The 111,566-nt window shown below is 63.6% G+C and carries 122 protein-coding genes, 1 tRNA gene and 2 pseudogenes (1 of these 125 running past the window's edge); 60 read left to right on the forward strand and 65 right to left on the reverse strand.

What is annotated here, in order from left to right; all coding sequences use genetic code 11:
- Positions 1-120: 120 nt before the first annotated feature.
- Entirely contained in the window at positions 121-369 is a 249-nt protein-coding gene (locus X742_RS164065) for a DUF680 domain-containing protein (RefSeq protein WP_023770552.1), read from the forward strand.
- 50 nt (positions 370-419) lie between these two features.
- Here the strand turns inward: X742_RS164065 and X742_RS164060 are convergent, their stop codons facing one another.
- The 8 genes from X742_RS164060 to X742_RS164025 all read right to left on the reverse strand — a co-directional run bounded on the left by X742_RS164060 (position 420) and on the right by X742_RS164025 (position 8,164).
- Positions 420-1,469: a Gfo/Idh/MocA family oxidoreductase gene (locus X742_RS164060; RefSeq protein ID WP_023770553.1), complete on the reverse strand. Its 1,050-nt coding sequence runs from the start codon at positions 1,467-1,469 to the stop codon at positions 420-422.
- Complete coding sequence (locus X742_RS164055) at positions 1,469-2,254, reverse strand: ThuA domain-containing protein (RefSeq protein WP_023770554.1); 786 nt, start codon at positions 2,252-2,254, stop codon at positions 1,469-1,471. Before X742_RS164055 ends, X742_RS164060 begins: the two co-directional genes overlap by 1 nt.
- Positions 2,255-2,330: 76 nt before the next feature.
- Entirely contained in the window at positions 2,331-2,555 is a 225-nt protein-coding gene (locus tag X742_RS164050; RefSeq protein ID WP_023770555.1) for a hypothetical protein, read from the reverse strand.
- A 58-nt stretch (positions 2,556-2,613) separates the two neighbouring features.
- Positions 2,614-3,195, reverse strand: coding sequence for a sarcosine oxidase subunit gamma (locus X742_RS164045; RefSeq protein ID WP_023770556.1), 582 nt, complete (start codon positions 3,193-3,195; stop codon positions 2,614-2,616).
- Entirely contained in the window at positions 3,188-6,181 is a 2,994-nt protein-coding gene (locus X742_RS164040; RefSeq protein WP_023770557.1) for a sarcosine oxidase subunit alpha, read from the reverse strand. Before X742_RS164040 ends, X742_RS164045 begins: the two co-directional genes overlap by 8 nt.
- On the reverse strand, positions 6,178-6,474 hold the full coding sequence (locus X742_RS164035; RefSeq protein WP_023770558.1) for a sarcosine oxidase subunit delta: 297 nt from the start codon (positions 6,472-6,474) through the stop codon (positions 6,178-6,180). The genes X742_RS164040 and X742_RS164035 overlap by 4 nt, the downstream gene beginning before the upstream one ends.
- An 11-nt stretch (positions 6,475-6,485) precedes the next feature.
- The gene (locus tag X742_RS164030) at positions 6,486-6,908 is read right to left on the reverse strand and encodes a hypothetical protein (protein WP_023770559.1); all 423 of its coding nucleotides are present in this window, start codon (positions 6,906-6,908) and stop codon (positions 6,486-6,488) included.
- 2 nt (positions 6,909-6,910) lie between these two features.
- Positions 6,911-8,164 (reverse strand): sarcosine oxidase subunit beta, encoded by a 1,254-nt coding sequence (locus X742_RS164025; protein ID WP_023770560.1) that lies wholly within the window; start codon positions 8,162-8,164, stop codon positions 6,911-6,913.
- Positions 8,165-8,471: 307 nt separating this feature from the next.
- Between X742_RS164025 and X742_RS01000000169670 the strand changes: the two genes are divergently transcribed.
- The 8 genes from X742_RS01000000169670 (at position 8,472) to X742_RS163990 (ending at position 14,334) form a co-directional block, all read left to right on the forward strand.
- Complete coding sequence (locus X742_RS01000000169670) at positions 8,472-8,735, forward strand: DUF2568 domain-containing protein (protein WP_280800178.1); 264 nt, start codon at positions 8,472-8,474, stop codon at positions 8,733-8,735.
- A gap of 102 nt (positions 8,736-8,837) precedes the next feature.
- Positions 8,838-9,596: an SDR family oxidoreductase gene (locus tag X742_RS164020; RefSeq protein WP_023770561.1), complete on the forward strand. Its 759-nt coding sequence runs from the start codon at positions 8,838-8,840 to the stop codon at positions 9,594-9,596.
- A 127-nt stretch (positions 9,597-9,723) separates the two neighbouring features.
- Entirely contained in the window at positions 9,724-10,110 is a 387-nt protein-coding gene (locus X742_RS164015) for an SET domain-containing protein-lysine N-methyltransferase (RefSeq protein WP_023770562.1), read from the forward strand.
- Positions 10,111-10,285: 175 nt separating this feature from the next.
- On the forward strand, positions 10,286-10,552 hold the full coding sequence (gene rpsU / locus X742_RS164010; RefSeq protein WP_010911429.1) for a 30S ribosomal protein S21: 267 nt from the start codon (positions 10,286-10,288) through the stop codon (positions 10,550-10,552).
- 141 nt (positions 10,553-10,693) lie between these two features.
- On the forward strand, positions 10,694-11,536 hold the full coding sequence (locus X742_RS164005; RefSeq protein ID WP_023770563.1) for a tetratricopeptide repeat protein: 843 nt from the start codon (positions 10,694-10,696) through the stop codon (positions 11,534-11,536).
- A gap of 205 nt (positions 11,537-11,741) precedes the next feature.
- Positions 11,742-12,218: a DUF992 domain-containing protein gene (locus X742_RS164000; protein ID WP_023770564.1), complete on the forward strand. Its 477-nt coding sequence runs from the start codon at positions 11,742-11,744 to the stop codon at positions 12,216-12,218.
- A 90-nt stretch (positions 12,219-12,308) separates the two neighbouring features.
- Positions 12,309-12,791: a DUF992 domain-containing protein gene (locus X742_RS163995; protein ID WP_023770565.1), complete on the forward strand. Its 483-nt coding sequence runs from the start codon at positions 12,309-12,311 to the stop codon at positions 12,789-12,791.
- 145 nt (positions 12,792-12,936) lie between these two features.
- Positions 12,937-14,334, forward strand: a complete 1,398-nt coding sequence (locus X742_RS163990; protein ID WP_023770566.1) for an MFS transporter — start codon at positions 12,937-12,939, stop codon at positions 14,332-14,334.
- A 23-nt stretch (positions 14,335-14,357) separates the two neighbouring features.
- Here the strand turns inward: X742_RS163990 and X742_RS163985 are convergent, their stop codons facing one another.
- The 8 genes from X742_RS163985 to X742_RS163955 all read right to left on the reverse strand — a co-directional run bounded on the left by X742_RS163985 (position 14,358) and on the right by X742_RS163955 (position 23,626).
- A complete protein-coding gene (locus tag X742_RS163985; protein ID WP_023770567.1) occupies positions 14,358-15,047 on the reverse strand; it encodes a response regulator transcription factor in 690 nt (229 codons plus the stop codon).
- Positions 15,047-17,779 (reverse strand): sensor histidine kinase KdpD, encoded by a 2,733-nt coding sequence (locus X742_RS163980; RefSeq protein WP_023770568.1) that lies wholly within the window; start codon positions 17,777-17,779, stop codon positions 15,047-15,049. Before X742_RS163980 ends, X742_RS163985 begins: the two co-directional genes overlap by 1 nt.
- A 57-nt stretch (positions 17,780-17,836) precedes the next feature.
- Positions 17,837-18,400 (reverse strand): potassium-transporting ATPase subunit KdpC, encoded by a 564-nt coding sequence (gene kdpC, locus X742_RS163975; protein WP_023770569.1) that lies wholly within the window; start codon positions 18,398-18,400, stop codon positions 17,837-17,839.
- A gap of 11 nt (positions 18,401-18,411) precedes the next feature.
- Positions 18,412-20,505, reverse strand: a complete 2,094-nt coding sequence (kdpB, locus tag X742_RS163970; RefSeq protein ID WP_023770570.1) for a potassium-transporting ATPase subunit KdpB — start codon at positions 20,503-20,505, stop codon at positions 18,412-18,414.
- Complete coding sequence (locus X742_RS163965; protein WP_245273799.1) at positions 20,502-20,741, reverse strand: hypothetical protein; 240 nt, start codon at positions 20,739-20,741, stop codon at positions 20,502-20,504. The genes kdpB and X742_RS163965 overlap by 4 nt, the downstream gene beginning before the upstream one ends.
- Positions 20,725-22,428, reverse strand: a complete 1,704-nt coding sequence (gene kdpA / locus X742_RS163960; RefSeq protein ID WP_023770572.1) for a potassium-transporting ATPase subunit KdpA — start codon at positions 22,426-22,428, stop codon at positions 20,725-20,727. The genes X742_RS163965 and kdpA overlap by 17 nt, the downstream gene beginning before the upstream one ends.
- A gap of 20 nt (positions 22,429-22,448) precedes the next feature.
- Positions 22,449-22,538, reverse strand: coding sequence for a K(+)-transporting ATPase subunit F (gene kdpF / locus X742_RS24175; protein WP_015315765.1), 90 nt, complete (start codon positions 22,536-22,538; stop codon positions 22,449-22,451).
- A gap of 368 nt (positions 22,539-22,906) precedes the next feature.
- Positions 22,907-23,626, reverse strand: a complete 720-nt coding sequence (locus X742_RS163955; protein WP_023770574.1) for a Crp/Fnr family transcriptional regulator — start codon at positions 23,624-23,626, stop codon at positions 22,907-22,909.
- A 218-nt stretch (positions 23,627-23,844) separates the two neighbouring features.
- Between X742_RS163955 and X742_RS163950 the strand changes: the two genes are divergently transcribed.
- The gene (locus X742_RS163950) at positions 23,845-24,081 is read left to right on the forward strand and encodes a hypothetical protein (protein WP_023770575.1); all 237 of its coding nucleotides are present in this window, start codon (positions 23,845-23,847) and stop codon (positions 24,079-24,081) included.
- 117 nt (positions 24,082-24,198) lie between these two features.
- On the opposite strand, the gene X742_RS163945 is transcribed toward X742_RS163950, so the two are convergent.
- Entirely contained in the window at positions 24,199-24,501 is a 303-nt protein-coding gene (locus tag X742_RS163945; protein WP_023770576.1) for a DUF982 domain-containing protein, read from the reverse strand.
- Between the two features lie 231 nt (positions 24,502-24,732).
- Positions 24,733-24,822, reverse strand: a tRNA-Ser gene (locus tag X742_RS163940).
- 369 nt (positions 24,823-25,191) lie between these two features.
- Here X742_RS163940 and X742_RS0136015 point away from each other — a divergent pair.
- The 5 genes from X742_RS0136015 (at position 25,192) to X742_RS0136025 (ending at position 28,431) form a co-directional block, all read left to right on the forward strand.
- Positions 25,192-25,926 carry a DUF2569 domain-containing protein gene (locus X742_RS0136015; RefSeq protein WP_245275487.1) on the forward strand — a complete coding sequence of 245 codons (735 nt, stop codon included), beginning with the start codon at positions 25,192-25,194 and terminating at the stop codon, positions 25,924-25,926.
- Positions 25,927-26,058: 132 nt separating this feature from the next.
- A complete protein-coding gene (locus tag X742_RS163935; RefSeq protein WP_023770578.1) occupies positions 26,059-26,382 on the forward strand; it encodes a hypothetical protein in 324 nt (107 codons plus the stop codon).
- A 245-nt stretch (positions 26,383-26,627) separates the two neighbouring features.
- Positions 26,628-27,617: a BMP family ABC transporter substrate-binding protein gene (locus X742_RS163930; RefSeq protein ID WP_023770579.1), complete on the forward strand. Its 990-nt coding sequence runs from the start codon at positions 26,628-26,630 to the stop codon at positions 27,615-27,617.
- Between the two features lie 101 nt (positions 27,618-27,718).
- The gene (locus X742_RS1000000171450; RefSeq protein ID WP_245275488.1) at positions 27,719-28,084 is read left to right on the forward strand and encodes a GNAT family N-acetyltransferase; all 366 of its coding nucleotides are present in this window, start codon (positions 27,719-27,721) and stop codon (positions 28,082-28,084) included.
- Positions 28,081-28,431, forward strand: coding sequence for a GNAT family N-acetyltransferase (locus tag X742_RS0136025; RefSeq protein ID WP_280800181.1), 351 nt, complete (start codon positions 28,081-28,083; stop codon positions 28,429-28,431). Before X742_RS1000000171450 ends, X742_RS0136025 begins: the two co-directional genes overlap by 4 nt.
- On the opposite strand, the gene X742_RS163925 is transcribed toward X742_RS0136025, so the two are convergent.
- Both X742_RS163925 and X742_RS163920 read right to left on the reverse strand, forming a co-directional pair.
- A complete protein-coding gene (locus X742_RS163925; protein WP_023770580.1) occupies positions 28,410-28,808 on the reverse strand; it encodes a hypothetical protein in 399 nt (132 codons plus the stop codon). The two genes, X742_RS0136025 and X742_RS163925, sit on opposite strands and share 22 nt — an antisense overlap.
- 22 nt (positions 28,809-28,830) lie before the next feature.
- Positions 28,831-29,037 carry a SlyX family protein gene (locus X742_RS163920; protein WP_193364566.1) on the reverse strand — a complete coding sequence of 69 codons (207 nt, stop codon included), beginning with the start codon at positions 29,035-29,037 and terminating at the stop codon, positions 28,831-28,833.
- A gap of 215 nt (positions 29,038-29,252) precedes the next feature.
- Here X742_RS163920 and X742_RS163915 point away from each other — a divergent pair, with 215 nt between their 5' ends.
- The 6 genes and pseudogenes from X742_RS163915 to deoA all read left to right on the forward strand — a co-directional run bounded on the left by X742_RS163915 (position 29,253) and on the right by deoA (position 35,642).
- Positions 29,253-30,785, forward strand: a complete 1,533-nt coding sequence (locus X742_RS163915) for an ABC transporter ATP-binding protein (protein WP_023770581.1) — start codon at positions 29,253-29,255, stop codon at positions 30,783-30,785.
- Positions 30,782-31,997, forward strand: a pseudogene (locus X742_RS01000000169680) (ABC transporter permease). The gene X742_RS163915 and the pseudogene X742_RS01000000169680 overlap by 4 nt, the downstream one beginning before the upstream one ends.
- Before the next feature lies 1 nt (position 31,998).
- Positions 31,999-32,970: an ABC transporter permease gene (locus X742_RS163910; RefSeq protein ID WP_023770582.1), complete on the forward strand. Its 972-nt coding sequence runs from the start codon at positions 31,999-32,001 to the stop codon at positions 32,968-32,970.
- Positions 32,971-33,035: 65 nt separating this feature from the next.
- Complete coding sequence (gene cdd, locus X742_RS163905; RefSeq protein WP_023770583.1) at positions 33,036-33,428, forward strand: cytidine deaminase; 393 nt, start codon at positions 33,036-33,038, stop codon at positions 33,426-33,428.
- A gap of 13 nt (positions 33,429-33,441) precedes the next feature.
- On the forward strand, positions 33,442-34,323 hold the full coding sequence (locus X742_RS163900; RefSeq protein ID WP_023770584.1) for a purine-nucleoside phosphorylase: 882 nt from the start codon (positions 33,442-33,444) through the stop codon (positions 34,321-34,323).
- Positions 34,323-35,642 carry a thymidine phosphorylase gene (gene deoA / locus X742_RS163895; RefSeq protein ID WP_023770585.1) on the forward strand — a complete coding sequence of 440 codons (1,320 nt, stop codon included), beginning with the start codon at positions 34,323-34,325 and terminating at the stop codon, positions 35,640-35,642. The genes X742_RS163900 and deoA overlap by 1 nt, the downstream gene beginning before the upstream one ends.
- Before the next feature lie 6 nt (positions 35,643-35,648).
- Here the strand turns inward: deoA and X742_RS163890 are convergent, their stop codons facing one another.
- The 3 genes and pseudogenes from X742_RS163890 to add all read right to left on the reverse strand — a co-directional run bounded on the left by X742_RS163890 (position 35,649) and on the right by add (position 38,180).
- Positions 35,649-36,212 (reverse strand): TIGR02281 family clan AA aspartic protease, encoded by a 564-nt coding sequence (locus X742_RS163890; RefSeq protein WP_023770586.1) that lies wholly within the window; start codon positions 36,210-36,212, stop codon positions 35,649-35,651.
- 120 nt (positions 36,213-36,332) lie between these two features.
- Positions 36,333-36,962 (reverse strand): uracil phosphoribosyltransferase, encoded by a 630-nt coding sequence (upp, locus tag X742_RS163885; protein WP_015315749.1) that lies wholly within the window; start codon positions 36,960-36,962, stop codon positions 36,333-36,335.
- Between the two features lie 148 nt (positions 36,963-37,110).
- Positions 37,111-38,180 (reverse strand): annotated as a pseudogene (gene add, locus X742_RS01000000169685) (adenosine deaminase).
- A 133-nt stretch (positions 38,181-38,313) separates the two neighbouring features.
- On the opposite strand from add, the gene ubiE reads away from it, so the two are divergent.
- The 3 genes from ubiE to coaBC all read left to right on the forward strand — a co-directional run bounded on the left by ubiE (position 38,314) and on the right by coaBC (position 42,296).
- The gene (ubiE, locus tag X742_RS163880) at positions 38,314-39,090 is read left to right on the forward strand and encodes a bifunctional demethylmenaquinone methyltransferase/2-methoxy-6-polyprenyl-1,4-benzoquinol methylase UbiE (protein WP_023770587.1); all 777 of its coding nucleotides are present in this window, start codon (positions 38,314-38,316) and stop codon (positions 39,088-39,090) included.
- Between the two features lie 70 nt (positions 39,091-39,160).
- Positions 39,161-40,735: a 2-polyprenylphenol 6-hydroxylase gene (gene ubiB, locus X742_RS163875; RefSeq protein WP_023770588.1), complete on the forward strand. Its 1,575-nt coding sequence runs from the start codon at positions 39,161-39,163 to the stop codon at positions 40,733-40,735.
- Between the two features lie 88 nt (positions 40,736-40,823).
- A complete protein-coding gene (gene coaBC / locus X742_RS163870) occupies positions 40,824-42,296 on the forward strand; it encodes a bifunctional phosphopantothenoylcysteine decarboxylase/phosphopantothenate--cysteine ligase CoaBC (protein WP_023770589.1) in 1,473 nt (490 codons plus the stop codon).
- 59 nt (positions 42,297-42,355) lie between these two features.
- Here the strand turns inward: coaBC and X742_RS01000000169690 are convergent, their stop codons facing one another.
- Positions 42,356-42,787 carry an invasion associated locus B family protein gene (locus tag X742_RS01000000169690; RefSeq protein WP_245275490.1) on the reverse strand — a complete coding sequence of 144 codons (432 nt, stop codon included), beginning with the start codon at positions 42,785-42,787 and terminating at the stop codon, positions 42,356-42,358.
- A 525-nt stretch (positions 42,788-43,312) separates the two neighbouring features.
- Between X742_RS01000000169690 and X742_RS163865 the strand changes: the two genes are divergently transcribed.
- Both X742_RS163865 and X742_RS163860 read left to right on the forward strand, forming a co-directional pair.
- A complete protein-coding gene (locus tag X742_RS163865) occupies positions 43,313-43,621 on the forward strand; it encodes a hypothetical protein (RefSeq protein WP_023770591.1) in 309 nt (102 codons plus the stop codon).
- A gap of 127 nt (positions 43,622-43,748) precedes the next feature.
- Positions 43,749-44,225, forward strand: a complete 477-nt coding sequence (locus tag X742_RS163860; protein ID WP_023770592.1) for an NUDIX hydrolase — start codon at positions 43,749-43,751, stop codon at positions 44,223-44,225.
- A 3-nt stretch (positions 44,226-44,228) separates the two neighbouring features.
- On the opposite strand, the gene X742_RS163855 is transcribed toward X742_RS163860, so the two are convergent.
- The 5 genes from X742_RS163855 to X742_RS163835 all read right to left on the reverse strand — a co-directional run bounded on the left by X742_RS163855 (position 44,229) and on the right by X742_RS163835 (position 49,449).
- Positions 44,229-45,080, reverse strand: coding sequence for a citryl-CoA lyase (locus X742_RS163855; RefSeq protein ID WP_023770593.1), 852 nt, complete (start codon positions 45,078-45,080; stop codon positions 44,229-44,231).
- Positions 45,077-46,261 (reverse strand): CoA transferase, encoded by a 1,185-nt coding sequence (locus X742_RS163850; RefSeq protein ID WP_023770594.1) that lies wholly within the window; start codon positions 46,259-46,261, stop codon positions 45,077-45,079. The genes X742_RS163855 and X742_RS163850 overlap by 4 nt, the downstream gene beginning before the upstream one ends.
- A gap of 15 nt (positions 46,262-46,276) precedes the next feature.
- The gene (locus X742_RS163845; RefSeq protein WP_023770595.1) at positions 46,277-47,800 is read right to left on the reverse strand and encodes a tripartite tricarboxylate transporter permease; all 1,524 of its coding nucleotides are present in this window, start codon (positions 47,798-47,800) and stop codon (positions 46,277-46,279) included.
- Between the two features lie 4 nt (positions 47,801-47,804).
- A complete protein-coding gene (locus X742_RS163840; RefSeq protein WP_023770596.1) occupies positions 47,805-48,341 on the reverse strand; it encodes a tripartite tricarboxylate transporter TctB family protein in 537 nt (178 codons plus the stop codon).
- Positions 48,342-48,471: 130 nt separating this feature from the next.
- Positions 48,472-49,449 (reverse strand): tripartite tricarboxylate transporter substrate-binding protein, encoded by a 978-nt coding sequence (locus tag X742_RS163835; protein WP_023770597.1) that lies wholly within the window; start codon positions 49,447-49,449, stop codon positions 48,472-48,474.
- Between the two features lie 184 nt (positions 49,450-49,633).
- Here X742_RS163835 and X742_RS163830 point away from each other — a divergent pair, with 184 nt between their 5' ends.
- Positions 49,634-50,404 carry an IclR family transcriptional regulator gene (locus X742_RS163830; protein WP_023770598.1) on the forward strand — a complete coding sequence of 257 codons (771 nt, stop codon included), beginning with the start codon at positions 49,634-49,636 and terminating at the stop codon, positions 50,402-50,404.
- 175 nt (positions 50,405-50,579) lie between these two features.
- Here the strand turns inward: X742_RS163830 and X742_RS163825 are convergent, their stop codons facing one another.
- Both X742_RS163825 and X742_RS163820 read right to left on the reverse strand, forming a co-directional pair.
- Positions 50,580-51,113: a GNAT family N-acetyltransferase gene (locus tag X742_RS163825; RefSeq protein WP_023770599.1), complete on the reverse strand. Its 534-nt coding sequence runs from the start codon at positions 51,111-51,113 to the stop codon at positions 50,580-50,582.
- 108 nt (positions 51,114-51,221) lie between these two features.
- Positions 51,222-51,422 (reverse strand): YdeI/OmpD-associated family protein, encoded by a 201-nt coding sequence (locus X742_RS163820; protein ID WP_023770600.1) that lies wholly within the window; start codon positions 51,420-51,422, stop codon positions 51,222-51,224.
- Between the two features lie 201 nt (positions 51,423-51,623).
- Here X742_RS163820 and X742_RS163815 point away from each other — a divergent pair, with 201 nt between their 5' ends.
- Positions 51,624-52,079, forward strand: a complete 456-nt coding sequence (locus X742_RS163815; RefSeq protein WP_023770601.1) for a DUF2214 family protein — start codon at positions 51,624-51,626, stop codon at positions 52,077-52,079.
- Here X742_RS163815 and nth read toward each other — a convergent pair.
- On the reverse strand, positions 52,067-52,879 hold the full coding sequence (nth, locus tag X742_RS163810) for an endonuclease III (protein ID WP_023770602.1): 813 nt from the start codon (positions 52,877-52,879) through the stop codon (positions 52,067-52,069). The two genes, X742_RS163815 and nth, sit on opposite strands and share 13 nt — an antisense overlap.
- A 22-nt stretch (positions 52,880-52,901) precedes the next feature.
- Here nth and X742_RS163805 point away from each other — a divergent pair, with 22 nt between their 5' ends.
- Positions 52,902-53,396 carry a DUF2244 domain-containing protein gene (locus tag X742_RS163805; protein ID WP_023770603.1) on the forward strand — a complete coding sequence of 165 codons (495 nt, stop codon included), beginning with the start codon at positions 52,902-52,904 and terminating at the stop codon, positions 53,394-53,396.
- 76 nt (positions 53,397-53,472) lie between these two features.
- Here X742_RS163805 and X742_RS01000000169695 read toward each other — a convergent pair whose 3' ends face one another.
- Complete coding sequence (locus X742_RS01000000169695; RefSeq protein ID WP_023770604.1) at positions 53,473-53,658, reverse strand: hypothetical protein; 186 nt, start codon at positions 53,656-53,658, stop codon at positions 53,473-53,475.
- Positions 53,659-53,985: 327 nt separating this feature from the next.
- On the opposite strand from X742_RS01000000169695, the gene X742_RS163800 reads away from it, so the two are divergent.
- From X742_RS163800 to X742_RS1000000173815, 9 genes are all read left to right on the forward strand, one after another.
- Positions 53,986-54,777 (forward strand): bifunctional helix-turn-helix domain-containing protein/methylated-DNA--[protein]-cysteine S-methyltransferase, encoded by a 792-nt coding sequence (locus tag X742_RS163800; protein WP_023770605.1) that lies wholly within the window; start codon positions 53,986-53,988, stop codon positions 54,775-54,777.
- A gap of 220 nt (positions 54,778-54,997) precedes the next feature.
- Positions 54,998-55,468, forward strand: a complete 471-nt coding sequence (locus X742_RS163795; RefSeq protein ID WP_023770606.1) for a hypothetical protein — start codon at positions 54,998-55,000, stop codon at positions 55,466-55,468.
- A gap of 21 nt (positions 55,469-55,489) precedes the next feature.
- Positions 55,490-55,882 carry a hypothetical protein gene (locus tag X742_RS163790; protein ID WP_023770607.1) on the forward strand — a complete coding sequence of 131 codons (393 nt, stop codon included), beginning with the start codon at positions 55,490-55,492 and terminating at the stop codon, positions 55,880-55,882.
- Positions 55,849-56,367: a hypothetical protein gene (locus tag X742_RS163785; RefSeq protein WP_023770608.1), complete on the forward strand. Its 519-nt coding sequence runs from the start codon at positions 55,849-55,851 to the stop codon at positions 56,365-56,367. Before X742_RS163790 ends, X742_RS163785 begins: the two co-directional genes overlap by 34 nt.
- Entirely contained in the window at positions 56,342-56,824 is a 483-nt protein-coding gene (locus tag X742_RS163780; RefSeq protein WP_023770609.1) for a hypothetical protein, read from the forward strand. The genes X742_RS163785 and X742_RS163780 overlap by 26 nt, the downstream gene beginning before the upstream one ends.
- 86 nt (positions 56,825-56,910) lie before the next feature.
- Entirely contained in the window at positions 56,911-57,816 is a 906-nt protein-coding gene (locus X742_RS163775) for a ribokinase (protein ID WP_023770610.1), read from the forward strand.
- Position 57,817: 1 nt separating this feature from the next.
- On the forward strand, positions 57,818-59,263 hold the full coding sequence (locus X742_RS163770; protein WP_023770611.1) for an amidase: 1,446 nt from the start codon (positions 57,818-57,820) through the stop codon (positions 59,261-59,263).
- 94 nt (positions 59,264-59,357) lie between these two features.
- A complete protein-coding gene (locus X742_RS163765; protein ID WP_023770612.1) occupies positions 59,358-59,972 on the forward strand; it encodes a LysE family translocator in 615 nt (204 codons plus the stop codon).
- Entirely contained in the window at positions 59,945-60,172 is a 228-nt protein-coding gene (locus X742_RS1000000173815) for a hypothetical protein (protein ID WP_156939345.1), read from the forward strand. Before X742_RS163765 ends, X742_RS1000000173815 begins: the two co-directional genes overlap by 28 nt.
- A 45-nt stretch (positions 60,173-60,217) precedes the next feature.
- On the opposite strand, the gene X742_RS163760 is transcribed toward X742_RS1000000173815, so the two are convergent.
- Positions 60,218-61,162, reverse strand: coding sequence for a nucleoside hydrolase (locus X742_RS163760; RefSeq protein ID WP_023770614.1), 945 nt, complete (start codon positions 61,160-61,162; stop codon positions 60,218-60,220).
- 335 nt (positions 61,163-61,497) lie between these two features.
- Between X742_RS163760 and X742_RS163755 the strand changes: the two genes are divergently transcribed.
- Together X742_RS163755 and X742_RS163750 are read left to right on the forward strand one after the other, a co-directional pair.
- On the forward strand, positions 61,498-61,923 hold the full coding sequence (locus tag X742_RS163755; RefSeq protein WP_023770615.1) for an Hsp20 family protein: 426 nt from the start codon (positions 61,498-61,500) through the stop codon (positions 61,921-61,923).
- 64 nt (positions 61,924-61,987) lie between these two features.
- On the forward strand, positions 61,988-62,245 hold the full coding sequence (locus tag X742_RS163750) for a DUF1150 family protein (RefSeq protein WP_023770616.1): 258 nt from the start codon (positions 61,988-61,990) through the stop codon (positions 62,243-62,245).
- A 70-nt stretch (positions 62,246-62,315) separates the two neighbouring features.
- Here the strand turns inward: X742_RS163750 and ptsN are convergent, their stop codons facing one another.
- From ptsN to lptC, 6 genes are all read right to left on the reverse strand, one after another.
- Positions 62,316-62,780 (reverse strand): PTS IIA-like nitrogen regulatory protein PtsN, encoded by a 465-nt coding sequence (gene ptsN, locus X742_RS163745; protein ID WP_023770617.1) that lies wholly within the window; start codon positions 62,778-62,780, stop codon positions 62,316-62,318.
- A 57-nt stretch (positions 62,781-62,837) separates the two neighbouring features.
- Entirely contained in the window at positions 62,838-63,422 is a 585-nt protein-coding gene (gene raiA, locus X742_RS163740; protein WP_015315719.1) for a ribosome-associated translation inhibitor RaiA, read from the reverse strand.
- Positions 63,423-63,686: 264 nt separating this feature from the next.
- On the reverse strand, positions 63,687-65,210 hold the full coding sequence (rpoN, locus tag X742_RS163735) for an RNA polymerase factor sigma-54 (RefSeq protein WP_023770618.1): 1,524 nt from the start codon (positions 65,208-65,210) through the stop codon (positions 63,687-63,689).
- 199 nt (positions 65,211-65,409) lie between these two features.
- Entirely contained in the window at positions 65,410-66,228 is an 819-nt protein-coding gene (lptB, locus tag X742_RS163730; protein ID WP_023770619.1) for an LPS export ABC transporter ATP-binding protein, read from the reverse strand.
- Positions 66,228-66,836: an LptA/OstA family protein gene (locus X742_RS163725; RefSeq protein WP_023770620.1), complete on the reverse strand. Its 609-nt coding sequence runs from the start codon at positions 66,834-66,836 to the stop codon at positions 66,228-66,230. The genes lptB and X742_RS163725 overlap by 1 nt, the downstream gene beginning before the upstream one ends.
- The gene (lptC, locus tag X742_RS163720) at positions 66,823-67,536 is read right to left on the reverse strand and encodes an LPS export ABC transporter periplasmic protein LptC (protein WP_023770621.1); all 714 of its coding nucleotides are present in this window, start codon (positions 67,534-67,536) and stop codon (positions 66,823-66,825) included. The genes X742_RS163725 and lptC overlap by 14 nt, the downstream gene beginning before the upstream one ends.
- Before the next feature lie 355 nt (positions 67,537-67,891).
- Here lptC and sppA point away from each other — a divergent pair, with 355 nt between their 5' ends.
- From sppA to X742_RS163700, 4 genes are all read left to right on the forward strand, one after another.
- Positions 67,892-68,848 (forward strand): signal peptide peptidase SppA, encoded by a 957-nt coding sequence (gene sppA / locus X742_RS163715; RefSeq protein WP_023770622.1) that lies wholly within the window; start codon positions 67,892-67,894, stop codon positions 68,846-68,848.
- Positions 68,849-68,927: 79 nt separating this feature from the next.
- Positions 68,928-69,212, forward strand: a complete 285-nt coding sequence (locus X742_RS163710) for an integration host factor subunit beta (protein WP_006200394.1) — start codon at positions 68,928-68,930, stop codon at positions 69,210-69,212.
- A 50-nt stretch (positions 69,213-69,262) separates the two neighbouring features.
- On the forward strand, positions 69,263-69,667 hold the full coding sequence (locus tag X742_RS163705; RefSeq protein ID WP_023770623.1) for a hypothetical protein: 405 nt from the start codon (positions 69,263-69,265) through the stop codon (positions 69,665-69,667).
- A gap of 36 nt (positions 69,668-69,703) precedes the next feature.
- Positions 69,704-70,669, forward strand: coding sequence for an ornithine cyclodeaminase family protein (locus X742_RS163700; RefSeq protein WP_023770624.1), 966 nt, complete (start codon positions 69,704-69,706; stop codon positions 70,667-70,669).
- Here the strand turns inward: X742_RS163700 and X742_RS163695 are convergent.
- Positions 70,659-71,096: an EVE domain-containing protein gene (locus X742_RS163695; RefSeq protein WP_023770625.1), complete on the reverse strand. Its 438-nt coding sequence runs from the start codon at positions 71,094-71,096 to the stop codon at positions 70,659-70,661. The two genes, X742_RS163700 and X742_RS163695, sit on opposite strands and share 11 nt — an antisense overlap.
- 188 nt (positions 71,097-71,284) lie before the next feature.
- Here X742_RS163695 and X742_RS163690 point away from each other — a divergent pair, with 188 nt between their 5' ends.
- From X742_RS163690 to X742_RS163660, 7 genes are all read left to right on the forward strand, one after another.
- On the forward strand, positions 71,285-71,773 hold the full coding sequence (locus X742_RS163690) for a hypothetical protein (RefSeq protein ID WP_023770626.1): 489 nt from the start codon (positions 71,285-71,287) through the stop codon (positions 71,771-71,773).
- A 110-nt stretch (positions 71,774-71,883) separates the two neighbouring features.
- Positions 71,884-72,966, forward strand: a complete 1,083-nt coding sequence (locus X742_RS163685) for a class I SAM-dependent rRNA methyltransferase (RefSeq protein ID WP_023770627.1) — start codon at positions 71,884-71,886, stop codon at positions 72,964-72,966.
- 1 nt (position 72,967) lies between these two features.
- Positions 72,968-73,825, forward strand: coding sequence for an RNA methyltransferase (locus X742_RS163680; protein WP_015315708.1), 858 nt, complete (start codon positions 72,968-72,970; stop codon positions 73,823-73,825).
- Positions 73,826-73,838: 13 nt separating this feature from the next.
- Entirely contained in the window at positions 73,839-74,336 is a 498-nt protein-coding gene (lspA, locus tag X742_RS163675) for a signal peptidase II (protein ID WP_023770628.1), read from the forward strand.
- Between the two features lie 54 nt (positions 74,337-74,390).
- The gene (locus tag X742_RS163670; RefSeq protein ID WP_023770629.1) at positions 74,391-75,380 is read left to right on the forward strand and encodes an MDR family oxidoreductase; all 990 of its coding nucleotides are present in this window, start codon (positions 74,391-74,393) and stop codon (positions 75,378-75,380) included.
- Positions 75,381-75,524: 144 nt separating this feature from the next.
- Complete coding sequence (locus X742_RS163665; protein WP_023770630.1) at positions 75,525-77,819, forward strand: PAS domain-containing hybrid sensor histidine kinase/response regulator; 2,295 nt, start codon at positions 75,525-75,527, stop codon at positions 77,817-77,819.
- Between the two features lie 241 nt (positions 77,820-78,060).
- Positions 78,061-78,936 (forward strand): GNAT family N-acetyltransferase, encoded by an 876-nt coding sequence (locus X742_RS163660; protein ID WP_023770631.1) that lies wholly within the window; start codon positions 78,061-78,063, stop codon positions 78,934-78,936.
- Between the two features lie 16 nt (positions 78,937-78,952).
- On the opposite strand, the gene X742_RS163655 is transcribed toward X742_RS163660, so the two are convergent.
- The gene (locus tag X742_RS163655) at positions 78,953-79,561 is read right to left on the reverse strand and encodes a trimeric intracellular cation channel family protein (RefSeq protein ID WP_023770632.1); all 609 of its coding nucleotides are present in this window, start codon (positions 79,559-79,561) and stop codon (positions 78,953-78,955) included.
- A 68-nt stretch (positions 79,562-79,629) separates the two neighbouring features.
- Entirely contained in the window at positions 79,630-80,262 is a 633-nt protein-coding gene (gene grpE, locus X742_RS163650; RefSeq protein ID WP_023770633.1) for a nucleotide exchange factor GrpE, read from the reverse strand.
- Positions 80,263-80,499: 237 nt separating this feature from the next.
- Between grpE and X742_RS163645 the strand changes: the two genes are divergently transcribed.
- Positions 80,500-80,700 carry a hypothetical protein gene (locus X742_RS163645; protein ID WP_023770634.1) on the forward strand — a complete coding sequence of 67 codons (201 nt, stop codon included), beginning with the start codon at positions 80,500-80,502 and terminating at the stop codon, positions 80,698-80,700.
- Between the two features lie 88 nt (positions 80,701-80,788).
- Positions 80,789-81,811 (forward strand): fatty acid desaturase, encoded by a 1,023-nt coding sequence (locus X742_RS163640; RefSeq protein ID WP_023770635.1) that lies wholly within the window; start codon positions 80,789-80,791, stop codon positions 81,809-81,811.
- A gap of 46 nt (positions 81,812-81,857) precedes the next feature.
- Here the strand turns inward: X742_RS163640 and X742_RS163635 are convergent, their stop codons facing one another.
- The 6 genes from X742_RS163635 to cysG all read right to left on the reverse strand — a co-directional run bounded on the left by X742_RS163635 (position 81,858) and on the right by cysG (position 87,524).
- A complete protein-coding gene (locus X742_RS163635) occupies positions 81,858-82,478 on the reverse strand; it encodes a DJ-1/PfpI family protein (protein ID WP_023770636.1) in 621 nt (206 codons plus the stop codon).
- A gap of 149 nt (positions 82,479-82,627) precedes the next feature.
- Entirely contained in the window at positions 82,628-83,161 is a 534-nt protein-coding gene (locus X742_RS163630) for a DUF934 domain-containing protein (RefSeq protein ID WP_023770637.1), read from the reverse strand.
- Positions 83,162-83,330: 169 nt separating this feature from the next.
- Complete coding sequence (locus tag X742_RS163625; protein WP_023770638.1) at positions 83,331-84,095, reverse strand: phosphoadenylyl-sulfate reductase; 765 nt, start codon at positions 84,093-84,095, stop codon at positions 83,331-83,333.
- A complete protein-coding gene (locus tag X742_RS163620; protein ID WP_023770639.1) occupies positions 84,070-85,740 on the reverse strand; it encodes a nitrite/sulfite reductase in 1,671 nt (556 codons plus the stop codon). The genes X742_RS163625 and X742_RS163620 overlap by 26 nt, the downstream gene beginning before the upstream one ends.
- 45 nt (positions 85,741-85,785) lie before the next feature.
- Positions 85,786-86,079 (reverse strand): DUF2849 domain-containing protein, encoded by a 294-nt coding sequence (locus X742_RS163615; RefSeq protein WP_015315695.1) that lies wholly within the window; start codon positions 86,077-86,079, stop codon positions 85,786-85,788.
- A complete protein-coding gene (gene cysG, locus X742_RS163610; RefSeq protein WP_023770640.1) occupies positions 86,076-87,524 on the reverse strand; it encodes a siroheme synthase CysG in 1,449 nt (482 codons plus the stop codon). The genes X742_RS163615 and cysG overlap by 4 nt, the downstream gene beginning before the upstream one ends.
- 380 nt (positions 87,525-87,904) lie before the next feature.
- Here cysG and X742_RS163605 point away from each other — a divergent pair, with 380 nt between their 5' ends.
- Positions 87,905-88,354, forward strand: coding sequence for a host attachment protein (locus X742_RS163605; protein WP_015315693.1), 450 nt, complete (start codon positions 87,905-87,907; stop codon positions 88,352-88,354).
- Between the two features lie 224 nt (positions 88,355-88,578).
- A complete protein-coding gene (locus X742_RS163600) occupies positions 88,579-90,357 on the forward strand; it encodes a cation:proton antiporter (RefSeq protein ID WP_023770641.1) in 1,779 nt (592 codons plus the stop codon).
- 96 nt (positions 90,358-90,453) lie between these two features.
- Here the strand turns inward: X742_RS163600 and X742_RS163595 are convergent, their stop codons facing one another.
- Positions 90,454-91,206, reverse strand: coding sequence for an SDR family oxidoreductase (locus X742_RS163595; protein WP_023770642.1), 753 nt, complete (start codon positions 91,204-91,206; stop codon positions 90,454-90,456).
- Positions 91,207-91,362: 156 nt separating this feature from the next.
- Between X742_RS163595 and X742_RS163590 the strand changes: the two genes are divergently transcribed.
- Positions 91,363-91,728: a nuclear transport factor 2 family protein gene (locus X742_RS163590; protein ID WP_023770643.1), complete on the forward strand. Its 366-nt coding sequence runs from the start codon at positions 91,363-91,365 to the stop codon at positions 91,726-91,728.
- A 9-nt stretch (positions 91,729-91,737) separates the two neighbouring features.
- Here the strand turns inward: X742_RS163590 and X742_RS163585 are convergent, their stop codons facing one another.
- The 7 genes from X742_RS163585 to X742_RS163555 all read right to left on the reverse strand — a co-directional run bounded on the left by X742_RS163585 (position 91,738) and on the right by X742_RS163555 (position 98,366).
- On the reverse strand, positions 91,738-94,011 hold the full coding sequence (locus tag X742_RS163585) for a transglycosylase domain-containing protein (protein WP_023770644.1): 2,274 nt from the start codon (positions 94,009-94,011) through the stop codon (positions 91,738-91,740).
- A gap of 569 nt (positions 94,012-94,580) precedes the next feature.
- The gene (locus X742_RS163580) at positions 94,581-95,495 is read right to left on the reverse strand and encodes a hypothetical protein (protein ID WP_023770645.1); all 915 of its coding nucleotides are present in this window, start codon (positions 95,493-95,495) and stop codon (positions 94,581-94,583) included.
- A 28-nt stretch (positions 95,496-95,523) separates the two neighbouring features.
- Positions 95,524-95,670: a hypothetical protein gene (locus X742_RS1000000172105; RefSeq protein WP_023770646.1), complete on the reverse strand. Its 147-nt coding sequence runs from the start codon at positions 95,668-95,670 to the stop codon at positions 95,524-95,526.
- A 25-nt stretch (positions 95,671-95,695) separates the two neighbouring features.
- Positions 95,696-95,950, reverse strand: coding sequence for a GlsB/YeaQ/YmgE family stress response membrane protein (locus X742_RS163570; protein WP_023770647.1), 255 nt, complete (start codon positions 95,948-95,950; stop codon positions 95,696-95,698).
- 108 nt (positions 95,951-96,058) lie between these two features.
- Entirely contained in the window at positions 96,059-96,262 is a 204-nt protein-coding gene (locus tag X742_RS163565; protein WP_023770648.1) for a hypothetical protein, read from the reverse strand.
- Between the two features lie 13 nt (positions 96,263-96,275).
- The gene (locus X742_RS163560) at positions 96,276-96,896 is read right to left on the reverse strand and encodes a ribonuclease D (RefSeq protein WP_031247688.1); all 621 of its coding nucleotides are present in this window, start codon (positions 96,894-96,896) and stop codon (positions 96,276-96,278) included.
- 78 nt (positions 96,897-96,974) lie between these two features.
- The gene (locus X742_RS163555) at positions 96,975-98,366 is read right to left on the reverse strand and encodes a M20/M25/M40 family metallo-hydrolase (RefSeq protein WP_031247689.1); all 1,392 of its coding nucleotides are present in this window, start codon (positions 98,364-98,366) and stop codon (positions 96,975-96,977) included.
- 420 nt (positions 98,367-98,786) lie between these two features.
- Here X742_RS163555 and polA point away from each other — a divergent pair, with 420 nt between their 5' ends.
- Positions 98,787-101,717: a DNA polymerase I gene (polA, locus tag X742_RS163550; RefSeq protein ID WP_023770651.1), complete on the forward strand. Its 2,931-nt coding sequence runs from the start codon at positions 98,787-98,789 to the stop codon at positions 101,715-101,717.
- A gap of 16 nt (positions 101,718-101,733) precedes the next feature.
- On the opposite strand, the gene X742_RS163545 is transcribed toward polA, so the two are convergent.
- Entirely contained in the window at positions 101,734-102,138 is a 405-nt protein-coding gene (locus tag X742_RS163545) for a Fur family transcriptional regulator (RefSeq protein WP_015315682.1), read from the reverse strand.
- 362 nt (positions 102,139-102,500) lie between these two features.
- On the opposite strand from X742_RS163545, the gene X742_RS01000000169700 reads away from it, so the two are divergent.
- Genes X742_RS01000000169700 through X742_RS1000000175475 form a run of 3 tightly spaced genes read left to right on the forward strand, consistent with a single transcriptional unit; the run spans position 102,501 to position 104,634 of the window.
- Positions 102,501-104,165, forward strand: coding sequence for a caspase family protein (locus X742_RS01000000169700; protein WP_245275491.1), 1,665 nt, complete (start codon positions 102,501-102,503; stop codon positions 104,163-104,165).
- Positions 104,165-104,338, forward strand: coding sequence for a hypothetical protein (locus X742_RS1000000175470; RefSeq protein WP_023770652.1), 174 nt, complete (start codon positions 104,165-104,167; stop codon positions 104,336-104,338). Before X742_RS01000000169700 ends, X742_RS1000000175470 begins: the two co-directional genes overlap by 1 nt.
- Positions 104,335-104,634 (forward strand): trypsin-like serine protease, encoded by a 300-nt coding sequence (locus X742_RS1000000175475; RefSeq protein ID WP_023770653.1) that lies wholly within the window; start codon positions 104,335-104,337, stop codon positions 104,632-104,634. The genes X742_RS1000000175470 and X742_RS1000000175475 overlap by 4 nt, the downstream gene beginning before the upstream one ends.
- Before the next feature lie 72 nt (positions 104,635-104,706).
- On the opposite strand, the gene mgrA is transcribed toward X742_RS1000000175475, so the two are convergent.
- The 7 genes from mgrA to X742_RS163510 form a co-directional block, all read right to left on the reverse strand.
- The gene (mgrA, locus tag X742_RS163540; protein ID WP_023770654.1) at positions 104,707-105,753 is read right to left on the reverse strand and encodes an L-glyceraldehyde 3-phosphate reductase; all 1,047 of its coding nucleotides are present in this window, start codon (positions 105,751-105,753) and stop codon (positions 104,707-104,709) included.
- A 131-nt stretch (positions 105,754-105,884) separates the two neighbouring features.
- A complete protein-coding gene (locus X742_RS163535) occupies positions 105,885-107,042 on the reverse strand; it encodes a Gfo/Idh/MocA family oxidoreductase (RefSeq protein WP_023770655.1) in 1,158 nt (385 codons plus the stop codon).
- A gap of 11 nt (positions 107,043-107,053) precedes the next feature.
- On the reverse strand, positions 107,054-107,800 hold the full coding sequence (locus X742_RS163530; RefSeq protein ID WP_023770656.1) for a sugar phosphate isomerase/epimerase: 747 nt from the start codon (positions 107,798-107,800) through the stop codon (positions 107,054-107,056).
- 55 nt (positions 107,801-107,855) lie between these two features.
- Positions 107,856-108,953 carry an ABC transporter ATP-binding protein gene (locus tag X742_RS163525; protein WP_084569490.1) on the reverse strand — a complete coding sequence of 366 codons (1,098 nt, stop codon included), beginning with the start codon at positions 108,951-108,953 and terminating at the stop codon, positions 107,856-107,858.
- A 5-nt stretch (positions 108,954-108,958) separates the two neighbouring features.
- Positions 108,959-109,894, reverse strand: coding sequence for a carbohydrate ABC transporter permease (locus X742_RS163520; RefSeq protein ID WP_023770658.1), 936 nt, complete (start codon positions 109,892-109,894; stop codon positions 108,959-108,961).
- On the reverse strand, positions 109,887-110,780 hold the full coding sequence (locus X742_RS163515) for a sugar ABC transporter permease (protein ID WP_023770659.1): 894 nt from the start codon (positions 110,778-110,780) through the stop codon (positions 109,887-109,889). Before X742_RS163515 ends, X742_RS163520 begins: the two co-directional genes overlap by 8 nt.
- A 97-nt stretch (positions 110,781-110,877) precedes the next feature.
- On the reverse strand, positions 110,878-111,566 hold the 3' portion of the coding sequence (locus X742_RS163510; protein ID WP_023770660.1) for an ABC transporter substrate-binding protein. It continues 550 nt past the right edge of the window; only the last 689 of its 1,239 coding nucleotides appear in the window; the start codon falls outside the window, past its right edge; its stop codon occupies positions 110,878-110,880.

Genomic DNA, 111,566 nt, shown 5'->3' on the forward strand with positions numbered 1-111,566 from the left:
GTTAGCAAAAAGTTATCGTACGCGTACGATTGCGACTTGAACTTCGCGATCGGCGGTCGTATTTGTACGGCATATCGTACACGTACGACAGAATTCAGCCGTCGAAACGGAGACCTGACAGTGAAAAAGACCCTCCTCACCCTCGCCGCCGTTCTGGCCTTTTCGGGCTCGGCCGTTGCCGCCAGCACCACCCACCCTGTCAAGCATGTGCCCGCCGCGACTTGCGTCGACACCAAGACCAATGTGAAGCTCGATTGCGCCTCGACCGGCTCGGTCGAGAAAAAGGGCGCCACCGAAAACACCGCTGAAGGCAAGGGCCCGCGGCTTGGCATCAGCATCAATCCGTGGATCGTGCCGAGCACGTTCTGATTTTCTTCGGCAAGTCGGTTCTGGCCGGCTGAGCCGGCCGGATGGTGATTTCAGCCGATCGGGACCGGCAGCTTGGTCGCTGAACTTTCGAACGCCGCGTCGATCAGCTTTTGCATGTCGGCGGCCCGCCGGAACGACGGATCGCCGTTCTGTCCCGTGTCCAGCGCATCGACAAAGCGCCGGGCGTTGTGCTTGACGGCAGGGGGCGTCAGCGTCCGCCAACGGTGCTGATCGACGTCGTCACCCAGGCAAGCGGACAGTTTCGACACCTTGCCGTCGGTCTCGACCTTGATCGCGCCCTTGGTACCGTGCAGGGCCAGCGACAAATCATTGCCGTGGCCTGTCGTGTAGCGGCTGGCCATGATCGTGGCCAGCGCGCCTGACCTGAGCCGCGCCGTTATCGCCAAGCTGTCATTAACGTCGAGCACATAGTCGCCGATGCGGTCGCCCTCCGCCTTCGGAAACGTCACCAGATCGGCACGCAGGCTGACGATATCCTCGGCCGCCCCATAGGTCGCGAAGTCGAGGATATGGATGCCGACATCGCCCAAAACACCTGTCGAACCGTGCCGGCCCGACAGACGCCACAGCCATTTGTCGTCGACCCGCCAATCGCCCCAAAACTTGCTGACCAGCCAGCTTTGCCGGTAGCTCGCCTCTACATGGCGCAACTCGCCGATCTCGCCGGCCTCCACCATGCGCCGCGCCTCCTGGATCACCGGAGTGTTGCGATAGGTCAGGTTCACCATGTTGACGAGCCCAGCCGCCTCGGCGGCATCGCTCATCGCAAGCGCATCGGCGTGGTTCGGCGCCAGCGGCTTTTCGCAGAACACATGTTTCCCGGCGGCCAGCAGGGCCAGCGTCGTCGCCTTGTGAACCTGGTCAGGCGTGGCGTTGATGGCGGCATCGAACTCGCCCCAAGCGATCGCCGCATCGAGGCTTTGAAAGAAAGTGCCTATTTTGTTGGCGGCTGCGAACGCCGCCGCGCGGCCCGGCAGGTGGTCGACGCAAGCGACGATGGCGCAGCCCGGGACCTGACCGAACTCCTCGATATGATGCGCCGCGATCCAACCGGTGCCGAGCAAAAGCAGGCGGTGCATCAGCTCAGCCCCTTATCACCGTCCGCATGCAGACGCAGGCCTTTCTGCACGATCTTCTCGTTGGCCTTGTCCGTCGGCACGTTTGGCGCATTGGTGATGCCGGACCAGGCCGGGGCCGGGTTCTGCGCCCAATGCACAGCGTTGCGCAGCACCTGCTGAACGCCTTTATTGTGATAGATCGGATAGGTCTCATGGCCCGGCGAGAAGTAGAAGATTTTTCCCGCCCCGCGCTGATAGGTCAGCCCCGATCGGAACACCTCGCCCCCTTCGTACCAGGAGATAAATACCGTCTCCAGCGGCTCCGGCACGGCGAACGGCTCACCATACATTTCCGTCTCGCCGATCTCCAGGCATTCGCCGATGCCTTGCGCGATCGGGTGGCCGCGGTTAATCGCCCAGACACGCTCGCGCTCGCCCGCCTCGCGCCATTTCAGCGAACAGGGCGTGCCCATCAGCCGCTTGAAGATCTTCGAGTAGTGGCCTGAATGGAGCACGATCAACCCCATCCCTTCCCAGACCCGCTTCTGCACGCGCTCGACGATCTCGTCCTTGACCTCGCCATGGGCGGCATGGCCCCACCATAAAAGCACGTCGGTGGCGGCCAGGCGCGTCTCGCTCAGGCCATGCTCGGGTTCCTGCAAGGTGGCGGTGGTCGCTTTGACACCCTTGTCCTGATTGAGTGCGGCGGCAATGGTGCCATGCATACCCAGCGGATAGAGGTCGCGTACGGCGGCATTGGTCTGTTCATGGACGTTTTCACCCCAGACAACGGCTCTAACAGGCATTGTTCCTCTCCAAAGCGCTTTGAATATCGCGTCCACGGACGTCTTGGGAAGAGGCCTTCAACCAAAAATTCTGAAATCAGGGCTTGCGGGCCTTGCGGCCGGGGACGATCTTGGCCTTGCCGGGTTTCGCCGGTGCACCCGGAATGGCGGAACTGGTAATCGATACAGGATCGCTGGCCGGGAACGTGTCCTCGAGGCCTTCCTCAAGTTCCTCCTCGGCGTCGGTCTCGTGATGCCGCTCGTGTTCGAGCGAACGGACCGCCGCGGTTTTCGGCGATTTCGGCGCGGACTTCGACGGCATCGGCATCTCTCCCTCGACTGTCGCCGCTCAACGGACGCGGGCGGCAAACGTTCCTGGGTCAGCCGGCGGCGTCGCGGGCTCCCTCGGACAGGAAAGTAAAGACATAATCGGAGAAGGAACGCCAGCACTCGACCCGGAAGGCCTCGTCGGCCGTGCGCAGCAGCACGATCTCGGCCTTGCCGAGAATGGTGCGCGAAGCGGCGCCCACCGGGAAGGCGTCGAGCGACAGGTCCTGCGGGCAGCCCGAATTGATCGCGGCTTCCGCCGCCGGACCGGAGACTGAAATCGCGATGTTGCGATGCGAGATACCGACCGACGAATGCAAGGCGGAAACTCCTGCGCAATCGGCGAGCGGATCCTTGCCGGCTTCGTCGATGACCAGCCATTCATCCGGGCCAAGCCACAGCGCCGTACGCCCCGCTTTGGACGCCGAGGTTTTCGGCTTCTTCGGCAAGGTCACACCGAGCGCCTTCGACAGAGCACCGACTGAAGCCTCCGGCGCGCGCAGCGAGATACGCTCGGCCGGCGGCAGCACCTCGACCTTGACACCCGTTGCGGAGACTGTGCGCCCGGCCAATGCCGGACGCCGCTCTGCCGAGGGTGAAGCCGTCGTGGCCGTCTTTGGGGCAGCCTTAGCCATTGAGGCGACCTCCCGTCTCGTCGAAGAACACCATGCCGGTAACCTCCACTTCGATGATCCCGTCCGGCATCGGCACATAGAGCGTGTCGCCCATCCGGTCACGCCCGCCGGCGACAAGCCCCAGCGCGATGGAACGGCCGCAATTTTGCGACCAATAGCTCGAGGTGACATGGCCGATCATCTTCATCGGGACCGCCTGCTTGGGATCCTCGACGATCTGCGCGCCCTCTTCCAGCACCACCTTTGGGTCCTTGGTCTTCAGGCCGACCAGTTGTTTGCGGCCCTTGGCGACGAGATCAGGCCGCGTCAGGCCGCGAATGCCGACGAAATCGGCCTTCTTCTTGCCAACCGCCCAGTCGAGACCGGCGTCGTTTGGCGTCACCGTACCGTCGGTATCCTGGCCTACGATGATGTAGCCCTTCTCGGCGCGAAGCACGTGCATCGCCTCGGTGCCGTAGGCCGTAGCGCCATGCTTCTGGCCCTCGGCCCACAACGCTTCCCAGACCGCCTGGCCATGGTCGGCCGGCACATTGACTTCGAAACCGCGCTCGCCGGTGAACGACATGCGGAACAGCCTCGTCGGCACGCCGCGGATCTTGCCCTCGCGCACCGACATGTGCGGCAGCGCCTCGTCGGACATATCGATGCCTTCGACCAGCGGCGCGATGATGTCGCGCGACTTCGGCCCCTGAACGGCAATGACCGCCCACTGCTCGGTGATCGAGGTCAGCCAGACATTAAGGTGCGGGAACTCGGTCTGGAGATAATCTTCCATGTGGTTCATGACGCGCGGCGCGCCGCCTGTCGTCGTCGTCACATGGAAGCGGTCCGGCGCCAGCCTGCCGACGACGCCGTCGTCATAGATGAAGCCGTCCTCGCGCAGCATGATGCCATAGCGGCAGCGACCGGGCTCCAGCTTCTCCCACGGATTGGTGTAGAGCAGTTCCATGAACTTCGCCGCGTCGGGGCCGACCACTTCGATCTTGCCCAGCGTCGAGGCATCGAACAGGCCGGCCTGGTTGCGGACGGCGACGCATTCGCGGTCGACCGCCGCATGCATGTCCTCGCCTGCCTTGGGGAAGTACCAGGCGCGCTTCCACTGGCCGACGTCCTCGAACACCGCGCCTTGCGCCTCGGCCCAGGGATGGATCGCGGTTCTGCGTGTCGGGTCGAACAGCGGTCCACGCGCGTGGCTGACGATCGCGCCGAAGGTGACAGGCGTGTAGGGCGCGCGGAACGTGGTCAGGCCGACTTCCGGGATCGGCTTGCCCAGCGTTTCGGCGGCAATCGCCAGTCCGTGCATGTTAGAGGTCTTGCCCTGGTCGGTCGCCATGCCGTTGGTGGTGAAGCGCTTGACATGCTCGATCGAGCGCATGCCTTCATGCACCGCCTGGCGGATGTCCTTGGCGGTCACGTCGTTCTGGAAATCGACGAAGGCTTTCACCGTCGTGTCCGGCCCGGCGCCAGGGCCAGCACCCAGCATGCCGCGCGACCAGCTTTCCGAGGCTTCGACCTTCGGCTTGGTGCCCTTGGACACCTTGCCGCCTGTTTCTTTCGCCGCCTTGGCGCCCGCCGCATAGGCCTCGTCCACGGTCGCCGTCAGGCCGTCGCTGCCGTTGCAGGCGCCGACCGACACGCAGTCCTGCGCGTAGGTGCCGGGCACGAAGCGCTTGGTCTCGTCGTTGAAGGCGACCTTGCCGCGCGATTGCGAGAACAGATGCACCGACGGCGTCCAGCCGGCGGACATCAGGATCGCATCGACGGGAATAGTGCGTTCGCCGCCGCCATTCTTCGGCTGCACCGTCATCGACGACACGCGTAGCTTGCCGCCGGCGCGGATCACGGCACGGCCGAAATTGATCTCGATGCCGAGGGCCCTGGCCTCATCGATCACCGTGCCGGTCGGGTTGTCACGCAAATCGACGATCGCCGCCACGTTGATGCCGGCCTTCTTCAGGTCGATCGCGGCGCCGTAAGCCGAATCATTGGCGGTGTAGACGCCGACATTCCGGCCGACCGCGACACCATAGTGGTTGAGGAAGGTGCGTGCCGCGCCCGCCAGCATGATGCCGGGCCGGTCATTGTTGGCAAACACCATGTGGCGTTCGATGGCGCCGGAGGCCAGCACCACGCGCTTGGCGCGGACCTGCCAGAGCCGTTCGCGCGGCAGATCATGGCCGGGGGCCTTCAGGTGATCGCTGACGCGCTCGACCAGACCGACGAAATTCTGCGCGTAATAGCCGAACGCCGTGGTGCGCGGCAGCACCCGGACATTGTCCATCGCGCTCAGTCTGGCGATCGCCGCTTGTGCCCAGGCAAAGCCGTCCTGGCCGTCGATCTTCGCACCAGATTCGAAGCGCAGGCTGCCGCCGAACTCGGCCTGCTCGTCGGCCAGGATGACGCGCACGCCGGTCTCCGCCGCGGCAAGTGCCGCCGCGATGCCGGCCGCGCCGCCGCCCAGCACCAGCACGTCGCAATGCGCGTAACGCGAGGAATAATGGTCGGGATCCGGTCGGTCCGGCGAAACGCCGAGGCCGGCGGCTTCGCGGATCTTAGGCTCGTAAAGGCTCTTCCAAGCCGCCTTCGGCCACATGAAGGTCTTATAATAGAAGCCGGCCGAAAATAGCGGCGACGCCAGGTCGTTGACGGCGCTGACATCGAAGGACAGCGACGGCCAGCGGTTCTGCGAATTGGCGGCGAGCCCGTCATAGAGTTCCTGCACGGTGGCGCGCACGTTCGGCGTCTTGCGCGCGTCATCGCGCACGATCTGCACCAGCGCGTTGGGCTCTTCCGCGCCGGCCGACAGGATGCCGCGCGGGCGGTGGTACTTGAACGAGCGACCGACCAGATGCACGCCATTGGCGAGCAGCGCCGAGGCCAGCGTGTCGCCCTCTATACCGGCATAGGACCGTCCGTCGAAGCTGAACCGCGCGGTGTTGGCCTGGCTGAGGCGTCCGGCGCCGGGAATGCGCAACGCGCCGCTCATTTCGCTACTCCGGGCAGCTTGGAGGGTTTCGGTTCGCCGGCCTTGTAGGTCATGACGAACTTGTCGGTGACGGTGTCGCGCACCGCGTTGAAGAAGCGCGCGCAGCCATGCATGTGGCGCCAGCGCTCATAGATGATGCCCTTGGGGTTCGAGCGGATGAAGAAGAACTTCTCGAAGTCGTCGTCGCTCTCGCCCGCCATATTGGCCGAGCGGGCGATGTGCGCCTCGCCGGCGTTGCGGAATTCGAGTTCCGGGCGCTCTTCCTCGCAATAGGGGCAGCGGATGAGAAGCATCGTGTTTGTTCCTACAATTCGCCGTGGCCGACGCGCGCGCCGGCCGGTTGATCGCAAAGCTTCTGGCCCATGGTCATGAAGGGAGCGACGAGCCGCAGCCGCTCCTCGACGCTCGTCGCCGCGCTGAAGAGATCGCGGTTGGCAATGTTGCCGAGCGTCAGTTGCATCGGATCTGTCGTAACGATGACGCCACGCGGCTGGAAATCCTCGTCTTCATCCAGCCCATGCGGCCTGCCTTCGAAGAACATCACCACTTTCTGGCCGACACTCCAGACGCAGGCGAGCATTCCCTCGTCGACCGAAAACGGCCAGCCGGTCTCGTTTCCCGCACGGCTGATCGGCTGCAGCCGCACTTCCTGCGCCGTCGGAACATGGAACATGCCCTGTTCCCCCGCCAGTATCAGCGGCACCGCGACTGCCACCTCGGCCATCATCATCAGTGCGCCACCGCCGCCGCCGCCGCCTCGTCGATGAGGCGGCCGGTGCGGAAGCGCTCGATGGTGAAGGGCGCGTTGATCGGGTGCGGATCGTCCTTGGCAATGGTGTGGGCAAAGACATGCCCGGACCCCGGCGTCGCCTTGAAGCCGCCCGTGCCCCAGCCGCAATTGACGTAGAGGCCGGGCACCGGCGTCTTGGCCAGGATCGGCGAGCGGTCGGGCGTGACGTCGACGATGCCGCCCCACGAGCGCAGCATCTTCATGCGCGTGAAGATCGGGAACATTTCGCAGATGGCGTCGAGTGTATGCTGAAGAATGTGCAGCCCACCGGTCTGCGAATAGGAGACATACTGGTCGGTGCCGGCGCCGATCACCAGTTCGCCCTTGTCGGACTGCGAGATGTAGGCGTGCACCGTGTTCGACATCACAACGCAGGGCACGACCGGCTTGATCGGCTCCGACACCAGCGCCTGGAGCGGATAGCTTTCCAGCGGCATGCGCACGCCGGCCATATTCATGATGACGGAGGAGTGGCCGGCGGCGACGACGCCAACCTTCTTGGCGCCGATGAAGCCACGCGTCGTGTCGACGCCCGTCACCGTGCCATTGGCAGCCCGCTTGACGCCCGTCACCTCGCAATTCTGGATGATGTGCACGCCGCGCGCCGAGGCGCCGCGCGCATAGCCCCAGGCGACCGCGTCATGGCGCGCCGTGCCGCCGCGACGCTGCAAGGCAGCCCCGACGACCGGATAGCGTGCGTCCTTGGAGGTGTTGAGCGGCGGGCAGAATTCTTTCGCCTGCTCGGGTGTCAGCCATTCATTGTCGATGCCGTTGAGCCGGTTGGCATGCACGTGGCGCTTCAGCACCTGGATGTCGTGCACATTGTGGGCCAGCATCATGACGCCGCGCGCCGAATACATGACGTTGTAATTGAGCTCCTGAGAGAGCCCGTCCCACAGCTTCAGCGCATGGTCGTAAATCCCGGCGCTCTCGTCATAGAGATAGTTGGAACGGATGATGGTGGTGTTGCGGCCAGTGTTGCCGCCGCCCAGCCAGCCCTTTTCCAGCACCGCGACATTGGTGATGCCGTGCACGGTCGCGAGATAGTAGGCGGTGGCCAGCCCATGGCCGCCGGCGCCGACGATGATGACGTCGTATTCTTTCTTCGGCTCCGGCGAGGACCATTGTTCCTCCCAGCCCTTGTGGCCGCGCATGGCCTCGCGGGCGATGGCGAATACCGAATATTTCTTCACGTTCCAGCCTCGCAAATGGCAGCCGGGCGTTCATCATCAAGCCCCGGCGCGCGAGGTGTATCACTAGCGAAACAGCGCTGCCACCCTTGCGCTGTTTGCGACGGCGCTTGCCGTTTTGCGCCGCGCTGAAAAAGAGCTATCCGGCCTGGCCCCCATGATTGCCTTCAGTCACACTTCTCGGCGCTGGGATTCGGAGGATGATGATGGGCAACGCCTGGTGGAACCTCACATTGCGCTTCCTGCTGGAGCTTGCCGCCTTGCTTGGCCTTGCCATGGCAGGCTGGAGTCTTTCGGACGGAGCGTGGCGTTGGGTCCTCGCCGTTGCCTTGCCGCTCGCCGCAGCCGGGCATGGGGTACCTTCGCGGTCCTCAACGATCCAAGCCGGTCTGGCCGGGCACCGGTGCCTGTGCCGGGCGCTGTCAGGCTGGCGCTGGAATTCGTCGTCCTGTCCGGCGGCGCGGCGGGTTTCCATCTGGCAGGCCATACCATTCCGGCCATCATCATGGCCCTGCTGATCGTCATCAGCTACGCGTTCTCGCTGGATCGTCTGGCATGGCTGCTGCGGCAGTAGTGGCGCGAATCTCTGCGGCTTTCGGGTGGCTGCTGTCCTGCCGATTTGCGACCAAGCATCCGATCGCCGGCGAAGCTGGCGCGAAGGACAAGGATGCCAAACATGCTCGCACTCGCCAACAAGATCGCCATCGTTACCGGCGCCAGTTCCGGCATCGGCCGCGCCGCCGCCAAACTGTTCGCCGAGGAAGGCGCCAGGCTCGTCATTTCCGCTCGCCGCCAAACGGAGCTTGATGCACTGGCAGTCGAAATCGAGGACGCCGGCGGCACGGCCGTCGCTCTCGCGGGAGATGTCACGGACGAGACCTATGCGAAAGCCCTCGTCGAGTTGGCGGTGGGCAGCTTCGGTGGTCTCGACATCGCGTTGAACAATGCCGGCTCCGTCGGACTGATGGGGCCAGTCCCCGACATGCCGGCACAGACATGGCACGGGACGATGGACACCAACCTGACCAGTGCCTTTCTCGGCGCGAAGTATCAGATACCGGCCATGCTGGAGCGCGGCGGCGGCTCGCTGATCTTCACATCGAGCTTTGTCGGTTACACCGCAGGCATGCCGGGCATGGCCGCCTACGCCGCCGCCAAGGCAGGCCTGATCGGTTTGACGCAGGTGTTGGCCACCGAATACGGACCGAAGGGACTGCGCGTCAACGCGCTGCTGCCGGGTGGCACCGACACACCCGGCGCGACGACGACAACACCCGAGGCCCGCGCCTTCGTCGAGAGCCTCCATGCCCTGAAACGCATGGCGCAGCCGCAAGAGATCGCCCGCTCGGCGCTTTACCTTGCCTCTGACGCCTCGAGCTTCACCACGGGTACCGCGCTGTTTGCCGATGGCGGCGTGTCGATCAACCGGACGTGAGGGATTTTTGCGGTGAACGGGCCTGTTCGTCGTTGTGACGCAGGCGGCCGCTCTTGCTTTTTCGGCCCGATTTGGCGATTCCGTTTGCTGTCGAACGGGTCTTCTTGCCAAGACGGGTTGTGAAACCATGATGCTGGTCCGAACCTATGTTGCCCAGAGCGCGATCGAAGGCGTGGGCATGTTCGCCGCCGAACCGATCCGGAAAGGCGCCTCGATCTGGCGCCTGGATCCGGATTTCGACCGGCTGATCCCGGTGGACACGTACGAGACGGCACCCCAGCCCCTGAAGGAATTACTCGACCGCTACGCCTATCCGAGCCCGGATAAGCCCGGTTTCATGGTCTACGAGGTCGACAATGGCCGTTTCATGAACCATTCGGCGACCCCGAACACCGACTTTTCGCAATATGGAGGGGCGACCGCGACCCGCGATATCGCCGTCGGCGAGGAGATCACCTGCGACTACGGTGAGTTCTTCGAGGATTTCGAGCGGCTGCACCTGGCGACGGCGTAACGGGCACACTATCTCCAGCCGACGTGGCAATTTGGCCGTCGTCTCTCATTTCAACTGTGGACAGCGAGGCTTGATTCTGCTATCAGCCGCCACAATTCGTGGTGTCGAGCGCCGCGGAGGCTTGCGGCTATGGCTGCTTGCCTGTTGATATCAAACCCGAAAGACAGGATTGCCCGTGCAGGTACTCGTCCGCGACAATAACGTTGATCAGGCGCTTCGCGCGCTCAAGAAGAAGATGCAGCGCGAAGGCATTTTCCGCGAAATGAAGATGCGCGGCCACTACGAGAAGCCTTCCGAGAAGCGCGCCCGTGAAAAGGCCGAAGCCGTTCGCCGCGCCCGCAAGCTGGCCCGCAAGCGCGCACAGCGCGAAGGCCTGCTGCCGATGACCCCGCGTCCGGTTGCTGCTGGCGGTGCCGCCGGTGCAGCGCGTCCGCCGCGCTGATTATCGCCAATATTTCGTCCTTTTCGAAGGATACCTGGGTGGCGCGATGCGGAATCGCCGCCACCCTTTTATTTTGAATGTGACCCGGCCCGGAGGGGGGAACCGGACCTGAACGACGGCGCAAGTGAGGACAGGGCAGACATGAACGCAACGAGCGTGGAGCGCGGGACCGCATTGCGTGGTTTCGCCCTGACAGCGGCCCTGCTTTCCGGACTGGTGCTTGCCGGCTGCCAGACATCGGGCCCGGCCGGTGAATTCAACAACATCGACAAGGCGCAAGGGTCGACCGAGAACATCTCCTCGCTGTCGGCGGTCATCCAGCGCAATCCCCAGGATCCGGAAGGCTATAATGTCCGCGGCTCGGCCTATGGCCGCGGCGGCCAGTACCAGGCGGCGCTCAAGGATTTCAACCAGGCCATCCAGCTCAATCCGAATTTCTACCAGGCCTATTCGAACCGGGCCCTTATCCAGCGCTTCCTCGGCAACCAGGAAGCCGCCCTTGCCGACTACAATCGCTCGATCCAGATTAACGGCAATTATGATGCCGCCTATATCGGCCGCGGCAATCTCTATCGCAAGGCGGGCCGCACCCAGGATGCCTTCACCGACTTCCAGAAGGCGATCCAACTCGATACGACGGATGCCCGCGCATACCACAATCGCGGCCTGATCTATCAGAGCCAGGGCCAGCACAAATTCGCCATCGAGGATTTCTCGACCGCCATCTCGCTGGCTCCCGACGCAGCCGAACCCTACAACGGCCGTGGCCTCTCGTATCTGGCGACCGGTGACGAGGACAACGCCTTCTCCGATTTCAACATGGCCATCAAGCTCGACGGCCAGAACGCCGAGGCCTGGGCCAACCAGGCGCTGATCTATGAACGGCGCGGTGACAAGGCGAAGGCGGCGAAGGCCTATCATGAGGCCGTGCGCCTCAACCCCAGCTACCAGCCTGCCAAGGACGGCCTCGCTCGCGTCAGCTGACGTCGGCTTCATCAGGCCCGCGCCAGGCGCCACTGCATCCCGCGTGTCCGAAAGGGCACGCGGCGTTGAAGATCGCCGCAATCCGGCAACCCTGTGTTAACCCCCGCGACAAGCCGTTAACCCTCGCCTTGTTCGCGCCAAGTTTTCGGCGGAACGGTCGCGGCGCTCGAGACGTTACTGAAGACTGATTGCGAAAGGACCCCCCATGATCAAGAAACTCGTCTGCGCCGCCGCCCTTGCAACGACCATGTTCGCTGCCGCTCCGGCCAGCGCCGGCAGGTTGCAACTCGGCACGCTCGACTGCACCATCGATGGCGGCACCGGCTATCTCGTGACGTCCAACAAGGGCGTGTCCTGTGTGTTCCGGCCCTATCATCACGGGCCGTCTGAAATTTACACCGGCGTCATCTCGAAGCTCGGCGTCGATCTCGGCAAGACGCACCAGGGCCAGTTGGTCTGGGCGGTGTTTGCCGCGACCCGCGACCGTGACGCGGGCGACCTTGCCGGCAGCTACTACGGCGTCAACGCCGAGGCGAGCGTCGTCACCGGTGGCGGCGCCAACCTGCTGGTCGGCGGCTTCGACAGCGCCTTCATGCTGGAGCCGCTCAGCGTCCAGGCCCAGACCGGCGTCAACCTGGCGGTCGCCGTCACCTCGCTGGAGCTGATCCACTCGCTCAAGTGATTGCACGGAGCCACGCGCTCGACGCCCCTCACCCTACGGCGCGGAACCAGATAGTATGGTTCCGCGCCGTTTGATTTCGAGGGGACCCTCATGCTCAGGACAGCCATCGCCGCTGCCGCGACCATGATCGTGCTTGCGGGAGCCGCACGAGCGCAGGACCAGGGCATCGAACTCGGCGCCCTTGAATGCGCTATATCGGGCGGCACCGGCTTCATCTTCGGCTCGAGCAAGGATTTGAGCTGCACCTTCACCCCGGCCGACAGGACCTTCGCGCCGGAAGCCTATTTCGGCGCCGTCAACAAGTACGGTCTCGACATCGGCACGACCAAGCAGACGGTGATGCGCTGGCTGGTGCTGACGCCGCTGAAGAACATCTATGCGCCGGGTGCATTGGCGGGTGACTATATCGGCGCCAGCGCCGAAGTTACCGCCGCCGTTGGCGCCGGCGCCAATCTCCTGGTCGGCGGCTCCTCGCGGGCCTTCGCCCTGCAGCCGCTCAGCCTGCAGACGCAGACCGGCATCAATCTCGCCATCGGCGTCAGCCAATTCCAGTTGCGCAGCACCGAGAATTGATCGCAAGCGGTCCGGCCAGGACGACGCTGGCCCAAACATATTTCGAGAAAATCGCTTGAGCTCAACCGGGGTTGAGGTTCTACAAACCCGCCCCGAGCAAGGCCGCGTCTCGAGGCAGCGGGCATGGTCCTGCCGNTGGCGCGCATTGTGGGCAAGCGGCGACCTCGCCCGCTTCTGCTTCATCAGCCTCGGCATCCTGCTGCACGCCACCAATGAGACGATGGTGGCGACGGTCATGCCGGCCATGGTCGGCGAACTGGCCGGCGTACAGCTCGTCGGCTGGTCCCTGGCGATCTACGAACTCGGCGCCATCGTCGCCGGGGCCGCAGCCGGACGCCTGGTGAGTTATATCCCGCTGCGCACCAACATGGTGGTCGCGGCCTTGCTTTATGCCGCCGGGGCGCTGATCTGCGCCACCTCGCCCTCGATGCAATTGTTCCTTGCCGGCCGCTTGATCGAGGGCCTCGGCGGCGGCGCGCTGGTGTCGCTGGCCTTCGTCTCGGTCGAGCGGCTGTTTTCGCGTGCCATCTGGCCACAGCTTTTCGGTATCATGTCGGCTATCTGGGGCGTCGCTGCCTTCAGTGGCCCTTTGCTCGGCGCTGTTATGACCGAACTGCTGTCTTGGCGCTGGGCCTTCGGCGTCTTCACACTCGGCGGCGCCGCCATGGCGCTGGCAAGCTTCCTCGTACTCAACACCCCGGAGGCGAAGAGACCCAGCATGAGTGCCGGCAAGGCGCCGCCCTTCCCTTACATGGCGCTTGGCTGTCTTGCCGTCGCCGTGGTGCTGATCGCCTCCGCCGGCGTCGACATCGCCCTGTTGCGGTCCTCGCTGCTGATCGTGCTGGGCCTGACAAGCCTCGCGCTGTTTTTCTACGTCGACGGGCTGAAGCCGCGCTCCAGGCTGTTCCCGGCGCGGCTGTTCTCCTGGCGCACGCCGGTCGGCGCCGGCATGACCATGGTCGCTGCCTTTTCCATCGCGACCTGCTCCTTCGGCGTCTACGGGCCGCTGCTGCTGACCAGCCTGCACGACATTCCGCTGCTGACCACCGGCTACATCATCGCCGCCGAATCGATCGCCTGGTCGATCCTGTCGATCCTCGTCGCCAACGCTCCGCCGCGGCGCGAACGGCTGATCATCGTCTGCGGCGCACTGATGATCGCGGCGGGCATCGCCGGCTTCGCCTACACCATACCGCTGGGCTCGATCCCGCTGATCCTGGTCTGCGCCCTGCTGCAGGGCGGCGGCTTCGGTATTGCCTGGCCATTCCTGACCCGCGTCATCGTCGCCTCCGCACCCGACGAGGAGCAGACCATCGCCTCGGCGGCGGTGCCGACCATGCAGCGCATCGGCTATGCCGTGGGCGCCGCCCTTGCCGGCATCGTCGCCAATGCCAGCGGCTTTTCGCAAGGCCTGAATCATGACGCGGCGGCCAATGTCGCGAGCTGGCTGTTCCTAGCCTTCGTGCCGCTCGGCATTCTGGGTTGTCTCGCCGCCTTGCGGACATCGGCGGCGGCAGATCGGCCTCTGCAGGCCATCGGCTGACGCAGGTTATCGGAAGGGCTAATTCACTCGACACGCAGGCGGTAGCCGACACCGGTCTCGGTGGTGATGTAGCGCGGCTGGTCGGGAATTTTTTCGATCTTCTGCCTGAGCTGGCGGACATAGACCCTGAGGTACTGCACGTCGGTCGAATCGTCCCAGATCTGCTTCAGGATGAAGTGGTGGGTCAGCACCTTGCCGGCATGCTGCACCAGGATGCGCAATATGTCGTACTCTTTCGGCGAGAGCTTCACCTCCCTGTCCTCGACCTTGACGACGCGCTTGACCAGATCGACGCTGAGGTCACCGCTCTGGAATACCGGCTTCTCACCCTGTTGCTGGAACTTGTGGCGCAGCGCCACCCGGATGCGCGCCACCAGTTCGTTCATGCCGAACGGCTTGGTGACATAGTCGTCGGCGCCGAGTTCGAGCGCGCTGACGATGCCGGCCTCGTCGGTACGGCTGGAGAGGATGACGACGGGAACGTCGACGCCCTCCTCACGCCATTTGCGCAGGAGTTCATGGCCCCCCATGCCGGGCAGGCCGAGATCGAGCAGCACCAGGTCCGGCTTCTCCTGTTCCATCAGCTCGATCGCCACCTTGGCGTTCGGCGCCTCGCTGACCGCGTAACCCTGGCTGGCGAGGCCGACCCGCAGCAGCTTGCGGATCGGCGGCTCGTCGTCGACGACCAGTATCCTGACATTCGAATTGGTCATCAAGGCTGATCCGTGCTGGGCTCGTGGCCACGGTTGCCGATATCGCGCGCTTGCGCCGGCACCGGCATCCTGATGGTGAAGGCGCCACCGGGGCGGTCGGTCCGGTTGGTGGCCGCGATCGTGCCGCCCATCGCCTCGACGAAGCCACGGCAGATCGACAGGCCAAGTCCGGTGCCGGCGCGCACCTGATCGCCCTTGCGCACCCGGTAGAAGGTGTCAAAGACGCGTTCCAGGTCCTGCGCCGGAATGCCCGGTCCTTCGTCCATGATCCGCACGATGACGGAGCCATTGTCCGCCCAGGCCTGGACGCGGATCGTCGAACCGGGCGGCGAATATTTCGAGCCATTGTCGAGAAGGTTGAACAGGACCTGTTCGAACAGCACGGGATCGAGCCGCAGCATCGGCAGGTCGGGCGGAATATCGACCTCGATCTTGTGCGCGCTGGTGATCTTGCGGGCACGATCGAGCGCCGTGCCGACGATATCGCCGACATAGTGGAGGGCGTAGTTCGGCTCTATTGCCCCGGATTCGATCTTGGTCATGTCGAGCAGGTTGGCAATGAAGCGGTTCAGCCGCTCCGATTCGTCGATCACGGTCGACAGGAGCTCCGCCCTGTCCTGCTCGGGAAGGTTGGGCGCGAATTCCTTGAGCGTGCCGGCCGCGCCCATGATGGCCGCGAGCGGCGTTTTCAGGTCATGCGAAATCGAGGTCAGCAGCGCCGAGCGCAGCCGGTCGGCTTCGGCCGCGAGCTTGGCGCGGTCGACATCGGCGACGAGCTGGATGCGTTCGATCGCCACCGCCGCCTGATCGGCCAGCGCATCGAGCAGCCGCTGCTGCTCGGGCGTCAAAAGCGGGCCCTGCTTGTCATTGTCGAGGCCGACGACGCCGATCGCGGTGCGTCCCGTGCGCAAGGGAAGATATAGGCGCTTGGCGCCAGGAAGCGTGTCGGCGCCGCGTCCGGCGGCACGGTTGTGCTCCCAGGCCCAGCGTGCGGCGGCGATGTCGGCCTCGGCCAGCGTGTCGTCGGGCGGATAGCCTGCCTTGACGGTGATCGTGCCGTCTTCCGGCAGCAGCAGCACCACGCGCAGCTTCAGCATCGAGGCGATCTGGAAGGCGGTGGCCCAGAGCACGTCGTCGAGTGTGCCGGCGCCTGCGAGCTTCTTGGAAAACAGATAGATGTCCTCGGTTGCCCGCGCCCGCGAGCGGGCGGCGGCGGCCTGACGCTGCACGCGCGCCGTCAGGTTGCTGGCGATGACGGCAACGGCGACAAAGACGGCAATCGCGACGATGCTCTCGGGATCGCGGATGGTCAGCGTGTAGCGTGGCTCGAGGAAAAAATAGTTGAAGGCAAGGACACTGAGGAAACAGGCGTAAAGCGCCGGCCAGAGACCACCGGCCACCGCCGATGTCAGCACCGAGAGCAGGAAGACGATCGCCAGATTGCGAACGTCGAGGAACTGATCGAGAGCAGTGCTGACGGCCAATGATCCGGCAACGTAAGCCGTGGCGAGCAAATACGGCTTGGCCTGAAAATGCCTATCCTCGGCTGCCGCGTTCACTCTCCTGGAAGACGTTTCGGTGTCCCGCTCCGTTCCGGAGATGACATGGACACTGATGTCTCCGGCATTGCGGATCAGATCGTAGGTGAGCGACCCCTCGATCAGTTCGCGCCAGCGCGACCGGGTCGGCCTGCCGACCACGATGTGGGTGAAATTGTTGGCCGTGGCATGGCGAACGATGTCCTGGGCGACGCTCTGGCCAGGGATGGTCGTCACCTCGGCACCGAGCTGCTCGGCGAGGCGCAGCAGTGTGGCGAGCCTGTCCTTGTCGTCCTCGGACATGCCGGCGGAGCGAGGCGTGTCGACATGAAGCGCCGTCCATGGCGCACGAAGCCTGTCGGCCAGCCTGCGTGCGTAGCGAATGCGGGCTGCCCCGCCCGGACGGGCATCGACGCAGACAAGCACCCTTTCGCCTGCCGCCCACGGACCCTGGATAGCATGGGATTGCATGTGGTTGAGCAACTGCTCGTCGACGCGCTGGGCGGTACGGCGCAGCGCCAGTTCCCGCAACGCCGTCAGATTGCCGGGCGAAAAATAGTTCTCGACGGCGCGCTGCGCGGTGTTGGGGAAATAGACCTTGCCCTCCTCCAGCCGCTTGATCAGGTCGTCGGGCGTCAGATCGACGATCTCGACATCATCCGCCTGGTCGATGATCGAGTCTGGAACCGTCTCGCGCACCCTGACCCGGGTAATCTGGGCGACGACGTCGTTCAGGCTTTCGACATGTTGGATGTTCAGCGTCGTATAGACGTCTATGCCCCGTGCCAGGATTTCCTGGACATCGAGATAGCGCTTGGGGTGGCGGCTGCCGGGCGCGTTGGTGTGGGCGAGTTCGTCGACCAGGACCAGCGCCGGACGCCGGGCAAGGATGGCATCGATATCCATCTCGTCGAGGACGCGCCCCTTGTAGTCGACCCTGCGGCGGGCAATGACTTCATACCCCTCGACCAGGGCCCGTGTTTCCTTGCGGCCATGCGTCTCGACCACGCCGATCACCACGTCGGCACCGTCGGCCACCCTGGCACGACCCGACATCAGCATCTCGTAAGTCTTGCCGACACCGGGTGCCGCACCCAGGAATATGCGCAGACGGCCGCGCCCTTCCCGCTCGGCATGCTCTAGCAGCGCGTCGGGAGATGGTCTGTTTTCGACGTAGCTTCTGTCGTCCGGCATCGGGTCTGATCATGAATGGCGCCGGGGACCGTGTCGATCCCCGGCGCCGGACATCACCTATTTCGCGGCATCCAGCGCCAGGTTGAGGGCCAGCACATTAACCGCCGGCTCGCCGAGCACGCCCAATTCCCTGTCCTCGACCTGGCTGTCGACGAGCGCCTTGACGTTGGCCTCGTCGATGCGCCTTGCCTTGGCCACGCGCGGAACCTGGAAATAAGCGGCCTCGGGACTGATCTGTGGATCAAGGCCGCTGCCGGACGTCGTCACCAGGTCCATCGGCACCGGCTGGTCCGGGTTCTCAGCCTTCAGCTTTTCCGCATCGCCCTTGATGCGTTCGATCAGCTTCGGGTTGGTCGGGCCGAGGTTGGAGCCGCTGGAGGCGCTGGCATCGTAGCCGTTGCCGGCGGCCGACGGCCGTCCGTGGAAATACGTGTCGCTGGCGAAGGCCTGGCCGATCAGTTCGGAGCCGATCACCCTGCCGTCCCTCTCGATCAGGCTGCCATTGGCCTGGCGCGGGAACAGCGCCTGGGCGATGCCGGTCATGCCGATGGGATAGACGAGCCCCGTCAGCACGGTAAAGAAAACGATCATGATGATCGCGGGTCTGATCTGCTTGAGCATCGGAATGATCCTTATGCAAGGCCGAGGGCCGTGACGGCCATGTCGATTATCTTGATGCCGACGAACGGCACGACGATGCCGCCGAGGCCGTAGACGAGAAGGTTGCGGCTGAGCAGCGCACCCGCGCCGATCGCCCGGTACTTCACGCCGCGCAGCGACAACGGGATCAGCGCGATGATGATCAGCGCGTTGAAGATGATGGCCGACAGGATGGCGCTCCGCGGTGTCGCCAGATGCATGATGTTAAGCGCTTGAAGCGGACCTGTGGTCTGGTCGGGCGCGACGTAGAAGACGGCGAACATGGCCGGGATGATGGCGAAATACTTGGCCACGTCATTGGCGATGGAGAAGGTGGTCAGCGAGCCGCGCGTCATCAACAGCGCCTTGCCGATCTCGACGATCTCGATAAGTTTGGTCGGATCACTGTCGAGGTCGACCATATTGCCGGCCTCGCGAGCAGCGACCGTGCCGGTGTTCATGGCGACGCCGACATCGGCCTGGGCGAGGGCTGGCGCATCATTGGTGCCGTCGCCGCACATCGCGACCAGCTTGCCCTTGGCCTGCTCGTCGCGGATCAGCTTCAGCTTGTCCTCCGGTGTCGCCTGGGCAAGGAAATCGTCGACGCCGGCTTCGGCCGCGATGGCCGCTGCCGTCATCGGGTTGTCGCCGGTGATCATGACCGTGCGGATGCCCATCTTGCGCAGCTCGGCGAAACGCTCGCGGATTCCGCCCTTGACGATGTCCTTGAGGTGCACGATGCCGAGCAGGCGCCCGTCCCGCTCGACCGCCAGCGGCGTGCCGCCGGATTTCGCAACCTCATCGGCGATCGCCTGCAAATCCCTGATCGTGTCGCTGTTCGGGCGCGTCGCGCTGCTGGCCGATGTCGCCTGGCTGACATGGGCGAGCACGGAATCGACCGCGCCCTTGCGTACCGAGGAACCGTCGATGTCTACGCCGCTCATGCGGGTCTGCGCGGTGAAGGGCACGAAGGTAGCACGCAATGTCGCCATGTCGCGGGCACGGATGGCATACTTTTCCTTGGCCAGCACCACGATCGAGCGGCCTTCCGGCGTCTCGTCGGCGAGCGAGGCAAGCTGTGCCGCGTCCGCCAGTTCCTGCTCGCTGACGCCCTTGACCGGGCGAAATTCCGTCGCCTGGCGGTTCCCGAGCGTGATGGTGCCGGTCTTGTCGAGGAGCAGCGTGTCGACGTCGCCGGCGGCTTCGACGGCGCGACCCGACATGGCCAGCACATTGAAGCGCACCAGCCGGTCCATGCCGGCAATGCCGATGGCCGACAGCAGCGCGCCGATCGTGGTCGGGATGAGCGTCACGAACAGGGCGACGAGCACGGTCACCGAAATATAGCCGCCCGAGTAGTGGGCAAAGCTCGGGATGGTCGCTGTAGCCAGCACGAAGATCAGCGTCATGCCGACGAGCAGGATGTTGAGCGCGATCTCGTTGGGTGTCTTCTGGCGCTCGGCGCCTTCGACCAGCGAGATCATGCGGTCGAGGAACGTGTGACCGGCGGCGGCGGTGATGCGCACGCGAATCCAGTCCGACAGCACCTGCGTGCCGCCGGTGACGGCCGAGCGGTCGCCGCCGGATTCGCGGATCACCGGTGCGGACTCCCCCGTGATCGCCGCCTCGTTGACCGAGGCGACGCCCTCCACCACCTCGCCATCGGACGGGATGATGTCGCCGGCCTCGACGAGAACGACATCGCCGACCTTCAGGCTGGTGCCGGGCACCAGCTTGAACCTGGTGCGGTCCTCGCCCGTCAAAAGCTTGGCCTGGGTTTCGGTGCGGGCCTTGCGCAGCGATTCCGCCTGCGCCTTGCCGCGCCCTTCGGCGACGGCTTCGGCGAAATTGGCGAACAGCACGGTGAACCACAGCCACATGATGATCTGCAGCGTGAACAGCAAATCACCGCCGCCGGTGACGAGGTCCTTGACGAACAGCACCGATGTCAGCGCCGAGACGACGGCGACGACGAACATCACCGGGTTGCGGGCCAGCGTGCGCGGATCGAGTTTGCGGAAGGCGCCGCCGATGGCGGGCCACAGGATGCCGGCATCCATGATGCTGGCTGACTTTGACTGACTCATTTCGAAGCTCCGGCTTCAGTGTTGGTGTGCGGCGGCGATCGGTCGGATGCGGAGAAAAGATGAGGAAGCCCGTAGGCCAGCAGCCAAAGCGCGATCATGGCGGCGGCAAGCCCAAGAAACGTCGACATGGTCGGGAAGGGAGGCGGCAGCCCCTCCTTGCCCGGATCGGCCCGACGCCTGACATTACGGCGCTTGTTGCTGAACCAGGACATGTCTGCCTCAGAATGTCTGTCCATGGATCATCGCCAAGTGCTCGACGACAGGTCCGACGGCGAGCGCCGGGAAGAAAGTCAGGCCGCCGACGATGACGATGACGCCGACCAGCAACCCGACGAACAGCGGACCGTCGGTCGGGAAGGTGCCGGCCGAGGCGGGGACGGTCTTCTTCGCCGCCAGCGCGCCGGCGATGGCGAGCGCCGGGATGATGACCAGGAAGCGGCCCATCAGCATGCCGATGCCGAGCGTGATGTTGTACCAGGGCGTGTTGCCGCTGAGGCCGCCGAAGGCCGAACCGTTGTTGGCCGCCGCCGAGGTGTAGGCGTAGAGGATCTCGGAGAAGCCGTGCGGCCCGCCATTGGCGATCGATGCCACCGCGCTCGGCAGCACCACCGCGATCGCGGTGAAGATCAGCATCGCCAGCGGCAGGCACAGGATGGCCAGCATCGCCATTTTGACCTCCTTGGCCTCGATCTTCTTGCCGAGATATTCCGGCGTGCGGCCGACCATCAGGCCGGCGACGAAGACGGCGATCAGGATGAACATCAGCATGCCGTAGAAGCCGGCGCCGACGCCGCCGACGACGACCTCGCCGAGTTGCATGTTGATGAGCGGGATCATGCCACCGAGCGCGGTGAAGCTGTCATGCATCGCGTTGACCGCGCCGCAGGAAGCGGCCGTCGTGATGACGGCGAACAAAGCCGAGAGCACGATGCCGAAGCGGGTCTCCTTGCCTTCCATGTTGCCGCCGTCGATGCCCAGCGCATGCACCAGCGGATTGCCCGCGGCTTCCGCCCAATAGCAGACGGCGACGCCGGCGATGAATAGCACGCCCATGGAGGCGAGGATCGCCCAGCCCTGGCGCTGGTTGCCGACCATGCGGCCGAAGACGTTGGTCAATGCGGCGCCGACGACGAAGATCGACAGCATCTGGATCAGATTGGAGAAGGCGTCGGGATTTTCGAATGGATGTGCCGCGTTGGCATTGAAGAAACCGCCGCCATTGGTGCCGAGCATCTTGATGGCGACCTGCGAGGCCACCGGCCCAAGCGCGATGGTCTGCTTGGCGCCCTCAAGCGTCGTGGCGTCCACGTAAGGCCCCAGCGTCTGTGGCATGCCGAGCCAGACATAGAACAGGGTGAGCACGATGCAGAGTGGCAAGAGCACATAGAGCGTGGCGCGCGTCATATCGACCCAGAAATTGCCGATCGATCTTCCGGAAGCGCGGGCAAAGCCGCGGATCAGCGCGATTGCAATGGCGATGCCGGTGGCGGCCGAAACGAAATTCTGGACCGTCAGCCCGGCCATCTGCACGAGGTAGGACATGGTGCTTTCACCACCGTAGTTCTGCCAGTTGGTGTTGGTCATGAAGCTGGCGGCGGTGTTGAAGGCGAGCGCCGGGTCGACCGCGCTCATGCCGGCGGGATTGTAGGGCAGACTGCCTTGCAGGCGTTGCAGGATATAGAGCACCAGGAAGCCCGCCAGGTTGAACAGCAGGAGAGCCACCGCATAGGTGGTCCAGTGTTGCTCCTCGCGCTCGCTGGTTCCGCAAATGCGGTAAAGCCCGCGCTCGAGCGGGCCGAGGATCGGTGAAAGCGGCGTGCGATCGCCATTGAAGACGCGGTGCATGTAGAAGCCAAGCGGCTTCGCCAGCAAAACGAGGATCCCGCAAAAGACCAGGATCTGTATCCATCCGTTCAGTGTCATGGTTGTGGCTTTCCGTGCCTTCAGAAGCGTTCTGGACGAATGAGCGCGTAGGTGAGGTAGGCGAGCAGGAACAAGGTCACGCCACCGCCGAGGATGTAATCGACAAGCATGGTCCGATCCTTCAGCCTAAATTCTATCGCAAGCTTTGACGTAGACGATGGACAGGCCGAAGAACAAAGCCCCGACCCCGAGAACAATAAAGTCCATTGTGCTTTTCCTTGCTTCCATTTTCTACCGTTCGCCTGCCAAAAACAGGTCGGCAATACCGTGAGACAGCGCGCAGCACTGCGGCGGCGCCCGACGGCTTTTGCTCGACGTGAATATGGACCCGATCACCATAAAGGTTCGAGACGGGGCGGATGGGAAAGAAATAGGAATTCTATAAAGGTTTCCGGCGCGGCTCGCCGTCGAAGAGCAGCTCGTCGACGCGGATTGCCGCGAAGGATATGCCGCAGCGCTTTGCGGCCTTGCTGGGACGCTACCGCGGCTCCCGCGTCAGGCTGAGATAGGTCGGATCGAACTCGGCGATTTCCTGGAGCCTGTGCCAATCCAGGATTGTCACCGTGTGATTTGCCCAGTTGACGACGCCGACTTTGCGCAAGGCGCCGATGACGCGGTTCATGTGTACGACGGAAAGACCGAGCACATCGGCCAGTTCGGCCTGTGAGAGCGGCAGATGAAAGCTCATGCCGTTGGTGCGCTGCACCACCTGCAGTCGTACGAAAAGCTCACAGAGGAGATGGGCCAGGTGTGAGGTCTTGGAGCGACGGCCCATGGCCACGATCCACTCGCGATGGATGGCGCCATCGACCAGCGTATCCAGCCACAGCAGCCGCGTCAGATGAGGCGCTTCCTCGGTGATGGCACGAAGCCGGCTGTGATCGGCGAACATGACATGGCAGGGCGACATGGCAACGATGCCGTGATCCATCGTCTTCAGGAGGAAGGCGTGGAGATCGACGAAATCGCCGGGCACCTGCAGCGAGGTGAACTGCCGGCCGCCGCTCTCGAGCACCTTATAGCGCGCCGCCAAACCGTCGAGGATGAGGGTCGAATAGGCGGGCCGCGCGCCCGATGCGACGATATCCTGACCGACCGCGAAATGCCGCTCGAAAGTCATGGCTTCAGCCAGCAGCGCCTTTTCGGCATCGGAAAGCGCGTCGTGCTGGGCGAGATTCAGATACAGGGATTCCAGCACCGCTATCTCCAGCGAAAGGGCTCAGAGCCGATCGCCAACTGTCGAAAGCAAGGGGCGGCTACCGAAGCACTAGGTCGTCGGGCGCCGGCGGGCATTAACATTTGTTAGAAGGCGCTTATTCGCCAACGAAGATCATCTCTTATGGAACAACGGCTTAGCCCGCGAATTGTCGATCAGTCTCTCTTGGCAATTTCATCAGCTCGGGATTCGGCCGCATCATGCCCAGATACTTTCTTGACCTTTACAATGGCGATGGCCTGACGGTGGATGACCATGGTCAGGTGTTCGACTCGCGCGAGCGTCTGCGGCGCGAGGCAATTCTCATCCTGCCCGACATCATTCGCGACGAGATGATCGAAAACGACCGAACGGCCATTACCGTGAAGGTGCGCGACGAGAGCGGGCGCCAGGTCTTCGAAGCATCGCTCGTCATCTCATCGAGTTGGTGTGATTGACCGCGGCCTGATCTGCGGACCCTCCGCAAGTTGGAATGGAAAAGCCCGGCTCGAAGCGCCACGCCGGGCTTTCGGGGCGGCCGTACGACCTGGCCACCGCGATGGCAAGTCGAACGATCAGGCGGCGTAGCCGCCATGGCCGCGTGCGACGGCCCGCGCCACGATGACAGGTTCGATCTCGGGCCAGAGAATACCGGTGGCTTCCGCGAATTCAACAAGCGCATGGCGCGCCTCGTCCCTCGTGATGCAGCCTTCCAGGGCTAGGCCGCACGCCTCGACGGCATTGTGATAAAGCGGACCACGGCGGGAGGTCGTCCAGTTGGTCAGGAAATCGTGCATTTCGGCCAGCGAGGCGATTTCGCGCTTGAAGCCCAGACCGACGGTCAGTGCGACGGGCGAATGAAACAGCTTGTCATGCATGAAGAGGGCTCCTGATTGGTCGCAGTGCTCGGAGAAATCCTGGCGGGATCTATGATGAGACGCCGGGAAACGCATCGCGAGCCAGGAGGTTCCGGAGCAAACAGGACTCTTTGCGGACCGCACGCCTGAGTGCGCCGGAAATCTTACGTCCTGATCCACCGGCCCGGCGAGAAGACGATTAAGGCTCGATATAGCTAGGCTGTCCCAGAAGCGCCTGCGGAAAAGGGAAGCTGGCGGAGAGAGCGGGATTCGAACCCGCGTTACGGTCTCCCGTAAACACACTTTCCAGGCGTGCGCCTTCAACCACTCGGCCACCTCTCCGTCCTTGCATTTTTCGCGACGGCCGGTTTCGCCGCGCGGGTTGGGGACAATGCGGTCCCTTCAGGGAGCGGTAGCGATTTCCGCGCTATGGGTGCCGCCAACCAGCGGACACCTCTCCCGGCACCTGAGCCGTCAAAGCAACAGGCGCGGGGCTCATCTAGTCGATCCCGCGCCGAATGCCAAGCCATAACGACAGTCTATTCGCTTTGCCGGCCACACAACGCTTCGTGAGGCCGCCATGGCATCCGGTTCAAGGTGCCGACGCCCCGAATAATGTGCACAGACGAGCCCGCAAGGCCAGGCGCGCTTGACTTCGTCGCGGGCCACCTGTCGAGTGGAACGGAGGCTTTGCGGGGGCATCGTCCGGGCATGACATCAGGCAGTGAACAACCGGGCGGTGGCATGCAGGGTGGTGGGCAGGCGCCAACCGGGCGGCCGGACAGCGGGCTGTCCTACGTGCCGGCGGGCTGGCTCATCTTCGTCATGGCATGGTCGGTCTACGGCCTGGCCTCCGCCTGGTGGCTGACCGGCAATTCCGGCCTGCCGGACAGGATCTTCTATTTCCTCCTTGGCGGGCTTGCCGTCGACATCATCACCATCCTGTGGGGGCTTTATTTGCTCGGCCTTGCCTTTGGCCGCTCGGCGCGCTTCCCGCGCCAGTTCATCATCTGGCAGGTGGCGACCATCGCCTGGGTGCTGGCCAGGCAGGCCTATGTGCTCGCCGTGCCCGATTTCGTCTTTTCCGCCAGGAGCCTGCTTATCGGCGGCGCCGAAATCGCCATCGGCCTGCTCTGCATCTATCTGCTGCGCCGTGGCTCCGGCGCCGAGGGCGTCTATGCTAGGCCGCGCGCCGAAGCGCCGTCGGTCTTCGTTTCCATCGTGGCTGCCTTGCTCGGCATCATCCTGGGCGCGGTCATCGGCGCCGTTGGCGGTTTCCTGGCTGGCTCGGTGATCGCCGATGTCGCCGAGGTCAGCTGCTTCGAGGGCGGCTGCGGCTACTTTGCCGCCTTCATCGGACTGGCCGGGCTGGTGGTCGGCGCCATTGCCGGAGGCATTCTTGCCGTCTGGCTCGTTCACCGCCCCAGGCGCCAGCCGGTCGCATAGGGGCTCAGAAAGCGCCGGCCTTCAAATTCGCGTATCGCGATTGCAGCCGAACCGCACGCATTCTATGTCTGTTTCGGATATGTGCCGGTGGTCTTCTGGTCAGCGTCCAGGGTGAACCGGGGGAGAGCCTTGATGTTTCGCTTCGTCTTTCGTCTTGCGGCCATGGTCGCGCTGTCGGTTTCCGTCATCATGGCGGTGCTCGACACGACGCGCACGGTGGCGGCTTCGGCCCTTGTGCTGACCCCGCTCAACGCCAGTTGGCTGGCCGTCTCGCCGGACACGCGGGCCGCCTTCGAAACCTTCGTCCGCGCCAAGGCCGGTCCGCTGCTGTGGGACACAGTCATCGCCTGGGGGCTCAACCAGCCGGGCTTTGCCGTCTTCGCGGTGCTGGCCTTCCTGCTGTACGCCATCGGTTATCGGCGGCAGCGGCGCACGGGACAGTTCGCCACCAACTGAACCCATCTCCCGCACCATTCCGGCCGGCTGTTGAAAGCTTGCACGCAAGATCGGATCGCGGCGGGGCTTGCCCATGGTACGCTTTTCCAAAAGGTCAAAATTCCGCGTGAATTTTGTTTCGGGCCGTGCCAGATTGCCCGGGAGCGGGAGGGGAATGCACTCCTGGCTAACGTCGTTTGCTTGCCGGAGAACCGGGCAGGCAGGCGGTGTGTAACGGAAAAAATAACCGACAGGGTGTGGATCACATGAAACGTATCGTTCTCGGCCTCCTGGCCGCAACCGCAATGGTTCTTCCGGCATTCGCCGCGGATGTCCAGCCGGCCATCCTCTATGATCTGGGCGGCAAGTTCGACAAATCCTTCAACGAGGCTGCCTACCATGGCGCCGAAAAATTCAAGACCGAGACCGGCGTCGCCTATGTCGAGTTCGAAGTATCCAACGCCTCGCAGCGCGAGCAGGCGCTGCGCCGCTTCGCCGAGGACGGCCACAACCCGATCGTCATGGCCGGCTTTGCCTGGGAGGATGCGCTGAAGAAGATCGCGGCCGAATACCCGGACCTCAACTTCGCCATCATCGACGATGCGGTCGACCTGCCCAATGTGCGCTCGCTGGTGTTCAAGGAGAATGAAGGCTCCTATCTCGTCGGCATCATGGCCGCGATGGCGTCGAAGTCGAAGAAGGTTGCCTTCGTCGGCGGCATGGACATCCCGCTGATCCGCAAGTTCGAATGCGGCTATGTCGGCGGCGCCAAGTCCGCTGGCGCGACCGACGTCATCCAGAACATGACTGGCGATACGCCGGCGGCGTGGAACGATCCAGCCAAGGGTGGCGAGATCGCCAAGACGCAGATCGACCAGGGAGCCGACGTGGTTTACGCGGCCGCCGGCGGCACCGGCGTCGGTGTGCTGCAGGCGGCGGCGGATGCCGGCAAGCTCGGCATCGGCGTCGACTCCAACCAGAACGGACTGCAGCCCGGCAAGGTGCTGACCTCGATGCTGAAGCGCGTGGACGTTGCCGTCTACACCGCCTTCATGGATGGCAAGAACGGCACCTTCAAGGGTGGCGTCGAGAATCTGGGCCTCAAGGAAGGCGGCGTCGACTACGCCATGGACGACAACAACAAGGCACTGGTGACCGACGAAATGAAGGCGGCCGTCGAAAAAGCCAAGGCCGACATCATCGCCGGCACGGTCAAGGTGCACGACTACACAGCCGACAACGCCTGCCCCTATTGATCCGCGGCGCCATACGGCCATGATCCGCAACCGCTGGGCGAAAGCCCGGCGGTTTTGCTTTTGCCGATCGAACGAAACTCGCGGATGGCATGGAGCGACGAATGCAGCCAACGATCGAACCCATGCGCGGGCATGACATCGAAGTCGTCGCGCGACTGCGGATTGCCGCCTTCTTCGAGGGGACGGGAAGGACGCTGGAAGAGGATGCGGCAGGGCTTCGCAACCTGCTGACCAGCGACGGCGTTGAAAAGGCTTTGGTTGCCCGTGTGAACCATGTGCCGGTAGGCACCTGCCTGCTGGTCCGCCATGAACTGGAACCGGCGCATGATCTGACACCGTGGTTGGCCGGGCTTGTCGTCGATGCCGGCCATCGGGGCAAGGGAACCGGCACCGCGCTGGTCAAGGCGATCGAAGCGCATGCGGCGTCAGCCGGGGTCNGGATGCGGCAGGGCTTCGCAACCTGCTGACCAGCGACGGCGTTGAAAAGGCTTTGGTTGCCCGTGTGAACGATGTGCCGGTAGGCACCTGCCTGCTGGTCCGCCATGAACTGGAACCGGCGCATGATCTGACACCGTGGTTGGCCGGGCTTGTCGTCGATGCCGGCCATCGGGGGAAGGGAACCGGCACCGCGCTGGTCAAGGCGATCGAAGCGCATGCGGCGTCAGCCGGGGTCGAGACGCTCTACCTCTACACCTGGCAAGCGCGCGGGTTTTACGCGGCGCTCGGCTGGGACGCGATCGAGGTGTGCGAGCAGGACGGCGAAACGATGATGTTGATGTCGCGCCGGCTCGATCACAATGTGCCCAGGAGATAGCCGAGCGCGAAGGCCGCAATCAGCCCGGCCATGACGACAAGTCCATGCCTACCGCCGAGCGAATGCACGCCGACGCCGTACGGCTGTCGGGACGGGTTTCGGATTACTGTCGGCGACTTGGCATCGTTGCCGCCCAGGCCAACGCCTCGCATCTGCGGCATTTCGGCGAGGCGCTGCGTAACCAGTTCCCAATGATTGACGCCGGCTGGCTGTTCGGCCCGATCGAAGACATGCATGCGTTCGGCCAGTTGCACCACCGCGTCGCGGAACGCAGGGTCGATCTCGAGATCGCGCTCGGCCCGCTCGCGGTCGGCATCGTTCATCAGGCCCAGCACATAGTCGCCGGCCCTTGCGATACGATCGCTCTCACCGGCCATGATCCGTGCCCTCCCCCTCTCCTCACCAGTGTGGCGGCTTGGTCACCGGCACATCCGGTGCCGACTGCTCTTCAAGCGCCAGGAAGCGGTCGGTCAGCGCATCGAGCTTGCGCTGCATGCGTTCGATCACCTTCCACTGCTCGGCGATCTGGCCCGACAGTTCCTCGATGGTCTTCTCCTGCTCGGCGGCGCGGATTTCCAGCGTCGTCAGCCGGTCGGCGGGCATGATCATGCAAAGTCCCCAGTTTGTACCGCGACACCGTGCGCCGCAACGTCAAATCGACCTCGTCATAGTAGCGAATGTGAGAGCTTCGGCCACGTTCGAAATTGACAAGCGTGCGGGGATTTGTCGAGAGTGGATGCTGCTCCGGACAATTGGCATAAGCGGAGCGCCATGCTAGGCGTTTTGACCAAGCGATAAAAAATAAGAGTGGGACAGGCTGCATGGCGCAAGCCGCAATCGAACTGATCGGCATCAACAAGAGTTTCGGCGCGGTGCGCGCCAACCGCGACATCAATCTGGAGATCGCGCGCGGCACCATCCATGGCATCGTCGGCGAAAACGGCGCCGGCAAGTCGACGCTGATGTCGATCCTCTATGGCTTCTACCAGGCCGACAGCGGCGAGATCCGCGTCGGCGCCAAGCCGGCATCGATCAAGACACCCAACGACGCGATCGCGCTCGGCATCGGCATGGTGCACCAGCATTTCATGCTGGTCGACAATTTCTCGGTGCTGGAGAACATCATGCTCGGCGCCGAAACCGATGCGCTGCTGAAGAGCAGCATTGCCAAAGCGCGCTCCGAGTTGGACCGGCTTGAGCGAGAATACGGGCTGGAAGTCGATCCCGATGCGATCATCGAAGAACTGCCGGTCGGCCTGCAGCAGCGCGTGGAAATCCTGAAGGCGCTTTATCGCGGTGCCGAAATCCTGATCCTCGACGAGCCGACGGGCGTTTTGACGCCGGCCGAGGCCGACCACCTGTTCCGCATCCTCAGGCAGTTGAAGGAACAGGGAAAGACGGTGGTGCTGATCACCCACAAGCTGCGCGAGATCATGGCCATCACCGACACCGTGTCGGTGATGCGTCAGGGCACGATGGTGGCGACCCGGGAGACCAGGAAAACCACGGTCGAGGAACTGGCCGAACTGATGGTCGGGCGGCGTGTCCTCTTGAGGGTCGAAAAGGGCGAGGCCGAGGCCGGTGCCGTCAAGCTCGCGGTCAAGAACCTGACGGTCAGGGATTCGCGCGGCGTCACCATGGTCGACGACGTCTCCTTCGATATCAGAGCCGGCGAGATCGTCGGCATCGCCGGCGTCGCCGGCAACGGGCAATCCGAGTTGCTTGAGGCGATTTCCGGCATCAGGCACGCCGTTTCCGGTTCCGTGACGCTCGACGGCAAGCCGATCGATCTCACCGGCAAGGCCGATCCCGGCGAATTGCGCGACCGTGGCCTCGCCCACGTACCGGAAGACCGCCACCATGTCGGGCTGGTGCTGGCCTTCGAGGAGAACGAGAATTCCATCCTCGGCTACCACGACGATCCCCGTTACCTCAGAGGACCGTTCCTCAACATCGATGCAATCATGGCCGACGCCAGGGACAAGATCGAGAAATACGACATTCGTCCCGGCAATCCGCGCCTGAAGACGGCCAATTTTTCCGGCGGCAACCAGCAGAAGATCGTGCTCGCGCGTGAAATCGAACAGGACCCCGGCGTGCTGATCGTCGGACAGCCGACGCGGGGCGTCGACGTCGGCGCCATCGAGTTCATCCACAAGCGCCTGATCGCCATGCGCGACCAGGGCAAGGCGGTGCTGGTGGTCTCGGTCGAGCTAGACGAGATCCGCTCGCTTTCCGACCGCATTCTGGTGATGTTTGCCGGAAGGGTCGTCGGCGAGCGCGGCCCCGACGCGACCGAAGGCGAGCTCGGCCTGCTGATGGCCGGTGTCGAGCATCAGGAGGCGGCGCAATGAGCACGCCTTACGCCAAATTGCCTGCCTGGGCCGACTACGGGCTGATCCCGCTGATCAACCTGTCGGTCGCCTTCATCGTCGCTGGCTTCGTCGTCATGCTGGTCGGCGAAAACCCATTCCGCGCCGCCGTCATCCTGGTCGAAGGCGCCTTCGGCAAGGGCACAGGCATCGCCTTTACCCTCTTCTATGCCACGACGTTCATATTCACCGGGCTTTCGGTGGCTGTGGCGGCGCATTGCGGACTGTTCAACATCGGCACCGAGGGACAGGCCTACATCGCCGGCCTCGGCATCGCCATCGTCTGCCTTTCCCTCGACAGCACACTGCCCTGGTGGCTGACTTTTCCGCTGGCGATCGTGGCCTCCGCACTCGTGGGCGCATTGTGGGCGTTGATCCCCGCCTACCTGCAGGCCAAGCGCGGCTCGCACATCGTCATCACGACGATCATGTTCAACTTCATCGCNGTTGATCCCCGCCTACCTGCAGGCCAAGCGCGGCTCGCACATCGTCATCACGACGATCATGTTCAACTTCATCGCCGCCTCGATCATGGTCTACCTGCTGGTCGGTCCGCTGAAGCCGGCAGGGTCGCAGGCGCCGCAGACGCGCAACTTCCTCGCCGGCGCGGAGTTGCCGAAACTCAACTGGATCATCGAATTGTTCGGCGCCAAGATCCGCTCGGCCCCGCTCAACATCTGCTTCCTGCTGGCGCTGGTGATGGCTTTCCTGGTGTGGCTGCTGATCTGGCGCACCAAGCTCGGCTACGAGATGCGCACCTATGGCCACAGCCCGAAAGCGGCCCGCTATGCCGGCATTTCGGAAACCCGCATCATCATCACTGCGATGATGATTTCGGGCGCTCTGGCCGGCATGATGGCGCTCAACCCGGTGATGGGCGACCAGCACAATGTCGCGATCGACTTCGTTTCGGGCGCCGGGTTCGTCGGTATCGCCGTGGCGCTGATGGGCCGCCTGCATCCGGTCGGCATCGTGCTGGCGGCGATCCTGTTCGGCATGCTTTACCAGGGCGGCGCCGAACTCGCCTTCGAGATGCCGGCAATCAGCCGCGACATGATCGTCATCATTCAAGGATTGGTCATCCTCTTCGCCGGCGCGCTGGAGCATATGTTCCGGCCCTATATCCAGGCTCTGTTCGCCTCGTTCAGCCCGAAGTCGGTGGGCATGCAGGCCGTCAACGGGAAGGGCGCCTGAGATGGATATCTTCAACGCGGTCATCCAGGTGCTGGACTCTACCATCCGCTTGTCGGTGCCGCTGCTGCTTGCCTGCCTCGCCGGCCTCTATTCGGAGCGGGCCGGCATTTTCGACATCGGCCTCGAAGGCAAGATGCTGGTCGGCGCCTTCGCGGGTGCTGCCGCGGCTTCGGTGTTCCATTCCGCGCTTATCGGCCTCGGCATGGCGATCCTGATCTCCGTCGCCTTCGCTTTGGTGCACGGCTTTGCCTCGATCACCCATCGCGGCAACCAGATCGTTTCGGGCGTTGCGATCAACTTCGTCGCCGCCGGATCGACCATCATTCTTGGCCAGGCATGGTTCCAGCAGGGTGGCCGCACGCCGGCGCTGCAACCGGGCGAACGGTTCGAGGCGATCATCTGGCCCGGCGCCGATGCAATCAGGGGCGTGCCGATCATCGGTCCGATCTATGCCGAACTGATCTCCGGCCATTCGATTCTCGTCTATTTCGCCTTTGCGATGGTGCCGTTCACCTGGTGGGTGCTGTTTCGCACGCGCTTTGGGCTCAGGCTGCGCGCGGTCGGCGAGAATCCGGCAGCGGTCGACACCGCCGGCATCTCGGTCGCCTGGCTGCGCTATCGCGCGCTGATCTGCACGGGCATCCTGACCGGATTCGCAGGGGCCTATCTTTCGATGGTGCAGAATGGCGGCTTCGTGAAGGACATGACGGCGGGCAAGGGCTACATCGCGCTGGCCGCGCTGATCTTCGCCAAATGGAAGCCGGTCAACGCCATGTTCGCCTGCCTGCTGTTCGGCTTCCTCGACGCGGCGTCGATCCGCCTGCAGGGAACACCGCTGCCCATTGTCGGCAAGGTGTCGGTGCAGTTCATGCAGGCCCTGCCCTATATCCTCACCGTGATCCTGCTTGCCGGCTTCATCGGCAAGGCCATCCCGCCGCGCGCCGGCGGCGTGCCCTATGTCAAGGAACGCTAACGCTCGACAGTTCGGCGCGGACGAAGCGCCGGGTTTTGGACACGATCATCGGAGAGAACACCTGAATGTCGCATGATCTGTTCGAAGCGGCCAAGGCAGCCATGGCCAAGGCCTATGCGCCCTATTCCAAGTTCCCGGTGGGCGCCGCCCTACGCACCGAGGACGGACGCGTCTTCACCGGCGCCAATATCGAGGTCGCCTCTTATCCGGAAGGCTGGTGCGCCGAGACCACCGCGCTTGGCCATTACATCATGGGCGGCGGCGGCAAGATCGTTGAAATCGCCGTCCTTGCCGAACGCATGGCCAAATGCTCGCCTTGCGGCGGCTGCCGCCAGCGGCTGGCCGAATTCTGCCGCCCGGAAACGAAGCTCTATCTCTGCGATGCTACAGGCGTCGCAGAAACGGTCACGATGGGCGACATGCTGCCCTATGGCTTCCGCGGCGACATCTTGAAATGAAGAGCTGGCTGATATGACGCAAAAAACGGTCGACCACCTTATCGAAAGGCTGGACGGCCTGGCGCCGTCGACCGCGCTGGTGTTGGGTTCCGGCTTGGGCGGCTTGGTCGACCGGATGGAGAATCCGATTCGCGTCTCCTATGCCGACCTGCCCGGCTTTCCCAGGAGCGGTGTCAGCGGCCACGCCGGCCAAGTGGTCGCCGGGCTGTTTGCCGGCGTTCCGGTGCTCATGCTGTCCGGCCGTGCCCACTACTATGAGCATGGGGACGCCGCGGCGATGCGACCGGTGCTGGAGGTGCTCGCCGGCATCGGCGTCACGAAACTGATCCTCACCAACGCAGCCGGCTCGGTCGANCCGGTGCTGGAGGTGCTCGCCGGCATCGGCGTCACGAAACTGATCCTCACCAACGCAGCCGGCTCGGTCGATCCGGATATGCCGCCGGGTTCGGTGATGCTGCTCACCGATCATATCAACTTCTCCGGCACCAACCCGCTGATCGGCGAGCCCAGCGACCGCCGTTTCGTCGGCCTGACCGAAGCTTATGATGCCGGCATCCGCGACGCGATCGAAGGCGCGGCGAAGGCGACCGGCACAGCGCTGCACAAGGGCGTCTACATGTGGTTCTCGGGCCCCTGTTTCGAGACACCGGCCGAAATCCGCATGGCGCGCATCATGGGCGCCAACGCCGTCGGCATGTCGACCGTGCCGGAAGTCATTCTCGCGCGTTTCCTCGGCCTGCGCGTCGCCGCCTGCTCGGTCATCACCAATTTGGCCGCCGGCATGACCGGAGCCGAGCTTTCGCACCAGGAAACCAAGGACATGGCGCCGGTTGGCGGATCGCGGCTGGCAACGGTGCTGCAGCGCGTGTTCCGTGACGGGCTGCTGGAGAGCTGATGCTTCCACAGGAACTCATCCGTCACAAGCGCGACGGCCACAGGCTGGCGCCTCACGAGATCGCCGCCTTCATCGACGGCGTGACGTCTGGTACCGTAACCGACGGCCAGGTCGCGGCCTTCGCCATGGCGGTGTTCTTCAACGGCATGAACCGCGACGAGGCGGTGGCGATGACGCTGGCCATGCGCGATTCCGGCGACGTGCTCGACTGGTCGGATTTGCCAGGCCCTGTCACCGACAAACATTCCACGGGCGGTGTCGGCGACAATGTCTCGCTGATGCTGGCGCCGATCGTTGCCGCCTGCGGTGCCTATGTGCCGATGATCTCGGGCCGCGGCCTCGGCCATACCGGCGGCACGCTGGACAAGATGGATGCCATTCCCGGCTACATCAGCCAACCCGACATCGCGCTGTTCCGCAAAGCCGTGCTGCAAACCGGCTGCGCCATCATCGGCCAGACCGCCGACCTGGCACCTGCCGATCGCCGGCTCTACGCCATCCGCGACGTGACCGGAACCGTGGAGTCCGTGCCGCTGATCACCGCATCGATCCTGTCGAAGAAGCTCGCGGCGGGTCTGCAATCTCTGGTGCTCGACGTCAAGGTCGGCAATGGCGCGTTCATGGAGAAGTCCCGGGATGCGACCGCGCTTGCCAATAGCCTCGTCGAGGTCGCCAGCGGCGCCGGACTGAAAGTCTCGGCGCTGATCACCGGCATGAACGAACCGCTTGCCTCCGCCGCCGGCAATGCCGTCGAGGTGCGCAATGCCGTCGATTTCCTGACCGGCCGCCTGCGCGACCGGCGGCTGGAGGAGGTGACGCTGGCGCTGGCCGCCGAAATGCTGCAGTCGGCGGGACTGGTATCGTCGAACCAGGACGGCATGCGCCGCGCCACCGAGACGCTCGCCAGCGGCCGCGCCGCCGCCACCTTCGCGCGCATGGTGACGGTGCTTGGCGGCCCCATTGATTTCATCGAGAAGCCGGAGAAATATCTGTCGGAAGCAGAAACGGAAATCGCGGTGAAGGCGACGTCAGAGGGTTTCGTCACTGGCATCGCCACCCGCGACATCGGTCTTGCGGTCGTCGGCCTAGGCGGTGGCCGCACCCGGCCCGACGACAAGATCGACTCCTCGGTCGGCATCACCAGGCTGCTGCCCATAGGCGCGGAAGTACACGTCGGAGATGCCCTGGCGCTGATCCACGCCCGCTCACCGTCCGATGCCGAGACGGCAGCCGCGACCGTGCTCTCAGCCTATGCGATCGGTGCTTCGAAGCCGGCCGCCGACAAGTCGGTCATCCGGCGGATTCTGCCGCGTGGCTGAGTGGACCTACTGAACCAGCAGCAATGTGCCGTTCTCAGCCTGGTATTTGCCGAGCCTGTTGAGGAAGCTCATGCCGATCAGGTTGGTGCGCAGTGCCCTGTCGTCGAGCACGATCGCCTGCACACCCTCGACGCTAATGCTGCCGATCTGCAGGCGATCGATCGTCACCACGGCTGCCTTGATGGTGCCGTTGGCGGTGTTGACCTCGTGGCTGAAATCGGAGGGATTGAGCGACAGTCCGATCCTACGTGCCGTCGACGTATTGACCGCGACCAGGGTCGCACCGGTGTCGATCATGCCGTCGACTTGACGGCCGTTGAGCTTGAAGGTCGACGAGAAGTGTCCGCGCCCGTCCGCCGCGACCACGACCTTTCGGCCGGTCGGCAGCGGCGCTACCGGCTTGTCGGGAACGGAAGCCAGGCTGACATCCGGTTGCGTCTCGCCCGCTGGCTTGGCCGTCACCGCCGATTTCAGCAGGTTTTCGAATATTCGCGGATTCGACTGGTAAACGACCGGGATCGATGCCGACGCACCGGCAAAGACGCTGAGAATGAGAAGCTTGCGCAGCATGGATCGGCCTTTGTGAAGAGCTGATCATTAGCGCCGGATGGTGTTTGCCGCTTTAACGCGCGCCGGAACCCCGTCTTTGCGTAAACGCCTGGTAAAAAACACCAAGCACATTGTTCGGTATTACTTCGTCCCGTACATGCGGTCGCCGGCATCGCCAAGGCCGGGCATGATGTAGCCCTTCTCGTTGAGCTGGCGGTCGATGGACGCGGTAAAGACCGGAACATCCGGATGCGCCTTGGTAAAGCGCTCGATGCCTTCTGGCGCCGCCAGCAGGCACAGGAAGCGGATGTTGGTGGCGCCGCGCTCTTTCAACTTGTCGATCGCCGCGATCGCCGAATTGGCTGTCGCCAGCATCGGGTCGACGACGATGACCAGCCGATCGGCGAGGTCGCTCGGCGCCTTGAAGAAATACTCGACGGCCTCCAGCGTTTCGTGATCGCGGTAGAGGCCGACATGGGCGACGCGGGCCGCCGGCACCAAGTCGAGCAAACCTTCGAGCAAGCCGTTGCCGGCGCGCAGCACCGAGGCGAAGACCAGCTTCTTGCCCTCCAGCGTCGGAGCCTCCATCGTCTCCATAGGCGTTTCGATGGTTGTCGTTGTCAGTTCGAGATTGCGGGTGACCTCATAGCCGAGCAGCAGCGATATCTCACGCAGCAACCGCCGGAAGCCGGCCGTCGAGGTCTCCTTCTTGCGCATGATGGTCAGCTTGTGCTGGACAAGCGGATGATCGACGACGGTGACGCCCTTCATGATGTTCTCCTGATGCGTGTCGCCCGAAACCGCGCGCATGGATCCTTTCGGATATGCCGCGCTTCAAGCTGCTTGGGCGAACCCTAGCGACAATGGACCGGCCAAGGAACCGCTTGGCCCGCACCGACCACAGCTTTGTCGGAAGAAATCAGCGTGTCGCGCCGTTCAGCCGGGCGAGAAGCGCTGTCTTGGTCTTCCTGTCGACGAAGGCGGCTTCGATGGCTGTTCTGGTGACAGCGGCAAGCGCCTTTTCGCTCATCGAGAAATGTTCGGCGGCGATATCGTATTCGCGCTTCAGCGAGGTCCAGAAATAGGGCGGGTCGTCGGAGTTGAGTGTCACCTTGCAGCCGGCCGCCTGCAGGGCGGGAAAGGGATGATCGGCGAAACTGTCGAACACCTTGAGCGCGATATTGGAGCCGGGGCAGCATTCCAGCACGACACCCTCGTCGGCGATACGCCGGACAAGGTCGGTGTTTTCGATGGCGCGCACGCCATGGCCGATGCGCGACGGGCGGATATGGTCGAGTGCGGCCTGCACCGTCTCCCATCCGGTCAGCTCGCCGGCATGGATGGTGATGCCGAGGCCGGCTTCGCGNTGCGCGACGGGCGGATATGGTCGAGTGCCGCTTGGACGGTTTCCCAGCCCGTCAGTTCGCCGGCATGGACGGTGATGCCGAGCCCGGCCTCGCGCGCGATCTCGAAAGCCCTGACATAGTCCTCCATCTCGCCAACGCGCTCATCGCCGGCGACGCCGAACCCGGTGACCAGCGGGTGGCCGCAACGCGCCGCGAAGCGTGCCGCACGCTCGATCGACTCGACACCGACATGGCGCACGCCGGTGACGATCATGCGCCCCTCGATGCCGGTTTTTGCCTTGGCGCGCAGCATGCCTTCGCCGAGCGCATCGGTGTAGGCCTTGGGTGACAGCCCGGCTTTCGCCGCGTGGTCCGGCGAGGTGAACACCTCGGAGTAGATGGCGCCATCGCGGGCCAGGCTGGTCAGATAGTGGTCGGCCAGCCGCGCATAATCCTCCTCGGTCCGGAACAGGTCGGCGGAGAAATCATAGGCTGCGAGAAAGGAGGTGAAATCGTGCCAGACGAAGGAACCGTTCTGGATATAAGGCGAGGTGTCCTTGTCGTATTTCTGCGCCTGGCGGATGACGAGATCGGGCGCCGCTGCCCCTTCGATGTGGCAGTGCAGTTCCGCTTTCAGAGGCATTCAATCATCCCGTCGGTCAGTCCAGGTCTTGAAACCCACCACCTGGAAGCGCGGCTGAACACCGCGCCTTAAACAATAGCGCCCGCATCATCGATCGGCTATGGTCCCGCCGGTTTTATGACGGATCAAAAAAATGTCAGTTGAGAGAACCACGGCCGCCGGCGGCATGCAAACCTCCTATGGTTTCAAGCGTGTAGGGGAAGGCGAGAAGCAATCCCTGGTCAACGATGTTTTCCACAAGGTCGCCAACCGCTACGACCTGATGAACGACCTGATGTCTGCCGGCCTGCACCGGCTGTGGAAGGATGCCATGGTCGCCTGGCTCAATCCGCCCAAGCGCGCGGGCTGGCGCGTGCTCGATGTTGCCGGCGGTACCGGCGACATCGCTTTCCGCATCGTCGATGCCAGCCATGGCCATGCCCATGCCACCGTGCTCGACATCAACGGCTCGATGCTCGCCGTCGGCCGCGACAGGGCCGATAAGAAGGGTTTGTCCGCCAACACCGATTTCGTCGAGGCCAACGCCGAGGAACTGCCCTTCCCTGACGCCAGCTTCGACGCCTACACCATCGCCTTCGGCATTCGCAATGTCCCGCATATCGACGTGGCCCTGGGCGAGGCGTTCCGCGTGCTGAAGCCCGGGGGCCGTCTCCTGTGCCTGGAGTTCTCCGAGGTCGAGATGCCGCTGCTCGACAAGGTCTACGAAGCCTGGTCGTTCAATGCCATCCCCAGGATCGGCAAGTTGGTCACCGGGGACGGCGAGCCCTATTCCTATCTGGTGGAATCGATCGCGAAATTCCCCAATCAGCAAAACTTCGCGGCGATGATTTCTCGGGCCGGCTTCGGCCGCGTCTCCTTCCGCAACTATTCCGGCGGCATAGCGGCCCTGCATTCGGGCTGGAAGCTTTGAAGCCGTCGCCGACCTTTCTCACGCGACGAGCCTTGCGCCAGTTCGATGAACCGGTAGGGCGGACGCGGCCATGAGCACCGTCAGCGCGGGGTTCCGGCTCGTACGGGCCGGTTGGGTACTGGTGCGCGAGGGCGTCGTTGCCGCCTTGCCCGGCGAGGAACTGTCCGGCCTGCCGAAATTCGGCTGGCGGCTGGCGCGGCTGTTCACCCGCCGTCGCGCGCTGGCCTATCAGCGCAGCGATCGGCTGGCCAAGGCAGTGGTCCGGCTCGGCCCATCCTACGTCAAGCTTGGTCAGTTCCTGGCCACGCGGCCCGATGTCGTCGGCAACGACATGGCGCTCGATCTCGCCATGCTGCAGGACAAGATGCACACCTTCCCGACGGCCGAAGCGGTCGCCGCCATCGAAGCCTCGCTCGGGCGCAAACTCGGCGAACTTTACAAGCAATTCGGCGACCCGGTCGCCGCGGCTTCCATCGCTCAGGTCCATGCCGCTGAAACCGTCGATGGTGGTGTCGTCAGGAAGGTAGCGGTCAAGGTCATCCGGCCGGGCGTGCGACGCCGCTTCTTTCAGGACCTCGAAAGCTATTTCCTCGCCGCCCGCCTGCAGGAGAAATACATACCGTCGTCGCGTCGGCTGAGGCCGGTCGAGGTGACCGAGACGCTGGCGCAGACCACCAGGATCGAGATGGACCTGCGCCTCGAGGCGGCCGCGCTCTCGGAACTTGGCCAAAGCACCAGGGAAGACCCTGGCTTCCGCGTCCCTTCGGTGGACTGGGAACGCACCGGCCGCGACGTGCTGACCATGGAATGGGTGGACGGCGTCAAGATGAACGACATCGCCGGCCTGCAAAGCGCCGGCCATGACCTTAAGGCAATCGCCACCAACCTCATCCAGTCATTCCTGCGCCATACGCTGCGCGACGGCTTCTTCCACGCCGACATGCATCCGGGCAATCTGTTCGTCGAGGCGAACGGCACCATCGTCGCCGTCGATCTCGGCATTGCCGGGCGCCTCGGCAAGAAGGAGCGCCGCTTCCTCGCCGAGATCCTCTACGGCTTCATTACACGCGACTATCTGCGCGTCGCCGAGGTGCATTTCGAGGCCGGCTATGTCCCGCGCCAGCACAATGTCTCTGCCTTCGCCCAGGCGATCCGTGCCATCGGCGAGCCGATCCACGGCCAGCCCGCCGAAACCATTTCGATGGCCAAGCTTCTGACGCTGCTGTTCGAGGTGACCGAACTCTTCGACATGGCGACACGGCCGGAATTGATCCTGTTGCAGAAGACCATGGTGGTTGTCGAGGGCGTGGCGCGCACGCTGGATCCGGCTTTCAACATGTGGAAGACCGCCGAACCGGTGGTCGGCGGCTGGATAGCCGGGAACCTCGGGCCGCGCGGCTTGCTGGCCGACGCGCGCGACGGCGGCAAGGCGATGCTGGCGCTGATCCGCCAGGCGCCGGAACTCGCGGCCCGTACGGAACGGCTGTCGCGAGAGATCGACCTGATGGCCGAGCACGGCCTGCGCTTCGATGAGGCGACCGCCCGCGCCATAGGTAAGGCCGAAGCGCGCTACAGCCGTTCCGGCCGTGTCGCCTTATGGGTGATCGCGCTGACGCTGGTCTACATTGCCTGGACGCTTCACTAGCCCCGTATTCGCGGCAAGCCAGCTGGTTGCGGCAATTTGATTGCATTGCTATCATCGCTATCAGGCAAGATGAGTAGTGTGCAATCACATGGCCAGCATCACGATCCGTAACCTAGACGATGAGGTCAAGGAGTTGCTGCGCCGCCTGGCGGCGGCAAACGATCGCTCCATGGAAGAACAGGCGCGGGTGATGATCCGGGCCGCTGTCGACGGCCAGGTGGGCCCGATTGGTCGTCTCGACCAGATCGAGAAAGCCCTTCAAGAACTCACCAATTCGCAAGGCACGCCGATCCGGGCGTCAGCCTTGACAGGCAAGAGCTTGCCGCGAGGCACGCTTTCCAACAAGCGCATCCTGCTCATCATCGGCGGCGGCATCGCCGCTTACAAGGCGCTCGACCTCATTCGCCGGCTGCGGGAGCGCGGCGCGGCGGTGCGCGTCGTCATGACATCGGCGGCGCAGGAGTTCGTCACCACGCTGTCGGTCGGTGCGCTCTCCGCCGACCATGCCTTCACCGACCTGTTCGACCGCAATGATGAGCACGATGTCGGCCACATCAGGCTGTCGCGCGAGGCGGACCTCCTGGTGGTGGCGCCCGCCACCGCCGACCTGATGGCCAAGCTCGCCAATGGCCATGCCAGCGATCTGGCCTCGACTGTGCTCATCGCCACCGACAAGCCGGTCCTGATGGCCCCGGCGATGAACCCCAGGATGTGGTCGCATCCAGCCACCCGCCGTAACCGCGCGAGCTTGGGCAAGGACGGCATCACCTTCGTCGGCCCCACCAAGGGTGAGATGGCCGAGAGCAACGAGGCCGGCGAAGGCCGCATGGCCGAACCGCTGGAGATCGTCGCCGCGGTCGAGGCGCTGCTCGATGCCGGCCCCAAGCCACTGGCGGGGCGCAAGATCATCGTCACGTCAGGCCCGACGCACGAGCCGATCGACCCGGTGCGCTATATCGCGAACCGCTCGTCCGGCAAGCAGGGCCACGCCATCGCCGCGGCATTGGCAAGGCTCGGCGCCAATGTGCGCCTCGTCTCCGGTCCCGTCACCATCGCCGATCCGGCCGGAGTGAAGACCCTCCATGTCGAACGGGCGCAGGAGATGCGCGACGCGGTGGAACAGCTTCTGCCCGCCGACGCCGCGGTGTTCGTCGCCGCCGTTGCCGACTGGCGCCCCGAGAATTCAGCCGGTGAGAAGATCAAGAAGGTCGCGGGCGAAGGCCCGCCGGTGCTGCGCATGGTCGAAAACCCCGACATATTGGCGAGTGTCGGCCACCACGAGCAGCGACCAGCTCTGGTCGTCGGCTTTGCCGCCGAGACGCAGGATCTCTTGCGCAACGCCGAGGCCAAGCTCAGGAAGAAAGGGGCCGATCTTATCGTCGCCAACGATGTGTCGCACCAAAGCGGCATCGGTTCTTCAGGCGTGATGGGCAGCGATCGCAACCGGGTGCGGATCGTGTCGAAGGCCGGCGTCGAGGAATGGCCTGAAATGACCAAGGACGAGGTAGCAGCACGGCTTGCCGCGCTCATCGCCGAGCGGTTGAAGACGATCGTCGTCTGACAAGTGTCGGCGGAAGCGTTGGCCGCCAACACCCCTGTCGCTTGCGGTGAGCCAAGCCGTCAGTTGGCCAAAAGCTCCGCCGTGCGGGCAAGCGCACCGCTGAAGCCATTGAGCGGAATGGAAAAGGTTACGACTTGCCCCGTATCGGCCGCGAACGCATCGATCTTGAGTGTGGTGCCGTTCTTGAGCAGCGGCGTGACATTGGCATCGAACGCCACTGGCACTAGGCAGCCGATCACCTGGCAGGTCCTGAACGGCAGGCTGCCGTCGAGCTTCTGATCGTCGACGGTCAGCGCGACACCCTTTGCAAGCGCCAGACCGAAAGGCAGGGCGAGCGTTCCGGTCGCATCCTCGCCGGTCTTGTTCGACAGCTCGATCGCCAAAAGCCGCTGGTTGCTTCGCTTGTTGAACTGCTGATGCGACAGGCTGCAGACCTTGTTCGTGCCCGATATCTGGCAATTGACCGTCCAGTCACCATGGGTTTCGGACAAGGCCGAAGCACCACCCGGCAGTTGCGGCGCGTCAGTTGCGGCGGCGTTGCCGTCACCTTGTCGCCCTTGGTTTGCGCCGCCATGGCCGGCAGGCCTGCGATGCAGGCACCACCCAGCACTGCTGCGAAATACGCGTATTTCCTCATCAAGATCTCACCCGCCCGGCTCCGCCTCCGTTTCCCGAAGGCGCCATTATACCTGACGGACATGCCGACGCCATTGCCGCAATTCAGCTCGAGGCAGGCGCCGACCCGATAGAGCGGCGAATCGATCGCCTCGTCAGTGCAATGCGGGGTTGCCAGCAGATTCTCCGCCGCGGCGAAGCGGCCTTCGATCTCCCCCTCCTTGGTGGAAAAAGTTGAAACCGGCAACCGACCCTTCTTCCTTACCGGAACACGCAGCCAGCGCGGGTACCAGCCCTTGCGCGGCTCGGTTGGCGTGAGGCTGATCGGCATTCGCCATGGCATCGCCGGGCAAACGTCCTATATATCTGGTGTGATAAGATTTTCTTGCAGGAATGGATGGATGTATACGCGTCGTTCATCGATGATTTTCGCATTGGTGGTGCTGGCTGGAGCGGTTTCCGCCGGCTTTGCGACGCCCGCTTCCGCGCAGGTGCTCAATCCCGCGGTCAGAAACAACACACTCATCCAGCAGAACGATCTGCAAGCCTTGCAAAACCGGGTTCAGCGGCAGCAGTTTCAGCAGCAGCAACAGCAGTATCGTGCCCAGGATCGCATCATCGTCCAGCAACCGCCGCCGGTCGTGCCGCAGGTCAGGCCGAGCTGCCAGACGCAAATAATCGGCAACACCGCCGTGAGCACCTGCCGCTGACGGACGGGCAGCTTCTTTTATTTAGCCGACTTACATGATAGGGCACTTCGGATGTCCCTGCGGTAGTTTGGATTTTCCAAAGGCGTCGCGGCACGCTAAGGGGCATTGCAGCGACTGGATTATTGAGATGGCAGCCACCAAGAAAAAGGCCGTACGCCAAGCCAAGCGGGGCGAAGGGATCCGCCAGGTGGCGGCGATACCCTTCCGGCTAAACGCGCATGGCGGCATCGAGGTGATGCTGGTTACATCGAGAACCACGAGACGCTTCATCGTGCCCAAGGGATGGCCGATGAAAGGCAAGAGCGGGCGCAAGGCAGCCACCATCGAGGCGCTGGAGGAAGCCGGCGTGCTCGGCAAGACGCTGAAGCAGCCGGCGGGCACCTATTCCTATTGGAAACGCTTGGCCAACCGCTTTGTCCGCGTCGACGTCGTCGTGTTTCTGCTGGAAGTGACGGAAGAGCTTGCCGATTGGCAGGAAGCCAAGCGGCGGCAGCGGGCCTGGCTGGCGCCGGCCGACGCCGCGATGCTCATCGACGAGCCCGATCTCTCGACGCTGGTGAACACCTTGAAGCTTCCCGGGCCCACGCCGCTCGAGCAGGCATAAGCCTCAATTGTCCGCGCCCTCATCTCCGGGAAGCGGCCGTGCCGGCGGACCGCTATAGGCCCACAGCCATTCGCGCGGCAGCGGCCCCTTGTTGCGCTCGGACTGCTGAGATTGCTCCCAGGCATGCGCCAGGATGCCGACGGAACGCGACAGCACGAAGAGCCCGCGCGTCAGCGGCGGCGGAAAGCCGAGCTCGCCATAGATGACGGCGGTGGCGCCATCGATGTTGAGCGGGATTTTTTTGCCCTTGCGCCGCGCTACGTCGGCCTCGACGGCCTCGGCGATGTCGGCAAAGCGGCCGTTGACCACGCCACGCGCGGCAAAATCTCTGACCAGTTCCAGCAGGCGCGGCGCGCGCGGGTCGACAGGATGGAAGCGATGGCCAAGCCCCGGCACATAGCCCTTCTCCTGCCCGAAGAACCGGTCGAGACGTGTCGAAACCGCTTCGTTTAGGGCCATGCCGCCATCGAGCGCCACGGCAATATCGCCATAGAAGGAAAGCGCCTGCTCGCCGGCGCCGCCATGCACGTCGCCCAGCACGTTGATGGCCGAGGCCATGGCGCTGTTGATGCCGACGCCGCAGGTGGCCGCCATGCGGGCGATGGCGATCGACGGCGCCTGTGGCCCGTGGTCGACGGCCGCCCCCAAGGCAATGCCGAGCAGTGCCGCCTCGTCCTCGCTGGGCAATTCGCCACGCAGCATCAGCCAGATGACAGCCGGGAAGCTGACGCGGCCGATCAGGTCCTGGATCTCGTAGCCGCGCAGCCGGATCACACCGGGGCTCATCTCGATGATGCCGGTCTGCCACCATTCCTCGCCGCGCGCGCGGCCTGTTTGCTTCTCCACGCCGCTCATGTCAGGGCCTTTGCCTTGGCGTGCGGCGGCAGACCGGCGAACACCTCGTCCATGTGCTCGCCCAGCACTGGCGGCGGCCGCGTCGGCAACGGTGCCGTGCCGTCTATCATGAAACCGCCGCGCAGGACGGTCAGCGGCCCTTCCATTCCAGCTACATTCTCGAAACGAGCCGTCACCTGGCGTTCGAGCACCTGTGGTTCGGTCAGCACTTGTGGGATCGTCAGTACCCGGCCCGCCGGCACGCCGGCTCGGTTGAGCGTCTCTTCCCAAATTGCCGCCGGATCGCTTGCCAGAGCATCCTCGATCTCGACCTTGAGCGCGGCGCGGTTCTGCTTGCGGGTTTCGCGCTCGGCAAAGCGCGGGTCCGACGCCAGTTCCGGCCGTCCGATCAGACGGCACAGTGCCACGAACTGCTCCTGCTTATTGGCGGCGATGTTGATGAGCCCGTCGCCGGTGCGGAAGGCGCCGGAGGGAGCCGCCGTCATGTTCTCATTGCCCATCGGCTTGGGATCGACCCCTGCCGTCAGATAGTTGGAAACAGGCCAGCCAAGTGCGGAAAGCGTGCATTCGAGCATCGACACGTCGAGGAACGCCCCCTCGCCCGATGTCTTCAGCCTGACCAGTGCCGCGGCGATGGAGAACGCGCCGACCAAGCCTCCCAGCGTGTCGGCGACGGGATAGCCGACGCGCAGCGGCGCGGTTTCCGGCGTGCCGGTGATGCTCATGATCCCGGAAAGACCCTGGATGATCTGGTCATAGGCCGGGTTGTCGCGCATTGGCCCGCTCTGCCCGAAACCCGATATCGCGCAATAGACGAGGCCCGGGCGGACCGCCCTCAGCATCTCGTGGCCAAGCCCGAGGCGTTTCATCACGCCGGGACGAAAATTCTCGACCAGCGCATCGGCGCTGGCGACCAGGTCGAGGAAGCGCTCGCGATCCGTCTCGTTCTTGAGGTCGAGCATGACCGATCGTTTGCCGGCGTTCTGGGCCAGGAACGATGCGCCCATACCCGCGCTGTTGAGCTTTGGCGAGCCGCCGAGCTGGCGCGCCAGGTCGCCGCCTTGCGGCCCTTCGACCTTGATCACGTCAGCTCCCAGCAAGGCCAGCTGATAGGCACAGTAAGGCCCGGCGAGAACATTGGTCAGGTCGAGGACGCGGATACCGGAAAGCAGGTCTGTCATATCTTTTCAAATCGCTCAGGCATCGCCCGGCACATGTTCGGGACCACGCCGCCGCCGGTGCTCGATTAAGGCCCAGACATGCGGCCCGACGAGGCCGATGAAGGCGAGCGTCAGCAGGGTCAGCGACAGCGGATGCTTGTAGAACACCGACCAGTCGCCGTTGGAGATAGTCATCGCCCGTCGGAACTGGGTTTCGGCGAGCGGTCCCAGGATCATGCCGATGATGACGGGCGCGGTCGGGAAATCGAATCGCCGCATCAGGAAGCCCGCGGCGCCCAGGAGATAGAGGATGACGAGATCGATCGGCGACTGCGAGATGCCGTAGGTGCCGACAGTGGCGAACACCAGGATCCCGGCATAAAGTTGCGGCGCCGGGATCTTCAGCAGCCGCACCCACAGGCCGATCAGCGGCAGGTTGAGGATGACCAGGATGACATTGGCGATGAACAGGCTGGCGATCAGCCCCCAGACGAGATCGGCCTGTGTCGTCAACAGCAGCGGTCCAGGGTTGATGCCGTAGCTCTGGAAGGCCGACAGCATGATCGCCGCCGTCGCCGAGGTCGGTAGCCCTAGCGTCAACATCGGCACCAGCACGCCGGCCGCGGACGCGTTGTTGGCGGCTTCGGGGCCTGCAACGCCTTCGATGGCGCCGACCGTACCGAACTCCTGCTTGTGCTTCGACAGTTTCTTTTCGATGGCATAGGACAGGAAGGTCGGGATCTCGGCGCCGCCGGCCGGCATGGCGCCGATCGGAAAGCCGATCGCCGCTCCCCGCAGCCAGGCCTTCCATGAGCGGCCCCATTCGGCCGCCGTCATGTAGAGCGAGCCTTTCAGCGGCACGATCTCGTCCTTGCCGGCATAGCGGCGCGAGGCCATGTAGAGCGTCTCGCCAACCGCGAACAGACCGACGGCGGCGATGATGACGTCGACGCCGTCGAGCAATTCCGTCATGCCGAAGGTGAAGCGCGGCTGGCCCGTCTGCAGATCCACGCCGATCATCCCGATTACAAAGCCGGCAAACAGGCTGGTCAGGCCTCGCACCGCCGACGACCCAAGCACCGCCGAAACCGTGATGAAGGCGAGCACCATCAGCGAAAAATACTCCGCCGGGCCAAAAGCCAGCGCGAACTTGACCACGACCGGGGCCAGGAAGGCGACGCCGAGCGTGCCAAGGGTGCCGGCGACGAACGAGCCGATCGCGGAGGTGGCGAGCGCGGCGCCGCCGCGGCCGGAGCGGGCCATCTTGTTGCCTTCCAGCGCCGTCACGATGGTTGCGCTCTCGCCTGGCGTGTTGAGCAGGATCGACGTCGTCGAGCCGCCATACATGGCGCCGTAATAGATACCGGCGAACAGGATGAAGGACGCCTCCGGCGCCACCTGATAGGTGATCGGCAACAGCAGCGCGATGGTCAGTGCCGGCCCAAGTCCAGGCAGCACGCCGATGGCGGTGCCAAGCGTCGTGCCGAGCAGGCACCACAAAAGATTGGTCGGGCTGAAAGCGACCGCGAAACCATGTGCGAGATGGCTGAGCGTATCCATGGTCTCAGCCTCCCAGCGTGCTTGTGAACGCGTCGATCACCATGTTGAGCTGGTTCTCGACAAAACCGGCGCCGATGTTGACGCCGAGCGCCTTGGCAAAGCCGAAATAAGCAGCCAGCGCCAGCACAAGGCCGGTGAGCACATCCCGCAGCGTATGCCTGCTGCCGAAACCGTAACAGACCAGAACGAACATGATGACCGATGCGGCCGTGAAGCCGAGCGGCTGGATGAGCACAAGATTGGCCAGCAGACCGATGACGACGAAGCCCATCGCCTTCCAGTCGGTCGGCGTTTCCTTTTCCTCCTCCGGCTGCCAGCCGCCGCGAAGCGCGGCGAGGATGAGCGCCAGGGAAAGCACAACCAGTCCGACCATGGTGAGATAGGGAAAGACGGTCGGACCAACCTTGGAATAGAGCGGCGAGATCGGGATCGCCAGCGTCTGCCAGGCCACGGCCCCGGCGCAGGCCAGGAGGCCGACGCCGATCAGCAATTCCGGCATGGCAAGCCGCGAGGGCGCCGCCTGCTGGTTGATGGTGCTCATGAATGTCCTCCCCGCTATGGATGGCCGAGACCGCGGCCAACCTTCGCCGTGCCCTCTAGTACCGATCGCCTCCCTGCGGCCGGCTGCAATTGAAGAATGTGGGACGGCTCGCGCCGTCCCTTGGGGAAAATCAGGCGAGACCGAGATCTTTGAGGATGGCCTCGATGCGAGCCGAATCCTCGGTGACGAATTTCGCGTAATCGTCGCCGGTGAGCAGGATGGACGTCCAGTTGCGGTTCTTGCATTCGGTCGCCCATGCATCGCTCTTGGCCATGGTTTCGACGAGCGTGATCATCGCCGCCTTGTCGGCGTCGGAAATGCCGGGCGGCGCGAAGACGCCGCGCCAGTTGAACAGTTCTACATCGATGCCGGCTTCCTTCAGCGTCGGCGCGTCGATGCCGTCCTGGCGCTTGTCGGCCGAAATGGCGAGCAGCCTGAGCGCGCCCGCCTTGACTTGCTCGGAGAACTCGCCGAAGCCGGAAATGCCGGCCGCCACCTGGTTGCCGAGCAATGCCGACAGAGCTTCGCCGCCCCCCGCGAACGGTACATAGGAGAGGCTGGGAGCCGGAACGCCAACCGTCTTGGCGATCAGGCCGAACAGGATGTGGTCGGAGCCACCGGCCGAGCCGCCCGCGACAGGAACCTTCGTCGGGTCGGCCTTGAGCGCCGCGACGAAATCGGCGGCCGTCTTGAACGGCGAGTCCGCCGGCACCACCAAGGCCTCGAACTCACCGGTGAGACGAGCGATGGGCGTGACTTGGGTCAGGTTGTTGGCTGCCTTGTTGGCGATGATAGCCCCCACCATGACCATGCCCGCGACCATGAGCGAATTGCCTTTGCCGCTCCACTGATTGATGAACTGCGGCAGCCCTACCGTGCCGCCGGCGCCACCGACATTGGTGATCTGGGAGCCGGAGATGAGCTTCTCGCCGCGCAGCACCTGATCCATCGTGCGCGCCGTCTGGTCCCAGCCGCCGCCGGGCGCTGCCGGCACGAAGATTTGGACTTGAGGTGCACCTTCGGCGAAGGCGGGTGAGAAATGCGATGCCACCAGCCCGGCCGCGCCAGCCGCCACCGTGCTCATCAAAAATCTGCGTCTGTTCAGCATGGGATTCCTCCAGATCACGACACCTCCTCCGGTGCCTGCCAAAACGCGCCTGTTCACAGACCCGTGATCAAGTTCAAGCAGATTTTACCTTGTTCCGTCAACAGGAACGACATTCTTCTGGACAGAACGGTGCGGTGGCGCGACAGAGTGGTTCCGCTCGGGCTTCTCCGGATTGGGAACCGCAATGGACTTACAAGGCAACTCGGCTGATGCCGAAATCCGGCGCACCTCCGTCGAAGGTGTTGCGGCACTCGACCGGGCGATCGCCATCCTCGATGCCTTCAGCACGGCCGACCGCTCGCTAAGTCTTGCTGAAATCGCGATGCGCACTGGGCTTTACAAAAGTACGATACTGCGGCTCGCCAATTCGCTGTTGCGCGGGCAACTGCTCGAGCGCCTGGACGATGGGCGCTATCGCGTCGGACCCGCCGCCTTTCGGCTTGGCGCGCTTTACCAGCGTTCGGTGGTGGCGGCGGACATCCTGTTGCCGATCATGCGCGATCTCTCCGAACGAAGTTGGGAGAGTGTTGCCTTCTACGTCCGCTCGGGAGACGTGCGCACCTGTCTTTATCGGGTCGAATCCAAGCATCCGATCCGCTACACGATACGCGAAGGCGACGTATTGCCTCTGCTCGCGGGCTCGGGCGGGCGCGTGCTGGCGGCGTTTTCGGGACAGCAGGGCGAACCCTACGAAACCATCCGTAAAACGTTCAATTGTCTCGCTGTGGGTGACCGCGACCACGAAACGGCAGGCGTCTCGGCACCGGTTTTTGGGCCGGGCCACGTGCTGCTTGGCGCCTTGACGCTGGCTGGTCCAAGCACGCGCGTCGACGCTGCCTTTCTTGGGCGCATGAAGCGCCCGCTGCTTGAGGCGGCGGCCCGCGCCACTCGCGCCTTCGGCGGGGATGCCTCCATGCTGGATCAGGTGAGCCTCGCGACGGAGGCTTGGCCCTAGCTCCCGCCATTATGGCGTCGGAAGACCTCCAACTTCCGTTCGCCGCCCTTGTAGGGAAGCTGCGCCTCAAGGCCGGCCGCGGCAGGTCAGGTGTGCAGCGGTTTTCCGTCCGGATTGCGCGTTTGTAGCGCCTGGCCGGTTGGTTGTCGGCGCCCTCCGCCTCGCCTGACACCGCTCAGGGCAGCCGCTCCAACAGAATGGTCGGCGCATCGTGATAGAGGGTCTGCGTCAGCTCGGTATAGCCGCACTTCCTGGCGACGTTCAGCGAAGCCGTATTTTCGGGATCGATGATGCAGACGGTTCTGGCACGTCCGAACGTCTCGTCGCCCCAGCCATGCACGCGGCTGACGATCTCCGTGGCAAGGCCGGCGCCGTGCGCGGCCGGGGCGAGCGCCCACCCCGCCTCTGGGATGCCTTCGATCGACGGCTCCATGTCGCGCTTCAGATCGTGGAAACCGGCCTCACCGACGAAGCGGCCGGTCGCTTTCTCCTCGATGGCCCAGAAGCCGTAGCCAAGCAGCGACCACAGGCCGGCATGGCGCAGGAAGCGCATCCAGCTTTCCTCACGCGTGCGCGGCTTGCCGCCGATGAAGCGGGTGACGACGGGGTCGGTCCACATGGCGGTATAGGCATCGAAATCCTCCAGTTGGTGCGCCCTTAGAATGGTTCGCTCGGTTTCGATGACCGGAACGCCGTGCGGATTTTTCATGACGATATGCCTCGCTGATCGTCAGCGCTTAGCAAATCGCTGGTGCGGTGCAAGGGCCAGGGCGATACGCGCCATCATCCAGGGAGGCCTAGTTGATCGAAGAGAACTTCAGCCGTGCCAAACCATATTCATGTAGACACCACCACGCTGCAATTCATCCAGCATCTGGTCGAGCCGCTTTCGCCTGGTGTCCGGTCGCTTGGCGCGGCGGATCCAGCCCAGATAGTCGTTCCTCTGATAGTCCGGCCGAGCCTCATAGGCGGTCGTCAGCCCGCGCTCCACCAGGGCAGCGCGGACCGTGTCGGTCATCGGGTTCACGGCTCGTTTCAATCCGGTCACGTCTGCGAACGTAACCTGCCAGGATTCGGCGTCAACGCTGCCTATGGCTAGGTGCGGACTCCGCTATGGGAAATCCATGCGGCGGTGTTATTTTCCCCGCGGGATGATTCAGCACCTGCCAACGCGACCTTTTCACAGGCGAGTTTGGGCCATCGACCTGGGGCGACGAGCATGGATACAACCGACCTTGCGCTTGCCATTGTTCATCACCTGCTGGTGTTCTCGTTGGCGGGGATCATCGGCGCCGAATTCGTGCTGATCCGTGGCGACCTGCCCGCCGCGACACTGAAGCGGCTCGCCGCCATCGACCGCCATTACGGCATCATCGCCGCCCTCATCATCGTCGTCGGCATCGGCCGTCTCGTCTGGGGGCTCAAAGGCTGGGAGTTCTACGTCCACAACTGGGTGTTCTGGGCCAAGATGACGGCGTTTGCGATCGTCGGTCTGCTGTCGATCATCCCGACCGTCCGTTTCATTTCCTGGAACAGGCAGGCCAGCGCCGATCCATCCTTCGCCGTGCCCTTGGGCGAACTGGCTTCGGTGAAGACCTACATCCGCGCCGAGGCCGTCGTCTTCCTGCTGATCCCGGTGCTCGCGGCGGCGATGGCGCGCGGCTACGGCATCTGATCTTCGGCGGCGACAGTTTCAAGCGGAGCGATCGGCACCAGGGGCGCCGGAATGCTGTTCGTCTTCACCTCTGCCTTGCAAATATCGGCAATGACGCAGGCCGGGCAATCCGGCTTGCGCGCCTTGCAGACATAGCGGCCGTGCAGGATCAGCCAGTGATGCGCATGGCGCATATACTCGTCCGGTATGATCTTCAACAACCCCTGCTCGACCTGTTCCGGCGTCTTGCCCGGCGCCAGGCCAAGCCGGTTGCCGATGCGCAAGATATGCGTGTCGACCGCCATCGTATGCTGGCCGAAGGCCATGTTGAGCACGACATTGGCGGTCTTGCGCCCGACACCGGGCAACTTGACCAGTTCATCGCGGTCATCCGGCACCTCGCCGCCATGGTCGCTGATCAGCGCCTGCGATAGGGCGATGACGTTCTTGGCCTTGTTGCGCCAGAGACCGATGGTCCTGATATAGTCGCCGACCTTGGTTTCACCGAGGGCCAGCATCTTTTGCGGCGTGTCGGCAACCTTGAACAGAGCCCGCGTCGCCTTGTTGACACCCGCATCGGTCGCTTGCGCCGAAAGCACCACCGCCACCAGCAGCGTGAAGGCATTGACGTGTTCGAGTTCGCCCCTCGGCTCCGGCCGCTGTACCGAAAAACGCCGGAAAATCTCATGCACTTCGGCCGGGCTGTAGCGGGACGAGCCCCGCAGCGGCCGAGGGCGCGGCTTGGCATTGGACCCATCACGCCGTCCGGCCGGCAGCTCTTTTTCGGGCATGGAAGACTCATTGGACTTGGGACGCGCCATTTCCCTCCTATAATAGTCTGTCATGAGTGACACAAACGCCTCGTTTCAGGCTGACGAGCCCTTCTTTCATGCACTGCTGACCCCGCACCGGTCGCTGGGCAGGACGGGCTTCCTGATCCTGATGGGCGCACTGATGTTCGGCTGGCTGGTGACGGGTGCGTTTTTCCTGTCGCGCGGTGCCTGGCCGGTGTTCGGCTTCTTCGGCCTCGACGTGGTGGCCGTCTACATCGCCTTCCGCGTCAATTACCGGGCTGCACGCGCCCGCGAGGAAGTGTCGGTCTCGCGCACCAGCCTCGACATTCGCAAGACGGCCCCCTCGGGAAAGTCGGAAGCGCATCGCTTCAATCCGTTCTGGGTACGGTTTTCGATCGCCCGGCACGCCGAGATCGGCATCACCAAAATGACCGTGGAAGCACAAGGACAGAACGTGCCGATCGGCGGCTTCCTCGACCCCGATTCGCGCGAGAGCTTCGCCACTGCCTTCTCGCGCGCGCTGGCGACCGCCAAGGCGCGCTAAAGGCAATTCCAGGAAATTTCCGTTGGGAATTGCGTGGAAACAAACAGATAGGGCGGTTCGCGACTAACACTGTGCTTCAGAAGCGATACCGCAGCAGCCTGCCGATCTTGCGCAGCGCCGGAACGTATTTCCAAACGCGAACGAACAGCTTGGCGGACCAGCCCATTCGGGCAGCGTGCTCAGGCTTGTAGGCCGAGATGCCCTCGCTGAACCGCAGCTTCGGAACCGCCCGTTCCAGTTCGTGCGGGTCGTCGATCCCCAATGGACCTTGGCGCGCCCGTCGCCTTGATCGTCGGATTGAGACGAAGCAGCGTCAGGCCGAAACGGCTATAGGCGTCGAAGACCAGTTCGCCTGCGGGTCCGCGAAATGAACCCAAGCAGCGGATCCGGCATCCGGCTCTCCAGCGCGTTGCGGTGGAGCGTCATGAGCAATGTCTCTTTTGCCCCCGCCGGATGGACTTTTTCGCCAGCCATCAGCGGCTCGCTGGCTCGAAGCCCGGGTCTATCTGGGCAAGGGCTGCAAGAAGGCAAGTTTCGGGTGGCGATCCGCGCCCCAAGGGGCGATATTCCAGCCCAAGGAGACAGGTCCATGAGCACACACACGGCAGTCCTCAAGAAGGACATCACGCCTGAGGGCAGCGACTACGAAATCGTGCGCCGCGCCATCGAAAAGATCAGCCTCGACTATCGCGACCAGCCATCGCTGGAAGAACTGGCCGAGGAGGTCGGCGAGACGCCGACCGGCTTGCAAAAACTCTTCACCCGCTGGGCCGGCCTTTCGCCCAAGGCCTTCCTGCAGGCGGTGACGCTGGACCATGCGCGCAGGCTGCTCGATTCAGGAATGCCTCTGCTCGAAACCTCCTTCGAACTGGGCATGTCCGGCCCCGGCAGGCTGCACGACCTGTTCGTCACCCATGAGGCGATGTCACCGGGCGACTACAAGACGCGCGGCGCTGGCCTCACCATCCGCTACGGCTATCACAGCTCCCCGTTCGGCACTGCCCTGATCATGGCCACCGACCGCGGGCTTGCCGGCCTCGCCTTCTGCGACGCCGGCGAGGAACGCACCGCTTTTGCCGACATGTCCGGCCGCTGGCCGAACGCGCTCTATGTCGACGACAGGGAAGCGACAGGGCCCTATGCCGCGCGCATCTTCGAGCCGACGCTCTGGCGCGCCGATCAGCCGCTTCATGTCGTCATGATCGGGACCGACTTCCAGGTCCGCGTCTGGGAGGCGCTGCTCCAGATTCCGATGGGCAAGGCCCGTACCTATTCCTCGATCGCGGCCAGCATTGGTGCGCCGAGCGCCAGCCGCGCGGTCGGCGCCGCCAACGGCGCCAACCCGCTNCTCGGCTGGGAGGCGGGGCAGATTTCGTCGTGAAATGTCGATTTTTGCTTTCCGTCGCATAGAATATACCAATATTTGGAATACGCAGTATTATTGCGCATGAATTTGGAACTTCTGGATACAACCTTGGACAACCGCCGGTTTCTTCACCGCGTTCTTTCAAATCCTTATTTGAGTTTACGCTAAATTAACCACGATAAAGCGATGATGATCCATATTAATTCGGGCGATCCGACTTAATAGGAGGATCTCGATGAAGTTGTTCCGCACCGTGTTTGGTGCAGCCTTGCTGGTCATGTGCCTGGACCACGCGGCGATGGCCACAACGCAGAATGTCATTTTCAATGGCACCATCACCGCGACCTGTACGCTCGTTGTCGGCACCAACGGCACGATGACGGTGAGCGCGGACCTTCAGTCGCTGAGCTCCCACAACAGCGGCGGTTCGGCTGGAACAGTCACGCTCACCACCACGGGGGGTGTTTCACTTAGCGTCGATCCGGTGACCCTCACCACTGTGCCCGCCGCGGACAGCACGGCCACCACCTGGACACCCACCTATTCGGCCAGCGGCGCTCACACGACCGCTGAAACGGGGGCCACCACCGCCCTCACTGTCCCCGGCGCCGACCTTGTCTCGGTCCATCTCGCCGGCACCAAGGGCGGCAGCAACCGCTTCGCCACCGGAAACTATCAGGCAACGGTAACACTGCGCTGCGAATAGGCCGTCGCGAAGGAGGGGTCCTTGAAACATGCACGAGTCCTGGCAACGGCGCTGGCCGTCGGCCTGCCGGCCATTGCCGCCAGCGCCCAGTCGATGTCGCCGATGCGGGGTGAGGTCAACAGTTTCACCGACGCCTTCGCGGTCCGCGTGTTTCCCGCCAATCCCTACGGCCAGAAGATCAAGGTCGAAATCCACGTCTACGATCAGAATTTTCAGCCAGTGGACGCCAAGATCTCTCCGAGCGTTTTCCAACTGGGCTCGCAGGCGTCCCGTCCTGTCCTCGTGGTCGTGCCCTTCGGCGGCGCTGCCGAGCGTAAAGTGCGTATCTGTACCGAGAGCATCCCCTTTCCCAATCAACAGACGCAGATAAGGGCACAGATATGCGGAAAGTTTTTTGGGCACCGCAAGTCCTGACAGTCGCGTTTGCGGCAATCTGGGCAGGGATCTCGCCGGTTTTGGCCGAGGATGTCTACAACCTCAATCAGAATGAGAGCGGCTTCAACCTGCCCGGCGTGACCTTGCCTCAAGGGCAGGATGAGGTCCACGCTTCCGACGGAACCACCTGTCGCTCGGCCGTATCGGGCACCGGTGCCTATCTCGACCTTGGCGTCATCAGAGGCAACAATCAGGCGAACAACGACATCGCCACCTACGGCCGTGTGGTGATTCCGATCGGGCGTACGCCGAAGCGCGTCGATTGCAGCCGCCTCTACGAGCTTGAGGTCGAGCGCCTGCAGCTGGAGCTGAAGCTCCTCAAGATGGGCCTCGGCGGTGACGGGCCGACTGCGAGCGTGGCAGCTAGCGCTCCCACGCCCGTGGCCGCATCACCCGGATGGGCCAACGAAGGCTGGAGCATCAGGACCGGAAGCGGCGATGGCAAGAAAAAGAAGAGGAAATAACCGCGCGCTGCTCGCGATGGCCGCGCTCGCCGGCTGCTGCCTTCCGGCGCAGGCTGCGATCATCGGCACCTGCACCATCATCGTCGGGGCATCGGGCACCATGACCGCAAATCCGGCCATCGGCATACTGGGTTCCAAGCAGGCAGGCGGATCAAGCGCCAGCGCCACCGTGGTGGCAAGTTCCTTTCTGTGCTCGCTGCTCAACTTGCTGGACTGCTATTCGGTTTCAGCACCGGCGCCTGCGGCATTCTCGTCCGCGCCGAGCGGCGGCGGCACCAACGTGACCTTCGCCTCGGTCTTCCGCCTCGATGGCTCGGGGGTCGACAACAACGGAAGCGTGCCGCAAAGGGTCGCCAACGGCACCCACGCCATGCAGATCGACCTCACCGCCACCAAGTCGAGCGGTATCTTTCCCGCCGGCAACTATCAGGGCATCGTCACCGTGCGATGCGAGTGAGGCGGCAAATCACGCTGGACCATTCGCGTGGTCTGGCATCGCAGGGCTCGGCAGGATAGCTTCCGCGCATCAGTAGGAGGCATTTCTTGATTATCGTAGTCGGTTCGATCAACCTCGACCTTATCGCCAATGTCGATCGCTTGCCGAGCCCCGGTGAGACGGTGAGCGGTTCCAGCTTCAAGACGGCCCCCGGCGGAAAGGGCGCCAACCAGGCACTCGCCGCCGCGCGTGCCGGGGCTCAGGTGCGGATGGTCGGCGCCGTCGGCAAGGACAATTTCGCACCGGAGGCACTGGCTTTGCTGCGCGAGGCCAAGGTCGACCTGTCGGGCGTGGGAGAAACCTTCGCCTCGACCGGCACGGCGCTGATCATGGTCGGCGATGACGGCGAAAACATCATCGCCGTCGTGCCCGGCGCCAACGCTTCCGTGGTGCCCGGCGACCTCTCCAAGGCTTTTCTGACAAAGGGCGACGTCGTGCTGCTGCAGCATGAAATTCCGCTCGCGACGGTGGATGCGGCCCTAGACCAAGCAAGGGCGGCCGGCGCGATCACTGTCCTCAACACCGCCCCTTTCCATGCCGGGGCAGCCGCCTTCCTCGGCAAGGCCGACTATGCGGTCGCGAACGAAACCGAATTCGACCTCTATGGCGAAGCCCTTGCCCTGAAAGGCCGCGATCGTGCGGCGCGCATGCGCGACTATGCCAGCAAGACTGGACGCATCATCGTCGTCACGCTCGGCGGCGACGGCGTGATGGCGGCGACGCCGAGCGAATTCCTGACCGTCGCTGCTTTGCAGATCACGCCGGTCGACACGGTCGGGGCCGGCGACACCTTTTGCGGCTATTTCGCCGCCGGCCTGTCGTCGGGCCTCACGCTCGAACAGGCATTGGCGCGTGCCGGCGCCGCCGGCTCGTTGGCTTGCCTCAAGCCCGGCGCCCAGCCGGCGATCCCGCTGGCCAAGGATGTCGACCAGGCCTTGCGGCAAGCCCGTTGAGATGATGCGTCCCCGCACCAGACACGCTGTGCCCGCGGCCAGCGACATCTGCCGCCTGTCGGCTGTCGAGCTTGCCGATGCTATCCGCCGGAAGAAACTCTCCGTGCGCGAGGTGGTGACGGCGTTCCTGGACCGCATCGACGCGGTCAATCCAATGGTTAACGCCATCGTCTCGTTGCGCGACCGTGCCGACATCCTGCGTGAGGCCGATGCCGCCGATATCAGGCGGACGGACGGAACCAGCCCCCTCTTTGGCCTCCCCATCGCCATCAAGGACCTTGCCTCGACCACCGGCCTCAGGACCTCGTTCGGCTCGCCGATCTTCGCCGATTTCGTGCCGCAGGAAGACGATTTCTTCGTCGAACGCATCCGCGACGCCGGCGCCATCATCATCGGTAAGACCAACGTTCCCGAATTCGGGCTCGGCTCCAACACCTACAACAATGTTTTCGGACCGACGCTGAACGCTTTCGATCCGGCGCTGACCGCCGGCGGCTCGAGTGGCGGAGCGGCGGTGGCGCTGGCACTCGACATGGTGCCCGTCGCCGATGGCAGCGATTTCGGCGGCTCGCTGCGCAACCCGGCGGCCTGGAACAATGTCTACGGTTTTCGGCCATCGCAGGGGCTCGTGCCCAGCGGTCCCGACTTCGAGGTTTTCCACGCGCAGATGGGCGTCGAGGGGCCGATGGGCCGCAACGTCGCCGACATGGCGCTCTTGCTCGACGTGCAGGCCGGCTACCATCCGCAGGCGCCTCTCTCCTATGAGAAGCAAGGCTCCTTCCTCGAAGGGCTCGCGACGGCGGCGACCGGTGGCCGCATCGCCTGGCTCGGCGATCTCAGCGGTCATCTGCCGATCGAACCCGGCATCCTCGACTTATGCGAGGCAGCACTCGCACGGTTCACGGATGTATCTTTCCTGACCGAGCCCTTGCGACCGGATTTCGATTTCGAGGCACTCTGGCAGGCCTTCGTGGTGCTGCGGCAGGCCAGCAGCGGCTGCGCCTTGAAAGTACACTATGACGATCCCGCCAGGCGTGGCCTGCTGAAGCCGGAAGCCGTATGGGAAGTGGAAAACGCGATGCGGTTGACGGCGCCGGAGATACGAGCGGCCTCGGTCGTCCGAACCTCCTGGTACCGCACGCTGCTGTCGATGTTCGACCGCTTCGACCTTATCGCGCTGCCTACCGCACAGGTCTTTCCGTTCGATGTCGGCACCCATTGGCCCCGCGAAGTCGCGGGACGGATGATGGACAGTTATCATCGCTGGATGCAGGTTTCGGCCTTCGCCACCCTGGGCGGTTGCCCGGCGGTCAATGTTCCCGCCGGCTTCGACGACAGGGGCCGGCCGATGGGCATGCAGCTGATCGGCAGGCCACGCGACGATCTCGCCGTGCTGAAGGCCGCGGCTGCCTATGAGACGACGTTGCCCTGGTCCGCAGGGGCCTGAGCCAGAGGCGGCGCGTGCCGGCTTGCGCCCGTCCTCGCCGCATGCATTGATTGTCGCCTGACAGGCCGTGATAACGGTGTTGCGAGGAAAAATCATGTCGCTGGAACTCTACGCTGCCTATGTCCTTGCCTGCATCGTCATCATCCTGGTGCCGGGACCGACGGTCACACTGATCATCGCCAACAGCATCCGCCACGGTACTCGCGCCGGTCTCGCCAATGTCGCCGGCACGCAAGCCGGCCTTGCAGTCATGATCGCCATCGTCGGCATCGGCCTCAACACGCTGATTTCGGGCATGGGCCACTGGTTCGAGTGGGTCAGGCTGATCGGTGCTGCCTACCTGATCTGGATGGGCGTGCAGATGTTCCGCTCGAAGGGCACGCTGAACGCCGACGGAACCGCCCGCAAACCACGCGGCGGCTTCTTCCTGCAGGGCTTGGCCGTGGCGCTGAGCAATCCAAAGACACTGATCTTCTTTGGCGCCTTCTTTCCGCAGTTCATATCTCCCGCCGGCAACTACCCACTGCAGATCGTCATCATGGGCTTGACCGCCATGATCTTCGCCGCCATGTCGGATTCGACCTATGCGCTCGCCGCCGGCCGGGCCGGGCGCATGCTGTCGGCCAGCCGCATCAAGCTCCTGTCGCGGATCAGCGGCAGCTTCATGGTCGGCGGCGGCCTGTGGCTGGCGTTTTCGAAGGCGAAGTAACGGCGAAAGCGCGTTCTTCGCAGGGACATGTTGAAGAATTGTACGCTGCTGCACAACTTTACGACGTGCGCCTTGATGACAACACGCGAATTTCGATCGACGATGACGTCGCGCGACCGCATCTTGTCGGCTCGCTCGTTCCTATTGAACGGCAACACCACAAGCACGACGTCGACACCTATCGATTGCTCAATGGGTGACAACGCGTGCCGGTGACAACGCGCGCTCGTCGGCGGTTCCAAACGTCAGTTATGCCGCCCCAACCTTTCCACCAGCAGCGCGAAGAAACCATCATGGTCGATGTCGCGCATCACCATGGCGTTCTTTTCCCTGGAGGTAACCCCCCACCAGTCGACCACGGTCATGCCCATGGTCAGTTCGGAGGTGGTTTCCACGGTGACATTGCAATAGCGGCCTTTGAACAGACCTGGCTTCAACAAGTAGGCGATGACGCAGGGGTCGTGCAGCGGTCCGCCATCCGTGCCGTATTTGCCTTCGTCGTAACGCTCGAAAAATTCAAGCATCTCGGCGGCGGCGATGCCGACCTTGGTGCCGAGCTTGCGGAAGGCCTCGATGCGCTTGGACGTGGTCAGCGCCTTGTGGGTGACATCAAGGGGCATCATCACGATCGGGATGCCGGACCGGAAAACGACGTCGGCGGCATGCGGATCGACATAGATGTTGAATTCGGCCGTGGGCGTGACGTTGCCGCCCTCGAAGAAGCCACCGCCCATCAGCACGATTTCCTTGATGCGCGGCGCAATCCGGGGCTCTCGGATTAGCGCCAGCGCAACATTGGTGAGCGGCCCGAGCGGGCAGAGCGTGATGGTGCCGCTCTCTTCCTTCATCAGCGTCTCGACAATGAAATCGACGGCATACTGGTCCTGCAGCTTCATTGTCGGTTCGGGTAAATCCGGTCCGTTCAAGCCCGTCTTGCCATGGACCTCCTCGGCGGTGACCAGTTCGCGAGCCAACGGACGGATGGCGCCGGAGTAGACCTTGATATCGGGCCGGCCGGCCAGTTCGCAGATCTTGCGGGCGTTCTTTTCGGTGAGCTTCAGCGGCACGTTGCCGGCTACGGCCGATATGCCGACGATCTGCAGTTCAGGACTGCCAAGCGCCAGCAGAATCGCGATGGCGTCGTCCTGGCCGGGATCGGTGTCGATGATGATCTTGCGTGGTTGGGGCATTTCAATTCCTTGTTTGGCTGGCCATCAGCTCACCGGACCGGTCCCGCGCCCGAAAGACGCCAACCGGCTGCAAAGCTGCTGAACCGCTTGACGGGGGACGGTTCCGGCCTGCGCGCTTCTCCTTGCATCAGCGCGTCGTTTCAAGCGCCATGTCGATTATTCCTGTGAGTCCACGACGTGATCCTGGGCTATTTCCGTGGGTCCGCGACATGGCCTCCTTGGACGGGTCTTTCGGTGGCTTGAACTTGCTCGCGGGGCGGACCATATCAAGACCACCGGGAAAAATGCCATTTGGGTTTTTCCAGTTTATGTCGCTCTTGAGAGGACAGTGTAACATGAGCCGAATGACGCCTTTCTCCAGCCCGCTTCTCCTGGGTTTCGACGCCATGGAAAAGACCTTGGAGCGTCTGGCGAAGTCCGGCGACAGCTACCCTCCCTACAACATCGAGCGCCTGAGCGGTGCCGACGGCAACGCCGAAAGGCTGCGCATTACACTCGCCGTCGCCGGTTTCGCCGAAAGCGATCTCGATGTGACAACGGAGGAAAACCAGTTGGTCGTGCGCGGTCGCCAGACCGACGACACCGAGCGCGAATTCCTTCATCGCGGCATTGCCGCACGCCAGTTCCAGCGCTGCTTCGTGCTGGCCGATGGCATGCGTGTGATCGCGGCGGAGCTTAAGAACGGCCTTTTGTCGATCGACCTTGATCGGCCGGAGTCGGAACGGCTGGTACGGAAAATAAACATATCGGTGAAAGACTGATCTTTACCGATGGCTCTCATGCGGGATGGCCTTGAGCGGCGTCCTCGCGCCAAGGAGGCTTGAAATGACCAGAACTGACGAAACCATCACCATGACCAACGGCGAATTCGCCCATCTCGGCGAAGGCTCTGTCGCCTATCTGCGCAAGGTTTCGAGCGACGAACTGCTCGGCCGCTTCCCCAACATCGGTGAAATCGCGCCCGGCATGGAGCTTTGGGCTCTGTTTGGAGCCAATGGCCAGCCGATCCTGCTTTCCGACGCGCGTGACCGCGCGCTGGCCGGCGCCATGGAAAACGACCTGACCACCGTCGCCATTCATTAAAGACAATTGGTTGGCTGAACTGAAAGGGCCGCCCATGGCGGCCCTTGGAGCAATATTTAAAAAGATGGCTTCAGGCCGCGTGCGAGGCCTGCGTATCCGACAAAAGCGCATGGATCGCCGCGGCGTCGCGCGTGCCCCTGACCTTGGCCACGGTGTCGGCGTCGCGCAGCACGCGCGCAATGCGCGACAGTGCCTTGAGATGATCGGCACCCGCCCCTTCGGGCGCCAGCAGCAGGAACACCAGATCGACCGGCTGGTCATCCAGCGATTCGAAATCGACCGGCGTCTCCAGCCGGGCGAAAACGCCGGCGATGCGCTTCACGCCGGCGAGCTTGCCGTGCGGGATGGCGATGCCGTTGCCGACGCCGGTCGAGCCCAGCCGCTCGCGCTGCAGGATGGTGTCGAACACCTCCCGTTCCGGAATGCCTGAAACGGTCGCCGCCCGTTCGGACAGCAATTGCAGAAGCTGCTTCTTGGAGTTCGCCTTCAACGCCGGCAAAATCGCCGGAACGCTGATAAGATCGCTCAGATCCATGCTTGAAAATCCTTGTTCGCCTGCCGCGCCAGTCCCCACCCCTCGTGCGGCTGGCTTTTATCCCTGTGCGACTTTGGTCGTGGACGGATCGATCCAGCCGATGTTTCCGTCGGGCCGGCGATAGACGATGTTGAGATGGTCGGTCCCGGCATTGCGGAAAACAAGCACGGGACTGTCCTTGGTATCGAGTTCGATGACGGCCGAGGCCACCGACATGGTCTTCAGCGTCATGGTCGATTCGGCGACGATGGCCGGTGCGAAATCCTCCGGGATTTCCTCATCGTCATCGGCAAGCGGTGCCATCACCGTGTAAGCGATGTCGGTCAACTCGCCGTTTCCATTGCCTGAATTGTGCGATTTCAGACGGCGCTTGTAACGCCGAAGCCGGGTTTCCAGCCGATCGGCCGCGGCCTCGAAGGCGAGTGTCGGATCCTGGGCATCGCCGGTGGCCTGCAGCGAGGCGCCGGAATCCAGCCGGATCATGCAATCCGCGGAATAGCGCGAGCCCGATTTTATGACGGTGACATGCCCCGCGAAGCCGCGATCGAAATATTTGCCGATCGCTTCACCGACACGATCGTTGATGCGTGTACGGAACGCATCGCCGATATCCATGTGCTTTCCCGAAATGCGCAGATTCATCTGAAAACTGACCTTCCTTGCTCAGGCTTCAAACTGGCCCGAGTTTATACTCGTGATCCGTGCGCACAAGCTTTGCGGCGTCACTCGCGCCGATTTAAATCCGAACTTTCCGGTTGATCACAAGCCGCCTTCTTGACCATCCCGGGTCATTGTCGTGACGGACCATCCGCTAGCGGGCATCAAGCCCGTCTCATGCGGGCGGGCTTCTAGCCACTTCACCGTGGCTTGTCAATGAAACTTGAAAGCTGTGGAAATCGTGAACGCCTAGCGGCCGGCGCTGGCGAGCGCCCGTTTCTCGCGCCGGCGCTGTACCGAGGAGGGAATATTCATGCCTTCCCGGTACTTGGCGACCGTGCGCCGGGCGATATCGACGCCGCTTTCCCTGAGCATGTCGACAATAGCATCGTCCGACAGCACATCGACGGGCTTCTCCTCGTCGATCATTTGCTTGATGCGATCACGCACCGCTTCCGAGGAATGCGCATCGCCACCACCCGATGCCGCGATCGAAGCCGTGAAGAAGTAGCGCAGCTCGAACACGCCGCGCGGGGTGAGCATGTATTTGTTGGCGGTCACCCGGCTGACCGTCGATTCGTGCATGCCGATGGCGTCCGCCACCGTGCGCAGGTTGAGTGGCTTCAGCTGGCGCACGCCATGGACGAGGAAGGCATCCTGCTGGCGCACAATTTCCGAGGCCACTTTGAGGATCGTCTTGGCCCGCTGGTCGAGGCTGCGTGTCAGCCAGTTGGCGTTCTGCAGGCACTCGGCCAGGAAATCCTTCTCCGCCTGGTTCTTCGCGTGCGGCGACACCTGGGCGAAATAGATGTGGTCGACCAGCACGCGCGGCAGCGTTTCGGCATTGAGTTCGACGGTCCAGCTGCCGTCATTGGCCGCCCGCACCTCGACATCGGCGACGATCGCATCGCTGGCACCGCCCGAAAACGCCATGCCCGGCCGCGGGTCGAGCGCCCGGATTTCGGCCAGCATGTCCAGCAAATCCTCTTCGTCGACGCCGCAGAGCCGCTTCAGCGTCTGAAAATCGCGGCGCGCCAGCAATTCGAGATTGGCGACCAGGGCCTTCATGGCCGGATCGAGACGGTCACGCACGGCAAGCTGCAGCGAAAGGCATTCCGCGAGATCCCGGGCAAACAGGCCGGCCGGCTCGAAGGTCTGGCACACGGCCAGCACCTTGCCCACCGCGACCTCGTTGGTGCCAAGCCGCGCGGCGATCTCCGCCAGATCGGCCCTGACATAGCCCGTCTCGTCGAGCCCATCGGCAAGTTCTCCGGCGATCAGCCGCGCGACGGGATCGATGAAGGCGAGCGCGACCTGCTCGCCGACATGGTCGCGCAGCGTGATCCCGCTCGCCGCCATGTCGCCGGCGTCGAGCCCCTCGGACGAGGAGCCTCCACTGCCCGAAGCCGATTTCCATTGCGCCGTCAGGTCGGGCCCCAGCCGCTCGCTGGTGCCGGGGTCATCGGGAAACAGGTTTTCCAGGGATGTGTCGAGCTTTTCCGAAATCGCTTCGGCGCTCCATCCCGCCTCGTTCTCGAACCAGTCGCCATCGGCGGCCGCTTGCGGCTCTACGTCGGGCTTCTGCGCCTGGTCGCTCGCGGCATCATCCTGCGGCTCGGCGCGCTCCAGCAGGGGGTTGCGCTCGATCTCCTCGTCGATGAAGTGCTCGAGTTCGACATGGGTGAACTGCAGCAGCCGAATCGACTGCATCAGCTGCGGCGTCATCACCAGCGACTGCGACTGTCGGAGCTGTAGTTTGGCCGCCAATGCCATGGTTCGGTTTCAAACGCCTCCTCTACGCGTTCCAACTTCCGGAAATGAATTTCACGGCCGGCCATAGAAACTGGCCCGGCTTTTGCTTGTCAAGGCAAAGCCTAGCAAAACCCGCTTACCGGAGCGTTATCCCGGAGCAAAATCGCGGAAAATAGGTCGCTGGCGGGCAAAAAATCGTATCAGGAAACAAATTTCACGCTCAGAGCGTAAAACCCTCGCCGAGATAAAGCCGCCGCACATCGGGATTTGCCACAACTTCGTCGGCGCGGCCGTGAGTGAGCACCTGGCCGGCGTGGATGATATAGGCACGATCGATCAGGCCGAGCGTCTCACGCACATTGTGGTCGGTGATGAGGACCCCGATGCCGCGCGCTGTCAGGTGACGCACCAGTTGCTGGATATCGGCGACGGCGATCGGATCGATGCCGGCGAAGGGCTCGTCGAGCAGCATGTAGGCCGGGCGTGTCGCCAGCGCCCGCGCGATTTCCAGGCGACGCCTTTCGCCGCCCGAGAGCGACATGGATGGCGCCTTGCGTAGATGGCTGATGTGAAATTCCTCGAGCAGTTCGTCGAGGTTGCGCTCGCGGACCTTGCGATCCTTTTCGACCACTTCGAGCACGGCGCGGATGTTCTGCTCGACATTGAGGCCGCGAAAGATCGAGGCCTCCTGAGGCAGATAGCCGATGCCGAGGCGCGCGCGACGATACATCGGCATCGAGGTGACGTCGAAGCCGTCGATTTCGATCGTGCCTTCATCCACCGGCACCAGGCCCGTGACCATGTAGAAACAGGTCGTCTTGCCGGCGCCGTTGGGGCCGAGCAGCCCGACGGCCTCGCCGGCGCGCACGCCCAGCGTAACGCCGCTGACGACCTTGCGGCCCTTGTAGCTCTTGGTCAGACCCTTGGCGATCAAGGTTCCCTTGAACTTCGCCTTGTCGACAGTGACCGTGGCCGGAGCCGAAAGCTTGCCTGCGGCCCGTCCCGGAAGACGCGCCGTCAGCGACGACAGGCTGACCATCAGGGGTTCGTCGCTCCCGATTTCGGCGCATCCGATTTCGGCGGGGGTGTGATCGACATCTGCACACGCTGCCCAGCGCATGGATCGACTTGAGCGAGCCCGGTTTTCATCTGTACGGTGAGCTTGCAGCCGACCAGAACATTGTCGTTTTGCGAAAGGACGACCTTTTTGCCCGAAAGCACCAGCACCTGGCTCTTCATGTCGAAACTGCCCTGATCGCCGGTCGCGACCTGCTGATCCGACTTGATGTAGACCTTGTCGGAGATCTCCAGGTGATCGATGTTGGCCGAGCCGGTCATGGCCGCCGCGCCAGCGGCTTCAGCGCCCTTGGCGCCCGCGTTGGGGTCCTTGACGTAGTAGACCATCATCTTGCCGGCCTTCATCAGCGTCGGCCCCTGGACGACGGTGACATTGCCGGTGAAGATCGCGACGCTGTCGGCCTGATGGACTTCCAGCTTGTCGCTTTCGATCTGGATCGGCTTGTCGCCGGCCAATTTGAGACCCGACACCTGGCTGGCCGCTCCCGACTGCGCCAGCGCCGGCGCCAGGCTGAGCAGGAACAGCGCCGAAGTTGCGGCCGCAAGCCGTGTCGAACTATTGAGCCACATTCGCTTCTTCGCCCTTTGCCTCAGCCGCCTTTAGAACGGCGGGATCGATGTTGACACGAACCTTGTTCTCGAACACCAGGATCTTGCCATTGTCCTGGACCGACATCGAATCCGCCCTGATCTGCGACCCGCCACGGCTGACATCGACGGGATCATCCGTCTTCATAGTGCCTTTGCCCATGTCGAGGAAGACCGATTTGAACTTGGCTTGCAGGCCGTCGGTCGTGGTGATGGTGACGTCGCTGTTCAGCTTCATCGTATTGCCGTCGCGATCGTAGGTACCGCGCGAGGCTTTGATCGCCGCGACATTGTCGGGGGCGATCGGCACCTTGGCGTCTATGCCTTCGAGTTCGATGATGCCTTGCGTGCTCACATCCTGGATGGCACGCAGCGCCGTCATCGAATAGGGCTGCTTCTGCTTGGTGAACCCGTTGAGTTTGGGATTGGCCATCACCAGCTTGCCGTTGGAGAAGGCTGTGCCTTCGGCCTGCACCGCGACGGAGACGGGCGCGGCGAGGTAGGAATAGACCGGGAAGGCGATGGCAATCAATGCCGCGGCCAAGGGCACGGCGAATTTGAGCACGCGCACGCGGCGCGAATGACGTTGGGCGCGGTCGAAAGCTTCGCCCCGCGTCCAGCCATCCGCCGGGGGAGCCAACTCCGTCTCCGGGCTGGTCGGTTCATTCGGTCGCGCTAACATGACTGCTTTCTTCTAAAACCCCTGCCCGGGGAGCACCGCCTATACGTGGGAGGCCAGCGCCCTCGCGCAAGCACAAGCCGACGAAAACCGCAAAAATGTGACAGCTGCCGTGCACAAACGAAACCCGGGTCAGCGCAAACAGCCAATGCTTCATAACAGAAATAGACGCCCTTGCGTCTTTTTTCACCACCGAAGTTCTTCCCACTTACCTTGCGCCGCCCCCACAGGCCAGTCACGAAACAGACAACACGGACCCCTGCGCGCGGATTGCCGCGCCATGTGCGGGACGGAACTGCTTCCCGATCAAGACATCATGGTCTAAAAGCGTCTCTTCCCGATGACTGTGAGGCTGACGATGGCATTGAGAGCCGACGACCTGATCGACCGCCGCCGCTTGCGGCGCAAGCTGACTTTCTGGCGTGTTGCGGCCTTTGGCATCGTGGCGCTCGGGGTGATTGCGCTGTCGGCCTGGTTCTATGGCGACGATTTCGGCGGCTCCGCCGTCGATCACATCGCCAAGGTCAGGGTCGAAGGCACAATCACCGAGGACGACGAACTGATCAAGCGGTTGGAAGCCATCCGCCAGTCGCCGAAAGTAAAAGGCGTGATCCTTGTGGTCGATTCTCCTGGCGGCACCACCGTCGGCGGGGAATCGATCTACGAGGAGGTTCGCAAGCTGGCCGCCGACAAGCCTGTCGTGGCCGAGGTCGGTACGCTCGCCGCGTCGGCGGGCTACATGATCGCCAGTGCCGCCGACCATATTGTCGCCCGCAAGACCTCGATCGTCGGCTCGATCGGCGTGCTGATCCAGTATCCTGACGTCAGCGGCCTGATGGACAAGCTCGGCGTCAAGCTGGAGGAGGTCAAATCCTCGCCGCTGAAAGCCTCACCCTCGCCCTTCAAGCCGACCAATGACGACGAGCGCGCCATGGTCCGCAAGCTCATCCTGGACAGCTACGACTGGTTCGTCGGCATCGTCGCCGAACGCCGCAAGATGACCCACGAACAGGCGCTGGCGCTGGCCGACGGTTCGATCTTCACTGGCCGCCAGGGTGTTGCCAACGGGCTGATCGACGCTGTCGGCGGCGAGTCCGTGGCGATCGACTGGCTGGCGACCAAGGGTGTCGATGCCAAGCTCAAGGTGGTCGAGTGGAAGGACACGGAACGACGCGGCGGTTTCCTGTTCTCGAAGGCTATGGCACGCACGATCGCCGGCGCGCTCGGCCTGCCGGACTCCGGCGGCGACGTGATCCATGAACTTGGCGCCGACCGCTTGTTTCTTGACGGTCTCGTTTCCGTCTGGCACCCTTGAGACGCGTTGGGACAGCTGAAAAAGCAAATAAAATCATCCTGATAATTTTGGCCGAACTGCTTTCACGGGGACCCGTCTGATGATCAAGTCCGAGCTTGTGCAGATTATTGCCACGCGCAATCCGCATCTTTTCCTGCGCGACGTCGAAAACATCGTCGGCGCGATCTTCGATGAAATCACCGACGCGCTTGCCGAGGGCAACCGGGTCGAATTGCGCGGTTTCGGCGCTTTTTCGGTGAAGAACCGACCTGCCCGCACCGGCCGCAACCCGCGTACCGGCGAATCCGTCGAGGTCGAGGAGAAATGGGTGCCGTTCTTCAAGACCGGCAAGGAATTGCGTGAAAGGCTGAACGGCGGCAAGTAGGCGCGTCAGCGCCGGACGGCCCTATCGGCCCGCTTGCGACGGAAAACATCATGCTCAATCGCCTCATGCTCATCGTGGTCTTCGTGCCCCTAGCGATCATCCTGATCGCATTGGCCGTGGCCAACCGCGAACTCGTCGCCTTCACGCTGGACCCGTTCAATCCCGGCAATCCGAAGCTGACGCTCACCTTGCCGCTGTTCATCTTCCTGTTCCTGGCGCTCGCCATCGGCATGGTCGTCGGCAGCCTGGCGACATGGGTCAAGCAGGGCCACTACCGCAAACTGGCGCGCCAGCGCGGTGTCGAGGCCGAAAACCTGCGCCAGGCAGTCAGCCGCACGCCCGCGGTGCCGCAGGCATCAGCCCAAGGATCCGCTCAAGGGTCGGCTCAAGGGTCGGCCCAGGGGTCGGCCCAGGGGTCGGCCCAGGGGTCGGCATTGCCGAAGCCGACCAATTGAGCCGCAGATCGGCGCGTTTCTTTTACGGAGCTTTTCATGCTGACCATTTCGGCCGCGGAGGTCGATCGTGCGCTGACCTTTCCTGGACTGGTCGATACATTGCGCACGGCATTTCGCGAGGGCGCGGTGCAGCCGGTCAGGCATCATCACGCGGTCGAAAGGCCTGACGGCGCGGCGTCGACCTTGCTGCTGATGCCCGCCTGGACCGATTTTCACGCCGCGGGAGGTTCCGCCGGCGGCCATATCGGCGTCAAGATCGTCACCGTCTCGCCAGACAACAACGCCGTCGGCAAGCCCGCCGTGATGGGGCTCTATCTCCTGCTCGATGGCAGCACCGGCGAGCCGGAAGCCCTGATCGACGGCCAGCGGCTGACGCAGTGGCGCACGGCGTGCGCCTCGGCGCTCGCCGCGTCCTATCTCGCCCGCGACGATGCCTCGCGGCTGCTTGTGGTCGGCGCCGGCGCGCTGTCGCCCTTCCTGGCCAAGGCGCACAGCGCCGTGCGACCGATCAAGACCATTCGCATCTGGAACCGCACCCCGGCCAACGCCGAGAAAGTCGCGGCCGATCTGCGCGCCGAGGGCTTCGCGGCCGGCGCCGCGACCGATCTCGATGCCGAGCTTGGCCAGGCCGACATCGTCTCCTCGGCGACAATCACCACCACGCCGCTGCTCAAGGGCACGTTGCTGCGGCCGGGAACCCATGTCGACCTGGTCGGCGGCTTCACGCCTGCGATGCGCGAAAGCGATGACGACGCGATCATGCGCGCCCGCGTCTATGTCGACACCCGTGCCGGCGCCACCAAGGAAGCCGGCGACATCGTCCAGCCACTGGCCTCAGGCGTGCTGAAGCCGGACGCCATCGTGGCCGACCTGCACGAACTGGCGCGCGGCCAAAAGGAAGGTCGCGGCAGCCCGGACGAGATTACGCTGTTCAAGTCGGTCGGCGCCGCGCTGGAGGACTTGGCCGCCGGCATTGCCGTCTACAAGGCACTCAGGGGCTAGTCGAAGCGAGTTTGGCGCCCATCGTCTCCGCGATCAAAGCGAAATCGGCCATGCTGATGGCGAACAAGCCAAAGCGCAACGGGTAGCCCCAGTTCGATTTGCCTGAGGTGAACTCCAGCCTCTCAAGCAATGGCTTGATCGGCGTTTCCTGTGCCTGCGCCCAGTCGACATCGCGGCGGAACGGCGTGAAGCCGCCGCCCATGTCGCCTTGGTAGGGGTCTCCTTCCCGCACCGTGCCGATCGCCGTGAACGCCTGCAGACCGTCCTTCTCCCCCAAAACCGTGGTCGGCGAGTAATAGACGATGCCGTCACCGGGCCTGACGCGGCGCAGCGGTGCCGCCTTGCCATGGTTGACCTGCATGAAGCCGTCCTGGCGGCCGCGCCGGACATGCTGCGCCGACGCCACCGCGATCCAACAAGCGTTCATGTCTGTTCCTAATTGGCCTGTTGTCCGTCGGCCAACGCTGCCCGGCAATCGGCCCGAAGTGCCGAAGTGCCGAAGTGCCGAAGTGCCGAAGTGCCGAAGTGCCGAAGTGCCGAACGATAGGGCCAGAGCCGCGGCAATGGCAAGTGCGGCCGTTCGGAACGGCTTCGGCGCGGAATCGTTGTTGCGTCATGCGACTATACGGCTTCCTGCTGTTCTGGTCTGTCTTGACCGCAATGATCGCTGCGCTCAGCCTCGGACCGTCCTTCGCCCATGTCCTGGAATCGGCGCCCCGGCTCACCCGATGGTCCCCGGCGCTTTGGCGCGAGGCCACCGTTTTCAACGGCCAGTTCCTGCTCTTCGCAATCGTTGGCGCGCCGCTGGATGTCGCGGCAATCATTGGCCCGGGACTGCTGGCATGGCTGCTGCGCCAGGATCGGCCGGCGTTCTGGTTCGCACTCGCCGCCACCTTGCTCTATGTACTATCACTCGTGCTTTGGTTCATTCTCGTCAGACCGGCCAATAAAATTCTCGCCACCTGGGTGCCGGGGCGAATTCCAGACAATTTCGAAGTCATACGGCTGCGCTGGGAAACCGGCCACATGGCCGTCACGGCGGCCAAGGCTGCCGGATTCGTTTCGCTGGTTGTCGCACTGCTTTCGATCGGACGTGGCGGCTAAGCCATCGTCCCAATCGCCCTAACCCTCGCAATCGCAATGTGGCTCGGGTTTGTTGCGCCGATGGGCATAGCTGTGGCAGAAGCGGGCCGAACCGCCGGAGAAGCTGTCTCTTGAAGTCTTTTCGCGACAAACGCCGCGACGGCCGCCCGCATCAACCGGGTAAAGGCGAAGCCGCGCAATCGCGTCCACCGGAAGGTCGCGGCGTGGCCAGGCCGGAGGTCAGGCCGCGGCAAGACCTGAAGCCGGACCAGCCCGCACCAAAATCCACGCCCCGCAACCTAGCCCGTCGCGACGGCGTCCTGCCCGCTGAGCAACTTCCGGTAATCCTCGAAGTGGCACCCAACGCGGATTACGCGCTGCTCGACAGCGGCGCGGGACAAAAGCTTGAACAATATGGCCCCTACCGGATCGTGCGGCCCGAGGGCCAGGCGATCTGGCAGAAGGCTCTGCCGGCCAAGGACTGGGAGCGTGCCGACGCGATCTTCACCGGCGACACCGACGAGGAGGGCATCGGCCGCTGGCGTTTTCCCAAGACGCCGCTCGGCGAAACCTGGCCGATGAAGCATGACGGCATCGACTATCTCGGCCGCTTCACCTCGTTTCGCCATGTCGGCGTCTTTCCCGAGCAGGCCTCGCACTGGGACCATATGGCCGGGCTGATCGCCGCCGCCAGGCGGCCGGTCAAGGTACTCAACCTGTTCGGCTATACCGGCCTTGCCTCGCTGGTGGCCGCGCGCGCCGGCGCCGAGGTCACCCATGTCGACGCCTCGAAGAAGGCGATCGGCTGGGCCCGCGAAAACCAGGAGATATCGGGACTTGGCGCCAAGCCGATCCGCTGGATCGTCGACGACGCGGTCAAGTTCGCCGAACGCGAGGAGCGTCGCGGCAGCCGTTACGACATCATCCTGTTCGATCCGCCGGCCTATGGCCGCGGCCCCAAGGGCGAGGTCTGGCAATTGTTCGAGGACCTGCCTGATTTGACGGATCTCTGTCGCTCGATCCTGACTCCGAAACCGCTTGCCGTGGTGCTGACCGCCTATTCGATTCGTGCCTCCTTCTTCGCCATCCACGCTCTGATGCGCGACACCTTCGCCGGCATGGGCGGCAAGGTTGAATCGGGTGAGCTGATCATCCGTGAAAAGTCCGCCGGCCGGGCGCTTTCGACGTCGCTGTTTTCGCGCTGGGTGGCCTGACATGAACGAACGGCATGCCGGCGCGCCCGGTCAGGTGAAGGAAGTCACCAGCCTCGCCAATCCGCTGGTCAAGGACATCAAGGCACTTGCCTTGAAGAAATTCCGCGACCAGCAGAACGCCTTCATGGCCGAGGGGCTGAAGCTGGTCATCGATGCGCTCGACTTGGGCTGGCAGATCAGGACGTTGGTTTTCGCCAAGGCCGGACGCGGCAACGCGGCCGTGGAAAAGGTGGCGGCACGCACCGTCGCCGCCGGCGGCACCGTGCTCGAAGTATCGGAAAAGGTGCTTGTCGCCATCACCCGCCGCGACAATCCACAAATGGTGGTCGGCGTCTTCTCGCAGAAATTCCTGGCCTTGAAGGACATCCGTGCCGACAATGGCGATGTCTGGGTAGCGCTCGACCGGGTGCGCGATCCCGGCAATCTCGGCACCGTCATCCGCACCGTCGATGCCGTCGGCGCCAAGGGCGTCATCCTGGTCGGCGACACCACCGATCCGTTTTCGGTGGAAACGGTGCGCGCCACCATGGGGTCGATCTTCGCCATACCGGTGGCCAAGGCAACGACAGAGGCATTCCTTGCCTGGCGCGGCGGTTTTTCAGGGCTCGTTGCCGGCACGCATCTGAAAGGCGCGGTCGACTACCGCTCGGTCGATTTTTCCCGCGGGCCGGTGCTGCTGATGATGGGCAATGAGCAGCAGGGCCTGCCCGAAAGCCTGGCGGCAAGCTGCGACAGGCTGCTCAGGATTCCGCAGGCGGGCCGCGCCGATTCGCTCAATCTCGCGGTCGCCACCGGCATCATGCTGTTCGAGATCCGGCGCGGCGCGCTGAAGCTCGAACCAATTTCGGACCAGCAATGAGGGTTGCCCAATCGTGAAATCATGGTCTCCCTACGCGCTGCTCGTCATCGTCGCCATCGCGCTCGACCAGTGGATAAAGACACTGGTCGAAGCCGGACTGCCCTTCCAGGAAAAGCTCGACCTCCTGCCCTTTCTGGCGCTGTTCCGCACCTACAACACCGGAATCGCCTTCTCGATGTTCTCCTCCTTCGGCGACACCGGCCTGGTTGTCATCGCGGTGCTGGTCGTCGCTTTCGTGCTTTACCTCGCCACGCGCACGCCATCGGGCCATGTCATCGCCCGCACCGGCTTTGCCCTGATCATCGGCGGCGCGCTGGGCAATCTGATCGACCGCGCCGTCTACGGCCATGTCATCGATTACATCCTGTTCCACACGCCGGTCTGGTCCTTCGCCGTCTTCAACCTTGCCGATGCCTTCATATCGGTGGGCGCGGCGATGGTCGTCTTCGACGAACTCATCGGCTGGCGGCGTGAATCCACGCCTCCGAACGCCAAGCCTTCCGAAGATTGACCTCGCGCGGCCATCGCCGCACAGTCACGCCGAGCAAAGTTCGCGGAGAAAAAGATGACCGAAACCTTCAAAGCCATCCTCGTTTCGCGCGATGCGGAGAAAAAGCAGTCCGTCGCCGTGACCGATCTCACCGACGCCGATCTGATGGAGGGCGACGTCACCATCGCGGTCGAGGCAACGACGGTGAACTACAAGGATGGACTGGCGATATCGGGCAAGGCTCCGGTGATCCGTCGATGGCCGCTGGTGCCGGGCATCGACCTTGCCGGCACCGTCATCTCATCTTCCAATCCCCACTGGCGCAAGGGCGACAAGGTCATCCTGAATGGCTGGGGTGTCGGTGAAACCCATTTCGGCGCCTATGCCGGGCGCGCCCGCGTCAAGGGCGACTGGCTGGTGCCTCTGCCGGAAGGCATGAGCGCGCATGATGCCATGGCGGTTGGCACAGCCGGCTATACGGCCATGCTCTGCGTCATGGCGCTGGAGCGGCACGGCATCCTGCCTGAGCGCGGACCTGTCGTGGTGACGGGTGCTGCCGGCGGCGTCGGTTCGGTCGCCGTCTCGATCCTGTCCAGCCTCGGCTACCATGTCATCGCGTCGACCGGCCGCAACGCCGAAAGCCCCTATCTGATCAACCTGGGCGCCGCCGAGGTGATATCGCGCGACGAACTCAACCAACCCGCCAAGCCGTTGGCCAAGGAGCGCTGGGCCGGCGGCATCGATTCGGTCGGCAGCCACACGCTGGCCAATGTGCTGTCGATGACCTCCTATGGCGGCGCGGTCGCGGTCTGCGGCCTGGCCGGCGGCATGGATCTTCCGTCGAGTGTCGCCCCTTTCATCCTGCGCGGCGTCTCCCTGCTCGGCATCGATTCGGTGATGGCGCCGAAGGCCGTACGCCTCGAGGCCTGGCGGCGCATCGGCTCCGATCTCGATGTGGACAAGCTCGCCAGCCTGTCCACGACCATCGGCTTCGACGGCATCATCGGTGCGGCACACGACATCGTCGACGGCAAGATCCGCGGCCGCGTCGTCGTCGACATGTGACCCGGCTCAGGGGTGGCAGGCGCGGGGCGAAATTCCCCCATTGGCTGGCAAATCCGTCGCCGCCGGGCCAAAAACGCCCGATCAACTAAAATTCGAACGATCCCCCGCAATTTTCCATAATCTCTATCTGGCAAAGGATTTCGCATGATCGCGGAATCCGACAGCCAACAGGCCGACGCCGGCGACAACATCGATGCGGCATCGGCGCAACTGCCGGTATCGGCGCGGCGGTTTATCGCCGCGCCGCCGCTGGTCCCTGATCAGCAACCGGCCAAGCGCGAAGGCCTGCCGGTCCTGACCTTCGTTGCCGTCATGCTGCTGGCCGGCCTCTCATCCCTGACCGGGGCGCCAGTCTTCATCAGCCTTGCCTTGCTGGCAACCGGCCTTGCTGGCCTGGCCATGCATCTGCGCGCCAGACGCAGCGTACGCCGCACCGCGGTCCTGCTCGACGAAACCACCGCCCGCAACCGCGCCGAGATCGAGACGCTGGCCGACCGCATGTGGGAGATGCAGGAAAGCGAGGAGCGCTTTCGCGGTCTCATCGACGCGCTCGGCGATCTCGTCATCCATCGCGACCGCGACGGTTACATCGTCTACGCCAACAAGGTGTTCGCCGACATCGTCGAAACCGATCCGCGCGATCTTGCCGGCAAGACGTTGGCCGAATTCGGGATCGAGGTCGGCATCGTTCCCGATGCGGCTTTCTCAGATCATGAATGCCTGAGTTCCACCGACGTTGCCATCCGCACGCCGACGGGCCCGCGCTGGTTCTCCTGGATCGAGCTGTCGGTGCGCGAAAAGGACAGCGGTGCCGTCTCGCATCGCGCCATCGCCCGCGACATCACAGCACGCAAGCGCGCTGAGTCGTCCATGATCACCGCGCGCGAGCGGGCCGAGTTCGCCAGCCAGGCCAAGTCGCGCTTCCTCGCCACCGTCAGCCATGAGATCCGCACGCCGATGAACGGCATCATGGGCATGGCCAGGCTGCTTGCCGACACCAGCCTTTCGCCGGAGCAGCAGACCTATGTCGGCGCCATCTCGACCTCGGCCAGCGCCTTGCTTGCCCTGATCGAGGACCTGCTCGATTATTCCAAGATCGAGGCCGGACGCTTCGATCCCGAACCGCAGCCCATGTCGGTGCGCGAGATCGCCGACAACATCATCGAATTGATGGCCGCGCGGGCCTTCGCCAAGAATATCGGCCTCGGCTGCCATGTCGAACCGGATGTGCCGCAATTGATCACCGCCGATCCGGGCCGGGTCCGGCAGGTGCTGCTCAACCTCATCGGCAACGCCATCAAGTTCACCGACAGTGGCGGCGTGCTGGTCAGCGTCGCGCGCGCCCGAACCGAGACCAGCGACCGCATCTGCTTCACCATCGCCGATACGGGTCCCGGCCTGCGCGACGAGGACATGGAGCGCATCTTCGAGGAGTTCGAACAGGCCGACGGCACCTCGACGCGCACGCATGGCGGTGCTGGACTGGGACTTGCCATCTCCAAGCGCTTGGTGGCCGCCATGGGCGGCACGATTTCGGTTTCCAGCCGGCTTGGCCAGGGATCCGAATTCGTCTTCGAGATTCCCGCCACGTCAGCCACCGAGCCGCCGCAGGGCCGATTGAACGCGCTTGCCGGACGACGCGCCGTGATCGTGTCCAAGAACACCGTCGAGGCCGACGCCATCGCCCGCACCATCCGCTCCAATGGCGGCGCGGCCGGCATCGCCACCACCGTGGCTCAGGCCGCATCCTTCGCCGACGGCTGCGACGTGCTTCTGGTCGACGCGGCCATGGAAGAGAGTGACGGAAGGCTGCTCAAGCGTCTTCGCCAGCATGGGTTTTCCGATTGCGAAGCCGTCACGCTGATCGCACCCACCGACCGCGGCATGCTGGGCGAGTTTCGTGCCAGCGGCTACGCGACTTTCCTTGCCCGGCCGGTGCGCGGAGGAACACTTTTGCGTGTCCTTTTGAGCAGCCACGCACCGGTCCTGGCCCAGCCGCAGCCGGAAAAACGCCGCGCGCCGGCGCTTCGTGCCTCAGGCGAACGCCAGCACGGCCTGTCCGTGCTGATCGCCGAGGACAACGACATCAATGCCATGTTGGCCCGCGCGACGCTGTTGAAGGCCGGGCATCGCGTCAAGGTGGTCGGCAACGGCAAGGCCGCCGTCGAGGCGGTCACCGGTGCCGGCCAGAAGCATCGCTTCGACGTGGTGCTGATGGATCTCCACATGCCGGTCATGGACGGACTGGACGCCATTGCCGCGATCCGCCGCCATGAAGAGGAGGCCTCCGTGCCGCCGGTGCCGATTATGGTGCTGTCGGCCGACAGCCAGGAAAAAACCCGCCATGCGGTGCTCGCCCACGGTGCCAGCGGCTTCGTCACCAAGCCGCTCGACCCCGATGCACTGGTCAGCGCCGTCGAGGGCCAGGTCGCCGCCTGAGCCTGCTTTTCCGGGTGCGTGGCTGGTCAATGCCGCCGAAAAGCAGCGCATTCTCGGCGCCCCGCGAACGCGACGCGCCGTGGGGTCCTGTGACGCAACGTAGCCGGTTGACCGTTTTCGCCAGCCGACGAAGTATTGCCCGCAACGCCGTATCACGGTACTGTCACAATCCTGTTGCACCTACACCGTATCCCCGTGCCAAGAGGGATGGCTCGAAGGAGAATCACTCGTGCATACAGTTATGCCGGAATGTGACACTCGGCCGAACGCCAGCAGCGCCTTGCTCGCCGGACGTAATGTCGATTCCGTCATAAAGGGTGCGGCGCTCGGCCGTATCGGCAATCTCGAAGTGCGGCTCGCCCGCAACGAGGCCGAGATCGCGGCCGCGCAGGAAGTGCGTTACCGTGTATTCTATGACGAGCTTGGCGCCAGGAAGGATCTGTTCCAGGCGCAGGACCGCCGCGACGCCGACCGTTTCGACCCGCTCTGCGACCATCTGCTCGTCCTCGACACCACGCTGTCCGGCCCTGAGCACCGCCGCATCGTCGGTACCTATCGCTTGCTGCGGCAAGAAATCGCGGCAACCGCCGGGGGCTTCTATTCCGAAGGCGAATTCGAGCTGACCAAGCTCATCGCCCGCCATCCCAGCCAGCGGTTCCTTGAACTCGGCCGTTCCTGCGTCTTGCCGGAATACCGTTCGAAGCGCACCATCGAAGCGCTATGGCAAGGCATCTGGGCCTACATCAATCACTACCAGATCGGGGTGATGACCGGCTGCGCCTCGTTCCATGGCACCGTGCCGGCCGCGCATGCGGAGGCGCTCACCTATCTTGCCCATCACTGCCGCACCAACTCGGCCTGGGACGTGCGCGCTGTGTCCGGGCGCTATTGCTCCATGGATCTGATGCCGATCGAGGCGGTCAACACCAAGGCCGCGATCGCGGCGATGCCGCCTCTGGTCAAGGGCTATCTGCGGGTCGGCGCTCGCATCGGCGATGGTTGCGTCATCGACCGCGAATTCTCCACGGTCGACATTTTCGTCGTGATGCCGGTCAAGGAGATCGGTGCCCGCTACGTCAACTACTATGGCGGGGAAGCGCAGCGCTTCGCCGCGTGACGCGAATAGCTTCTTTTCATGGAATGTCTTCCGGCCGCCGGCCGGGCCGGCTCTTGTAGGCTGGAAAGGTCCAGCCGAAACGGAGCGCGCCGCCGCGAACGGCGAACGCCGCGGCGAAGCCGGCCAGCTCTGAAAAAATCGGCGGCAATCCTGTGACGTCGCCAGCCGTGAAGATGGCAGCGCCTGCCAGAGCGGCCGTAACATAGATTTCCGGCCTCAGCAGTACCGAGGGCTCGCCGGCCAGCAGATCGCGCAGGATGCCGCCTGACGTGGCGGTGAGCACGCCGGTGATGACGGAGACGACCGGCGAACCCGTAATGGCCAGACCCTTGGCCGCACCCATCACCGAAAAAGCGGCCAATCCGATGGCGTCGAGCCAGAGCAGCCATTTCCAGCGGGATTCGACACGGTGCGCGGCAAAGAACACCAGCACCGCGACCGCCGCGCAGATCAGAACGTAGCTCGAGTTGGCGACCCAGAAAACCGGCAGATTGAGGATGACGTCACGAAGCGTGCCGCCGCCGATGCCGGTGACGCTGGCCAGGAACAGGAAGCCGATAATGTCGAGCTGTTTGCGCGACGCCGCCAACGCCCCCGTCGCCGCGAAGACGGNAGTGAATGGCAATTGGCGAAGCAGGCGCCTACTCGTCCCGGTCCTTGCTACTCACTACTCTCTATTCGCTACCCCACTAATCACGCATCTTTCTCGGCCTGCTCATTGACCGGCCCTGGCTCGACCGGCGCGTCGGCGGCAATTTTCGGACCGCCCTTGGCGACGCCGACCATGGCCGGGCGAAGCACCCGCTCGCCGATCGAATAGCCCGGCTGCACGACCTGGACCACGGTGTTGGCCGGGACATCGGGATTGGGCACTTCGAACATTGCCTGGTGGAAATTGGGATCGAACTTCTCGCCCTCGGGAGCAAGTTTCTTGACCCCATGCCGTTCCAGCGCCGACAGCATGGCGCGCTCGGTCAGGTCGACGCCTTCGATCAGCCCCTTGAAGCCGGCATCCCCCGATGCCTTGGCCTCGGCGGAAATGGCATCCAGGGCGCGGCGCAGATTGTCCGACACCGACAGCATGTCGCGGGCGAAATTCGCCACCGCATAAGTGCGCGCGTCATGCACGTCGCGCGCGGTGCGGCGGCGCAGGTTTTCCATCTCGGCCGCGACCCGCAGCGCGCGGTCCTTCAGCTCTTCATTTTCCTTCAGCAGCCGCACAAGCGCTTCGTAGTCGCCATCGATGCTGCCTTCCGTGCGCTCGGCATTGGCCTCGGCCGCCTCGGCTTCATTGGGCGTGCGTTCGTCTTTTGCCTGGTCGCTCATCGCCGTTTCCCGTCATCTCGAATGGTATGGATTTTGTGCCCGATATCGAGGTTCGCAGGCCAAAAATCAAGGGGAAAGCGACGGCAAGAGCCTGCGACCGGATCAGGCAAGCACGGTGGGACGCTTCGATTTTAATTCAAATTTTACCCTACTTGCCGGCTTTGCTTGCCACGAAGCGGTGATGCGGGAACCATTCCGCTGCTGGGGGAGTTTCGGAGCCGACGCAGGATTTTTGAAATGATGACCCGCAACAAGCTTGAAAAAGGAGAAAGGCTCGCTGCGGAGGTTCGGCGGCAGTTTGGCGCCGAGGCAGTGACGCGCTTTCTGCGCACCTTGCCAGCCTTCCGCATCGAACCTGACATCCCGGACCGATTTGAGCAATTGCTCGAGCATCTCGACCGGGTCGAGAATGGCGACGCCGGATGGCGACGGCAGTAAGTCACCCGGGCCTTACGCGACAATTACGCACAGTAACTTTGCGTGATCCCTGGCTTGCGGTGGCGGCACACCCCGCCTATGCTTCCTGATGAACATGATTTCCCCCGAGGCAGCTGCCAACAGCAAGCGCGCCTGGCTAAAGATCCTGGCGCGCTACAAGAAGCCTGACAGGCGGCGTAGCACACTCGAACTGGCCATCACCCTCATTCCTTTCGCCACGCTGTGGGCTCTGTCTTCCGCTGCCTATGCCTATGGTCATTGGTGGGGACTGGTCCTGATCCTGCCCGCGGCCGGTTTCCTGGTGCGGATTTTCATGATCCAGCACGATTGCGGCCATGGCTCCTTCTTTGCCAATCGCATTGCCGATGACTGGATCGGCCGCGCGCTGGGCATCCTGACGCTGACGCCCTACGACTGCTGGCGGCGTGCCCATGCCACCCATCATGCCAGCGCCGGCAACCTCGACGAACGCGGCATGGGCGATATCAGGACGCTGACCGTCGCCGAATACCGGCGGATGTCCTGGCGGGGTCGCCTGGCTTATCGCCTCTACCGCCATCCCCTGGTGATGTTCGGCCTGGGGCCGATCTGGCTGTTCATCTTCTCGCAAAGGCTGCCCGTCGGCATGATGCGCGGCGGCCTGACGCCCTGGGTGTCGTCGATGACCACCAATCTTGGCATCGCGGTTGCCGCGGCCATCCTCATCTGGGTCATCGGCCCTGGTGCGTTCCTGATCGTCCATCTGCCGATCGTCATTCTTGCCGGTTCGGCCGGCATCTGGCTGTTCTATGTCCAGCACCAGTTCGAGGAGACCGAATGGGCGAAGGATGAGGAATGGGAGTTCCAGCGCGCCGCCCTGCACGGCTCGTCCTATTACGACCTTCCGCCGGTGCTGAACTGGTTCACCGGCAATATCGGCGTTCACCACGTCCACCACCTCTCCGCCAAGGTGCCCGGCTACCGGCTGCAGGAAGTGCTGCGGGATTATCCCGAGCTGCGCGGCATCGGCCGCGTCACGCTGCTCGAGAGCCTGCGCTGCGTCAAACTGGCCTTGTGGGACGAAAGCCGCCAAAAACTGGTGTCGTTCCGCGAAGCGCGGATGGCGGCGTAGAGCATACCGCCGCGCCAGCGCGCGGCGGTAGTTCCCCAAACCTTTCTCAGGCCGCTTGCCGCTCGTCGCGCATCAGGATCTGGCCATGGCGGATCTCCGTGCCCAGCACCTTCAGGCATTCGCGGATGAAATTGGACAGGCCCGGCCAGCCCTTGGCCGAAACAAGATTGCCGTCGACATGGGCCCCGTTGGGCGCGACGTCGACATAGATGCCGCCGGCCAGCGTGACTTCCGGCTCGCAATAATGAAGCGCCGCCACTTCCCTGCCCCGCACCACGCCGTCGACCGCGATCAGGATCTGCACGCCATGGCAGATGGTGAAGATCGGCTTTCCTGTCTCATGGAAGTGCCGCACCAGCGCCTGCACGCGCTTGTCGATACGAATGTATTCGGGACCGCGCCCGCCCGCCGCGTAGACGGCATCGTACTGGGCCGGATCCACCTCGGAAAACGTCTTGTTGAGGATGTAATCGTGTCCGGGCTTCTCGGTGTAGGTCTGGTGGCCCTCGAAATCGTGCAGCGATGTCTTCAGCACATCGCCTGCCTTCTTGTCCGGGCAAACGACATGCACGGTATGGCCGACGGCATGCATGGCCTGTTCAAAGACGAAAATCTCATATTCCTCGCTGAACTCGCCAACGAGCATCAATATCTTCTTGCCAGCCATTCCCGGTTCCTCCCTTTGTGGCCATTTATTTCGGGTCGCGAAATAACAGCGATATCCTAAGGGCAAGATGCCGAGAGGAAAAGCGCAAATCACACAATTGGTACGACCAGCTTCGAGTGAGAGGGCCTTCGGCCTTCCTGGAAAAAGCGTCAGCTGTTGCGAAGACGCCGCCAGGAATATTTCGGACCCTTGGTCTCCACTATGGCGGCCGGCTGGTAGTAAAGCCCCAACCCGCCGGTGCGGCCTTCTTCAAGGCGCTTCAAGAGCACTGGATTCGAGATCTCGAATTCATCGAAGCCAAGCCGCAGCATGTGCGGCAACGGGTCGACCAGGACCTGCCCGGTGGCACGCAGCGCGCCCGTGAAGTGATAGCGGCTGCGCAGCAGTTCGCCCTTGGAGAAGGAGCGGCCGTCGCCGAAAGCCGGGAAGGCCAGCGCCACCAGCGACAACTGGTCGAGCAGATCGGCGATCTTGTCGAGCTGGTCGCCGGGCTGCAGCACGACGCCGAGCCGCTCCTTCGCCGAGCGGCGCACCTCCGGGTCGAGATCGAGGAACGCCTGCAGCGGCAGGATGAATCGGCCATTGCCGGAAAGCGCGTCGGCACTTTCGGCATGGCTCCACTCGTCCTCGCGAAAACCCTCCGGGGTCCAGAGCCGGGTCTCCGGTGTCGTCAGTCCAGTCATCAAAATTCCTAAAATTCGAAGAGCTCGAGCATGTGTTGAAATTCAGGTCAGGCTGTGTCGAAAACGGCTGCTTGCGAGAACCGGAGCGGAACGTACTTGAAGTCCGTGGGCACCGGAAGCGCAGGAAGCCGCCGTTTGCAGGCCTGCCTCACCTGAATTGCAACATACCCTATAGTGATGCGTCGGTCAGCGACACTTCCAGTCCCGACAGATGGATGCCGCACTCGGTCTTGGCGTGGCCGGCCCAGCGGCCGCTGCGCGCATCCTCGCCCGGCTGCACCGGCTGCGTGCATGGAAAGCAGCCAATCGACAGATAACCATAGGCGACCAGTGGGTTTTCGCGCAGCGCATGCGCGCGCATGTAGTCGGCCTGGTCCGACGTCGTCCAGTGCGCCAGCGGATTGATGCGGATGCGAGGGCCTACCGCCTCGAACACCGGAAGTGCGGCCCGTGTCGAGGCCTGGAAGCGTTTGCGGCCCGTGAACCAGGCGCGGAAGGGTGCGACGCCACGTGCCAGCGGCTCGACCTTGCGCACGTCGCAGCAGGCATCGGTGTTGTTCTGGTGCAGATTGCCGGTCGGGTCGATCCGTTCGAGCGCCGCTTCGTCCGGCTTGATCACCCGGATGTTGGTCAATCCGAAATCGGCGACCAGCGCGTCGCGATAGCCGAGCGTCTCCTCGAAATGCTTGCCCGTATCGAGGAAGATGACCGGTAGCGTACGGTCGATCTTGGCGATCATATGCAGCAGCACCGCCGAATCCGCGCCGAACGAAGACACGGCAGCGATCTCGTCGTGAAACAGATCGTTGGCCGATCGTTCGATGATCTCGATCGGGCTGAGATGACCGTAGAGCGCGTCAAACCCCGCCGCTTTGGCGGCGATGCCGTCATCGACGTCGGCAATATGGTCAAGCGGCCTTGGCTTCGCCAGCATAGAGCGCCTCCTTGAACGGCGCGGGACCGACACGGCGGTAGGCGTCGATGAATTTTTCCTGCGGGTTGAGCCGAAGGCCGAGGTAGGTGTCGACGATCTGCTCGATGGCATCGGTGATTTCTTCCGAAGAGAAGCCCCGGCCGATGATCTCGCCGACCGAAGTGTTCTCGTCGGCCGAACCGCCCAATGTCACTTGGTAGAGTTCGGAGCCCTTCTTCTCGACACCGAGGATGCCGATATGGCCGACATGGTGGTGGCCGCAGGCATTGATGCAGCCGGAGATCTTCAGCTTCAATTCGCCGATCTCGCGCTGCCGCTCCAGCGAGGCGAAGCGGCGCGAGATTTCCTGTGCGATCGGTATCGAGCGTGCCGTCGCCAGCGCGCAATAATCGAGGCCCGGGCACGAGATGATGTCCGAGATCAGGTTGGAGTTAGCCGTCGCCAGCCCGATGTCGACCAGCGCGTCATAGACCGCCTTGAGGTCGGCACGCGCCACATGCGGCAGGATCAGGTTCTGCTCGTGGCTGACGCGAAGCTCGTCGAAGGCATATTTCTCGGCAATGTCGGCGACCGCTTCCATCTGGCTGTCGGTCGCATCGCCCGGCACCTCGCCGATACCCTTGAGCGAGATCGTCACCGCCGCGTAGTCGGGGTGGCGGTGCGTCACCACGTTCTGCTCGAGCCAGTCCGAGAAGCCCTTGGAATCCAGCCGCGCCACCTTGACGGCGGCGTCGCCGTCCGGCCGCCCGGTCAGCGCGGGCGGTGCGAAATAAGCCTCGATGGCGCGGATGTCCGCCTCGGGCAGCTTCAGCTCCGCGTCCTTCAATTCCTGCCACTCGGCCTCGACCTGGCGGGTGATTTCCTCGGCGCCGGTCTCGTGGACCAGGATCTTGATGCGCGCCTTGTACTTGTTGTCGCGGCGGCCATGGAGATTGTAAACGCGCAGGATCGCCGTGCAGTAGGAGAGAAGGTCGGCTTCGGGCAAGAAGTCGCGGATCTTCCTCGCCACCATCGGCGTACGGCCCTGGCCACCACCGACGTAGACGGCGAAGCCGAGTTCGCCGGCGGCGTTCTTCTTGAGGTGCAGGCCGATATCGTGCGTCTGGATGGCGGCGCGATCGCGCTCGGCTCCCGTCACCGCGATCTTGAACTTGCGCGGCAGGAACGAGAATTCCGGATGCACCGAAGACCACTGCCGCAGGATTTCGGCATAGGGACGCGGATCGGCGACCTCGTCGGCGGCAGCCCCGGCAAAATGGTCGGCGGTGACATTGCGGATGCAGTTGCCGCTGGTCTGGATGGCGTGCATCTCCACGCTGGCCAGGTCCGCCAGGATCGCCGGAATGTCCGACAGCGCCGGCCAGTTGAACTGGATGTTCTGGCGCGTGGTGAAATGGCCGTAACCCTTATCGTATTTGCGGGCGATGTGGCCGAGCATGCGCAACTGCTTGCCGTTCAGCGTCCCGTAGGGCACCGCGATGCGCAGCATGTAGGCGTGCAGCTGCAGATAGACGCCGTTCATCAGCCGGAGCGGCCGGAACTGGTCCTCGGTAATCTCGCCGGACAGCCGGCGCTCGACCTGGTCGCTGAACTCGGCGACGCGGGCCTGGACAAAATCGTGGTCGAACTCATCGTAACGGTACATGCTTCGTCTTTCAGGGCGCGTCCGCCCGTTCACCTGGTGTCCTGGCTATGCCGCCCGCTCGGCCTGCTTGCCGAGGTCGTTGCGGATGGTCGGGCCGGCGGCGCGGATCTTCTCACGCAGCCGCACCGGCTCGACAACGCCGTCGACGATGTCCGCATCGATCAGATTGACGTCGACCACTTCATTGTCGGCGTGGGCCTTGGCGCCGATCGCCTCCAGCCGATCCTCGGCCGCCTTGTCGTGGGCAAGGTCCGCATGATCCACCGTCTCGGCCCAGCCGCCATCGGCGTACCAGACGGCAATACCGTCGCCGAGGCGATTGGCGGTCAGTATCTTCATGGCTGAACTCCCTCGGCGGCTGCTACGGGCACGCTCTCGAGCCTGTGTGCCGCGAGCGGCTCGGACCGCTCGAAATTGGCACCGGCGACGGCGTCGCCGATGATGGTCATGACCGGGCCCGACAGATCGGCGCGCGCTTCCAGCGACGGCAAGTCGGCAAGCGTGCCGTGGAAGCGTCGGCGATTGGCCAGACTGGCATTCTCGACCACGGCGACCGCGGTGTCCGGCGACAAGCCCGCCTCGATCAGCCGGCCGGCAACTTCGGCCGCGACCGAGCGGCCCATGTAGACGGCAACGGTAGCGCCGGAAATGGCGAGCTTGGCCCAATCCGGCAGTGAATTGCCCTTGAGATCGTGGCCGGTGGTGAACACCATCGAGGAGGAAACGCCGCGCAGCGTCAACGGCAGTTCGAAATCGGCGGCAGCGGCAAAGGCCGCTGTGACGCCCGGAACCACCTCATAGGCGATGCCGGCGTCACGAAGCGCGGCCATCTCCTCGCCGGCGCGGCCGAACACCAGAGGATCGCCCGATTTCAGCCGCACGACGCGCTTGCCCTGACGGCCGAGATCCACCAGCAACGCATTGATTTCGGCCTGGCTCTTGGTATGGCAGCCCTTGCGCTTTCCCACCGGCAGGCGCTCGGCATCGCGGCGGCCCATGGCGACGACCGCCTCCGGGACCAGCGCGTCATGGACGATGACATCGGCCTCCATCAGCAGACGATGCGCCCGCAGGGTCAGGAGGTCCTCGGCGCCGGGACCGGCGCCCACCAGGGCGATGTGGCCGCGAACGGGCGCGTTGGACAACAGCAGGTCGGTGGCGGCTTCGCGCGCCTGCGAAAATTCGCCGGCCTCGACGGCGCGTGCTGGCGCTCCGCCGAAGAAGTCGCTCCAGAAACGGCGGCGTATACTGCCCCTGGGCAATCTCTCGGCGGCATTGCGGAACGACGCCGCAAGCGCTGCCAGTGGCCCGAGCGACGGCGACAGCATGCGGTCGATTCGGCTGCGCAGCATCTGTGCAAGCACGGGGCCCGCGCCTTCGGTACCGATCGCCACGGCGACCGGTGCGCGGTTGACCAGCGCCGGGGTGAAGAAATCACAGAGGTCCGGCCGGTCGACGGCATTGACGGGAATGCCCAGCCGGCGCGCATCGGCGGCGACGCGACGGTCGAGCGCCTCGTCGCCGCTGGCGGCAAACACCATCACGGCGCCTTCGATCTGCGAGGCGTTATACGCGCCGGGCATATAGTTGGCGCCGGACTCGGCGATGAAGGCCAACAGCTCCGGTTCGGCATCCCTAGCGATGATGTGCAGGACCGCGCTCGACTGGGCGATCAGCCGCGCCTTGGCCAAAGCCTCCTCGCCGCCGCCGACAATGGCCACGGCTTCGCCCTCGACCCGCATGAAGACGGGAAAGGAGTTGAGCTTGGTGGTGGCTTGCGACATGACAAAGCAAATCCGGGAACAGGATCGCAGTTTTACGCCCAAGCGTAAAAAAGCAGAAGCAAAGCACTCGCGCATCCGGTGATGGCAGGCAATCGCTTTTTCGCAACCGCGAAGGGCAGGAGAAAAATATTCCATGCCCATGCACCGGGAGCGCCCGAGCTGCTGAAATGCGCCTTGATTTCAGGCACTTTTAGCTGCCGGCGACCTGTCCCACAAAACAGTTTTTTCTAATTTCTACCAATTCAGTAAATTAAAGTCGTGCAGCGGTGATTTCGTCTTCAGGGCCTGGCTGCACGGCCACTCGGTCCTCCGTTCGGGTGGAACGTTGACGGGTCAAAATGCGTTCCCGGTATAGCCACCACTCAACAAGGAGCGTTCCCATGAACACGATCAAACTGAAGCATGGCATTTGGGTTTTGGTGGCCGACGGCGAAAAGGCGCTCCTGCTCAAGAACGCCGGCGACACTAAGTTTCCCAACCTTGAAGTCGTGCAGGTGATGGAACAGGAGAACCCGCCCACACGCGAACAGGGAAGCGACAGCCCCGGTCGATACAATGACGGCCCATCCGTGCATCGCAGCGCGGTCGAGGAGACCGACTGGCATCGCATCGGCAAGGAGCGCTTCGCCGAGGAGATTGCCGCCCGCCTCTACAAGCTTGCACATGAGGGTGCATTCGACAGCCTTGTGCTTGTCGCCCCGCCAATGGTGCTCGGCGCGATGCGCAAGAAGCTGCATAAGGAGGTTGGCGACAAGGTGACGGCCGAAATCCCGAAGACCATGACCAACCACGCCATCTTCGAGATCGAGGCGTTGCTGCAGGCAGCCTGACCACGCGCGGCGAAGGGGCCTATCGGGTCGCAGCACGGTTACCACTGAACCCAGGCACTTGACCGGCAGTCACTCAGCGGCCGGTCAAGTTTTTGCCGTCTCGACGTTGATTTCGCGGCTTTGCGGGTTGCATCGCCGACACCGCGTCCACCATATTGCAAACAGGCGGCGGCTTAGGGCGGCGCATATCCGACATCGCTAGCTTAAAAGGCGCTCCATAGACAATGCCGCATGACACGCCCCTTATCGCCACCATCGTCGCCGGTCTGGGGCTGGCATTCGTCTTCGGCGCCCTCGCCAATCGGTTCCGCATTCCGCCACTGGTCGGCTATCTCGTAGCCGGCGTGCTGGTTGGGCCGAACACACCCGGTTTTGTCGCCGACGCTGGCCTTGCCAACGAATTGGCCGAAATCGGCGTCATCCTCCTGATGTTCGGCGTCGGCCTGCATTTTTCGCTGAAGGACCTTCTGTCGGTCCGCGCCATTGCCGTGCCGGGCGCCATTGTCCAGATCGGCTTCGCCACGGCGCTCGGCGCCGGGCTGTCCTGGATGCTCGGCTGGTCGATGGGCGCGGGCCTGGTGTTTGGCCTGGCGCTGTCGGTCGCCTCGACCGTGGTGCTGCTGCGCGCGCTTCAGGAACGCCGCCTGATCGAGACCGAGCGCGGCCGCATCGCCGTCGGCTGGCTGATCGTTGAGGATCTGGCCATGGTGCTGGCGCTGGTGCTGTTGCCGGCACTTGCCGGCGTGCTCGGCGGCCAGGAACAGGCCCATTCGAGCGGCCTGCTGTCGCTGCCGGCCATTTATGGCATCTGGGGTGTCGTCGGCATCACGCTGGCGAAGGTCGCCGCCTTCGTCATCGTCATGCTGGTGGTCGGCCGCAGGGTCATTCCGTGGATCCTGCACTATGTCGCCCATACCGGGTCGCGCGAACTGTTCCGCCTCTCGGTGCTGGCAATAGCGCTCGGCGTCGCCTTCGGCGCGGCAAAACTGTTCGGCGTCTCGCTGGCGCTGGGCGCCTTTTTCGCCGGTATGATCATGAGCGAATCCGAGCTCAGCCACCGCGCCGCGGAAGAATCGCTGCCGCTGCGCGATGCTTTCTCGGTGCTGTTCTTCGTCTCCGTCGGCATGTTGTTCGACCCGTTCAGCCTGTTCAGCAACGGCCTGCCGATCCTGGCGACGCTGGCCATCATCGTCATCGGCAAGTCGCTGGCGGCGTTCGTCATCGTCGTCGCCTTCGGCTATCCGTTGGCCACGGCCTTGATGATTTCGGCCAGCCTCGCCCAGATCGGCGAATTCTCCTTCATCCTGGCCGAACTCGGCGTCGGGCTGAAACTTCTGCCGGAACAGGGACGTGACCTCATCCTGGCCGGTGCCATCCTTTCGATCGTACTCAACCCGCTGATGTTCCTGATCATCGATTGGATGAAGCCGTGGCTCGAGGCCCGCGCCGCCAGGACGGCACCGCCGACGGACGCCAAGCCGGTTGGTCCAGCGACGGAACCGGGCCAAGTCGCCTCGGTCGCCGTAGCGTCCAAAAAGGAAGACGGCCCGCCACCAAGGACGGCGCTCACCGGTCATGCCATCCTGATCGGCTACGGCCGCGTCGGCGGCCTCGTCGGCGCGGCGTTGAAAGATGCAGCACGGCCTTTCCTTGTCATCGAGGACGCCGACAAGACGCTGGCGAGGCTGAAAGCAGACGGCATCGAAGCCGTCGCCGGCAACGCCGCCAACACCGAAGTCTTCGCCGCCGCCAATCCCGAAGGCGCCACGCGGCTGATCCTTGCCATCCCCAATGCCTTCGAGGCTGGCCAGATCGTGCTGAGGGCGCGCGCCGCCAATCCCAACATCAACGTCGTCGCCCGCGCCCATTCCGACGCCGAGGTCGAGCATCTCAAGGGGCTCGGCGCCAATACGGTGATCATGGGCGAACGCGAAATCGCGCGTGGCATTGTCGACGAGGTGCTTGGCCACAAGTCGCGTGTCGCTGAACCGTTCGCTGCCTGAGCAGGCGCTGCCCACAGGCGCGTTGATCAAGCCACGAATGAATTGCCAAGGCTGTTGTCACCCCGACCAGATGAGCGGGCCTTGGCTCCCACCAGTTCACACGTGCTGGCCGCCATTGATGTGGATTTCCGAGCCGGTGACATAGGATGCCTGCCCGGAGCACAGGAAGAAGATGATGTCGGCGACTTCCGCCGTGGTGCCCAGGCGCCGCAGTGGGATGGTCTCGACGATCTTTTCCGTGCCCGGCGACAGGATCGCGGTATCGATCTCGCCTGGCGCGATGGCGTTGACACGGATGCCGTGCGGGCCGAAATCATGCGCCATCTCGCGCGTCAGCGAGCCGAGAGCGGCCTTCGACGTCGCATAGGCGGTGCCGGCGAAGGGATGCACGCGGGTGCCGGCGATCGATGTCACATTGACGATCGAGCCTTTCGCCGCCGCCAATTCCTTGAACAGGCCGCGCGCCAGCATGATCGGCGCGAAGAAATTGACCTGGAACACGTCGCGCCAGACATGCATCGGCGTGTCGATCGAGTTCATTCGACTGTTGCCATCCTTGAGCTTGGGCGAAATGCCGGCGTTGTTGACCAGCGCGTGCAGCTGGCCGCCATGCGCTTCCAGCCGATGGCGGATTTCCGAGACCGCAATACCGACATCTTCCTGATCGGCGAGGTCGACCTTGATGTGGTCTTCCGGCCCTGCCGGCCACGGGCAATCCTCGGCAAAGGCCTGGCGCGAACAGGTGATGACACGCCAACCCTCGCGCGAAAAGCGCTTGACCGTGGCATGGCCGATACCGCGGCTGGCGCCGGTCAGCACGATGGTTTTTCTGGTGTCGAGTTCAGCCATGTCGCGGTCTCCGGCCGGAGGTGTAGCCGAACCGTGTCTCGGAGGCGAGAGGCCGAAATGTCACCATGGGCCGACATGAGGAACCTGGACGCCGGCTTGCCGTTGGTTTCGACAATCGCAAGATCTGGGTTCACACCAATCCATCAGGAGAAAGCCATGGCACAGCCAGCTCCCCTCGACATCGCAACGGCCTTCACGAAGGCGTGGACGAGCCACGACCTTGAAAAGGCGGCGTCCTACGTTGCCGACGATGTCGTTTTCGATGGGCCGATGCAGCAATCGACCGGCAAGGAACCTTACTTGAAGGGGCTTACGAAGCTCTCCGAGGACGTGACCGGTATGCGCATGATCGCCGCGTTCGGGGACGACCACCAGGCGCTGTTGATGTACGACCTGATGACGAAGTCGTCGGGGGCGCTGTCCTGCGCCAAGCATCTCACCGTCAGCGACGGAAAGATCCACAGCGACAAGCTGACCTTTGACAGCAAGAAACTGGGCAGTGCCAAGCCACGGGCGAACTAGCCGCCCGAACTAGCCGCCGCCAAGGATATCCAGGATCGACGTCTGCCGTTTCTTGAGCCGACCGCCGACGCTGCCTGGCGGCACCGGATGTCCGACCGAAGCGGTGGTGCCGTCATCCGCCGGCATATCGAAGCCATCGGCATCGACGGTCTGGGCAGGCCGCGCCGCACGGACCGGCGCTGGCGTCGCCTGTCCCGCGGCCTGCGCGGCCGGCGCCTGCTGGCCGACGGACGCCGGCGGAACCGGTGCCGGCTGGTTGTTGCTGGCCGAGGGAATTTCGTCGGGCACGATGGTGTCGGCCGGAGTCGATTTCCAGGTGCCGGGCAGCGGCCGCACCGGCACGCCCTCATGCGCGGCGACCATGAATTCGTGCCAGGCCTGCGCCGGCAGCGCGCCGCCGGTGACCTTCTTCATCGCCGTGCCGTCATCATTGCCGAACCATACGCCGGTGGTCAGATTGGCGGTATAGCCGACGAACCAGGCGTCGCGCGAATTCTGGCTGGTGCCGGTCTTGCCTGCCGACGGCCAGGCGAAAGCCGCCTTCCTGGCGGTGCCGACCTCGACCGTGCCGGTCATCATCGAATTCATCATGCCGACGATCTCGGGCTTGATCACGCGCGGTGCGCTGCCGCCGGCGCTATCATAGAGCACCTTGCCGTCCGACGTCGTCACGCGGCGGATGAAATGAATGTCCGGCTTGTAGCCGCCATTGGCGAAGGGCACATAGGCCGAAGTCAGCTCCAGTGGCGTCACTTCCGAGGTGCCGAGCGCGATCGAGGTGTTGGCCTGCAGGTCGGACTGGATGCCCATGCGGTGCGCGGCTTCCACTACCGCGTTCGGCCCGACTTCCATGGTCAGCTGCGCGGCAACCGAGTTCAGTGATTTTGCCAGCGCTGTCGCCAAGGTGACCTTGCCAAAGTACTTGCCGCCGTAATTGTCCGGTGTCCAGTTGCCGATCTTGATCGGCGCATCGTTGCGGATGCTGTCAGGCGTGCGGCCGGCCTCAAGTGCCGCCATATAGACAAACGGCTTGAACGCCGAGCCCGGCTGCCGGCGCGCCTCCGAGGCGCGGTCGAACTGGCTGGTCGAATAGTCGTAGCCGCCGACCATGGCCCGTACCGCGCCGGAATCGTCGATCGACACCAGCGCGCCCTGGGTCACGTTGAGCTTCTTGCCGCTGTCGTCGATCAGCCGGCGGATCGATTTTTCGGCGAGCTTCTGCAGGTTCAGGTCCACGGTAGAATCGATGACGATATCGCCGCGCACGTCGCCGATCAGGTCGGGCAATTCTTCCATGATGGTGTCGGCGACATAATTTTCCGAACCGGTCCAGTAGGATGGCGAGCGCGTCGCCGGTGCGCTGAGCGCCGTTTTCAGCTCCTTTTCGCTGATCTTGCCCTCCTCGCGCATGGCCCCGAGCACCAGCTGCGAACGCTCCTCGGCGGCCTTGGGATCGCGCGCCGGCGACAGCCGCGAGGGCGCCTTCAAGAGGCCGGCAAGCAGGGCGGCTTCGGACAGCGTGACGTCGCGCGCGCTCTTGCCGAAATAACGGCGCGAGGCCGCCTCGACGCCATAGGCGCCGGAGCCGAAATAGACCCGGTTGAGGTACATTTCGAGGATCTGGTCCTTGCTGTGCTTGTGCTCGAGCCACAGGGCCAGCAGCACCTCCTGCACTTTACGCTCCAATGTACGGTCCGGCGTCAGGAACAGGTTCTTGGCCAATTGCTGCGTCAGCGTCGAACCGCCTTGCGAGAAATGCCCGCCGATGAGGTTGGTGACCATTGCGCGCGACAGGCCGATCGGATCGACACCGAAATGCGAATAGAAACGGCGGTCCTCGATGGCGATGACTGCCTCGGGGATATAGGGCGACATTTCGTGCAGGCCGACAGCCTCGCCGCCGCTCATGCCGCGATTGGCGAGCAATTGCCCATCGGCCGAGACGATCTTGATGTTGGGCGCACGATCGGGAATCGACCAGGTCGTGGCCGCCGGCATCTTGGCGCCGTAGTAGATGACGACGCCGGCCACCGCGATGCCGCCCCAGATGGCGAGCACGAAGCACCAGTAGAACAGCCGGCCGAGCACGCCGAACAGCCCGCGCCCGCCTCCGCCGCGCTTCCCCCGCGACGATTTCGCCTTGGATGATTTGCGTTTGGCGGAGGCTTTGCTGTTGCTCGGCACGACGCGGTCCTCCTCGCTCACCGAAAGACCCGTCTGGGATCTCGCTCGCGGCGGTCCCTCGAAGCTGGGCTCGATGCGACTGTCTCTGCGGTTCGCCATGCGCTGCGCTTGATGTCCCCGGTGCCAATGGCGCTCGGGTTGAAGAGTAGATGCGGCGATTTAAGGGCGGGTTAAGCAGGCCTTCGGCCAAACCTCTGAATTCCGTTAGGAATTTGTTAATCCTCTTCTCTCCGACACCGTCGGTTCGCCACCAGGGAAACGGCCGGCGCCTAAAAGCGCGCCAAGCCTGGCTCGATCCCCGAGCTTGCCGTTCCGACAATCGACGCCAGCGGATAGAAGGCCAGCGCCTACCTCGCAGGTGACCGCAACGACACTGTTCGAGCGGTCGATGTCGAGGCCCTTCGGGCCGCCTTCCTCGACACTGGCCCGCCCCCCAGAAAGGTCTCCTCGTCGCGTACACCGATTGAACGCGCCGGGTCGCGACGCCCGTTGCTCCTCGATCGCCAGCGACCAAACAGTGCGTGCCGCTTTCGGCCGTCGAGACAGTCGACCGCTTGCAGGGCGAGCCGCCAGGTCTGCACGTGCAGCGAGTTGGCCGCGATCTGGATCGGCTGGCTCGCGTTTGTCGATCAAAGGCCATCTGGAGCCGACGCGACATGGCGAACCTTTTAGATCGGCTCGAACTTCACATCCAACTGGTCAGGACCCGCAGCCTGCCGCAACAAGGCGATGAGTTGTTCGCGCCTGTCGACCGGCTGCCTTCGCCAGTTCGAGGCATTGGTTACATGCAGCCAGCCGTCGACCGACATGAAGAAATCCTCGTGCTCGTCATCGCCCTCGCCGCAGCGCAGCAACTTGTTCTCGGTAAATCTGACCAGCGCATGGTCGATCGTGCGGTAGAGCAGCGGCCAGTTGCCGCCACCCGAGTCCATACGGAATTTGTAGCTCGGCGCGAAATCCAGCCGCTGTCGCAACAGGCTTCCGTCGAAAAAACAGAAGGCGGGCCACAGGAACCAGCCGCCCGGCGTCGGCGTGTCGCGCCGGACACTGCCGTAAATGGTCTTGCCCTTCAGCCGGTCGTGGATCGAAAACGGTTCCGTCGGAAAGATGTCATGGTCGATGAAGCCGAAGACCTTCGGGGCCAAGCCGGTCATGAAATTGCGCACGATCCAGTTGAGCGCCTGGCCGTGCGATCTGCTGACCGTCAGCCTGTTCCTCGGCAACGCTACATAGGGGACGTGCTGGCGCTGGCAGAGGTCGCGGATGGCTTCCCTCGCCTCCTCCTTCTTGCTGTTGTCGAAGACGACATAGCTCTCGTGCTCGGCCAGGTGTCGGCGCACGAGGTGGATCTGCCATGCGATCACATCAGGCCGGTTGAAGGCAACAGTGGCCACGACCGCGTCACGGAACGATTGCTGTCGTCCCTGCAATTCGCTGATCGGCGCGGATGTCCTCAGGAAGCGAAAAGTCCGCCAGTAATAGCGCAGCAACGCCTCGCGTCGTGGCGGCCGGTTCAACCTCTCCCATTCCGCCACGGTGATCCTGGGCCGCTCTCCGCTCTGCCATGCGTCGGAAGCCTCCATGTCACGCTCCTGGATCCGCCCGGCGGGTTCAGTTCTGCTGGATTGAAATGCCCTTGTCGTCGATCCTGAGTTCGACGCCTTTCGGCCTGGCCTGCTCGCGGTAGACGTAGACGCCCAGTGCGATGATCACGATGATGAGCGCGCCAATGAGGAGATAGAGCGTGTTCTGCTTCATGGCGCGCCTTCTGTCATGCCGAGCCTCAGGCTCGTTTCAGGACCCTGACCAGAACCAAAAGGATGATGGCGCCGATCGTGGCGTGGATTATGGAGGCGATGATGCCACCGCCGATCGACAAGCCGATGCGCGGAAACAGCCAGCCAGCGATGAAGGCGCCGATAATGCCGACGATGATGTTGCCGATCAGGCCGAAGCCGAAACCCGAAACGATGAGACCGGCGAGCCAGCCGGCGATGGCACCGATGAGGATGAAGACGAGAAGGCTTTCGACACCCATGGCGGGTTTCTCCGTGCAAGAGGGCGGGTGCGGAGCGGAAGGCTCCGAATCGGCCCCGATATCAACGACTTCAGGCTAGTCGAAAGCACCCCGTCCCACCAGCGGCGCTCACTGGTCGTCGTCGTCGCTGGCAGCGGGCCGCCAGCTGGTCGGCTCGACCTTCTTCTGCGTATGACTGTCGGTGTAGACCCACCAGCCGCCGTCGCGGTATTGCGCTATGGATTCATTGAGGACGCCGTCGCTGTCCTTCCAGGTGACGGTGACCTTTGAGCCGTCGGTCGGCGCGGTCGATATCGGCTTTCTGTCCGCCATCTCATCCCTTTTCTCAGCTGTGAGCGAAGATATCCTCTTCGTCCCAGCCCATCAGGTCAAGCTTGGCCCGCGTCGGCAGGAAGCGGAAACAGGCGTCCGCCTCCTTAGTGCGGCCCTCGCGCGCCAGCCGTCCCGCCAGCGCATCGCGCAAACGATGCAGATAGAGCACATCGGAGGCGGCGTATTCGAGCTGTTCGGGCGACAGCGTTTCGGCCGCCCAATCCGACGATTGCTGCGCCTTGGACAGGCCGACGCCGAGAAGCTCGAAACAGATGTCCTTCAGCCCGTGCCGGTCGGTATAGGTGCGCGTCAGCCGCGAGGCGATCTTGGTGCAGAACACCGGCTCGGCCATCACGCCAAACGCGTGGTAGAGCACGGCGAGGTCGAAGCGACCGTAGTGGAACAGCTTGGTCACCCTGTCGTTTGCCAGCAGCTTGACCAGGTTCGATGCCTCCTTCTGGCCCGGCGCGATCTGGATGACATCGGCGCTGCCGTCGCCAGGCGAGATCTGCACCACGCAGAGCCGGTCTCGGTGCGGTTTGAGGCCAAGCGTTTCCGTATCGATCGCCACCGCCGCGACATCGTAGTGCGAAAGGTCGGGCAGATCGTTTTTATGGAAGCGGATATCGCTCATCGTTTTCTCCGGGTCGCGGCGTTACCCGTCCTCGCCGCGATCCGGTGAAAAATCAACAAGAAAACGTGTTTTCCGCGCTCAGCGTGTCAGCGCATCCAGAATGCGCGCCCAGGAGCGCTGGCCCTTGTGGAAGGAGCTGAGCTCGTATTTCTCGTTGGGCGAGTGGATGCGGTCGTCATCGAGGCCGAACCCGACCAGCAGCGATTCCATGCCGAGATAGGTCTGGAAGTCGCCCACGACCGGAATGGAGCCGCCGCTGCCGGTCGTCACCGCGGGCTTTGGCCATTCATCGGAAAGCGCTGTCTTGGCCTTGGCCAGGAAGGGCGAGTCGTAAGAAAGCTGGATTGCCGGTGAGCCGCCATGAGCGTGGAATTCGACCGTACAATCGGCTGGGATGCGTTCCTTGACGAATTTCTGGAAGGCCGCGCGGATCTTGGCCGGATCCTGCTTATGGACAAGGCGGAACGAGACCTTTGCCGAGGCTTCCGCCGCGATGACGGTCTTGAAACCCTTGCCGGTGTAGCCACCGATGATGCCGTTGAATTCGGCGGTGGGTCGCGCCCAGGTCAGCTCCAGCACCGAGCGGCCTTTTTCGCCCGATGGGATCGACAAGCCGACAGGGCCGAGGAAGGTCTCGGCCGTCTCGCCCAGCGTCTCCCATGATTTCAGCACCTGCGAGGGGGTTTCCTCGACGCCGTCATAGAAGCCCGGGATGGTGATATGGCCGTCCTTGTCGTGGATGTCGGCCAGCACCTTGGCCAGGATGCGGATCGGGTTGGCGGCAGCCCCGCCATACAGGCCCGAATGCAGGTCGCGGTCGGCGGCCTTAACCGTGATCTCCTCGCCGACCAGACCGCGTAGCCCGACGCAGATCGACGGCGTGTCGCGGTCCCACATGCTGGTATCGCAGACCAGCGCGAAGTCGGCCTTGAGCTCCTCGGCATTGGCCTCGAGGAACGGCTTCAGCGAGGGCGAGCCGGATTCCTCCTCGCCTTCGAACAGGATGGTGACCCGGCACGGCAGGCTGCCGTGCACCTGTTTCCAGGCACGGCATGCCTCGACAAAGGTCATCAGCTGACCCTTGTCGTCGGCCGAGCCGCGCCCGGTGATGATCTTGTGACCAGGTCCGACCTCCTTGATCGCGGGGGCGAAGGGGTCGTTTTCCCACAGTTCGATCGGGTCGACCGGCTGCACGTCGTAATGGCCGTAGAACAGCACATGCGGCGCCCCAGCCGGCCCATCATGATGCGCAACCACCATTGGGTGGCCCGGCGTGTCGCGCACGCTGGCGTCGAAGCCGATCAGTTTGAGTTCCGCCACCAGCCATTCCGCCGCCTTGCGGCAGTCGGCGGCGTAGGCTGGATCGGTGGAGATCGACTTGATCCCGAGCAGGCCGAAGAGCCGCTCCAGACTCTGGTCGAGATTCTTGTCGAGACGGTCGAGGACGGGGGAGACTGCGGACATTTGCATAGCCTTTCGATTCAGTGCCGGAACCGTAAAGGCAGAGCGGCGAAACGAAAAGCCCGGGGCGATTGGACCACGACCCGGATGGCCGCCGCGGGCAAAAAAATGCCGCCGTGGTGGAGGGGGAACCACGGCGGCCTTTTACTCGAAACGATGCGGCAGCCCGGAGAGGGGGGATAGGCTGCCGCAATTGTCCGGTATAGGCGGGGGACGGGCCTTGCTCCGGACTTCGGCGAAAACTGCCGATGACGTCTATTTGGGTCTGTGAACGTGGCGATTCAAGGGCGTCAACGTTACACTTTTGTAACGTCCCCGTGAGCGGGCCTGTATGCCTCCGATCCGTCCGGGTCACGATCTGTCAGGGTGTTGTATCTGGCGATGTCTTTGGCATGGACCAAGCCATCGCGCCGCGCTATCCCTGCCGGCATGAAAAAAGGCGATCATCTCTTTCTCATCGACGGCTCCGGCTACATCTTCCGCGCCTATCACGCGCTGCCGCCGCTGACCCGCAAGTCGGACGGCCTGCCGGTCGGTGCCGTTTCCGGCTTCTGCAACATGCTGTGGAAGCTGATGCAGGATGCCCGCAACACCGATGTGGGCATAGTGCCGACGCATTTCGCCGTCATCTTCGACTATTCCTCGAAAACCTTCCGCAACGATCTTTATCCCGAATACAAGGCCAACCGTTCGGCGCCGCCCGAGGATCTGATCCCGCAGTTCGGCCTGATCCGCCAGGCAACTAGGGCGTTCAACCTGCCTTGCGTCGAGATGGAAGGCTTCGAGGCCGACGATCTCATCGCCACCTATTGCCGGCTGGCCTGCGAGGCCGGCGGCGACACCACCATCATCTCCTCCGACAAGGACCTGATGCAGCTGGTTGGCGAAACCGTCGGCATGTACGACCCGATGAAGGATCGCCAGATCGGCATTCCGGAAGTCGTCGAGAAATGGGGCGTGCCCCCGGAAAAGATGATCGACCTGCAGGCGCTGACGGGCGACTCCGTCGACAATGTGCCTGGCGTGCCGGGCATTGGGCCAAAGACCGCGGCGCAATTGCTCGAGCAGTTCGGCGACCTCGACGAATTGCTCGCCCGCGCCGGCGAGATCAAGCAGGAGAAAAGGCGGGAATCGATCATCGCCAACGCCGACAAGGCGCGCATCTCGCGCCAGTTGGTGACGCTGAAGAACGATGTGCCGGTGGCGGAAGGATTGGACGATTTCGTCCTGCATGCCCCCGACGGACCGAAGCTGATTGGCTTCCTCAAGACCATGGAATTCACCTCGCTGACGCGCCGTGTGGCGGAAGCGACAGGCACCGAGGCCGGCGACGTCCAGGCCATCGCGGTGCCCGTCGAACGCGCCGATAACGCACATGGCCCCGATGTCGGCGCCGGAACACCGCCCGTTGCCCGGGCTGCTGAAATCGAGACGACGGAGACGCCAAAACAAGGCGACACCCCTTCCCTCCTGGCCGCATTGCGGCTGGAGAGAGCGGCGACCGCCAAGATCGATACCTCGGCCTATGAGGGCATCCGCGATATCGCGACGCTGAAAGCCTGGGTCGCCGAGGCGCGGGAGGCCGGTATCGCTGCTTTCGACGTCAGGGCCACCTCGACCGATCCGATGCAGGCCGAACTGATCGGTTTGGCCATGGCCACAGCGCCTGGCCGCGCCGGCTATATTCCCTTCGCCCACAAGAGCGGCAATGGCGACCTGCTTGGCGGCGGCACGCTCGAAAACCAGATTCCGCTTCGCGAGGCTCTGGCGGTCCTCAAACCACTGTTCGAGGACCGGTCGGTGCTGAAGATCGCGCAGAACCTGAAATATGATCTGGTCATCATGAGCCGCTACGGCATCGATGTCGCGCCGTTCGATGACACCATGCTGATCTCCTACGTGCTCGACGCCGGCACGCCGCACGGCCACGGCATGGATGCCCTTGCCGACAAATGGCTTGGCCATAAACCCCTTCAACTCAAGGACGTGACTGGCTCCGGGAAGAGCTCTGTCGGTTTTGACCAGGTCGACATCGACAGGGCGACCGCTCACGCCGCCGAGGATGCCGACGTGACGTTGCGGCTGTGGCTGGTGCTGAAGCCCCGGCTTGCGGCCAAGGGCCTGGTCTCGGTCTATGAACGCCTGGAGCGGCCCCTGGTGCCGGTGCTGGCGCGCATGGAACAGCGCGGCATTTCGGTCGATCGGCAGATCCTGTCGCGGCTGTCGGGGGAACTGGCGCAAGGTGCGGCCCGGCTCGAGGAGGAAATCTACCTGCTCATCGGCGAGCGCATCAACATCGGCTCGCCCAAGCAGCTCGGCGACATATTGTTCGGCCGCATGGGCCTGCCCGGCGGCTCCAAGACCAAGACCGGCCAGTGGTCGACCTCGGCGCAGCTGCTCGAAGACCTTGCCGCGGAAGGGCACGAACTGCCGCGCAAGATCGTCGATTGGCGCCAGCTGACCAAACTGAAATCGACCTACACCGATGCCCTGCCCGGCTTCGTCAATCCCGACACGAAACGCGTCCACACCTCCTACGCGCTCGCCGCGACGACGACGGGCCGTCTGTCGTCTTCCGACCCGAACCTGCAGAACATCCCGGTGCGCACGGCTGAAGGCCGCAAGATCCGAACCGCCTTCATCACCGACAAGAGCCTCCGGCTGGTGTCAGCCGACTACAGCCAGATCGAACTGCGCGTGCTCGCCCATGTCGCCGAAATCCCGCAGTTGCGGCAGGCCTTTGCGGATGGCGCCGACATCCACGCCATCACAGCGTCGGAAATGTTCAACGTGCCGGTGGAGGGTATGCCTTCGGAAGTGCGCCGCCGCGCCAAGGCCATCAATTTCGGCATCATCTATGGCATCTCGGCTTTCGGTCTCGCCAACCAGCTGTCGATCCCGCGCGAAGAGGCGAGCGCCTACATCAAGAAATACTTCGAGCGCTTTCCCGGCATCCGCGATTATATCGAGGAGACCAAGGCCTATGCCCGCGAGCACGGCTTCGTCGAAACGATCTTCGGCCGCCGCATCCACTATCCCGACATCAGGTCGTCGAACCCGTCTCTGCGCGCCTTCAACGAGCGCGCCTCGATCAACGCCCGCCTGCAAGGCACCGCCGCCGACATCATCCGCCGTGCCATGATCCGCATGGAGGAAGCCTTGGACAAGGCCAAGCTGTCGGCCCGCATGCTCCTGCAGGTGCATGACGAACTTATCTTCGAAACGGTGGAAGCGGAAGTCGAGGCGACGATCCCCGTCGTGCGCCATGTCATGGAAAACGCGGCGATGCCGGCGGTTTCGATGTCGGTGCCGCTGCATGTCGACGCGCGGGCCGCCAACAACTGGGACGAGGCACACTAACGCGCTAGCGAGGCCCTCAGGCCGCTTGCGCCAAACATTTCGCGCAGGTCCCGCGAAATTCGATCACCGCCTTCTTGGCGGCGAAGCCGGTCGAGTTGACCCATTCGTTCAGCCGGTGGTCGACGTCGTGATCGGACATTTCGGTCACCTGCCCGCAAGTATCGCAAATGGCGAAGGCCGTCATCGAGTGGCTATGGTCGTGCGGCTCGGCGCAGGCGACGAAGGAATTGATGCTTTCCAGCCGGTGCACGAAGCCTGATTTCACCAGTGTGTCGAGCGCGCGATAGACCTGCAATGGTGCGCGAAAACCGCGCTCGCGAAGCTGATCGAGCAAGGTGTAGGCGCTGAGCGGGCCGCTGGCGATCTCGAGTTTCTCGAGCACGCACAACTGGTTTTTCGTCAGCACATCCCTTGCCGCCATGGTCCTGTTCCACTTGTCCTGCGCTGTTGGCAGGCTGTCTGCGCGTGCAAACGACCCGATCCCATTCAGATAGCGACGAACCGCCTTCTTTGCTACTCTTCTGTTGTTGTCCCGGACCGATCGATGACGTGCCGGCACATTGGTGATCGCAGGCTTGATGAGCGGGCGACATTCAAAATACTGATAAAATCCTCGACATGGATGGCTTCGCCTGGGAAATTCGATCGGGCTTGGGAAATTCGATCGGGCTTGGGGAAGCAACATGATCAAATTGACACGCCGGACGCTGCTTGTCGGCACGTCCGCGCTGATGGCCGCCGGCACGGTTTCGTCCCGGGCGTTGGCCGCATCGCGCACCTACCATGCGCCACGGCGCGCAGCAGCCGGAAATGGTCAAGGGCGACGAAACCGAGGGTCTCGACGAGATCTTCCTGCCCGTCGACATTGAAAAATGGATCAACCGCGATGCCGGCGTACCGAACGCACTGGTCGACAATGAGATCGGCGAAGCGCTCGATGCCATCCGCGACAAGGGCGCCTTCGTCTGGGCGGTGTTCGACTGCTGCCATTCCGGCACCGCGACCCGCGCGGTGGAGGTCGACGACGAGTTGGATCGCAAGGTCGAATTCGCCGACCTGGTCGGTGGCGACGAGGCCGCCAGGGCGGCGGCCATCAAGACCTATGGGGACACCGTCGCGAGCGCCTCGCGCGGCATCGACGGGAACGGCCAACGCAAGCCCGCCTTCAACCTGACGCCGACCAGCGGCGAACCGGTGACCAAGGGCAAGCTGGTCGCCTTTTATGCCGCGCAGACGGTGGAGACGACGCCGGAGATGCCACTCCCCAAGGGCACGGCCGATGCGCCCCGCTTCGGCCTGTTCACCTTCACCATCCTGTCGAAGCTCGCTGAAAACCCGGACGTCACTTACCGGCAGCTTGGCCAGGCCGTGCTGCAGCAATATTCGGCCGACAGCCGCACCCGACCGACGCCGCTGTTCGAAGGCGAACTCGACGCGCGCGTCTTCGGCACCGACAAGACGGACGCGGTGATGCAGTGGCCCATTGTCGTCAGGGACGGCGAGGCGTCGATCGGCGCCGGCCTGCTGCATCGTCTTGCCCCAGGCAGCAAGCTTGCCATCCTGCCGTCGGTGCTGTCGTCGCTGTCCGACGCGGTCGGCTATCTCGAAGTGGAATCGACGAAGAACCTGGAGAGCCGCGTCAAGCCGGTCGAGTTCGACAGGAAGCCCGCGCTCAAAGTGGCCGACATCCCTGCCAATGCCTATGCACGGCTGGCCGAAATCGCCGTCGACTACAAGCTCGCCGTCGCGCGGCCGGCCGCGACGAACGGACTGGAGAAGGAAACAGCACTCGTCAATTCGGTTCTCGACGAACTGGCCGCGGCCAAGGAGACCGGCTTCACCATCGAACTGGTCGATCCGGGCAAGAGCGCGGAACTGCGCTTCGCGGTGATGCGCGAGAATGCCATTGCCGGCGCCGACAAGAACGCGACCGACAAGCCGGCCCTATGGTTCCTGCCGGCCTCGGGCGACGTGACCTTGAAGGATGGCGGCAGGCCGCCGCTGATCATCATCCACCCCGACGATCGCAAGAAGCTGGTCGATGCGACGACCACGAATTTGCGCACCATCTTCCGGGCCACCGGGCTTTCCAGGCTCGCGGCAGCCTCGGACTACAAGCCCGAGGACGTCGACGTGCAATTCCAGGTCAAGCGTCGCGACGGCGACGGGCTGGAGCCGTTGCAGGCCTCGGTGGTGCCACGCGTCTCGCCTGGCGACGAGGTGCACGTGCTGGCGAAGAACAGCTCGGACCAGCTGGTCGACATCAATGTGCTCTATGTCGGCAGCGACTATTCGATCACCCACATCGTTGCCGAGCGGCTGGCGCCGCAGGCCACGCTCGAGATTGGTGCCGACATCCTGCTTCAGCGTTACGATGCAGAGATCCCACGGGACCACCGTCACCGGCTGGGGCAAGATGCAGGACGGCACCCTTTCCAACCACGCTGATGGTCGCCGATCTCGATCTTCAGCCGAACGGTGCCTGCAACAGCGGCATCAAGGCCATCTATGCGCATGACCTGAAAGCGGCCCTCGGAGACCTGTCGCACCGCATGCGCTATTCGGAAAAGGGCATCGATGCCGCGGCCAATGCGATTGCCGCCGACATGACCCACCCGTGACCGGCAACATGATCTGCGCGGGCACCACCAGCGGTGTGCGTGACGCTTGCAATGGCGACAGCGGCGGCCCGCTCTTCATGACCGTCGCCGGCGGCCCGGTCCAGGTCGGCGTCGTCAGTTGGGGTGAAGGTCCGGCTGACGGCAGCGCCGCCTGCGGCCACAAGGACGCCTATGGCATCTACACCCGACTGGCCAACTACACCGCCTGGATCGATGAGAAGATGAAGACCAAGGCTCCAGCGCCCGAAAAACCCAAGGCCGGGCTCGGCACCGCCCAGAAGCCAAAGTCCCCCTGAAGCGGCCGCTTCGGATTGCAATGAAGAACGGCGGGATCCCGCCGTTCTTGCCTGCCGGCTTGCCAAGCGAGCCTATTTCCTCGGCGGGCCTTTGCGTTCGGCGGAAGCAGCCCACAGATTGATGTCGGACTCGCGCGCGTATGTATCGATTTCGGCAAGTTCGACGTCGCTGAAGTCGAGCACCTTCAGCGCCCCGACGCAGTCCTCGACCTGCTCGGGCCGGCTGGCGCCGATCAGCGCCGAGGTAACCCGGCCCCTGCGCAGCACCCAGGCCAAGGCCATCTGGGCCAGCGTCTGGCCGCGCTTGCCGGCGATCGCGTTGAGCGCCTTGATGTTGGCAATGGTGCGGTCGTTGATGAAAGCAGTCTTCAGCGACTTGCCCTGGGAGGCCCGGCTGCCATCGGGAATGCCGCCGAGATATTTGTCGGTCAGCATCCCTTGCGCCAACGGCGAGAACACGATGGAGCCGACGCCGAGCCCCTCGAGCGTGTCGAGCAGTCCGTCCTCCTCGACCCAGCGGTTCAGCATCGAATAGCTCGGCTGATGGATGACGCAGGGCGTACCGAGTTGCCTCAATATGTCGGCGGCCTCGCGGGTGCGCTGCGAGTTGTAGGACGAGATGCCGGCGTAGAGCGCCTTGCCCGAACGCACCGCATGGTCGAGCGCGCCCATGGTTTCTTCGAGCGGCGTATCGGGATCGAAGCGGTGCGAGTAGAAGATGTCGACATAATCGAGGCCCATTCGCTTCAGGCTCTGGTCGAGGCTGGCCAGCATGTATTTGCGCCCGCCCCATTCGCCGTAGGGGCCGGCCCACATTTCGTACCCGGCCTTGGTCGAGATGATCAGTTCGTCGCGATAGGCGGCAAAATCGGTACGCAGTATCTCGCCGAAAGCGGTCTCGGCCGAGCCGGGAGGCGGCCCATAATTGTTGGCGAGGTCGAAATGGGTGATGCCAAGATCGAAGGCCTTGCGGACGATCGCCTGCTTGGTCCGATGCGGCGTGTCGTCGCCGAAATTGTGCCACAGCCCCAGCGAGATCGCCGGCAGCTTGAGGCCGGACCGACCGCAGCGGTTGTAGATCATTTTCTCGTAGCGGTTTTCAGCGGCGATATAGGGCATGGGGAAATCCTCGAAACTGAACGGACAGGTACCGTCATCGCAGAGGCGATGACATGCCCCATAACCCATCCTTACCCCCTCCCCTGAGGAACGGGGAGAGGGTAAAGCAAAATTATCGATAATCCACGCGACTACTTCTTCTTGGCCAGCAGCTCCTTGGCCGGCTTGACGCCAAGCGCGGCCGGACGCTCGCAAGTGGTCTGCATGGCGACGAACTTGCCGGTTTCGCCGGAGCGCAGCAGGCCGGTCATGACATCGACGGCATGCAGCGCGAGTTCCATCGAGCAGCGGTGCGGCCGCCCTTCGGCGATCGCCAGCGCCATGTCGGCCAGGCCCGCCGTGCGGTAATTGGCCATCATGCCTTGGCCATGCATCTCATTGGGAATGCCAAGCGGATGCTTCCATTTCGGCAGCTTCTTGACCGGCTTGCCTTCCTCGGTGAAGCGCACGTCGCCGCCGAAGAAGTTCGGATCCGGCACAAACACCGTCCCGGCCTCGCCATAGAGTTCCATCGGCGCGTGGCCGTGAGCCCACACATCCCAGCTGGTGTTCAGCGTCACCACGGCGCCGTTCTCGAATTCCAGCAGGCCATGGATCGTGGTCGGCGTGTTGACTGGGATTTTTTCGCCTGCGCGCGGCTTTGAGCTGATGGTCCGTTCCTTGGCCGGAGTCGTAGCGAAGGCCGCCACCTGCTTCACCGGCCCGATCAGCTGAATCAGATTCGTGATGTAGTACGGTCCGATGTCGAGTACCGGTCCCGCGCCGGGCTGGAAGAAGAAGTCGGGATTAGGGTGCCAATGCTCCATGCCGTGGCCCATGACGTGGCAGGTGCCGCTGGTGATCTTGCCAAGCTTCCCCTCGTCGATCAGTTCGCGCACCAGCTGGTGCGCGCCGCCCAGGAAGGTGTCCGGCGCCGAGCCGATGCGCAGCCCCTTCTTCTGCGCCCGCGCCTTGAGATCCTGGCCCTCCTTGAGCGACAGCACGAACGGCTTCTCGGAATAGACATGCTTGCCGGCATCGAGCACCTGCTTCGACACCTCGTAGTGCACGGCCGGAATGGTCAGGTTGACGATGATGTCGATATCGTCGGCCTTGAGCAGATCCTCGACGGTTTCGGCGCGCAGCTTGAATTCCTTAGCCCGCGCCCTGGCCGCGTCCATGTTGATATCGGCGCAGGCGCGCATCTCGATGCCGCGAAACAGCGGCGCCAGCGAAAAGTACGCCTTCGAGATGTTGCCGCAGCCGATGACGCCAACACCCAGTTTCCCAGTACCCAGCTTCTTTGCCATGGTGGTTGTTCCTAGTAGCTCTTGACGGTTGCGATCGAGCGGCGGGCGAAGCGTTCGATGTCGTTGGGATTGTCTTGTTCCATGACAAAGTATTTCGCCGCGCTCTTGGCCCGCAGCACCTTGATCAGGCCGGCCCAATCGATCGTGCCGTGGCCGACATCCGACCAGCCATCCTCATCCAGCCCCTCGCCCGCCTTCGCCATGTCCTTGACATGGACGGCGACGATGCGCTGGCCGTGCTTTTCGATCCAGGGCAGCGGATCGGAGCCGCCGCGCACCACCCAGGCGACGTCCATTTCCCAGCCGATATTGGGCGCGGACGACAGGATATGATCCTGCGGCACCGAGCCGTCGGGGAGCGTCTTGAACTCGAAATCATGGTTGTGCCAAGCGAAGCCATAGCCGGCCTTCGACGCGACCTCGCCGACCTTGGCCAGGCGCTCGCCGAAACCGCGCCAGCCGGCGGCGTCGGATGGCCTGTCCTCGGCCATCAGATAGGGACAGATCAAAAGCTTGACGCCGAGCGTTTCCGCGATCCGGCGCACGCCGTCGAAATCATTCTCCAGCGCATCGATGGAAAAATGCCCGGTCGGCATGGCAAGGCCGTTCTTGTCGAGCTCGGCGCCGAAGGCCTTGGGATCGTCATAGACGCCGCCGAACCCTTCGACCTCGGCGTAGCCGAGCTTGCCGAGCATTTCGAGCACATCGGTCCAAGGCAAGAAATTGCGGGCGCTGTAAAGTTGGAATGACCAGTTCATCATCTCTGTCCGTTCTGCTTGGGGATTGTCTTTGGGAGGATGGTTTTCTTGGGAGCTACATGCGGTTGCCGGATGGAGTATCGAACAGCGAGGCGCGGGCAGGATCAAAGCCGATCCGGATCGGGTCGCCATTGCGCAGCGTCTTTTCCGCCTCGACACGGAACGAAAAAATGCGGCTGCCGAGCTTCGTCCACACCAGCGTATCGGAGCCCATCGGCTCGACGATCTCGACGGCGGCATCGGTGGCAAAGGGCATCGAATTCGCGGCCTCGCCAAAGGCAACGTGCTCGGGCCGAATCCCGAACACGCAAGGCCCGCTCTTGTTGCCGGCGCCGTCGAAGGCATAGCGATCGAGCGGTATGGCCAAATTCCCGGTCTTGAACACCGCCGTCGTGCCAGCCTCCAACTGACCCTCGACGAAATTCATCGCAGGCGAACCGAGGAAGCCGGCGACAAACCGGTTGACCGGACGGTTGTAGATGGTCTGCGGGGCGTCGAGCTGCTGGATGACGCCGCCCTTCATCACCGCGATACGGTCGGCCAGCGTCATCGCCTCGATCTGGTCGTGGGTGACATAGATCATCGTGTTCTGCAACTTGCGGTGCAGAAGCTTGATCTCGACGCGCAGCTCCGAACGCAGCTTGGCATCGAGATTGGACAGCGGTTCGTCGAACAGGAAGACGTCGACATCGCGCACCAGCGCCCTCCCGATTGCCACGCGCTGACGCTGGCCGCCGGAGAGTGCCGCCGGCTTGCGCTGCAGCAACGGCTCGATCTGCAGGATCTCGGCGGCGCGCGCGATGCGCTTGGCGATCTCGTCCTTGGCGATGCCGGCGACACGCAGCCCGAACGACAGGTTCTTCTCCACCGTCATTTGCGGATAGAGCGCATAGGACTGGAAGACCATGCCGATGCCGCGGTCCTTGGGCTCTTCCCAGGTGACGTTCTTGCCCTTGATGAAGATGCGGCCTTCCGAAATGTCGAGCAGGCCGGCGATGCAGTTGAGCAAGGTCGACTTGCCGCAGCCGGAAGGCCCGAGCAGCACGATGAACTCGCCTTCGGCGACATCGAGATTGAGCGTCTGCAGCACCGAGACCGCGCCGAAGTTCAGCGACAGATCCTGGATCGAAACGCTGGTGCCGTTCGCCGCCATCGCCATCACCCTTTCACCGCGCCGGCGGCGATGCCGCGCACGAACAATTTGCCGGAAATGAAATAGACGATCAGCGGCACCAACCCGGTCAGGATGGTGGCGGCCATGTTGACGTTGTATTCCTTCACGCCTTGCACCGAGTTGACGATGTTGTTGAGCTGCACCGTCATCGGATAGGTGTCGGGACGGGTGTAGACGACGCCGAACAGGAAGTCGTTCCAGATCCCGGTCACCTGCAGGATGACGGCGACGACGAAGATCGGCAGCGACATCGGCAGCATGATGCGCAGGTAGATGCCCCAGAAGCCGGCGCCATCGACGCGCGCCGCCCGGAATAGCTCCTCCGGCATGGAGGTGAAATAATTGCGAAACAGAAGCGTCAGGATCGGCATGCCGAAAATGGAATGCACGATCACCAGGCCGGTAAGGCTGCCATAGAGGCCGATTTCGCGCAGGATGATGACGATCGGATAGATCATCACCTGATAGGGAATGAAGGCGCCGACGATCAGGATGACGAAGAAGGTGTCGGCGCCCTTGAAACGCCAGTTGGCCAGCGCGTAGCCGTTCACCGAGGCGATGGCGATCGACAGGATCACCGAGGGAACGGTGATGCGCACCGAATTCCAGAACCCGCGCGAGAGCCCGTCGCAATTGAGGCCGGTGCAGGCCTGCGACCACGCCTTGACCCAGGGCTCGAAGGTGATCTCGAGCGGCGGCGAGAAAATGTTGCCGAGGCGGATCTCCGGCATGCCCTTCAGCGAAGTGACGACCATCACATAGAGCGGCAGGAGATAGTAGAGCGCCACGACGATGAGTGTGCCGTACAGGAAAATGTTACGGCGCGAGAACATATGCCGCGGCTTTGGTCCGCTCGGGCCGGAGGCGCCAGCCCGGAGGTCTGACGACGTGGCGGACAAGGAGACGGCATGATCAGACACGCTTGCGGCCTCCGAATTCGAGATAGGCCCACGGCACGATGACGATCATCACCGACAGCAGCATCATGGTCGAGGCGGCAAAGCCCTGGCCGAGATTCTGGGCGAAGAACATGTAGTCGTAGACGTATTTGGCCGGCACTTCGGAGGCGATGCCCGGCCCGCCGCTGGTTTGCGCGACGACGAGGTCATAGACCTTGACGATGCCGGACGCGATGATCACCAGCGTGGTGATGAAAACCGGCCGCATCATCGGAATGATGATGAACAGATAAGTCTTCCACATGGGAATGCCGTCCACCCGTGCGGCCTTCCAGATGTCCTCGTCGATGCCGCGCAGGCCCGCCAGCATCAGGCACATGATCAGCCCCGTGCCTTGCCAAAGCGCCGCGATCGATATGCCGTAGATGACGATGCTGGAATTGTAGAGCGGATTAAAGTCGAAGCTGGTCCAGCCGAGGCCTCGTACCACGCCCTGGACGCCGAAATCCGGATTGAGCAGCCACTGCCATACAAGGCCGGTGACGATGAAGGAGAGCGCAAAGGGGTAGAGAAAGATGGTCCGGAACGTGTCCTCGAAACGGATCTTCTGGTCGAGCAGGGCAGCCAGCAGAAAACCGATCACCAGCGAGAACACCAGTGAGATCACACCGTAGATCAAGAGATTCTCGATCGAAATCAGCCAGCGCGGCGTCGCCCACAACCGGTAGTACTGGTCGAGCCCGACGAAATTCAGCCGCGGCAGCAGTTTCGAATTGGTGAAGGAGTAGAGCACCGTCCATGCGGTGCCACCGACAAAGACCACCATCGCGGTGAGGATCATCGGGATCGACGCGACCTTCGCATTGAGATTGCGGAAAAGTTGGCTCGGGCGTTCGCTCTTGCTCATCGGTACAGCCGTGCTGGATCGGATAAGGGCGGAAAGTCAGCACGCCTTGGCTCCCGGCCCTGCCTGGCAAGGTCGGGAGCGGACGGCTCCTCAGTCGTCAATCAGCCGAAGCGATGATGTCGGCGAAGCGCTTCTGCGCCTCTTCAAGGCTCATATCGGGCTTGGCGAAGAACTCCGAGAACAGGTCCTCCTTCTGCTTCTGGCTGTCCTGCGAGAGCAGCTGGTCCGTCCATGGGATGACCGCGCCCTTGGCCAGGATGGCAAGGCCTTTCTTCATGCAATCATTGGCCGCGTTGAGGTCGACGTCGCCGCGCACCGGCAGCGAGCCCTTCTTGAGGTTGAAGGCGACCTGGGTCTTGGGATCAAGCAGCGTCTGCGCCAGCACCTCCTGCGCCTTGGACTTGTCGGCGTCCTTGAGCAGCGGGAAATAGAAGGCGTCGCCGCCGGTTGCGATGACCTCGTTCAGGCCGAGGCCGGGAAGGCAGGTGTAGTCCTTGCCGGCGGTCTTGCCGGCGACCTGGAACTCGCCCTGAGCCCAGTCACCCATGATCTGCCCACCGGCCTTGCCAGTGATGACCATGTTGGTGGCCTGGTTCCAGTCCTGCACATTCGTGTTCTTGGCCATCTTGCGCGCATCGTCGGCCGCCTTGAACACCTTGGCGACTTCAGGACCGGCCGCGAACTTGGCGTCCTTGTCCTTGTAGACCTTGAGGAAGGTGTCGGTTCCGCCGACCGCGGCAAGCAGCACGTCGAAGGCGCCCGATGCCTGCCAGGCCTGTCCGCCGA

This window comes from Mesorhizobium sp. LNHC229A00 (assembly GCF_000502415.1).
Taxonomy (GTDB): Bacteria; Pseudomonadota; Alphaproteobacteria; order Rhizobiales; family Rhizobiaceae; genus Mesorhizobium.

Coding starts and splice junctions, on each gene's coding strand:
- X742_RS163680 (WP_015315708.1), top strand. CDS start 72,968: ATGAACGAACGGCATGCCGGCGCGCCCGGTCAGGTGAAGGAAGTCACC.
- X742_RS164035 (WP_023770558.1), bottom strand. CDS start 6,474: ATGCTTCTCATCCGCTGCCCCTATTGCGAGGAAGAGCGCCCGGAACTC.
- kdpC (WP_023770569.1), bottom strand. CDS start 18,400: ATGCTCAAGCAGATCAGACCCGCGATCATCATGATCGTTTTCTTTACC.
- X742_RS164030 (WP_023770559.1), bottom strand. CDS start 6,908: ATGATGGCCGAGGTGGCAGTCGCGGTGCCGCTGATACTGGCGGGGGAA.
- X742_RS163705 (WP_023770623.1), top strand. CDS start 69,263: ATGCTCAATCGCCTCATGCTCATCGTGGTCTTCGTGCCCCTAGCGATC.
- X742_RS163615 (WP_015315695.1), bottom strand. CDS start 86,079: ATGAAGATACTGACCGCCAATCGCCTCGGCGACGGTATTGCCGTCTGG.
- X742_RS163670 (WP_023770629.1), top strand. CDS start 74,391: ATGACCGAAACCTTCAAAGCCATCCTCGTTTCGCGCGATGCGGAGAAA.
- X742_RS163700 (WP_023770624.1), top strand. CDS start 69,704: ATGCTGACCATTTCGGCCGCGGAGGTCGATCGTGCGCTGACCTTTCCT.
- rpoN (WP_023770618.1), bottom strand. CDS start 65,210: ATGGCATTGGCGGCCAAACTACAGCTCCGACAGTCGCAGTCGCTGGTG.
- X742_RS163770 (WP_023770611.1), top strand. CDS start 57,818: ATGATGCGTCCCCGCACCAGACACGCTGTGCCCGCGGCCAGCGACATC.
- X742_RS163785 (WP_023770608.1), top strand. CDS start 55,849: ATGCGGAAAGTTTTTTGGGCACCGCAAGTCCTGACAGTCGCGTTTGCG.
- mgrA (WP_023770654.1), bottom strand. CDS start 105,753: ATGCCCTATATCGCCGCTGAAAACCGCTACGAGAAAATGATCTACAAC.
- X742_RS163620 (WP_023770639.1), bottom strand. CDS start 85,740: ATGTACCGTTACGATGAGTTCGACCACGATTTTGTCCAGGCCCGCGTC.
- sppA (WP_023770622.1), top strand. CDS start 67,892: ATGGCATTGAGAGCCGACGACCTGATCGACCGCCGCCGCTTGCGGCGC.
- X742_RS163835 (WP_023770597.1), bottom strand. CDS start 49,449: ATGCTGAACAGACGCAGATTTTTGATGAGCACGGTGGCGGCTGGCGCG.
- X742_RS163915 (WP_023770581.1), top strand. CDS start 29,253: ATGGCGCAAGCCGCAATCGAACTGATCGGCATCAACAAGAGTTTCGGC.
- X742_RS163585 (WP_023770644.1), bottom strand. CDS start 94,011: ATGGCGAACCGCAGAGACAGTCGCATCGAGCCCAGCTTCGAGGGACCG.
- X742_RS163995 (WP_023770565.1), top strand. CDS start 12,309: ATGCTCAGGACAGCCATCGCCGCTGCCGCGACCATGATCGTGCTTGCG.
- X742_RS163855 (WP_023770593.1), bottom strand. CDS start 45,080: ATGAGCGGCGTGGAGAAGCAAACAGGCCGCGCGCGCGGCGAGGAATGG.
- cdd (WP_023770583.1), top strand. CDS start 33,036: ATGTCGCATGATCTGTTCGAAGCGGCCAAGGCAGCCATGGCCAAGGCC.
- upp (WP_015315749.1), bottom strand. CDS start 36,962: ATGAAGGGCGTCACCGTCGTCGATCATCCGCTTGTCCAGCACAAGCTG.
- X742_RS163725 (WP_023770620.1), bottom strand. CDS start 66,836: ATGTGGCTCAATAGTTCGACACGGCTTGCGGCCGCAACTTCGGCGCTG.
- X742_RS164015 (WP_023770562.1), top strand. CDS start 9,724: ATGATGCTGGTCCGAACCTATGTTGCCCAGAGCGCGATCGAAGGCGTG.
- X742_RS164005 (WP_023770563.1), top strand. CDS start 10,694: ATGAACGCAACGAGCGTGGAGCGCGGGACCGCATTGCGTGGTTTCGCC.
- X742_RS163795 (WP_023770606.1), top strand. CDS start 54,998: ATGAAGTTGTTCCGCACCGTGTTTGGTGCAGCCTTGCTGGTCATGTGC.
- X742_RS163590 (WP_023770643.1), top strand. CDS start 91,363: ATGGCACAGCCAGCTCCCCTCGACATCGCAACGGCCTTCACGAAGGCG.
- kdpA (WP_023770572.1), bottom strand. CDS start 22,428: ATGACACTGAACGGATGGATACAGATCCTGGTCTTTTGCGGGATCCTC.
- X742_RS163565 (WP_023770648.1), bottom strand. CDS start 96,262: ATGGCGGACAGAAAGCCGATATCGACCGCGCCGACCGACGGCTCAAAG.
- lptB (WP_023770619.1), bottom strand. CDS start 66,228: ATGGTCAGCCTGTCGTCGCTGACGGCGCGTCTTCCGGGACGGGCCGCA.
- X742_RS163980 (WP_023770568.1), bottom strand. CDS start 17,779: ATGCCGGACGACAGAAGCTACGTCGAAAACAGACCATCTCCCGACGCG.
- X742_RS163710 (WP_006200394.1), top strand. CDS start 68,928: ATGATCAAGTCCGAGCTTGTGCAGATTATTGCCACGCGCAATCCGCAT.
- coaBC (WP_023770589.1), top strand. CDS start 40,824: ATGGCCAGCATCACGATCCGTAACCTAGACGATGAGGTCAAGGAGTTG.
- polA (WP_023770651.1), top strand. CDS start 98,787: ATGAAAAAAGGCGATCATCTCTTTCTCATCGACGGCTCCGGCTACATC.
- X742_RS163580 (WP_023770645.1), bottom strand. CDS start 95,495: ATGGAGGCTTCCGACGCATGGCAGAGCGGAGAGCGGCCCAGGATCACC.
- X742_RS163805 (WP_023770603.1), top strand. CDS start 52,902: ATGAGTGACACAAACGCCTCGTTTCAGGCTGACGAGCCCTTCTTTCAT.
- kdpF (WP_015315765.1), bottom strand. CDS start 22,538: ATGCTTGTCGATTACATCCTCGGCGGTGGCGTGACCTTGTTCCTGCTC.
- X742_RS163535 (WP_023770655.1), bottom strand. CDS start 107,042: ATGGCAAAGAAGCTGGGTACTGGGAAACTGGGTGTTGGCGTCATCGGC.
- X742_RS164020 (WP_023770561.1), top strand. CDS start 8,838: ATGCTCGCACTCGCCAACAAGATCGCCATCGTTACCGGCGCCAGTTCC.
- X742_RS163635 (WP_023770636.1), bottom strand. CDS start 82,478: ATGGCTGGCAAGAAGATATTGATGCTCGTTGGCGAGTTCAGCGAGGAA.
- X742_RS163640 (WP_023770635.1), top strand. CDS start 80,789: ATGAACATGATTTCCCCCGAGGCAGCTGCCAACAGCAAGCGCGCCTGG.
- cysG (WP_023770640.1), bottom strand. CDS start 87,524: ATGTCGCAAGCCACCACCAAGCTCAACTCCTTTCCCGTCTTCATGCGG.
- X742_RS163840 (WP_023770596.1), bottom strand. CDS start 48,341: ATGAGCACCATCAACCAGCAGGCGGCGCCCTCGCGGCTTGCCATGCCG.
- lptC (WP_023770621.1), bottom strand. CDS start 67,536: ATGTTAGCGCGACCGAATGAACCGACCAGCCCGGAGACGGAGTTGGCT.
- X742_RS163525 (WP_084569490.1), bottom strand. CDS start 108,953: ATGGCGGCGAACGGCACCAGCGTTTCGATCCAGGATCTGTCGCTGAAC.
- X742_RS163825 (WP_023770599.1), bottom strand. CDS start 51,113: ATGAAAAATCCGCACGGCGTTCCGGTCATCGAAACCGAGCGAACCATT.
- X742_RS163690 (WP_023770626.1), top strand. CDS start 71,285: ATGCGACTATACGGCTTCCTGCTGTTCTGGTCTGTCTTGACCGCAATG.
- X742_RS1000000172105 (WP_023770646.1), bottom strand. CDS start 95,670: ATGAAGCAGAACACGCTCTATCTCCTCATTGGCGCGCTCATCATCGTG.
- X742_RS0136015 (WP_245275487.1), top strand. CDS start 25,192: ATGACATCAGGCAGTGAACAACCGGGCGGTGGCATGCAGGGTGGTGGG.
- grpE (WP_023770633.1), bottom strand. CDS start 80,262: ATGAGCGACCAGGCAAAAGACGAACGCACGCCCAATGAAGCCGAGGCG.
- X742_RS163545 (WP_015315682.1), bottom strand. CDS start 102,138: ATGGCGGCAAGGGATGTGCTGACGAAAAACCAGTTGTGCGTGCTCGAG.
- deoA (WP_023770585.1), top strand. CDS start 34,323: ATGCTTCCACAGGAACTCATCCGTCACAAGCGCGACGGCCACAGGCTG.
- X742_RS163755 (WP_023770615.1), top strand. CDS start 61,498: ATGAGCCGAATGACGCCTTTCTCCAGCCCGCTTCTCCTGGGTTTCGAC.
- X742_RS163780 (WP_023770609.1), top strand. CDS start 56,342: ATGGCAAGAAAAAGAAGAGGAAATAACCGCGCGCTGCTCGCGATGGCC.
- X742_RS163945 (WP_023770576.1), bottom strand. CDS start 24,501: ATGCATGACAAGCTGTTTCATTCGCCCGTCGCACTGACCGTCGGTCTG.
- X742_RS01000000169700 (WP_245275491.1), top strand. CDS start 102,501: ATGCGCCACGGCGCGCAGCAGCCGGAAATGGTCAAGGGCGACGAAACC.
- X742_RS163820 (WP_023770600.1), bottom strand. CDS start 51,422: ATGACCGACACGGTCCGCGCTGCCCTGGTGGAGCGCGGGCTGACGACC.
- raiA (WP_015315719.1), bottom strand. CDS start 63,422: ATGAATCTGCGCATTTCGGGAAAGCACATGGATATCGGCGATGCGTTC.
- X742_RS163595 (WP_023770642.1), bottom strand. CDS start 91,206: ATGGCTGAACTCGACACCAGAAAAACCATCGTGCTGACCGGCGCCAGC.
- X742_RS164055 (WP_023770554.1), bottom strand. CDS start 2,254: ATGCCTGTTAGAGCCGTTGTCTGGGGTGAAAACGTCCATGAACAGACC.
- X742_RS163890 (WP_023770586.1), bottom strand. CDS start 36,212: ATGCTGCGCAAGCTTCTCATTCTCAGCGTCTTTGCCGGTGCGTCGGCA.
- X742_RS163965 (WP_245273799.1), bottom strand. CDS start 20,741: ATGGACAGACATTCTGAGGCAGACATGTCCTGGTTCAGCAACAAGCGC.
- X742_RS163860 (WP_023770592.1), top strand. CDS start 43,749: ATGGCAGCCACCAAGAAAAAGGCCGTACGCCAAGCCAAGCGGGGCGAA.
- X742_RS163950 (WP_023770575.1), top strand. CDS start 23,845: ATGCCCAGATACTTTCTTGACCTTTACAATGGCGATGGCCTGACGGTG.
- kdpB (WP_023770570.1), bottom strand. CDS start 20,505: ATGAGTCAGTCAAAGTCAGCCAGCATCATGGATGCCGGCATCCTGTGG.
- X742_RS163625 (WP_023770638.1), bottom strand. CDS start 84,095: ATGCTGGCGAAGCCAAGGCCGCTTGACCATATTGCCGACGTCGATGAC.
- X742_RS163555 (WP_031247689.1), bottom strand. CDS start 98,366: ATGCAAATGTCCGCAGTCTCCCCCGTCCTCGACCGTCTCGACAAGAAT.
- X742_RS163515 (WP_023770659.1), bottom strand. CDS start 110,780: ATGAGCAAGAGCGAACGCCCGAGCCAACTTTTCCGCAATCTCAATGCG.
- X742_RS164000 (WP_023770564.1), top strand. CDS start 11,742: ATGATCAAGAAACTCGTCTGCGCCGCCGCCCTTGCAACGACCATGTTC.
- X742_RS1000000175470 (WP_023770652.1), top strand. CDS start 104,165: ATGGTCGCCGATCTCGATCTTCAGCCGAACGGTGCCTGCAACAGCGGC.
- X742_RS163815 (WP_023770601.1), top strand. CDS start 51,624: ATGGATACAACCGACCTTGCGCTTGCCATTGTTCATCACCTGCTGGTG.
- nth (WP_023770602.1), bottom strand. CDS start 52,879: ATGGCGCGTCCCAAGTCCAATGAGTCTTCCATGCCCGAAAAAGAGCTG.
- X742_RS163530 (WP_023770656.1), bottom strand. CDS start 107,800: ATGAACTGGTCATTCCAACTTTACAGCGCCCGCAATTTCTTGCCTTGG.
- X742_RS163600 (WP_023770641.1), top strand. CDS start 88,579: ATGCCGCATGACACGCCCCTTATCGCCACCATCGTCGCCGGTCTGGGG.
- X742_RS164050 (WP_023770555.1), bottom strand. CDS start 2,555: ATGCCGTCGAAGTCCGCGCCGAAATCGCCGAAAACCGCGGCGGTCCGT.
- X742_RS163750 (WP_023770616.1), top strand. CDS start 61,988: ATGACCAGAACTGACGAAACCATCACCATGACCAACGGCGAATTCGCC.
- X742_RS163560 (WP_031247688.1), bottom strand. CDS start 96,896: ATGAGCGATATCCGCTTCCATAAAAACGATCTGCCCGACCTTTCGCAC.
- X742_RS163570 (WP_023770647.1), bottom strand. CDS start 95,950: ATGGGTGTCGAAAGCCTTCTCGTCTTCATCCTCATCGGTGCCATCGCC.
- X742_RS163765 (WP_023770612.1), top strand. CDS start 59,358: ATGTCGCTGGAACTCTACGCTGCCTATGTCCTTGCCTGCATCGTCATC.
- ubiB (WP_023770588.1), top strand. CDS start 39,161: ATGAGCACCGTCAGCGCGGGGTTCCGGCTCGTACGGGCCGGTTGGGTA.
- ptsN (WP_023770617.1), bottom strand. CDS start 62,780: ATGGATCTGAGCGATCTTATCAGCGTTCCGGCGATTTTGCCGGCGTTG.
- X742_RS163910 (WP_023770582.1), top strand. CDS start 31,999: ATGGATATCTTCAACGCGGTCATCCAGGTGCTGGACTCTACCATCCGC.
- X742_RS163865 (WP_023770591.1), top strand. CDS start 43,313: ATGTATACGCGTCGTTCATCGATGATTTTCGCATTGGTGGTGCTGGCT.
- X742_RS164060 (WP_023770553.1), bottom strand. CDS start 1,469: ATGCACCGCCTGCTTTTGCTCGGCACCGGTTGGATCGCGGCGCATCAT.
- X742_RS163985 (WP_023770567.1), bottom strand. CDS start 15,047: ATGACCAATTCGAATGTCAGGATACTGGTCGTCGACGACGAGCCGCCG.
- X742_RS163930 (WP_023770579.1), top strand. CDS start 26,628: ATGAAACGTATCGTTCTCGGCCTCCTGGCCGCAACCGCAATGGTTCTT.
- X742_RS164040 (WP_023770557.1), bottom strand. CDS start 6,181: ATGAGCGGCGCGTTGCGCATTCCCGGCGCCGGACGCCTCAGCCAGGCC.
- ubiE (WP_023770587.1), top strand. CDS start 38,314: ATGTCAGTTGAGAGAACCACGGCCGCCGGCGGCATGCAAACCTCCTAT.
- X742_RS163660 (WP_023770631.1), top strand. CDS start 78,061: ATGCCGGAATGTGACACTCGGCCGAACGCCAGCAGCGCCTTGCTCGCC.
- X742_RS163665 (WP_023770630.1), top strand. CDS start 75,525: ATGATCGCGGAATCCGACAGCCAACAGGCCGACGCCGGCGACAACATC.
- X742_RS163760 (WP_023770614.1), bottom strand. CDS start 61,162: ATGCCCCAACCACGCAAGATCATCATCGACACCGATCCCGGCCAGGAC.
- X742_RS163830 (WP_023770598.1), top strand. CDS start 49,634: ATGGACTTACAAGGCAACTCGGCTGATGCCGAAATCCGGCGCACCTCC.
- X742_RS163850 (WP_023770594.1), bottom strand. CDS start 46,261: ATGACAGACCTGCTTTCCGGTATCCGCGTCCTCGACCTGACCAATGTT.
- X742_RS163935 (WP_023770578.1), top strand. CDS start 26,059: ATGTTTCGCTTCGTCTTTCGTCTTGCGGCCATGGTCGCGCTGTCGGTT.
- X742_RS163845 (WP_023770595.1), bottom strand. CDS start 47,800: ATGGATACGCTCAGCCATCTCGCACATGGTTTCGCGGTCGCTTTCAGC.
- X742_RS164045 (WP_023770556.1), bottom strand. CDS start 3,195: ATGGCTAAGGCTGCCCCAAAGACGGCCACGACGGCTTCACCCTCGGCA.
- X742_RS163645 (WP_023770634.1), top strand. CDS start 80,500: ATGATGACCCGCAACAAGCTTGAAAAAGGAGAAAGGCTCGCTGCGGAG.
- X742_RS163605 (WP_015315693.1), top strand. CDS start 87,905: ATGAACACGATCAAACTGAAGCATGGCATTTGGGTTTTGGTGGCCGAC.
- X742_RS163925 (WP_023770580.1), bottom strand. CDS start 28,808: ATGGCCGGTGAGAGCGATCGTATCGCAAGGGCCGGCGACTATGTGCTG.
- X742_RS163695 (WP_023770625.1), bottom strand. CDS start 71,096: ATGAACGCTTGTTGGATCGCGGTGGCGTCGGCGCAGCATGTCCGGCGC.
- X742_RS163630 (WP_023770637.1), bottom strand. CDS start 83,161: ATGACTGGACTGACGACACCGGAGACCCGGCTCTGGACCCCGGAGGGT.